General features: G+C 42.6%; 108 protein-coding genes and 1 tRNA gene (2 of these 109 only partly in view). 66 read left to right on the top strand and 43 right to left on the bottom strand.

Annotated features, from left to right (window positions below; all coding sequences use genetic code 11):
• The 10 genes from MNR06_RS12655 to MNR06_RS12610 form a co-directional block, all read left to right on the top strand.
• On the top strand, positions 1-820 hold the 3' portion of the coding sequence (locus MNR06_RS12655) for a hypothetical protein (protein ID WP_243536626.1). The gene continues 350 nt to the left of window position 1, outside the view; only the last 820 of its 1,170 coding nucleotides appear in the window; its start codon lies beyond the left edge, outside the window; the stop codon is at positions 818-820.
• Positions 801-2,099 carry a hypothetical protein gene (locus MNR06_RS12650; RefSeq protein ID WP_243536624.1) on the top strand — a complete coding sequence of 433 codons (1,299 nt, stop codon included), beginning with the start codon at positions 801-803 and terminating at the stop codon, positions 2,097-2,099. The genes MNR06_RS12655 and MNR06_RS12650 overlap by 20 nt, the downstream gene beginning before the upstream one ends.
• Positions 2,100-2,176: 77 nt before the next feature.
• Positions 2,177-3,595 carry a coiled-coil domain-containing protein gene (locus MNR06_RS12645; RefSeq protein ID WP_243536621.1) on the top strand — a complete coding sequence of 473 codons (1,419 nt, stop codon included), beginning with the start codon at positions 2,177-2,179 and terminating at the stop codon, positions 3,593-3,595.
• Positions 3,596-3,677: 82 nt separating this feature from the next.
• Positions 3,678-6,347, top strand: coding sequence for a penicillin-binding protein 1A (locus MNR06_RS12640; protein ID WP_243536619.1), 2,670 nt, complete (start codon positions 3,678-3,680; stop codon positions 6,345-6,347).
• The gene (gene uvrA, locus MNR06_RS12635; RefSeq protein ID WP_243536617.1) at positions 6,344-9,298 is read left to right on the top strand and encodes an excinuclease ABC subunit UvrA; all 2,955 of its coding nucleotides are present in this window, start codon (positions 6,344-6,346) and stop codon (positions 9,296-9,298) included. The genes MNR06_RS12640 and uvrA overlap by 4 nt, the downstream gene beginning before the upstream one ends.
• Before the next feature lie 12 nt (positions 9,299-9,310).
• Positions 9,311-11,029, top strand: coding sequence for an ABC transporter ATP-binding protein (locus MNR06_RS12630; RefSeq protein WP_243536615.1), 1,719 nt, complete (start codon positions 9,311-9,313; stop codon positions 11,027-11,029).
• Between the two features lie 215 nt (positions 11,030-11,244).
• Entirely contained in the window at positions 11,245-12,801 is a 1,557-nt protein-coding gene (locus MNR06_RS12625; protein ID WP_243536613.1) for a sigma 54-interacting transcriptional regulator, read from the top strand.
• Positions 12,802-12,989: 188 nt separating this feature from the next.
• Entirely contained in the window at positions 12,990-13,862 is an 873-nt protein-coding gene (locus MNR06_RS12620; protein ID WP_243536611.1) for a hypothetical protein, read from the top strand.
• A 31-nt stretch (positions 13,863-13,893) separates the two neighbouring features.
• Positions 13,894-14,928 (top strand): aminoglycoside phosphotransferase family protein, encoded by a 1,035-nt coding sequence (locus tag MNR06_RS12615; protein ID WP_243536609.1) that lies wholly within the window; start codon positions 13,894-13,896, stop codon positions 14,926-14,928.
• Positions 14,925-15,920, top strand: coding sequence for a sugar phosphate nucleotidyltransferase (locus MNR06_RS12610; protein WP_243536607.1), 996 nt, complete (start codon positions 14,925-14,927; stop codon positions 15,918-15,920). Before MNR06_RS12615 ends, MNR06_RS12610 begins: the two co-directional genes overlap by 4 nt.
• Before the next feature lies 1 nt (position 15,921).
• Here MNR06_RS12610 and MNR06_RS12605 read toward each other — a convergent pair whose 3' ends face one another.
• The 3 genes from MNR06_RS12605 to MNR06_RS12595 all read right to left on the bottom strand — a co-directional run bounded on the left by MNR06_RS12605 (position 15,922) and on the right by MNR06_RS12595 (position 20,665).
• Positions 15,922-16,896 carry a hypothetical protein gene (locus MNR06_RS12605; protein ID WP_243536605.1) on the bottom strand — a complete coding sequence of 325 codons (975 nt, stop codon included), beginning with the start codon at positions 16,894-16,896 and terminating at the stop codon, positions 15,922-15,924.
• Between the two features lie 12 nt (positions 16,897-16,908).
• Positions 16,909-18,348, bottom strand: a complete 1,440-nt coding sequence (locus tag MNR06_RS12600) for a hypothetical protein (protein ID WP_243540805.1) — start codon at positions 18,346-18,348, stop codon at positions 16,909-16,911.
• Positions 18,349-18,442: 94 nt separating this feature from the next.
• A complete protein-coding gene (locus MNR06_RS12595) occupies positions 18,443-20,665 on the bottom strand; it encodes a Tad domain-containing protein (RefSeq protein ID WP_243536603.1) in 2,223 nt (740 codons plus the stop codon).
• A 123-nt stretch (positions 20,666-20,788) separates the two neighbouring features.
• Between MNR06_RS12595 and MNR06_RS12590 the strand changes: the two genes are divergently transcribed.
• The 8 genes from MNR06_RS12590 (at position 20,789) to MNR06_RS12555 (ending at position 31,108) form a co-directional block, all read left to right on the top strand.
• On the top strand, positions 20,789-21,670 hold the full coding sequence (locus MNR06_RS12590) for a hypothetical protein (protein ID WP_243536601.1): 882 nt from the start codon (positions 20,789-20,791) through the stop codon (positions 21,668-21,670).
• A gap of 3 nt (positions 21,671-21,673) precedes the next feature.
• The gene (nagZ, locus tag MNR06_RS12585) at positions 21,674-22,786 is read left to right on the top strand and encodes a beta-N-acetylhexosaminidase (protein ID WP_243536598.1); all 1,113 of its coding nucleotides are present in this window, start codon (positions 21,674-21,676) and stop codon (positions 22,784-22,786) included.
• An 81-nt stretch (positions 22,787-22,867) separates the two neighbouring features.
• Positions 22,868-23,860 (top strand): ligase-associated DNA damage response exonuclease, encoded by a 993-nt coding sequence (locus MNR06_RS12580; protein WP_243536596.1) that lies wholly within the window; start codon positions 22,868-22,870, stop codon positions 23,858-23,860.
• Entirely contained in the window at positions 23,857-25,479 is a 1,623-nt protein-coding gene (locus tag MNR06_RS12575) for an ATP-dependent DNA ligase (RefSeq protein WP_243536593.1), read from the top strand. The genes MNR06_RS12580 and MNR06_RS12575 overlap by 4 nt, the downstream gene beginning before the upstream one ends.
• Positions 25,476-27,917 (top strand): ligase-associated DNA damage response DEXH box helicase, encoded by a 2,442-nt coding sequence (locus MNR06_RS12570; protein ID WP_243536592.1) that lies wholly within the window; start codon positions 25,476-25,478, stop codon positions 27,915-27,917. Before MNR06_RS12575 ends, MNR06_RS12570 begins: the two co-directional genes overlap by 4 nt.
• Entirely contained in the window at positions 27,886-28,539 is a 654-nt protein-coding gene (gene pdeM, locus MNR06_RS12565) for a ligase-associated DNA damage response endonuclease PdeM (protein WP_243536590.1), read from the top strand. Before MNR06_RS12570 ends, pdeM begins: the two co-directional genes overlap by 32 nt.
• A 92-nt stretch (positions 28,540-28,631) precedes the next feature.
• Entirely contained in the window at positions 28,632-29,594 is a 963-nt protein-coding gene (locus MNR06_RS12560; protein WP_243536588.1) for an SDR family oxidoreductase, read from the top strand.
• 140 nt (positions 29,595-29,734) lie between these two features.
• Positions 29,735-31,108, top strand: a complete 1,374-nt coding sequence (locus MNR06_RS12555) for a TonB family protein (RefSeq protein ID WP_243536586.1) — start codon at positions 29,735-29,737, stop codon at positions 31,106-31,108.
• 198 nt (positions 31,109-31,306) lie between these two features.
• Here the strand turns inward: MNR06_RS12555 and MNR06_RS16710 are convergent, their stop codons facing one another.
• Both MNR06_RS16710 and MNR06_RS12550 read right to left on the bottom strand, forming a co-directional pair.
• Complete coding sequence (locus tag MNR06_RS16710; RefSeq protein ID WP_256461057.1) at positions 31,307-31,435, bottom strand: hypothetical protein; 129 nt, start codon at positions 31,433-31,435, stop codon at positions 31,307-31,309.
• 36 nt (positions 31,436-31,471) lie between these two features.
• Positions 31,472-32,293, bottom strand: coding sequence for a PorV/PorQ family protein (locus tag MNR06_RS12550; RefSeq protein WP_243536584.1), 822 nt, complete (start codon positions 32,291-32,293; stop codon positions 31,472-31,474).
• Between MNR06_RS12550 and MNR06_RS12545 the strand changes: the two genes are divergently transcribed.
• On the top strand, positions 32,292-33,395 hold the full coding sequence (locus tag MNR06_RS12545) for a M23 family metallopeptidase (RefSeq protein WP_243536582.1): 1,104 nt from the start codon (positions 32,292-32,294) through the stop codon (positions 33,393-33,395). The two genes, MNR06_RS12550 and MNR06_RS12545, sit on opposite strands and share 2 nt — an antisense overlap.
• Here MNR06_RS12545 and MNR06_RS12540 read toward each other — a convergent pair.
• Positions 33,392-34,639, bottom strand: coding sequence for a hypothetical protein (locus MNR06_RS12540; RefSeq protein ID WP_243536580.1), 1,248 nt, complete (start codon positions 34,637-34,639; stop codon positions 33,392-33,394). The genes MNR06_RS12545 and MNR06_RS12540 overlap by 4 nt on opposite strands.
• A 172-nt stretch (positions 34,640-34,811) precedes the next feature.
• On the opposite strand from MNR06_RS12540, the gene galU reads away from it, so the two are divergent.
• From galU to MNR06_RS12515, 5 genes are read left to right on the top strand one after another with little or no spacing between them, the layout of a single operon-like run.
• The gene (gene galU / locus MNR06_RS12535; RefSeq protein ID WP_243536579.1) at positions 34,812-35,687 is read left to right on the top strand and encodes a UTP--glucose-1-phosphate uridylyltransferase GalU; all 876 of its coding nucleotides are present in this window, start codon (positions 34,812-34,814) and stop codon (positions 35,685-35,687) included.
• A gap of 8 nt (positions 35,688-35,695) precedes the next feature.
• The gene (locus tag MNR06_RS12530; protein WP_243536577.1) at positions 35,696-36,544 is read left to right on the top strand and encodes a hypothetical protein; all 849 of its coding nucleotides are present in this window, start codon (positions 35,696-35,698) and stop codon (positions 36,542-36,544) included.
• A complete protein-coding gene (gene priA, locus MNR06_RS12525; protein ID WP_243536575.1) occupies positions 36,541-38,580 on the top strand; it encodes a replication restart helicase PriA in 2,040 nt (679 codons plus the stop codon). The genes MNR06_RS12530 and priA overlap by 4 nt, the downstream gene beginning before the upstream one ends.
• 41 nt (positions 38,581-38,621) lie before the next feature.
• Entirely contained in the window at positions 38,622-39,458 is an 837-nt protein-coding gene (locus tag MNR06_RS12520) for a CFI-box-CTERM domain-containing protein (RefSeq protein ID WP_243536573.1), read from the top strand.
• Positions 39,459-39,514: 56 nt separating this feature from the next.
• Positions 39,515-40,660 carry an FAD-dependent oxidoreductase gene (locus MNR06_RS12515; protein ID WP_243536571.1) on the top strand — a complete coding sequence of 382 codons (1,146 nt, stop codon included), beginning with the start codon at positions 39,515-39,517 and terminating at the stop codon, positions 40,658-40,660.
• Between the two features lie 53 nt (positions 40,661-40,713).
• Here the strand turns inward: MNR06_RS12515 and MNR06_RS12510 are convergent, their stop codons facing one another.
• Positions 40,714-42,042, bottom strand: a complete 1,329-nt coding sequence (locus MNR06_RS12510) for a sensor histidine kinase (RefSeq protein ID WP_243536569.1) — start codon at positions 42,040-42,042, stop codon at positions 40,714-40,716.
• Positions 42,043-42,315: 273 nt separating this feature from the next.
• On the opposite strand from MNR06_RS12510, the gene rpsB reads away from it, so the two are divergent.
• The 16 genes from rpsB to MNR06_RS12430 all read left to right on the top strand — a co-directional run bounded on the left by rpsB (position 42,316) and on the right by MNR06_RS12430 (position 56,973).
• Complete coding sequence (gene rpsB, locus MNR06_RS12505) at positions 42,316-43,254, top strand: 30S ribosomal protein S2 (protein ID WP_243536567.1); 939 nt, start codon at positions 42,316-42,318, stop codon at positions 43,252-43,254.
• A 101-nt stretch (positions 43,255-43,355) separates the two neighbouring features.
• A complete protein-coding gene (gene tsf, locus MNR06_RS12500) occupies positions 43,356-44,282 on the top strand; it encodes a translation elongation factor Ts (protein ID WP_243536565.1) in 927 nt (308 codons plus the stop codon).
• 1 nt (position 44,283) lies between these two features.
• Positions 44,284-44,997 (top strand): UMP kinase, encoded by a 714-nt coding sequence (gene pyrH, locus MNR06_RS12495; protein WP_243536563.1) that lies wholly within the window; start codon positions 44,284-44,286, stop codon positions 44,995-44,997.
• Between the two features lie 39 nt (positions 44,998-45,036).
• Positions 45,037-45,597: a ribosome recycling factor gene (gene frr / locus MNR06_RS12490; protein WP_243536561.1), complete on the top strand. Its 561-nt coding sequence runs from the start codon at positions 45,037-45,039 to the stop codon at positions 45,595-45,597.
• Positions 45,598-45,621: 24 nt separating this feature from the next.
• Entirely contained in the window at positions 45,622-46,353 is a 732-nt protein-coding gene (locus MNR06_RS12485) for an isoprenyl transferase (protein WP_243536559.1), read from the top strand.
• Complete coding sequence (locus MNR06_RS12480; protein WP_243536557.1) at positions 46,325-47,158, top strand: phosphatidate cytidylyltransferase; 834 nt, start codon at positions 46,325-46,327, stop codon at positions 47,156-47,158. The genes MNR06_RS12485 and MNR06_RS12480 overlap by 29 nt, the downstream gene beginning before the upstream one ends.
• A 75-nt stretch (positions 47,159-47,233) precedes the next feature.
• Complete coding sequence (gene rseP / locus MNR06_RS12475) at positions 47,234-48,907, top strand: RIP metalloprotease RseP (RefSeq protein ID WP_243536556.1); 1,674 nt, start codon at positions 47,234-47,236, stop codon at positions 48,905-48,907.
• On the top strand, positions 48,904-49,608 hold the full coding sequence (gene tsaB, locus MNR06_RS12470) for a tRNA (adenosine(37)-N6)-threonylcarbamoyltransferase complex dimerization subunit type 1 TsaB (RefSeq protein ID WP_243536554.1): 705 nt from the start codon (positions 48,904-48,906) through the stop codon (positions 49,606-49,608). The genes rseP and tsaB overlap by 4 nt, the downstream gene beginning before the upstream one ends.
• Positions 49,609-49,618: 10 nt before the next feature.
• Positions 49,619-50,590 (top strand): P-loop NTPase, encoded by a 972-nt coding sequence (locus tag MNR06_RS12465; protein ID WP_243536552.1) that lies wholly within the window; start codon positions 49,619-49,621, stop codon positions 50,588-50,590.
• Between the two features lie 8 nt (positions 50,591-50,598).
• Positions 50,599-51,225: a helix-turn-helix domain-containing protein gene (locus MNR06_RS12460; protein ID WP_243536550.1), complete on the top strand. Its 627-nt coding sequence runs from the start codon at positions 50,599-50,601 to the stop codon at positions 51,223-51,225.
• Entirely contained in the window at positions 51,215-52,225 is a 1,011-nt protein-coding gene (locus MNR06_RS12455; RefSeq protein ID WP_243536548.1) for an RluA family pseudouridine synthase, read from the top strand. The genes MNR06_RS12460 and MNR06_RS12455 overlap by 11 nt, the downstream gene beginning before the upstream one ends.
• Positions 52,222-52,920 (top strand): peptidoglycan editing factor PgeF, encoded by a 699-nt coding sequence (pgeF, locus tag MNR06_RS12450; protein ID WP_243536546.1) that lies wholly within the window; start codon positions 52,222-52,224, stop codon positions 52,918-52,920. The genes MNR06_RS12455 and pgeF overlap by 4 nt, the downstream gene beginning before the upstream one ends.
• On the top strand, positions 52,917-53,495 hold the full coding sequence (locus MNR06_RS12445) for a DNA-3-methyladenine glycosylase (protein WP_243536544.1): 579 nt from the start codon (positions 52,917-52,919) through the stop codon (positions 53,493-53,495). The genes pgeF and MNR06_RS12445 overlap by 4 nt, the downstream gene beginning before the upstream one ends.
• 151 nt (positions 53,496-53,646) lie before the next feature.
• Positions 53,647-54,285, top strand: coding sequence for a PAQR family membrane homeostasis protein TrhA (gene trhA, locus MNR06_RS12440; RefSeq protein ID WP_243536542.1), 639 nt, complete (start codon positions 53,647-53,649; stop codon positions 54,283-54,285).
• A gap of 41 nt (positions 54,286-54,326) precedes the next feature.
• Positions 54,327-55,736 carry an ABC transporter substrate-binding protein gene (locus MNR06_RS12435; protein ID WP_243536540.1) on the top strand — a complete coding sequence of 470 codons (1,410 nt, stop codon included), beginning with the start codon at positions 54,327-54,329 and terminating at the stop codon, positions 55,734-55,736.
• A gap of 109 nt (positions 55,737-55,845) precedes the next feature.
• Entirely contained in the window at positions 55,846-56,973 is a 1,128-nt protein-coding gene (locus MNR06_RS12430; RefSeq protein WP_243536537.1) for a Rieske 2Fe-2S domain-containing protein, read from the top strand.
• A gap of 28 nt (positions 56,974-57,001) precedes the next feature.
• Here MNR06_RS12430 and MNR06_RS12425 read toward each other — a convergent pair whose 3' ends face one another.
• Both MNR06_RS12425 and MNR06_RS12420 read right to left on the bottom strand, forming a co-directional pair.
• Entirely contained in the window at positions 57,002-58,846 is a 1,845-nt protein-coding gene (locus MNR06_RS12425) for a TonB-dependent receptor plug domain-containing protein (protein ID WP_243536534.1), read from the bottom strand.
• A 160-nt stretch (positions 58,847-59,006) separates the two neighbouring features.
• Complete coding sequence (locus tag MNR06_RS12420; protein ID WP_243536532.1) at positions 59,007-60,410, bottom strand: RHS repeat domain-containing protein; 1,404 nt, start codon at positions 60,408-60,410, stop codon at positions 59,007-59,009.
• A gap of 342 nt (positions 60,411-60,752) precedes the next feature.
• On the opposite strand from MNR06_RS12420, the gene MNR06_RS12415 reads away from it, so the two are divergent.
• Complete coding sequence (locus tag MNR06_RS12415; RefSeq protein WP_243536530.1) at positions 60,753-61,628, top strand: protein-tyrosine phosphatase family protein; 876 nt, start codon at positions 60,753-60,755, stop codon at positions 61,626-61,628.
• 8 nt (positions 61,629-61,636) lie between these two features.
• On the opposite strand, the gene MNR06_RS12410 is transcribed toward MNR06_RS12415, so the two are convergent.
• The 14 genes from MNR06_RS12410 to MNR06_RS12345 form a co-directional block, all read right to left on the bottom strand.
• Entirely contained in the window at positions 61,637-62,356 is a 720-nt protein-coding gene (locus MNR06_RS12410; RefSeq protein WP_243536528.1) for a cyclase family protein, read from the bottom strand.
• 97 nt (positions 62,357-62,453) lie between these two features.
• A tRNA-Phe gene (locus tag MNR06_RS12405) sits at positions 62,454-62,529 on the bottom strand.
• A gap of 155 nt (positions 62,530-62,684) precedes the next feature.
• Entirely contained in the window at positions 62,685-63,848 is a 1,164-nt protein-coding gene (locus tag MNR06_RS12400) for a cystathionine gamma-synthase (protein WP_243536526.1), read from the bottom strand.
• Positions 63,849-63,858: 10 nt separating this feature from the next.
• The gene (locus MNR06_RS12395) at positions 63,859-64,905 is read right to left on the bottom strand and encodes a PLP-dependent cysteine synthase family protein (protein ID WP_243536524.1); all 1,047 of its coding nucleotides are present in this window, start codon (positions 64,903-64,905) and stop codon (positions 63,859-63,861) included.
• 6 nt (positions 64,906-64,911) lie between these two features.
• Positions 64,912-65,121 (bottom strand): hypothetical protein, encoded by a 210-nt coding sequence (locus MNR06_RS12390; protein WP_243536522.1) that lies wholly within the window; start codon positions 65,119-65,121, stop codon positions 64,912-64,914.
• A 27-nt stretch (positions 65,122-65,148) separates the two neighbouring features.
• Complete coding sequence (locus MNR06_RS12385; protein ID WP_243536521.1) at positions 65,149-65,586, bottom strand: type II secretion system F family protein; 438 nt, start codon at positions 65,584-65,586, stop codon at positions 65,149-65,151.
• Positions 65,574-66,185 carry a hypothetical protein gene (locus MNR06_RS12380; RefSeq protein ID WP_243536519.1) on the bottom strand — a complete coding sequence of 204 codons (612 nt, stop codon included), beginning with the start codon at positions 66,183-66,185 and terminating at the stop codon, positions 65,574-65,576. Before MNR06_RS12380 ends, MNR06_RS12385 begins: the two co-directional genes overlap by 13 nt.
• A gap of 650 nt (positions 66,186-66,835) precedes the next feature.
• Complete coding sequence (locus tag MNR06_RS12375; protein ID WP_243536517.1) at positions 66,836-67,477, bottom strand: hypothetical protein; 642 nt, start codon at positions 67,475-67,477, stop codon at positions 66,836-66,838.
• A 19-nt stretch (positions 67,478-67,496) separates the two neighbouring features.
• The gene (locus tag MNR06_RS12370; RefSeq protein WP_243536515.1) at positions 67,497-68,273 is read right to left on the bottom strand and encodes an MlaD family protein; all 777 of its coding nucleotides are present in this window, start codon (positions 68,271-68,273) and stop codon (positions 67,497-67,499) included.
• An 8-nt stretch (positions 68,274-68,281) separates the two neighbouring features.
• On the bottom strand, positions 68,282-69,001 hold the full coding sequence (locus MNR06_RS12365) for an MlaE family ABC transporter permease (RefSeq protein WP_243536513.1): 720 nt from the start codon (positions 68,999-69,001) through the stop codon (positions 68,282-68,284).
• Positions 68,998-69,777, bottom strand: a complete 780-nt coding sequence (locus tag MNR06_RS12360) for an MlaE family ABC transporter permease (RefSeq protein ID WP_243536511.1) — start codon at positions 69,775-69,777, stop codon at positions 68,998-69,000. The genes MNR06_RS12365 and MNR06_RS12360 overlap by 4 nt, the downstream gene beginning before the upstream one ends.
• Positions 69,774-70,460 carry an ABC transporter ATP-binding protein gene (locus MNR06_RS12355; RefSeq protein WP_243536484.1) on the bottom strand — a complete coding sequence of 229 codons (687 nt, stop codon included), beginning with the start codon at positions 70,458-70,460 and terminating at the stop codon, positions 69,774-69,776. The genes MNR06_RS12360 and MNR06_RS12355 overlap by 4 nt, the downstream gene beginning before the upstream one ends.
• A gap of 76 nt (positions 70,461-70,536) precedes the next feature.
• Positions 70,537-70,923: a DUF2784 domain-containing protein gene (locus MNR06_RS12350; RefSeq protein ID WP_243536482.1), complete on the bottom strand. Its 387-nt coding sequence runs from the start codon at positions 70,921-70,923 to the stop codon at positions 70,537-70,539.
• A 72-nt stretch (positions 70,924-70,995) separates the two neighbouring features.
• The gene (locus MNR06_RS12345) at positions 70,996-71,751 is read right to left on the bottom strand and encodes an ABC transporter ATP-binding protein (protein ID WP_243536480.1); all 756 of its coding nucleotides are present in this window, start codon (positions 71,749-71,751) and stop codon (positions 70,996-70,998) included.
• 143 nt (positions 71,752-71,894) lie between these two features.
• Between MNR06_RS12345 and mdh the strand changes: the two genes are divergently transcribed.
• The 4 genes from mdh (at position 71,895) to MNR06_RS12325 (ending at position 75,530) form a co-directional block, all read left to right on the top strand.
• Complete coding sequence (gene mdh, locus MNR06_RS12340; RefSeq protein ID WP_243536478.1) at positions 71,895-72,839, top strand: malate dehydrogenase; 945 nt, start codon at positions 71,895-71,897, stop codon at positions 72,837-72,839.
• 20 nt (positions 72,840-72,859) lie between these two features.
• Positions 72,860-74,023 (top strand): ADP-forming succinate--CoA ligase subunit beta, encoded by a 1,164-nt coding sequence (gene sucC, locus MNR06_RS12335; protein WP_243536476.1) that lies wholly within the window; start codon positions 72,860-72,862, stop codon positions 74,021-74,023.
• A gap of 5 nt (positions 74,024-74,028) precedes the next feature.
• Positions 74,029-74,898, top strand: coding sequence for a succinate--CoA ligase subunit alpha (gene sucD, locus MNR06_RS12330; protein WP_243536474.1), 870 nt, complete (start codon positions 74,029-74,031; stop codon positions 74,896-74,898).
• A gap of 170 nt (positions 74,899-75,068) precedes the next feature.
• Positions 75,069-75,530: a YbhB/YbcL family Raf kinase inhibitor-like protein gene (locus MNR06_RS12325; protein WP_243536472.1), complete on the top strand. Its 462-nt coding sequence runs from the start codon at positions 75,069-75,071 to the stop codon at positions 75,528-75,530.
• Here MNR06_RS12325 and MNR06_RS12320 read toward each other — a convergent pair.
• Complete coding sequence (locus MNR06_RS12320; RefSeq protein WP_243536470.1) at positions 75,527-76,771, bottom strand: cyclic nucleotide-gated ion channel; 1,245 nt, start codon at positions 76,769-76,771, stop codon at positions 75,527-75,529. The two genes, MNR06_RS12325 and MNR06_RS12320, sit on opposite strands and share 4 nt — an antisense overlap.
• A 154-nt stretch (positions 76,772-76,925) precedes the next feature.
• Between MNR06_RS12320 and MNR06_RS12315 the strand changes: the two genes are divergently transcribed.
• From MNR06_RS12315 to MNR06_RS12275, 9 genes are all read left to right on the top strand, one after another.
• Positions 76,926-78,599, top strand: coding sequence for a c-type cytochrome (locus MNR06_RS12315; protein ID WP_243536468.1), 1,674 nt, complete (start codon positions 76,926-76,928; stop codon positions 78,597-78,599).
• A gap of 132 nt (positions 78,600-78,731) precedes the next feature.
• Positions 78,732-79,475, top strand: a complete 744-nt coding sequence (locus MNR06_RS12310; RefSeq protein WP_243536465.1) for a hypothetical protein — start codon at positions 78,732-78,734, stop codon at positions 79,473-79,475.
• 101 nt (positions 79,476-79,576) lie between these two features.
• Positions 79,577-79,873 (top strand): hypothetical protein, encoded by a 297-nt coding sequence (locus MNR06_RS12305; protein ID WP_243536463.1) that lies wholly within the window; start codon positions 79,577-79,579, stop codon positions 79,871-79,873.
• 13 nt (positions 79,874-79,886) lie between these two features.
• Positions 79,887-80,312: a nucleoside-diphosphate kinase gene (gene ndk, locus MNR06_RS12300; protein ID WP_243536461.1), complete on the top strand. Its 426-nt coding sequence runs from the start codon at positions 79,887-79,889 to the stop codon at positions 80,310-80,312.
• 110 nt (positions 80,313-80,422) lie between these two features.
• Complete coding sequence (locus MNR06_RS12295) at positions 80,423-81,571, top strand: class I SAM-dependent RNA methyltransferase (protein ID WP_243536459.1); 1,149 nt, start codon at positions 80,423-80,425, stop codon at positions 81,569-81,571.
• A gap of 24 nt (positions 81,572-81,595) precedes the next feature.
• On the top strand, positions 81,596-82,351 hold the full coding sequence (locus MNR06_RS12290; RefSeq protein WP_243536457.1) for a tetratricopeptide repeat protein: 756 nt from the start codon (positions 81,596-81,598) through the stop codon (positions 82,349-82,351).
• Positions 82,351-83,511, top strand: a complete 1,161-nt coding sequence (locus tag MNR06_RS12285) for a helix-turn-helix domain-containing protein (RefSeq protein WP_243536455.1) — start codon at positions 82,351-82,353, stop codon at positions 83,509-83,511. Before MNR06_RS12290 ends, MNR06_RS12285 begins: the two co-directional genes overlap by 1 nt.
• A 2-nt stretch (positions 83,512-83,513) precedes the next feature.
• Positions 83,514-84,830 (top strand): ArnT family glycosyltransferase, encoded by a 1,317-nt coding sequence (locus tag MNR06_RS12280; RefSeq protein ID WP_243536453.1) that lies wholly within the window; start codon positions 83,514-83,516, stop codon positions 84,828-84,830.
• A complete protein-coding gene (locus MNR06_RS12275; protein ID WP_243536451.1) occupies positions 84,827-86,035 on the top strand; it encodes a CehA/McbA family metallohydrolase domain-containing protein in 1,209 nt (402 codons plus the stop codon). Before MNR06_RS12280 ends, MNR06_RS12275 begins: the two co-directional genes overlap by 4 nt.
• Here MNR06_RS12275 and MNR06_RS12270 read toward each other — a convergent pair.
• The gene (locus tag MNR06_RS12270; RefSeq protein ID WP_243536449.1) at positions 86,032-86,340 is read right to left on the bottom strand and encodes a 2Fe-2S iron-sulfur cluster-binding protein; all 309 of its coding nucleotides are present in this window, start codon (positions 86,338-86,340) and stop codon (positions 86,032-86,034) included. The two genes, MNR06_RS12275 and MNR06_RS12270, sit on opposite strands and share 4 nt — an antisense overlap.
• A gap of 69 nt (positions 86,341-86,409) precedes the next feature.
• On the opposite strand from MNR06_RS12270, the gene MNR06_RS12265 reads away from it, so the two are divergent.
• Positions 86,410-87,024: a 3'-5' exonuclease gene (locus MNR06_RS12265; protein ID WP_243536447.1), complete on the top strand. Its 615-nt coding sequence runs from the start codon at positions 86,410-86,412 to the stop codon at positions 87,022-87,024.
• Positions 87,025-87,172: 148 nt separating this feature from the next.
• Here MNR06_RS12265 and MNR06_RS12260 read toward each other — a convergent pair whose 3' ends face one another.
• The 3 genes from MNR06_RS12260 to MNR06_RS12250 all read right to left on the bottom strand — a co-directional run bounded on the left by MNR06_RS12260 (position 87,173) and on the right by MNR06_RS12250 (position 90,031).
• On the bottom strand, positions 87,173-88,792 hold the full coding sequence (locus MNR06_RS12260) for an NAD+ synthase (protein WP_243536445.1): 1,620 nt from the start codon (positions 88,790-88,792) through the stop codon (positions 87,173-87,175).
• Positions 88,789-89,166, bottom strand: coding sequence for a DUF2203 domain-containing protein (locus tag MNR06_RS12255; RefSeq protein WP_243536443.1), 378 nt, complete (start codon positions 89,164-89,166; stop codon positions 88,789-88,791). Before MNR06_RS12255 ends, MNR06_RS12260 begins: the two co-directional genes overlap by 4 nt.
• 109 nt (positions 89,167-89,275) lie before the next feature.
• The gene (locus MNR06_RS12250; RefSeq protein WP_243536441.1) at positions 89,276-90,031 is read right to left on the bottom strand and encodes a hypothetical protein; all 756 of its coding nucleotides are present in this window, start codon (positions 90,029-90,031) and stop codon (positions 89,276-89,278) included.
• Between the two features lie 136 nt (positions 90,032-90,167).
• Between MNR06_RS12250 and MNR06_RS12245 the strand changes: the two genes are divergently transcribed.
• The gene (locus MNR06_RS12245) at positions 90,168-91,451 is read left to right on the top strand and encodes a tetratricopeptide repeat protein (RefSeq protein WP_243536440.1); all 1,284 of its coding nucleotides are present in this window, start codon (positions 90,168-90,170) and stop codon (positions 91,449-91,451) included.
• Here MNR06_RS12245 and rimO read toward each other — a convergent pair.
• Both rimO and MNR06_RS12235 read right to left on the bottom strand, forming a co-directional pair.
• A complete protein-coding gene (rimO, locus tag MNR06_RS12240) occupies positions 91,448-92,821 on the bottom strand; it encodes a 30S ribosomal protein S12 methylthiotransferase RimO (protein ID WP_243536438.1) in 1,374 nt (457 codons plus the stop codon). The two genes, MNR06_RS12245 and rimO, sit on opposite strands and share 4 nt — an antisense overlap.
• On the bottom strand, positions 92,818-93,468 hold the full coding sequence (locus MNR06_RS12235) for a LolA family protein (RefSeq protein ID WP_243536436.1): 651 nt from the start codon (positions 93,466-93,468) through the stop codon (positions 92,818-92,820). Before MNR06_RS12235 ends, rimO begins: the two co-directional genes overlap by 4 nt.
• A gap of 666 nt (positions 93,469-94,134) precedes the next feature.
• Here MNR06_RS12235 and MNR06_RS12230 point away from each other — a divergent pair.
• Positions 94,135-95,010 carry a protein-glutamine glutaminase family protein gene (locus MNR06_RS12230; RefSeq protein ID WP_243536435.1) on the top strand — a complete coding sequence of 292 codons (876 nt, stop codon included), beginning with the start codon at positions 94,135-94,137 and terminating at the stop codon, positions 95,008-95,010.
• Here MNR06_RS12230 and MNR06_RS12225 read toward each other — a convergent pair.
• The 6 genes from MNR06_RS12225 to MNR06_RS12200 all read right to left on the bottom strand — a co-directional run bounded on the left by MNR06_RS12225 (position 95,007) and on the right by MNR06_RS12200 (position 100,144).
• Positions 95,007-95,477, bottom strand: coding sequence for a 23S rRNA (pseudouridine(1915)-N(3))-methyltransferase RlmH (locus MNR06_RS12225; RefSeq protein WP_243536433.1), 471 nt, complete (start codon positions 95,475-95,477; stop codon positions 95,007-95,009). The genes MNR06_RS12230 and MNR06_RS12225 overlap by 4 nt on opposite strands.
• A 2-nt stretch (positions 95,478-95,479) precedes the next feature.
• Positions 95,480-96,511, bottom strand: a complete 1,032-nt coding sequence (gene nadD / locus MNR06_RS12220; RefSeq protein ID WP_243536431.1) for a nicotinate (nicotinamide) nucleotide adenylyltransferase — start codon at positions 96,509-96,511, stop codon at positions 95,480-95,482.
• Complete coding sequence (gene obgE / locus MNR06_RS12215; RefSeq protein WP_243536429.1) at positions 96,508-97,539, bottom strand: GTPase ObgE; 1,032 nt, start codon at positions 97,537-97,539, stop codon at positions 96,508-96,510. The genes nadD and obgE overlap by 4 nt, the downstream gene beginning before the upstream one ends.
• A gap of 88 nt (positions 97,540-97,627) precedes the next feature.
• Complete coding sequence (rpmA, locus tag MNR06_RS12210; protein ID WP_243536427.1) at positions 97,628-97,888, bottom strand: 50S ribosomal protein L27; 261 nt, start codon at positions 97,886-97,888, stop codon at positions 97,628-97,630.
• Between the two features lie 30 nt (positions 97,889-97,918).
• On the bottom strand, positions 97,919-98,476 hold the full coding sequence (rplU, locus tag MNR06_RS12205) for a 50S ribosomal protein L21 (RefSeq protein ID WP_243536425.1): 558 nt from the start codon (positions 98,474-98,476) through the stop codon (positions 97,919-97,921).
• 207 nt (positions 98,477-98,683) lie between these two features.
• Positions 98,684-100,144 carry a hypothetical protein gene (locus tag MNR06_RS12200; RefSeq protein WP_243536424.1) on the bottom strand — a complete coding sequence of 487 codons (1,461 nt, stop codon included), beginning with the start codon at positions 100,142-100,144 and terminating at the stop codon, positions 98,684-98,686.
• A gap of 472 nt (positions 100,145-100,616) precedes the next feature.
• Here MNR06_RS12200 and MNR06_RS12195 point away from each other — a divergent pair, with 472 nt between their 5' ends.
• Positions 100,617-100,913: a helix-turn-helix domain-containing protein gene (locus MNR06_RS12195; protein ID WP_243536422.1), complete on the top strand. Its 297-nt coding sequence runs from the start codon at positions 100,617-100,619 to the stop codon at positions 100,911-100,913.
• Positions 100,914-100,948: 35 nt separating this feature from the next.
• On the opposite strand, the gene MNR06_RS12190 is transcribed toward MNR06_RS12195, so the two are convergent.
• Positions 100,949-102,466: an Rne/Rng family ribonuclease gene (locus tag MNR06_RS12190; protein WP_243536420.1), complete on the bottom strand. Its 1,518-nt coding sequence runs from the start codon at positions 102,464-102,466 to the stop codon at positions 100,949-100,951.
• Between the two features lie 128 nt (positions 102,467-102,594).
• Here MNR06_RS12190 and MNR06_RS12185 point away from each other — a divergent pair, with 128 nt between their 5' ends.
• Positions 102,595-103,689: a type IV pilus twitching motility protein PilT gene (locus MNR06_RS12185; RefSeq protein WP_243536418.1), complete on the top strand. Its 1,095-nt coding sequence runs from the start codon at positions 102,595-102,597 to the stop codon at positions 103,687-103,689.
• Here the strand turns inward: MNR06_RS12185 and MNR06_RS12180 are convergent, their stop codons facing one another.
• The gene (locus tag MNR06_RS12180; protein ID WP_243536416.1) at positions 103,690-104,061 is read right to left on the bottom strand and encodes a hypothetical protein; all 372 of its coding nucleotides are present in this window, start codon (positions 104,059-104,061) and stop codon (positions 103,690-103,692) included.
• A 59-nt stretch (positions 104,062-104,120) separates the two neighbouring features.
• Between MNR06_RS12180 and deoC the strand changes: the two genes are divergently transcribed.
• From deoC to MNR06_RS12145, 7 genes are all read left to right on the top strand, one after another.
• Positions 104,121-104,783 (top strand): deoxyribose-phosphate aldolase, encoded by a 663-nt coding sequence (gene deoC, locus MNR06_RS12175; RefSeq protein WP_243536414.1) that lies wholly within the window; start codon positions 104,121-104,123, stop codon positions 104,781-104,783.
• Positions 104,783-106,102: a thymidine phosphorylase gene (locus MNR06_RS12170; RefSeq protein WP_243536412.1), complete on the top strand. Its 1,320-nt coding sequence runs from the start codon at positions 104,783-104,785 to the stop codon at positions 106,100-106,102. The genes deoC and MNR06_RS12170 overlap by 1 nt, the downstream gene beginning before the upstream one ends.
• A 10-nt stretch (positions 106,103-106,112) precedes the next feature.
• On the top strand, positions 106,113-106,928 hold the full coding sequence (locus tag MNR06_RS12165; protein ID WP_243536410.1) for a purine-nucleoside phosphorylase: 816 nt from the start codon (positions 106,113-106,115) through the stop codon (positions 106,926-106,928).
• Between the two features lie 208 nt (positions 106,929-107,136).
• Complete coding sequence (locus MNR06_RS12160; RefSeq protein ID WP_243536408.1) at positions 107,137-108,369, top strand: S8 family peptidase; 1,233 nt, start codon at positions 107,137-107,139, stop codon at positions 108,367-108,369.
• Positions 108,370-108,508: 139 nt separating this feature from the next.
• On the top strand, positions 108,509-110,077 hold the full coding sequence (locus tag MNR06_RS12155; protein ID WP_243536406.1) for an acyl-CoA carboxylase subunit beta: 1,569 nt from the start codon (positions 108,509-108,511) through the stop codon (positions 110,075-110,077).
• Between the two features lie 44 nt (positions 110,078-110,121).
• Positions 110,122-111,624: an acetyl-CoA carboxylase biotin carboxylase subunit gene (gene accC / locus MNR06_RS12150; protein ID WP_243536404.1), complete on the top strand. Its 1,503-nt coding sequence runs from the start codon at positions 110,122-110,124 to the stop codon at positions 111,622-111,624.
• 3 nt (positions 111,625-111,627) lie between these two features.
• On the top strand, positions 111,628-112,155 hold the full coding sequence (locus tag MNR06_RS12145) for an acetyl-CoA carboxylase biotin carboxyl carrier protein subunit (RefSeq protein ID WP_243536402.1): 528 nt from the start codon (positions 111,628-111,630) through the stop codon (positions 112,153-112,155).
• Between the two features lie 90 nt (positions 112,156-112,245).
• On the opposite strand, the gene MNR06_RS12140 is transcribed toward MNR06_RS12145, so the two are convergent.
• The 5 genes from MNR06_RS12140 to MNR06_RS12120 all read right to left on the bottom strand — a co-directional run.
• Positions 112,246-112,938 (bottom strand): hypothetical protein, encoded by a 693-nt coding sequence (locus MNR06_RS12140; protein ID WP_243536401.1) that lies wholly within the window; start codon positions 112,936-112,938, stop codon positions 112,246-112,248.
• 52 nt (positions 112,939-112,990) lie between these two features.
• A complete protein-coding gene (tatC, locus tag MNR06_RS12135) occupies positions 112,991-113,746 on the bottom strand; it encodes a twin-arginine translocase subunit TatC (protein WP_243536399.1) in 756 nt (251 codons plus the stop codon).
• The gene (locus tag MNR06_RS12130; protein ID WP_243536397.1) at positions 113,743-114,057 is read right to left on the bottom strand and encodes a Sec-independent protein translocase subunit TatA/TatB; all 315 of its coding nucleotides are present in this window, start codon (positions 114,055-114,057) and stop codon (positions 113,743-113,745) included. The genes tatC and MNR06_RS12130 overlap by 4 nt, the downstream gene beginning before the upstream one ends.
• Positions 114,058-114,090: 33 nt before the next feature.
• A complete protein-coding gene (locus MNR06_RS12125) occupies positions 114,091-114,726 on the bottom strand; it encodes a hypothetical protein (protein WP_243536394.1) in 636 nt (211 codons plus the stop codon).
• Positions 114,727-114,821: 95 nt separating this feature from the next.
• Positions 114,822-115,343: the final stretch of a M16 family metallopeptidase gene (locus MNR06_RS12120; protein WP_243536392.1), read on the bottom strand. Its footprint extends 2,079 nt past the window's final position; the window shows 522 of its 2,601 coding nt (coding positions 2,080-2,601); its start codon lies off the right edge, out of view — the gene reads right to left on this strand; its stop codon occupies positions 114,822-114,824.

Raw genomic sequence — 115,343 nt, 5'->3', positions numbered from 1 at the left:
AATCTTAGATGCAAACTCCCAACTAAAACAACTTTTAGTGGGCGCCCACCAAGACGTCTTTATGTCAATTTTGCAGAATAGGCAGAATATTCAGTCTGAAATTATTAAGGCCGATCTTGCAGAGTTTGGTTGCAAGCAATTCACTAATTTTTTAATGCGTTACCGATACGATATACATCCAGATAATTTTGAGCCAGTAACCAAAAAAGATGTTGATGAAGTTATAATCTCTACTTTGAGCCAAACCGAATGCAAAAACTATTTGGAGAGCTTTCCGGAAAGTTTAATTTCTGAATGGATGACCCAGGAATTTGTAAATCAATTTAGAATGAATTTTCAATCCTCGAAATTTCTTCTATTCTTAAAAACATTAGTAGGAACTCGAAAAAGTGTAAGTATCAGTATAAAAGTTCCTAATTTGACAGTCTCAACTGATGAAGCATTGGATATGCTTTTAGATAGAAAGGACTTTTCAGACAGAAACTTTAGAATCATTCCCGCCCAAAGCTTAGTAAAACTAAAATCGCCATGCATTGATTCTTCTGAGCAGCTGCAAATTTGGACTGATTTGAGTAAAGAATTACAAAATGATTTCAGTGAGGGTTGCGGCCCGAGAGAATGCATTTCTTCAATCAAAAAAATATTTTACAACTTCGTCTCACCTTACTCTGAAATACAGAAAGATCGATTTGAAAGGGTTCACGATGCCCTTTTAAGAAGAAGAAAGTATACAGCCACCAAGATCCTAAGTCAGGAGCTATGTGGCAAAGAGTTGGAACTACAAGATCCGGAGCCTTTAAGTGAACAAAGCTCAAACTAAAATCATCATCTTTTTTATATTGGCTGTCTTGTCGGCTTGTACTTTTTCAAATCCGGAAGAAAAAGCCGTTAAAAAACCTAATATCATTATAAAGGCACCATTAACGTCGTTACAAAAATCTATACTCATTGCTATTGAGAAAAATAATATTGAAGCATTAAAAGGTGCTCTCGAGAGCGCCACTCCCGCCGACCTTTCCTTTGAGGGTCATGAAAATACCCCAATGGGTATTGCACTAAAAAATAATTTTTTGGAAATTACGCAAGAGCTTATAAAGAGAAATATCGATTTATTTTCATTGGGAGGATATGAGGAAACCTTCCGCAGAAATTCGTTCAACTATAATGTCCAAAGAGTGCATCTAAATTTTGACTGGGATCCTGATAAGCTAGAATTCAGAATAAATGTCTCAGAAAAATACTATTTAGCTAAAATCAGAGAAAAAGTTCGACTCTTTTATGAGTCGAATACTCACTCGCCAGAAGCTCTAATAAATCAATCAAAAATGCCCTGCTATCTTTTTGAATCTCAAACTATTTTGCAAAACTTAACCGGCAAAAATTTTGAAAAAATAATTAAAAATTTAGTATGCAAAGATTCTCTCAACGCGCATGAAGTAAATGTTTTGTATGAAGTTGCATTGTTTAAAGGCTTTAAAAATTTATATAATACGCCGGAGTTCATAAGTTACTTAAGCAGACATTCGCTGTTAAAATCACTTTACTATAAGATGAACTACCTCAACGTATATTTAGCTCCTGGACTCCTATATAAGGTAGCTAACTCGAAAGAAAATTACGCAATTAATCCATCCTTCTGTGAACATTCCAGCGAGCTGGAAGCTCTAAAAGAAGATCTTAGCTATTGTGCAGGGCACATTTCTGTGGCGCGCGAAAAAGGAGCTGATGAGTTTTTGAAGGAAAATAGGATTCTATCTCCTCCATTCGAAATGATAAGAGGAAGGGATAATGGTTCATACCAAACGGTTAAGACTGTAAAGTACACGTCTGGTTCGTTCTATCAGTTCAATATTCTTTTTGAAAATGAAGATACCCACTATTCATTAATCAGCATTTTAATGAATAGCTACTGGCTCAGTGACTGGGGGAGGTTCCACAGGCTCGCCATGGCTCCAAATGCGGAAAGTAAGTTGAATGATCCCTCCCCACTACCGTTTAAACCAGGGGAGTATCTAAATAAAAGAACTAAAGACGGCGCAGAGGAAATAGCCCCGTTGACATCAGATTTTGAACCGCCCGAAGATTTTGAATCATTTTGAGACGTAAACTTTTTAGCCAACCTGCCGATAATTGGTACTGGTATTGCACCATTAGTTTTCATCGGGAGGGAATTCAAATGAATAAGATTTCAGGCAAAAAGAACCAATCAGTTGTCAAAATCTTTATCAACTCAGCCATGGCAGTAATCTTCTGCTCCTATACTTTGCCTGCATTCGGTGAAGAAAGCTCTGACCGCAGAGACAGACCAGGCATGTCTGATGCTGATAGAAAGTATTGGGAAGACAAAGATAAAAAGGACAGAGAAGAGCGCGAAAAACGTGATCTTGCTGCCACTTGTAAGTCTCATGGTGAAAAATTAGCTGAAGCAACGAAGGAAATTGGTAACCTTTGCTCTAAATCAGGATATTCAAGTCAGGAATCTTGCACTACCAAAGCGATAGAATGCGGTGAAGAAGCATCATCGGGAACTGAATTTAATCCATTCGACACAGTCGGTACTATTTTAGGATTACCTCCGGGTAGTGTAGATTCAGGCAAACAATGCCCTCAATTAAATGGCCGAGACTACTATACTGAGAAAAAAGATATCGAAAGAGATATTGCCGAGACAGAAAAGGAATTGGCTGATCTAAACGATGAAAAGGCTAAAGCAGAAAAAGAATATAAAAAAGAAATGAATGAACTTCAGGAAGCACTTTCAAAAGCTCAAGAAGACTACAAAAAGCATTCTTTAGAAATTGATGAAAAAGAGCGTGAAAGAGTAGCAGAATTCCATGCTTCGCAAAATCAAGCTAAAGACGAAATGCGCAAGAAAGGTTCAGAAATTCTGCGCCTTCAAGGGGAAATGACAAAGACTCAACAAACGAAAGCTAAAGAGTTATTGTTAATTTCTGAGTCTAAAGCCCAACGTGATTGCGCGAAGGCTGTTGCCACCGAAAGAGCAAATCAGCAAGCAGCGCAGGCAACTTCACGGTCGAATTACATGCGCCAAGCTACTACTAACAAAAAGAACTTAGTAAGCGTATGGGAAAACTGCTTGAAAACGTTTGATGAGGCTCGTAAAGAGTTAATGTCTAGCACTCGCCAGGCTCAGATGGAACTTCAAAAACAAATGGCGGATTCTAGAGATGACGTTGATGAAATCCAGAACAGTTTAAACTTGGCTTCATCACAGCTTGATGAAATGAAACAAGCATCACTCAAAGAAAAAAGCGACGCAGTTCAGGCTGTGATCGATCTTGGAACGAGAACACAAACACAGATGCAGTCAGCATATCAGAATTTACTAGAGACTCAAAAAACGTTGGCAGCAAAGGGTCAAAGCTTACAGAACAAGCTCAACCGTCTAAATCAAAGTCTAGCAGCTATGGGTCCGGCTCCAAAAAGAGGAACTGAGCACGCGATTAGTGATATCGGTCCGAGATTAGACGCTCAAATTAACATAATTGATAATCTAAAAACGATTAGTGAATGTCCTCAAGTTCAAAAAGATGCTAAAGCTGCTTCAGATAAATTGGGAAGCGGAGTAAGATAAGCACCCAGTCTTCGGACCAGTGTCCCTAGACCCTCATCTTTGTCACTGCTACACTGGGGGCCTTCCTAAAGGAGCCCCCGAAGTGTTTAAAAAAATCGCCCTGTTTATTGTCGCCCTCGGCCTTATTGGCATCCTGTCCGTTTATCTAATTGTAAAGTCTGTTCAAGCTGGTCTTCCTCAATTAATTACTGTTAAAGACTATGAACCGCTTTTAGTAAGCTCAGTCTATGATCGTCATGGTAAAAAAATTGGTGAATTCTTTCGCGAACGTAGAACTCTTGTCCCTTACGATAAGATTCCAAAAAATCTAGTAAATGCTTTTTTGGCTGCCGAAGACGACCAGTTCTTTGAACATAAAGGCATTAATCTTCAGGCCATCATGCGTGCTACGTTAGCAAACTTGCGTGCCGGCCGTTCTGTTCAAGGGGGATCGACGATCACGCAGCAGGTTGCTAAGACCTTGCTTTTATCTTCTGAAAAAACGCTGACCCGTAAAGTCCGCGACATCTTGCTTGCGATTGAAATGGAAAAAAACTTAAGTAAAGAAGACATTTTGTTTCTTTACTTAAATCAAATTTACTTCGGGCAAGGGGCCTATGGTGTCGAGCAAGCGGCCCAAACTTACTATCACAAAACAGTGAATCAGCTAACCATTCCGGAAATGGCGATCCTTGCAGGTCTTCCGCAAGCGCCAAGCCGTTATAGCCCTGTTTCAAATCCGCTTCGCGCTAAAGAACGTCAGATCTACGTTCTTCGCCGCATGGCTGAAGTTGGTTCAATCACAAAAGACGAAGCGGAAAAAGCCATTCAAGAACCGGTTAAAGTTTATGTTCGTGAAAATTATGAAGAGTACGCGCCGTTCTTCTTAGAAACTGTTCGTCAGTTGCTGGTTGAACAGTTGGGCGAAGACATGGTCTTAGATAAAGGCTTAAAGATTCACACAAGCCTTGATCTTAAAAAACAGTTGGCAGCGCAAGAATCTGTGCTAGCAGGTTTAAAATCTTTGGATAAACGCCAGGGATACCGCGGTCCACTTAAAAACTTAACTGACTTTGATGATGTTGAAGAGTTCTTAAAAGAAAATCGCAAAAAATTGATTTCCGAATTCACGTCAGAGAGAACCATTTTGCCTGATGGTAAATTCGCTGAAATCGTTCCGCAAAAAGATGCGAAGACTTTAAAAGAGCATCCTTTACTTCCTCCGTACATCAAACTTAAAGACACAGTTCAAGGTGTGGTTGAAAAAGTAGATGATACTCTGGGATTAGTTCATGTTACTTTGCCTGAAACAAAAGGTCTTATTGATATTGAAACTATGACCTGGGCAAGAAAGCCTGACACTGAAACGCGGTATGATTTTGCAGTTATTAAAAAACCATCTGAAGCTTTAAAAAAAGGCGACGTGATTTTGGTAAAAGTTGTTGCTGACACTTTTGCTTCAACTCGTTTGCAGAACTCTAAAAAGAAATTTGAAGGATTGCCTGACTTCCAAAAACATCTTGCCCTGGAACTTGATCAGGAACCGTTGGTTGAAGGTGCTTTAATTTCTTTTGATCAACAAACCCAAGACGTTGTTGCCATGGTGGGCGGATCAAACTTTGCGAAAAGTGAGTTCAACCGCGCGATTCAAGCTCCCCGTCAAACAGGCTCTTCATTTAAAGCCATTGTGTATGCTTCAGCTTTAGAAAAAGGCTATTCACCAGCAACTCCTATTATGGACGCTCCAATCGTTTATGAAGAGGGTGGAAACGCTGACGATGCTGAAGGCCAAGGTGACCCAAAAGTTTGGAAGCCAGCAAATCACTCTAAGAGCTTTGGTGGAGATATCTTATTCCGCAATGCCTTGATTAAATCATTGAACATTCCAACGGTGAAAATCATCGAGGACGTGGGTGTTCCTTGGGCCATGGAATATGCAAAGCGCCTTGGAATTTATAGCCCCATGAACCCTGATTTTACGTTGGCATTAGGTTCTAGCAGCGTGACTTTATATGAGATGACAAAAGTTTTCTCTGAATTCGGCCGTTTAGGTAAAAGAATTTCTCCGATGCTAATTCATAAAGTGGAAGATGCTGCGGGAAAGGATTTACTTTCTACGATCAGCCTAGATCAACGCTTTGAAAAAGAAATTCGCCCTGTGAACGACGAATTTGAACAGCGCCGGAAAGCTTACCTTGAATCAATTAAAGATCCAGCGAAGGTTGAAGAGCAAAAGAGCGTAGACCAAAAACACATGAAGATTGATCAAAGTATTTTCTTTGAAAGTGCTGATCAGCTTATTCGTCCATCGACTGCTTATGTGATGACGACACTTTTAAAAGGCGTCATTGATGATCCGGGCGGTACCGCTGGCAGAGCGCGCGCTTTGGGCCGCGAAGTAGCAGGGAAAACCGGAACGACCAACAACTACTATGACGCATGGTTCATCGGCTATAGCCCACAAATTGCTACAGGTGTCTGGGTGGGTTTTGACAAAGAAAAAAGTATTGGAAAAGGCGAGGTCGGTGGTCGAGCTGCTTTACCAATTTGGGTAGATTACATGAAAGCTGCCCATGAAGGTCTTCCGCAGATGACTTTCCCTGTTCCTGAAGGTATTGTCTTTGCTAATATTGATAGTGAAACTGGAAAGCTTGCTTCTGCTTCGACGAAAAAAATTGTTCGTCAGGCCTTCGTTGAAGGAACTGAGCCGACAGCTGCTGCCAGTAAAGCTGAAGAAACAACAGACTTTTACAAACAGGATCTCTCTGAATGAAAGATATTCACCTCTGGGGGGTGAAACAAAACAATCTGAAGAACATTGAGGTCAAGATACCCGTTGGATCTATGACGGTTATTTGTGGTCCCAGTGGTTCAGGAAAGTCTTCGCTGGCTTTTGAAACTCTTTTTGCCGAAGGTCAGCGCCGCTTTATTGAAAGTATGTCGAACTATGCGCGACAATTTTTAAATAAAGCACCTAAGCCGGATATCGAAGGAATTAGTAATATCCCTCCGGCAATTTCGATCGAACAAAAAAATACTATTAAAAGTTCCCGTTCAACGGTTGGTACTACGACCGAAATTATCGATTATCTTCGTTTGCTTTTTGAAAAAATCGGTAAGTCCTACTGCCCGACTCATCACCTACCGACTGAAAAAGAAAGTGTCACAGAAGCCACTGATAAAGTGATAAAAAGCTTTAACGGTAAGCGTGGATACATTCTTGTAGAGATTTCTGAAGAAGGCCGCGTTGCTCAAGCTAAGAAACTTCACTCTTTGCTTTTGCAGGATGGGTACTTGCGCATCTACGTTCCGAAAGTGGATCCAACTAAAGCAGTCGTAAAGACAACGGCTAAAGCTGCCACCAAGAAGACAGCTAAAAAAGCTGCGAAAAAAGAAGAGCCTTTAGTTGAATCTGTACCAGAAGTTGTAGCCAAAGGTGGAATCACTCAAGAAGAAATGGGCACCGTTTTAGAAATCGGTGATGCGGCTGCGATTAAAAAAGGCTTACCGAAAGAAACTTTCTATTTAGTTATTGATCGTATGAGCTTTAATGAGGATGAAAGAGGTCGTATCGCCGACTCTATGACTCAAGCTTATGAAGCAAGTATCAAGTACAACACGAATATCATCACACGAAAAGCCACTGTTCTAACGACAGAAGGTCAACGTTTACAGTTAAGCGAAGAAAGTTCGTGCCCTGCTTGTGGGTACACTCCACCACCGCTCACCTCTCGCCTATTTAGCTTTAATTCACCAATCGGTGCTTGTGGCACTTGTAAAGGCTTTGGAAATATTTTGGATATCGATGAAGCCAAAGTAGTTCCAAATTCTAATCTCAGTATCGCCCAAGGTGCCTTGTCTCCGTTTTGGATGCCAAGTGCAGCTCATGAAAAAAAGCAGCTTCTGGCTTACTGTAAAAAAGCGAAGATTGATACGCACACACCATGGAAGGATTTATTAAAATCCCAACGCGATGTTATTTGGAATGGTGATAAAGAATTCTTCGGCGTTCGTGGTTTGTTTGAATATTTAGATCAAATCAAATACAAGATGCACGTGCGAGTCTTCATTTCTCGCTTTCGCAGTCCTTTCTTATGTCCTACATGTAAGGGAGCACGACTTCGCACTGAAGCGAATAATGTTTTAATTAATAGTTCCAACATCAATGATCTTTCAAATGTGACCGTAGAAGAACTTTGCCAGTTCTTCCAAAAGCTTGAAGTTACTCCCCATCAGCAAGAAGTAGCAGGCGAAGTGTTAAAGCAGATTCGTTCCCGCTTAGAGTTTTTAATGCGCGTTGGGGTTCATTATCTTTCACTTAATCGTGAAACAAGAACTTTATCTGGTGGTGAATACCAGCGTTTGATTTTAGCTAATCAGTTGGGCATGGGACTATCCCAAGCTCTTTACGTTCTTGATGAACCAACAGTGGGTTTACATCCTCGCGATAATGATCGCCTGATTTCAATTCTTAAAGACCTTAAAGAACTTGGGAACACGCTTGTCATTGTTGAACATGACCATGACGTTATCAAATCTAGTGAACACATCATCGAAATGGGCCCAGGCTCTGGTTATCTTGGTGGTGAAGTTGTTTATGCAGGATCTACAGAGAAATTCTATAACTACGAAAAATCCATCACCGTACCGTACTTAAAGCCTTCCAAAAACTTTGCACCCTTGCGAGTCAGCAGACCTGTAGATGTGGAAAGTTATAAGATCAAACTTGAGCTTAAAGGTGCAAAAGGCCACAACCTAAAAAACCTAGATGTTGTGATTCCATTAAATCGGTTAGTAACTGTGACCGGCGTCAGTGGATCAGGTAAGTCTACCTTGATTTCTAAAACTCTTTATCCAGCTTTGGCTCGAGCTTTAGATATTGAATATATGCCAGCGCAAGAATATGCCGCGTTGGAAGGTGTCGAGCATATTAAAAACGTGTTGCTTATCGATCAATCTCCGATTGGTAAATCAGCACGCAGCTCTCCGATCACTTACCTTAAAGCTTTTGATGCAATTCGTACGATCATGGCGACGACGCCTGAAGCACAGACCCGTGGTTATACTCCAGGCACTTTCAGCTTGAACGTCGATGGTGGTCGCTGTCCCGCTTGTAAAGGCACCGGTTACGAAGAAATCGATATGCAGTTCATGGATAACGTTGTTATCCCCTGTGACGTCTGTGACAGTAAAAAATACCGTCCAGAGATCTTAGAAATTCAGTATAAAGATAAAAATATTCACCAGATTCTTTCGATGACTGTGAATGAAGCCATGAATTTCTTTGTGGCTCACCCGAACATCCGTAAGCCTTTAAGCGTTCTTAAAGAGGTGGGATTAGATTACCTGCAACTGGGTCAACCAGCGAACTCTTTAAGCGGTGGAGAGTCTCAGCGCCTTAAAATCGCCAAAGAGCTATCCCAAGTTCAGCAAAAGTCGACTTTGTATATCCTAGATGAGCCTACAACCGGACTTCATTTCCGCGAGGTAGACTTGCTTATGAAGGTTTTAAGCAAGCTTATTGAAACTGGCGGCAGTGTGGTGGTTGTGGAACACAATTTAGACGTGATTCGCGGTTCTGATTATGTGATTGACCTCGGCCCTGAAGCAGGTAAAAAAGGCGGAAACATCGTGGCACAAGGCTCTCCAGAAGACGTAATGAAGGTCAAAAAGAGTCTGACCGGACAGTATTTAAAGCGCTACATCGACAGTCATGGCGCTTAACGTGGAATTAAAATGTTAGTTGAAATTAAAAAGCTCGCAGCGGAACTAAAACCATATAAAAAGACAATCACGATCATCGCCATTACGGGCGTGATCTATGCTTTAGCTTCAGCGCGAATTGCTCTAATGACCAAGTCATTGTTCGATGCCCTGTCAGCAGCAAAACATGACGACATCATGATGCTTGTTCCCCTGGCTATGCTTTTAGCTTTGATTACTGCGGTGACTCGTTATTACCACATTTATCTAATGAACTACGTGGCTGAATGTGTAGTGCAAGGTCTTCGTCAGAAACTGCAGCAAAAGTTCATGCGCTTAAATCTTTCTTTTCATAATAATTATGCCGCAGGCTCCGGTGGTCTTATTAGCCGCATCCTAAATGACATGCGAATAATTCAAGATGGATTGCGTGTCGTTGCGGATATTTTTCTTCATCCACTCTTGCTTATCTTTCTATTAGGAAATCTTTTTTACATCGACTGGAAGCTGACATTAGCAACGATGATCATGGTTCCAATAGTTGGTGCAATTTTAAAAAACATTTCCCGCAGCATGCGCAAATATATTCCTCAAGAGCGTGACTCTATGGAATACATGACCTCTACAATCAAAGAAAGTTTAGATGGGGTTCGCATTATCCAGTCTTTCAATCTTGAAAAAGATATGGCGGATCGTCTTACCCGCGATTCTGATAAGTATCTTGGCATTCGTAAGACCATTTATAAGCGCCAAGAAGCCGCAGGACCTGCGACTGAGTTCATTGCTACAGCCATTGTAATGACGGCCCTTTTATATACAAGCTATCAAGTAGCAGCCGGCAAAGCGACTCCTGGTACGTTTATTGGATTTATCACCTCACTACTTATGTTGAATCAGCCTATTAAGCGCTTCCAGGAAGCCTATGTGCGAATTCAAGAGGTAGTAATTTCTGCGCAAAGAATTTTTTCGATCATCGAAGATCCCTCTGAAGTGCCAGAAAGTCCTAAGAATCTTCCATTTCCTAAAGACTGGAAAAAAATCACTTACCGCGATGTGAGCTTCACATACGGTAAGGATATGATTCTTAAAAACATCAATCTGACCATCAATCGCGGTGAAGTCGTGGCCTTGGTGGGCGCTAGCGGGAGTGGAAAATCAACCATCGTCAATTTACTTGAGCGCTTCTTTGATGCGACTTCTGGGGAAATCCTAATTGATGACGTTAATATCCTAGACATCAACTTAAAGGATTTACGTCGCAACGTCGCTTTAGTGACCCAAGATGTCTTTCTATTTAGTGACAGCATTGAAAAGAACATCTGGGCAGGCGACTACACCAGAGATCGCGCGCAAATCATGGCCATGGCCAAATTAGCTAATGCCCACGACTTTATTATGAAGATGCCTCAGGGCTACGAAAGTAAAGTTGGCGATCGTGGAAGTCTTCTTTCTGGTGGTGAAAAGCAGCGTATCAGTATTGCTCGCGCCATGTTTAAAGATGCACCCCTACTTATTTTAGATGAAGCTACAAGTGCTTTAGACACCGCAAGCGAGATCGAAGTACAAAAAGGTCTAGATCATTTAATGGAAGGCCGTACAGCCTTAGTCATCGCTCACCGTTTATCGACAATTCAAAAGGCAGACAAAATTGTTGTTCTTAAAAACGGACAGATTGTTGAGGTTGGCAGCCATCAAAACTTGCTTTCCCAACAAGGTGAATACTTCCGTTTTCACAGTTTACAGCACACCTAAACCTGAATTCTAAAAGACTACTGGCTAGACATTCGGCTTTAGCCATCAGACTGAAATAACACGCAAATCACCAAACTTTTGAATCAGACTGAGACACAAATCTAGAAGTGAGGTCTAGGTTTGCATGTTTTTTAGACAGTCTTCTAAAGTTCGTCTACTTTCTTGACGATAAAACTATCGACACTTTTTTTACGTCAACTGAAAGGACAGGACTTATGATTAATTGGGATGAGTTTGAACATATACATGTCATCAACAAGCTCAAACAGATTCTCAGCGCGTGGTGGAACATTGACGTTGTCTTTACAGATGAGCGTGGTGCTTTAAAAGGCTACGACTCTGACAAAGTGACTTTTAGTAATCCAGCAATCAATGCTTTGGTTAGAAAAGAAGCTGGGCAAGCAAGCATCGCTGAACTTGTAACTAAATCTTTGGATGATCTTCGCACATCTCAAAATCGTTTCTCTTTACGCAAATGGGACATGGTTGGGTTTGATGTGGGTGTATTCCCTATCATGATTGAAAATGACTGCGTTGGTACTGTTGTAGCAATGGGTTTTTTCCGCGACTCTAACTTCACTTCTCGTTTAACCGAAATTCGCGAGCGTTTAGCTGCTTTCGGCATGTCTGGCGAAGTGATTGAAAAATGCCTAGGCAAATTGAAATTCCTTGATGACCAAGAGCGCGCTCACTTTGGTGAACTTTGTGAACTTGTTGCTCAAGAAATCGTGACTCTTCACTTAGAGATCAGTTCCCGTGAAGATCGAATCAAAGAACTGAATAAAGAGCTTGGTAACAGATTTAAATACGACAACATGATCGGTAAATCTAAACCAATGCAGTCATTGTATGCTTTGATGGATAAAATCAAGGGTGCAGATTCAACAGTTCTGGTACAAGGTGAAAACGGTACAGGTAAAGAGTTGATCGCGAAATCGATCCACTATAACTCACACCGCAAAGACAAACCTTTCGTGATTCAAAACTGTTCTGCCTTCAATGACAACTTATTGGAATCAGAATTATTCGGTCACGTTAAAGGATCTTTCACTGGCGCTCTTAAAGATAAAAAAGGTCTTTTCGAGATGGCAGATAAAGGTACATTCTTCCTAGATGAAATCGGTGATACTTCACCACAAATGCAAGTTAAGCTTCTTCGCGTATTGCAAGAAGGAACTTTCATGCCAGTAGGTGCGACTGAATCTAGAAAAGTAGATGTTCGTATCGTAGCGGCAACAAATAGAAACTTAAAAGAAATGGTTGAGCAAGGTACATTCCGTGAAGACTTGTACTATCGCTTAAACGTTATTAACATCCGCGTTCCACCTCTTCGTGAAAGAAAAGAAGATATCCCTTTCCTAGTGGATTTCTTCTTGGCAAAAATCCACGACCAACAAGGTGGACCAAAACGCCAAATCATGAAGCGTGCTTTAGAAAAGCTTTATGATTATCCATGGCCAGGTAACGTGCGTGAATTGCAAAATGAAATCGAAAGACTTTGTGTACTTTCTGGTGACGAAACTAAGTTGATGGCTGAATTGCTTTCTCCGAAAGTTTTGGAAGCTGGCGAGAAAAATAAAGTTCAAGGTTCTCGTTTGCACGGTAAGTTAAAAGATGCTCTTGAAGATCTAGAGCGCGAAATGATTCGCGAGGGTCTTCGCCGCACAGGTTGGAACAAATCCAAACTTGCTAAAGAGTTGGGTATCAGCCGCGCGGGTCTTATCATGAAGGTTGAAAAGTACGGCCTTGATAAAAGAAAACTAGCGCGCTAAAAGCGGCACCGACCCTAAATAAATTACCGTAATGATCTAAATTTAGAGGGCTTTGTGAGGAAATCACAAGGCCCTTTTCTTTGCCTGAAAATAGCCTATCCATCTGATTTTAAAAGACTATTGTAACTCCGTCCGGCTTTGGCATCACTCTTGTAATGAAGAGTCTTTCGTAAGGGGTACGTGGTTATATGCAGCACTCAACGTTAGACAGCTCATTTGTAAATAGACTTAAGCAGATTCTAGCTAGCCGCTATGGGAAGGGTTTGCAAATTCGTCAATTAATGGACTTAGCCGAATTAAGTTCTGAAGACGTGTATACGCGGGGGCGTGACTTACACATTCCAATTAAGGTGAATGGATCCATTCTAGGTACTGCAGTTGTTCCCGCAGCAGATGATCTCAATGCCGAGAAACGCCAAGGTGTAACTCAATTAGTTAGAATGGTGTTAGAGCCTGCAATGTACAAATGGTACCTTGATCAACGAGAATCCAATCTAGCTGAAATCACCAAAGCACAAGTCAACTTAGATAACGTTCGTTTGTTCGGTGAAGATCCCCTGCCTTCGATTGATGAAATTTTAAAAGAAGACGAAGCCGAAGAACCGAACGAAGGTCTAGTAAGCGACTTAGTATCGCACTTAATTCATCTTCAGGGTCGTTCGGAAAATACGAATAAAAAAGTAGCCTTGCAGCTGCACGAGCTTACAGGTCGTTGGGCGTTTGTGCCATTTAACGATATTAAGGGACAACTTCACTCTGCCCATGACATCGCTAAGCTTGGCGCAATGACAATATATATTGAAAATGCCGAGAACTTAAATGCGGCTGAACAAGAACTTCTGATGGACTATATCAACGATGAACCTTTTGCTGATGAACCCCTGATCATTACAAGTTCCTCAGTGCCTTTAGCAGATCTTGGCAGTACGACTTTAACTTCCAACATGATTGATGAAATCACAGTGAATTGTTTTGAAGTCGACCGTGCACCATTAAGTTCCGCAGGTCTGAAAGAGGTTCTTGAGCTTTTCTTTATTAAAGATTCCCCGATTGATGCCTAACAGTAAGTTCTTGTAAATCCCGCGAGTGTCTGTGAGAATTTTTCTTATGGTCACTCACGATGAATTTTTAAATCCGTTTCTATCTCGTTCCCTTAAATCTGATTCCTACAAAGTTTTTTCTTTGGCAGGAGATGCTTCAAACCGAAGATACTATCGCGTTGTTCTTGATGCACAGTCTTGGGTTTTGATGCGTTGGGAACCTTTTCAACCTGACAACTACCCTTTCTTAAGTGTTTTAAATCACTTCGCTAAAAATGGAGTTCACGTCCCCCAAGTAATTGCCATGTCTCCGCAAGAGGGACTTGTTCTGCTTGAAGACTTAGGCGATCTGACTTTAGAAAGAAAATACTGGGAAAGCCAAAGCCAGGAGCCAGCTCTTGAATTTTATCAAATGGCCATTGATGAGATAGTTAAGATTCATCATCCTGCAACCTTGGATAAGTCAGACTGCACTGCTTTTAAAATTAAGTTTGATACAGAAAAATTCCTATGGGAAATGAACTACGGTAAAGACAATTTACTTTCAGGTATTTTAAAATTTAATTTTAGTGAGTCCGCGAACAAAGAAATTGGCGACATCTTTTTAGATATTTGCTCTCGCCTTGATAAAGAACCAAAGCGCATTGCCCACCGCGATTACCATTCTCGCAATTTGATGATCAAGTTAGATCAAATGAGTGTTATTGATTTTCAAGATGCACGTTTAGGACCGATTCAATATGACTTAGTAAGCTTGATGAGAGACTCTTACGTTGATATGAACGACAAGATGGCTAACAGACTTATTGAGTACTATTTAGATAAATCTAAGGAATACTTGCCTAAAGATTTTTCCCGTGAACAATTCGATCGCACTTATGAACTGCAATCCATTCAACGTTGCTTTAAAGCTTGCGGCAGTTTTGCAAGCTTCTTCCACTTGCGTGAAGACCGCAGATATTTAAAGTATCTGCCAGGAACTTTACGTCGCGTGATGAAAGCTATTAATGAATTCCCAGAGTATAAGGCATTTGGTGATGTGCTTATTGATTCTGGGGCGTTAGAAAGAAAGTACGAATCATTATGAATGTGATGTTGCTGGCCGCGGGGGAAGGCACCCGCCTTCGTCCCTACACTTTAACTTTACCTAAGCCAGCAATTCCATTTCTGACTTTACCACTCGCGGCCCATGCATTGGCATTCCTTGGCAAGACACCCATAGACAAGTTGGTCGTTAATACTTTTCATCTACCAGGAAAAATCCACGAGCTTTTCCACAGTCTTTCCCATGGTGCTAAAGATTTGATTTTTTCAGATGAAGTTGGCGAGATCCTTGGCAGTGGTGGTGGTTTAAGTAAAGCTCGCGCGCACTTCATAGGTGGCGGACATTTTGTCATGATGAATGCTGATGAAGTTATTTTGCCCGCTGAACCTGATATTCTTGAAAAGGCGTTAGCTCATCACATTGAATCAGACGCACTCGCTACACTTTTAGTGATGAATCACGCCGGTGTTGGCACTCAGTTCGGTGGCGTTTGGGCTGATTCCAAAAACGGTGTTCGCGGTTTCGGGAAAGCTTCTATAAACGGAGGCAACAAGGGTTGGCACTTTGTAGGGGTGCAAATCCTTTCTGAACGAGTCTTTGATTATCTTCCTAAAGAAGGCGTTTCAAATATTCTTTATGATGCTTTAACTGCTGCCATACAAAATGGTGAACACGTGGAAGCTTTTCCTTTTGAATGTTCATGGTTTGAAACTGGTAATCCAAAGGATTTTCTTGAGGCTTCTGAAACCTGTTTTGAGTATTTGGTGGCTCACCAAAGTTGCTTTCAAAAGGATGCCTTAGAAACAAGAATTAAAAAATACGGTAAAGATCAAATTCAAGTTCGTGCACGCGGCACGGGGAAATATATCATCGCTGAAAGTGCTAAGGTTGATGAGTCTGCTGTGATTGAAGGTTTGCTTGTGGCAGGACCGCAAAGTTTTATAGGTCCTGGATCTAAATTAAAAAATGTCATAGTGAACACCAACGGATCTGTGCCTGCTGGTGCTGAGATTTCTGATTCAATCTTATTATAAGTTATTTTTGTAAAGCCAATTCAGCGTCATTATAAAATGACTCTTGGCTTTCTTTAACTTTATATCTGCGAGTCATCATCAGAAAGATACTATCTGCAGCCACACCAATGGGTTCACCGTTATAGTCTTTTTGCATACCCGCTAGACTTGAAGGATCACGCTCTAGGTTAATTCTTTCGGCACTAGAATCACCCCCGGTAGCTGCATATGCCGGAGCTTCATCAGAACCTTCAGATGATGGTCGATCCATTCCGCCGCCGCCGCCTTCTTCAAATCCCGCAGTGGCAGTCATTGAACCTAATTTAATTTTTTCAACTTTGCTGGCTGCTTTTTTTGAAGCTTCATCATAGGCAGCAGCAATACCCATCGCTGCACCTGGAGGCAATCCAGCTGCTGCCATCGCTGCAGCTGAAGAAAAATCTTTTGCTTTATACGATTTACCATCAGGAGTTGTGATCGTTCCTTTTTTAGCGTTGTATCCAGCACTTTGTAAGGACTTAATATTGTTACCAAGTGCTTTAACGCTTGGATCTTTGCTTAGTGGGTTATTTGGATTTGTTAAATCAACGTCTGAATAATCAAAAGGATTATCACCCAATCCGTCAGTTAAGGAACTTGTAAGACCTGCGCTTTTAGCCGCAGAACCATGCTCTTTTCCCTGCATCATTGAAAGCACGCCCATCATTGTGAACGCCGCCATCAAGGCACAAGATCCGCCATTTCCAGAGCTGCATGGTGGCTTTTGTGATGCTGCCATAGCAAACATCATCGCACCCGTTAAGTATTGAGTAAGCTGCGCACCTTTGTTCGCGCTATTAGATTTATCCGCACCATCTTTTACTGAAGCATTGTTCGCGGCGCCATTTTTTGCATTGGCCGTTGCTTCAATACCGCCTGTCGCTTTATCTGCTGCAAATGAAAATGCTGAAGACATCGTAAAACTTAATGCCACCATTATTTTTATAATCGTCTTCATAAATCGCTTCCTCTAATTGCTAAGTAAAGTGCCCTTGTTGTCGCGGTAGCGCTCTTTGATTTTATCCCAATTGGATTTTCCACCTTGGCCAGTGACTTCCTTCGTCCAAGCTTGGCTGCCTGCCATGCCCTTATTAGGATCGTTTTTGCCACCAGGAAGGTAAGATCTATATTTTGAGTTGGCAGAACTTCCGCCACCGGCTGCACCCCAGCCGCCTCCTCCGCCACCGCCTCCGGCGCCGCCAAGGATGTTTGTGTCTAAACCTTTTTTAGAGGCTTCGGATTTATCACCACCAGCTCCACCGCCGCCACTTAGGCCACCGCCACCAAGGCTAGCTCCACCACCTGATGGCGCACCCACACCCCCAGAATCTGAAGTTGGATTTCTTTCTGGAATTGGCATATCAGCTGGACCTTGAGGACCTAAATCAGGACCGCCTGTTGGCGCCGCGATATTTGTTCTATCCGTAGCGCCAGTACCAATGTTACCACCAGCAGAAAGGTCCCCTGGTTTTTCAAATGCATTAGAACAACCTGGAGTTCTTGGATTTTTTAAACAGATACATTCTGGCAAATTGGCGTTTGCAGGATCGCTACATTTTTCTTTTAAAGGATCAGAAGCAGGAGTAGTTGGGTCACCTTCTGTTTCCTCTTCGCACTCTTTACCTTGTTTGATTGCGTTCATAAGGCTGGCGATACCAGCTACTGCTGAAGTTAAAAGGTTTGCGTACTTCTCAGTGCATAGGCCGGCTTTTCCGGCCGTTGATCTTTGTACGTTTCCTTTTAACTCATCGTCCGCCATTTTACTCATGCTACGAAGTGACGTATTGAAATCCGTCACGGCAGAGCCACATCCCGCAGCTGGGTTTTTACAGCTTACAGCTTCAGCACGAGCTGCACTTTTCTTAAAATCCTTAAGTGCGTCACGAGCACTAACACAGTAAAAACCACAACCTGCTTTAGCAGATCCGCATGCAGCGGTATATGCTGTCATTGCGGCTTTGGCGATATCCATACCTCTTGCGAACTTACTACATTGATCTTTAACCGCCACACTTCCAACTGTTGACATCAGTGTATTCAAAGTAGTTACACCTGTCAGAATATTAGGACTCCAGTTTTCAAGACAAGCATAGGCAGCTCCCGAATGGGTTTTCACACATGTCGGTTGACGATCGATGTATCGCTGAAGATTCTTCAGCACATCCGCATATGCCTTTTCATCTACGACCAACTGGCTATGATTTGCTTCTAAAGTTCCCTTTTCTTTGATGAAAGAATCTCTTAATTGAAGATCGAGCCCAGCTTCATTATTATCTCCACTCCCTTGAGGAGCAGTAGTTCCACTAGTAGCTGCAGCAACAGGTTCCGCAGCATAAACATGCAACGGCGATAGAGAAATAGCCGACACGGCCAACATGATTGTCAGATGTTTGAGTGCAAGCCTCATCATAAAGAGTTCCCCTATGTCTCACTTTTCGGACAAAAGTCTGAAATTCTGTAGTTTTAATTGGAACGTTTCAAAGTGAGACACTCTGAATGACCGATTAGAATTCTTCTTCATTTGGAGGCGGATTTAAGAGGGGGCCATTGACGCCTTCACCACCTAAGTTCAAGTCATTACTGCGTAGGTAGTCTGAAGAAACCATTTTTACCGAATACCCCGTAGTTCCACCGACAACGCAGTTGCCAGGGTTGGCAGGCCTAGGATCGTTATTATCTGCGCCCAGTGGACGAGCCGCACATTTACCAAATTTATTGGTATCTAAAGCATAGTTTAACAAATTAATTGGCGCCCATCCCGTCAGAGCATGTTCCCAATTCTGCGAAATATAAGTGAGCTTCGATGCAAAATCGACTGTAGAGCTTAAATGCGCACTCTTTTTAACTACTTCAAATTGGTTTTTTACGCTGAACCTGTCGTAGTTCACCCCACCTTGGTTGAAACCACGATGCATTCCGATATCCCCTAAAAGTTCTTTTTCAGAAGCGAAGGCGGCACCAGGCCCCTTTAAGAAACCATCACGCAGGCGCACATAATAGTTATGATAAAAATCAGGCTCGATGGAATAGTAAGCCATATCAAAAGCATCTGGTAAAACAGCCGCAAGTTCTAGTTCACGCATGCGTGAAGGCTGATCTTGTTTGTCGTTCCAAGCAAGAATGTCTAAGCTTGCGCCCCGATCAGCAAACTTAAATGGCAAATGATTCCAATGATCAAAGTTAGGGGCTCCATCGCTAAAATCAGTTTGACCATTCAGCGTATCAGTAAATGTTGAGTCTTCGTTTGTTACTTTCCAATTTGGGTCTAAACCAAAGATAGATTTTCCGTACTGATACATCACACGACGACTTTTTAAACCAAACTTATCACCAACAAATCGACTGTAGTTAGCAGCACGAGTGGGATCTTTTGGGTCACCGACGTTGGCTACGTCATGAATTCGTGGTGGCAAATTCGGATCTAAACGCTCATCTGGTGAACCAGTTGAACCTTTTGCGCCAGCTGCGCCCGACGGCCAACGGTTGTAGTACCACGGACCGACGCGACCACCGAAAGGTTTATAAAATGCGCGCGCTTTTAAAGTGATTGAACCAAACGGAGAAAAAGGAATTTTTGGTTGCGATGTGGCTGAAACACCCACATACGCCATGCACCATGGGTTCTTTTCAACCCCAATTGAATAATTATAAATATCGCTTAAAGGATTTCTAATTCCGATAAAAGGCGCAAGTTCTTTGATTTGTTCAAAGAAAGGGGAACCCGCTGTTCTACTGTATCTAGGCCAATTACCCTGACTGCTATCAAGCATTCTGCCTTGGGGGCCGATCGAATTAGAGTCACAGTTATTGTCGATATAATTAAATGCCGGAATAGTCTTAATCGGCACAAGCCACTTCGCAGGACTTCCTTTATCCACGCCAGAACTATTGCAGTTGGAATGACCTAAAGAATTATAAACCTGAAACTTTAAATCCGACGTGTTGTTAGCCGAGGTCAGATTGTTCCTAAGTGTCTTTTCAATACCGTCATGCACACTTTGCCCATCAATATCAAAGAAATCATCTTGCGGAGAGCTCGGGCTCATAGCGCGAGAAAGATAAGACATCAAGAGCATACGGTTCCCTTGATCGATATTAAAGGCGACGACGAATCCACCAAGCAATGTGTAGTTAAACCCACCGATAAGTTGGCATCGATCAATGGCATTGTTTAATAGAAGTTGCGAAAGTCCACGGACTTTTCCAGAGATGTTTGGTAAGTCGATGAAAACTTGTGGGACATCGAAAAGTTTAATACCACTTTTCGTCGCAATATCTCTGCAAGTACTTTCCGCAGGCGGCATTGGTTTAAAAGGAATATAGGTAATACAAAATGACGGAGCATCATAGAAATCCTGCTTCGCCGGATTGATACCGTCTTCGTCCCCACCTTGCAGGTTTTTATAAAACTTATTAAACGGATGTTCCTTAAAGTCACCTGCAGACCCAAGCATACGATAGCGCCATGCCAACAGCTTCCAACTTTGACGAATTTGATAATTTACGTGGGCAATCGTGTTCATGCCTTCAGCTTGTTTCATAGCGCCGTAATAAGCCGCTAAATCAACCGAGTTTTGCAAATTAATTTTATGATGAACTAAAAGACCCACGTTGATAACCATCGCGAAAAAAAGAAATAGCACTTGAAAGATCAAAGCGACGAACAAAGCCACCTGACCTTTTTGATTTTCTATATTCTGTGTGAAAGTGCTTTTTCTATTTAACATCTGCCTTTAGACATTCTGTATTAGTCTGTCGATTGAAGCAACAACTCGACCTCGAAAACTTTGACTTGTTCAATAGTGAGATGACAGACTTTAGGGCATACTTCATTGGAAGGAAGCTCGACGATGGTCCGTCAAAAGTTCGCAGTTATTTTTATAACCCTGTTACTGCCGCTCAGTTCGCAGGCAGAAATATTATTTGAGGGATATTTCAAGATCCTTTCAGGTGATCAGCACATCGGATACATCATCAGCCGCTATGAATTTGAAACTAAAAAGAAACAATTCATTTCCACTTATTTTTTGAAAACTGGCAAAGGTCCTAGTGAAGTCACTGAAAGCTTAAAGGCCGTCGCAGACGCGGAACTTGCACCGGTTTCCTACGAATATACAACCCTTGCCGGAAAAGAAAGTAAGACCATCGACGCAAAATTTAAAAATAACACCATGAGTGGAGTTATTCGCAGCGGTGGAAAACTTCAGCGCCTTGAGAAGAAAATCCCGAAGGGCACCTTCCTTTCTACTTTCCTCGTTTATCTAATGCTGAAAAGTAAAGAAGGACTGCAAGCAGAAACCAACTATGAATATCAAGCTATCGCCGAAGAAGATGGCGTCATCTATCGCGGACAAGCTTTGGTTGGTAAGGAAATGACTTACAACGGTTTTAGATCTTTTAAAATTTTAAATACTTTTAAAGACAGTAAATTCTTAAGTTACGTAAATGAACGAGGCGAAGTTCTTGGCACCAACGCCATGGCACAAGGAATAACGACTGAACTTGTTTCCAATCCCTCAGAAGCGACTAACAATATGCCTTATTCAACCACAATTCTTAAGACAGTCTTCGGGTCAATCCCCGAGGGGACTGCCAATGTTGCTGTAAGAAATGTGAAATTAAAACAGGCCGAAGCCAACGCTCCAGCACCCGGAAAACAAATGGGAGTTCCCCCAGGTAAAGGTATCATCATCAAAGCTCAACCGGAAAAAGCAGATCAAAAAGGAAATTAAGTAATGAGCATCAGTCATATCATTGGCCAACACATGTTTATTGGTTTATCAGGCCACAGTCTTACTGCTGACGAAAAAAAGTTTATCGTTGATAACAATATTGGTGGCGTTTGCCTATTTGGAAGAAACGTAGCTGAACCAAAACAAGTTCGTGAATTATGTGCTGAACTTCAATCTTTGCGCCACAAACAATATGAAAAAGCGCCGCTGTTTATCGGTATTGACATGGAAGGAGGCAGAGTTCACCGCCTTAAGCCGCCGTTTACTACTTGGCCACCATTAAGAAAACTAGGTGATCTTGATGCCCCGACAGTTTCATTTCACTTTGCGAATCGCATGGGGTTAGAAATGAAAGCCGTAGGAATTAATTTAGACTTTGCACCTTGCGTGGATATCTTTACGAATCCGGCTAACACCGTAATTGGAGACAGATCGATCAGTTCAGATCCAGAAATGGTTGCCAAGCACGCTTCTGCCTTAGTTCGTGGTTATATTAAATCAGAAATCATCACTTGCGCTAAACACTTCCCTGGTCATGGAAATACCATAGTAGATAGCCATGAAGACTTGCCAGTTGAAAATGTGGATGCTGAAAGACTTGAGGCTTGTGAGCTGATTCCATTTAAGAAAAGTTTTAAGGCCCGTGTTGATATGGTCATGACTTCTCATATTAAGTTCCCGAAGATTGATCCGGACTGGCCAGTCACATTATCTGAAACTTTCATTAAAGGAATCATCCGTAATGAACTTCGTTATCGCGGCCTTATCATCACAGACGATCTAGGCATGAAGGCTATGACTAGTCATTATGGTGCGGATGAAGTTCCGGTGCGCGCCTTGAAAGCCGGAGTTGATTTACTTTTATACTGCAATGAACCCGATGCTCCACCAAAAGCCTTTGAAGCAATCTTAGAGGCAACAGCACAAGGTTCGTTAAAGAAAGAAGATCTAGAAGAAAGCTATCGCCGCATTTTAGAACTTAAAAAAACACGCATCACTCAACCTGATCCTTTATCTATGGAAGAAGTTTCTGCCATCGTCGGCCACCCAGACCATCTTAAGATTGCCTCTGCCATTGCAAATGGTCAGGTGCCTGACGGACTTTTGCCTGAATAGATTCAACACACTCGCGAGCTGCTGCTAAAACACAGCTCGCTGATGATTATGCTTCCGTGCGAATAGAGTTAACATTTATGGATGAACCTCATTCGCGCAACTCAACAGGGACTTTACTGTGAAGCCGGGGATTTTTTCATCGATCCTTGGAAGCCCGTGGAAAAAGCGGTCATCACCCACGGTCATTCCGATCATGCCCAGTGGGGTTCCAAGTTATACTATTCCTCTGAAAAATGTCTGCCGATCTTGCATCAACGACTTGGTGAAAGTCTGCCAGTTCATACCAAAAAATGGGGCGAGAAATTTAAGATTGGTCCCACATGGGTAAGTTTTCATCCAGCCGGGCATATTCTTGGTTCGGCGCAAGTTCGCATCGAATATAAAAATCAGATCTGGGTTGCTTCTGGCGACTATAAGCGTACCCCCGATCCTTCTTGTGACGCCTTTGAGATTGTACCCTGTAACACCTTTATTTCTGAAGCCACCTTTGCCCTGCCCGTTTATAAATGGGACCGCGGCGAGGTGACGGCAAAAAAGATTTTAGATTGGTGGATGGGAGATCAGGATCGTCCTTCACTTCTTTTTTGTTACGCTTTGGGAAAAGCACAAAGGATTCTCGCTGAACTAAAACTGCTTACTGACCGCGAGGTATTTACCCATGGCGCAGTGGAACCTCTTAATGAAATTTATCGTAAGGCAGGAGTAGAACTTCTAAATACCAAGTCCGTCATGGATCAGCCAAAAGGTTATAATTTCAAAGGTGATTTAATCATTGCACCACCTTCGGCCCATCGCTCACCTTGGATGAAAAGATTTAAGGAACCACAAACCGCATTTGCCTCTGGTTGGATGCAAGTGCGAGGAACACGAAGACGTAAAGGCTATGAAAAAGGATTCGTACTTTCTGATCATGCCGATTGGAATGAATTGAACCAAACAATTCAAGAAACCGGTGCCGAAGATATTTATCTTACCCACGGCAGAACCGATGTGCTAAGTCGATTCTTAGAAGAACAGGGAAAAACGGTCCGCTTATTTGAGACTCAATACTCTGCTGAAGAGGAGGCTTCATGAAAGCCTTTGCCAAGCTTTATGAAGACCTTGATTCAACCACTTCCACTAATGAAAAAGTCGATGCGCTTAAAAAATACTTTTCCGTCGCTAAGGATGCCGATGCGATGTGGGCAGTATTACTTTTAACCGGAAAGATTTCCAAAAGAGTTTTAACTTCGCGAAATCTGCGCGATTTATTCTTAAGTGCCACCCATTATCCAGAATGGCTTTATGATGAAAGCTATCATCATGTGGGTGACACAGCCGAAACTTTAAGTCTGCTTGCGAACTCTTTAAATCTTTGCAGCGAAGAAAGCACAGCAAAAGATAAAAGTCTTGCGAAGTGGCTTGAAAAAGAAATTCCAGATTTATCAAAAATCAAAGATGAATTAACTCAAAGTGAAAAATTGATGAGTTGGTGGAAAGAGCTCACCTACCAGGAAATTTACATCCTGAATAAGCTTATGACCGGAGCTTTCCGAGTCGGCGTCAGCGAAAAGCTGGTGATCCGCGCACTATCTGAAGTATTTGAACTGCCTACAGACCAAATAGCTCACAGACTTACTGGCGATATCGCTACGGGTGCTGAAACTTTCAGGCAACTTGTTTCCCACGAACCGAACCAACTTAACTTCAGTCAGCCTTATCCATTTTGTCTTGCTCACCCTTGGAACGAAAGAAGTGAAAGGAATTTTGAGCCGGAAGATTGGTGTATCGAATGGAAGTTCGACGGCATTCGTGCCCAAGTTATTCGCAGGGAAAATCAATTATGGATATGGTCGCGCGGTGAAGAACAAATCACGAATACATTTCCTGATGTAGCGCAATCGTTAGAAAGTCTTCACCCTGGTACAGTTTTAGATGGTGAAATCCTGGTTTTTAAAGGCGATAAGATTCTTCCGTTTCAGGAGCTACAAAAACGCTTGGGACGTAAGAAAGTAAGTCCCGCCATGATGAACGATTTGCCAGCGGGGTTCATCGCTTACGATTGCCTGGAATATGAAGGCAATGATCTTCGCGATAAACCACTTAAAGAAAGAAAAGAATATCTCGATAAAGCCTTAGAACAGATTTCTGCTAAACTGATTAGGGCATCACCCACTTTAACTGTTGATAGTCTTGATGAGCTCGATCGCCTGCGCGCAGATTCCCGTAACAAGGATGCTGAAGGCTTAATGATTAAGTTATGGAGTGGCTCATACACAGTGGGCAGAAAAACCGGAAACTGGTGGAAGTATAAAGTCGATCCACTCACGCTAGATGCAGTTCTAATTTACGCGCAAGCCGGTACGGGACGCAGATCAAATCTTTACACCGATTACACGTTCGCACTGTGGAACGAAAATAATGAGCTGACTCCTTTTGCAAAAGCTTACTCAGGCCTCGATCAAAAAGAAATTGATGAACTTGATCAGTGGATTCGACGACATACGGTCGAAAAATTTGGGCCAGTAAGATCAGTTCAAGCCTTTCACGTTTTTGAAATCGGTTTTGAAGGTATCGGCCTATCTAAAAGGCATAAGTCAGGACTTGCTGTTCGCTTTCCGCGCATTCTGCGTTGGCGCAAAGATAAAAAACCCCAGGATGCTGACTCCATAAAAAGTGCTAAGGAACTTTTAAGTGCGGCAGGTCAGTCATGAAGGAGCTTAAACCGGTTGAAGATTTCTTTAAAAACAGAGGATGGACACCGTTCACTTTTCAAATGGAAGCGTGGAAAGCTTTTTTACGAGGAGAATCAGGACTGTTACATGTGCCAACGGGCTCAGGAAAAACATATGCTGCGGTGATGGGACCGTTTGCAAAATTTTTGAATAATCCAAAGAAAGGTCTAAAGGCACTTTATATAACTCCCCTTCGCGCATTAGCCCGAGACTTGGAGCTAGCACTTTTAGAACCGATTGAACAAGAAAAGTGGCCGCTAAAAATCATTTCGCGAACCGGGGATACTTCTTATTCTGCAAAAAAAAGACAGCTCACTAATCCAGCGGACTTAATGTTAACCACACCAGAGTCGTTAGCAGTACTTATCTCGCAACCCGATGCCGAAGATATTTTGAAAAATATTGAAGTCGTAATTCTAGATGAGTGGCATGAATTGATGTCCAGTAAACGCGGTAGCCTTATTGAACTTTCACTGTCGTATTTACGCAGTTTAAATCCAGAACTGCAAAGCTGGGCGATGTCAGCATCCATTTCAAATCTAACTGAAGCTGCTCAAGTAGCTGTCGGTCGCGGGCAAGAGCCAAAAATTATTTCTGGAGGCAGTGATCGCGATTTACATATGGATATCTTGTTACCTAAAAAGATTGACCGCTTTCCGTGGGCAGGACACCTCGGCCTAACTTTGAAAGAGCCTTTACTTGAAGAGTTAAACCCAGATATATCCACATTAATTTTCACAAACACGCGATCCCAAGCTGAAAAATGGTACGAAACAATTCTATCAACTAAACCCGAGATGGAGCCTTATTTAGCACTTCATCATAGCTCTTTAGATCGTGAAGAACGTGAAGCCGTGGAAGAAGGAATTAAAAACGGCGCCTTAAAGTGGGTGGTATGTACTTCCTCGTTAGACCTTGGTGTCGACTTTCAACCCGTGGAAAGAGTTGTGCAGATCGGCAGTCCCAAAATGGTTGCCAGAATGATTCAAAGAGCCGGAAGAAGTGCCCATCGTCCCGGAGGAAAAAGCCGACTGCTATTTGTTCCCACAAATTCTTGGGAAATTCTTGAACTAGAAGCCGTCAGAAAGGCCCTTAAAGGTAAACACATCGAACCACGCCGGCCGCTGAAAAAACCCATCGACGTTTTGTTGCAACATATGATGACACTGGCATGTGGCCCGGGCTTACGCATGGATGAGCTGACCCTAGCTCTTAAAGAAAGCTATTCATTCTCAGAAATCACAGACGAAGAATTAAAATGGTGCCGCCAGTTTTTAACCCGAGGTGGGGAAACGCTGCAATCCTATCCGCAGTTCCACAAACTGATCTACGACGAAGAAAGTGGTAAATACCGCCCTGCCAGCCCTGCCATAGCAAAAATGCATCGCATGAGTATCGGCACCATCGTTTCCCAGGAGTCCGTGCAAGTATCCTACACCAACCGTTCGCGCATTGGTTCAGTTGAAGAAGGATTTATTTCCAAACTTAAGAAAGGCGATGTGTTTCAGTTTGCAGGAAAAAGATTAGAGCTAGTCATGCTGAAAGATATGACTGCTTATGTAAAATCAAGTAAGGCCACCACAAACGTTATTCCCTCTTGGGACGGCGGACGCTTTCCTATTTCAGAAACCTTGGGTCAGGCCTTGCGTGAAGTTATCAGCGAAAAACATCCAGGAATGGAAAGACTGCTACAGCCACTACTGGGAACCCAAAGGGAAGTCTCGCGATTACCGACAGCTGAAATGCTGCTGATTGAAGAGTGGCATTCTAAAGAAGGCGAACACCTTTTCGTCTTTCCTTTTGAAGGAAAATCGGTGCATGAAGGATTAGCTCAGCTTTGGGGATATAGATTTGCCCAACGAAAACCATCCACCTTTTCATTTGCCGTCAACGACTATGGTTTTGAAATAATCGGCCCTAGCGATTATGGTTTTAAAGATTTATTTGATGATGAGTTCTTTTCTGAACACGAGATCGTCGAAGAAATTGGTCAATCCCTAGAGATAGGTCAGTTAGCTCAAAGACAATTCCGAGACGTAGCACAAATCGCAGGACTGGTTTTCACTGGATACCCTGGTGCTCCTAAAACCGGAAGACAAATGCAGATCAGTTCTTCCTTGCTCTTTGAAGTCTTTAAAAAGCATGAACCCAATAATTTACTCATGAAACAAAGCCTTGATGAGGTGCTAACAAACTCACTTGAAAGCGGAAGGATAAAAAAAACACTGCAACGACTGCAAAAGATGAGCGTGGAGTGGATTACTTTAGATACACCCTCCCCTTTGGCGTTCCCACTAGTCGTTGAAAACCTAGCGATCAGCAATCTTTCAAATGAAAGCCTTGAATCTAAAATCGCCCGACTTAAAAAATCCTGGGAAAAGAAAAATGAAGATACAAGTCGCGAACGAAGACATTGATCTGTTACCGCAAAAAGCTTTTTTGTGGCAGCGACAAAAGCTTTTGGGCTTGTCAGATGTCCATTTAGGAAAAGCAGAAAGTTATCAACACGCTGGTGTACCCATGCCTTCCGGCGCGCATCGCGATGACTTAAACCTGATCGCAGACCTTATTGATCGCCACGGGATTGAACACGTGGTTATCCTTGGCGATTGGATTCACGATAAACACAGTCTTAGTGAACTCGTCGTCAGGGACCTGAACTCATTCTTTGCCGCTTACCGAAACGTCCAATGGTCACTGATATTGGGAAACCACGAAAGAGCTTCCCACGAACTCTTAAAAAGATTTCCGTTTCAAATGGTGATTGAGGATATGGAAATTGGTCCTTTCCTTTTTACCCACGGGCACAAATACAAAAAAGTTCCCCAGTTTCAAATTCAAGGGCACACACATCCGTTAGTAAGAATTCATGAAGGACCACTAAAACTAAAACTTCCCTGCTTCCACTTAGAAAAAAACTGTCTAACGATTCCAGCCTTCGGCAGTTTAACCGGAGGTTACGTCATTCGCCCCGGAAAAAACGATCGAGTTTTTGCCATAGGCAGTGACAGTATTTTTGAAGTCGACACAAGACCTTGATGCAGTCTATCCCTTGGTTATTCACAGTTTACCTTCGATCAAATTTAATTTCGCCAACAACACTGTAAATTGAATTTAATGAGGAGGCATCCATGACTGCCAAAGACTTCAAACCAAAAGCAATCAATCAACAAACTATCGTTATAACTGGAGCCTCAAGCGGAATCGGATTAGCAACGGCAGAAATGGCAGCAAAAAGAGGCGCCAATGTCGTCCTTTCCTCACGCAACGAAAATGAACTGATCGAAATTTGCAAAAAGCTAACAGCTGCTGGTTACAAAGCGATTGGCGTGAAGGCCGATGTGAAAAACAAAGAAGACTTAGAAAATCTGCGCAGCCAAGCAGAAAGAGCCTTCGGGAAAATAGACACTTGGGTGAATAACGCTGGCGGATCCATTTACGGTCCATTACTAGAAATTCCAGAGTTTGAAGAACGCGAATTATTCGAAACAAATTTCTGGGGAACCCGTCACGGATGCCATGTGGCTGTTGATGCATTCAAAGGCCACGGAGGCGTCATCATCAATGTGGGAAGCGAAGTTTCAGCTAGAGCAATTCCATTGCAAGGAATGTATTCAGCAACCAAACACGCAGTGAAGGCTTACACTGATGCCTTACGTATGGAACTTGATAAAGACGAAGTGCCCATCAAAGTCTGCTTAGTAAGACCGACAGCCATTGATACACTTTTCCCTGAACATGCTGTGAACCATTTAAAGTCTGGTGAACCTTCTTTACCAGATCCATGTTATCACCCGGATTATGCTGCAGAAAAAATTCTTAAATGCGCAGAAAATCCAGAGCGCGATGTTTACGTCGGTGCTCAATCCAAACTTTCAGCGATCATGGAATTCCTAGCACCGGGTCTTACTGACAAGTACATGCTTAAAAAACTTTTCGATGATCAGATTAAAGGGACTCGCACACCTCATCGCATTGAAAATGAAGCTTTGTTCACGCCCTCAGCCCTAGAGGGAGAACTGCGCGGCCATCATAAAGGGAAAATCAAAGCCGATAAGGAAATGTTAAAGCCCCATATTACGGATCTAAACTAGTCACCCCTTGGCTGCCCATGGTCCGTACAGAGGTGAAATAAGTACAAGCCCCCTTGGGTGTACTGCATTTTATGCCTATTAGGGCCGCTTTTTAGTGGCCTAGGAATTGATAATGCTCCTCTATGACCAGAGGAGTATTTATGGGTTTTAAACTCGATAATGAAAAATCACAGAACGACGGCCAGTTGAATTTTTTCGACTATAAACTGCCTAATGCCGATTTCGTACCCTCTGAGAAGTCAAAAAATCTAAGCGAGTCAGGCAACAATGCCATTGATTTCAATACCTGGCTAATGGCCCATCAAGAGCCAGAACAAAATAAATCTTCTCGCTTCATGACAATCTCTGCAACTTTCCACGCCGTTGCGTTTTTGCTAATCGCTTTAATAAGCGTGCCGCTAGTTGAACAAGTTAAAACTGAAACAATCGAAATTGAAATCGAAGACGTTCCACAAATCCGTCAGGCGCGTGGCGCTTATGTTCCGCCAACACAAGGTGGAACTCCGGCGAAATTAGAAACTCCCGTTGTTGAAAAATTAGATGACGTTGGCGGACCGGGTGACGTTGTTGTAGCAAAAGCTGCGGCGAACCCGGCTAAATCAGTAAAAGCTAAATCGGCTCCTGCAAAAGCTACTAAAACCGCAGCAAAAGCAGTTGCAGTGACAAAAGCAGGTGGCGCTCGCAGTATGGCTCCTAAAACTAATTTTAAAGCTGTACCGATGACGATTGATGACATCGATGCACCAGAATTAGATCAAGCGGAACTCGCAAACGCAAAACTTGAATCCAATCTTGATGAAGATCTAAATCCAGATTTCGATCATATTGATTCATCCCACAGAGCCACTGTTGAAAACGAAAGACAGTCCATGGCAGCAATGGCTGCGGCGTTAGAAGAAGACCAAGAAGATACCTTGGGCGCGCTTGATGAAGAAAATAAGGCCGAAGCAAATCGTTTAGCAAACTTGCAAAACTCAGTTCGCCAAAAAAATGCAAAAGCCATCGCTGCTGCTGAAGCCAGTGATCGTGCGAATGCTTTGGCTGCTCAACGTGCTGCTGCCTTAGCTGCAGCAAATAGAAAAGCGGCTGCCCAAAGAGCGGGCATGGGTGGACAAGGTGAAGGCTATGGAACTAAAGCGGGTTCTGGCGCTGGCAACAACGGATCTACTGGCTCAGGAACACAAGTTTCAGGAGTTCCATCAGGAGTCAGAAGTTTAGAACAGCTTCGCCAAATGCCGGGTAACCCCCGTCCTCAATACGATACGCAAGAACGTCTGCGCGGAGATAAAGGTGCAGTAGCCTTCGTTGCTTACATCAATAAAGAAGGTTACGTTTCAAAATTCAAAATGATGAAATCAACGGGCTTTAGAAATCTTGATGCGAAAACTTTAACGGCATTAAAAAAATGGCGCTTCTATCCAGGCCAAGAAGGTTGGGTTGAACTTCCATTCGTTTGGGACCTTAAAGGCGGAGCCCAAGAAGCCGGCGGTCTACTTCGCGTCAGCAAAAACTAAGATCGGAATCAATTCCACAAATACAAAAAGGGAAACCACTGGTTTCCCTTTTTTATCGCAAAGCATCAAGGCTTGGCGAGAAGTAGGCATATGCAAGGCGGAGGTCCTTAGCCGCAGCGCAGGCGTACCTGCAAGGTACGTCGGAGCGAAGGCTAAGTGCCGACAACGCAGTCAGATGCCTGCTTATCGACGAGCCGACTAGTCTTTGAAAAGAACTTTTGCTGATTTAGTTGTACCTTTAGTACGAACTGCAGCTTTACGCTTTTTACCGCTAGTAGATTTTTTCTTTTCACGGATGTATTCAGTTTTTTTAGTTTTAGAAGCCATGTTCTCTCCTGAGTTTTTAACAGAAACGGTTAGTTATCAAAACGGAATCTCCAAGTCAACCGAATGGCGGTAATCTCCTGAGATTTGCGAATTTCCCTGATAAGCATAGTTTAAAGCGAATCTAGGGCCTTTAAAGCCCACGCCCGCGGTAATAAGTTCCCGTTTTTCCTCAGTATTATTCTGATAGCCTAAACGAGTAATCACGAAATCGTTGATATAGGTTTCTAAGCCCACCATGTAAAGGGACGTGGAAGTGGCGTCTAAACGGAATCGGACTCGCGATTGATAGATATAATTAAAGCCCCCGCCCACCGAAGTTTCAGGTCTATATGCCTCTGGGATATCTTTATCTTCACCGAAGGCATTATAGACCACCAAAGCCCAACCAATATGGGCTTCAGGAGTATACAAAAATCCTAGGTCCGCATTTGGTTGACTGTAACTTGCTAGCGGAATTTCTAATTGAAAATAGTGACCTGTAATTCCGAAGGCCCATTTATCAGCAATAAATTCTGCTAAAGAAAATGTGATATCACTTTGCACGATTTCAGCATTTGCGACTTCAAAAGTTTTTCTTACGTACCCTAAAGAAGCTGGAAAAGAGCTTTCTTGTGAATTGTCACTTAAGGCAACCGCGAATTCATTTTCCGCAAAAGAGGAAAATAAATAATGCCCGCGCAAATGAACAAGCGATGCAGGATTTAAAAAAGATGCGTCACCTGCTTCTACAGCCGCACGTCCAGTTCCACCTGTCGCAGCTGAGATTGAGGAATTATACACTTGGGCCGAAGCTAGGTTCACTGTAAGATAAATCATTAGGAAAACAGGAAGTTTAACTAAGCTCAAAGGATGGGGCATGGCTATTTACCTCGCAGGTATCGTGAGTGCGTTTTTTATTGCGTTCATATCCTATCAACCAGCACAAGCATCAGCCAACACATTTACTGCAAAACCGATTCGTCTTGGCGACAACTTACTTTCAATTCTTAGGCAAAATGGTTTTAGCGAAAAGGAACGTGAAAAGGTTTTGGCTTCCGACCGTGGACTTCGAAATCTTTTTTTAACTCTTGATACCCGTTATTTGGTTCGTCGCTCTGGAAATACTATCGAACTTCGTATGTTTGATTCACAAACTTCTGATGCTTTTAAAATCGTGAAGCAGGGAAAATCAGTAAAAGCACTTCGTTATAATCCTAACTACTATGTTGTACTAAAAAAGGTAGAAGGTCGAGTGCATGGCTCTTTACTTGGCAGTGTGCTTGCGCAAGTAAATAGCAATTGGGTCGCTACCCGCTTTACTGACGCCTACGTTTTTGACTTAGTCAGCAGAAACGTGTCTCGTGGTTCGCGTTTTTCATTCACAGTTGAAAAGAATTACGAAGCCGGTCAGTTTGTAAAATACGGTGAGGTTTTGCAGACTTCCCTAGAAATCGGGGGCGAGCTAGTTCAGAAAAAGTTTGTTCGCCATAAAGACGCTGGTGTCTTTTTTAACTCCCAAGATCTTTTCGAACAACGCCCCTTCTATGCCCCGGTTGAATACCTAAAGGTGGCTAGTAAATTTCAACCCAACCGCAAGCACCCGATTACGGGCCGCCACCAACCCCACTTAGGAATCGACTTTGAACTTCCAGTGGGTGACCCAGTCTATGCTCCCCGCTATGGAACTGTGGTTCGATATGGTAATAACCGTGCGGCAGGAAACTATATCGTTTTGCTTCACCCAAATGGCATGGAAACTTCCTATAATCATCTTCATCGCATCGATCGTCGTGTCCGTCAGGGTTTAAAAGTTCGTGCGGGGGAAAAAATTGGTGAGGTCGGTTGCACCGGATACTGCACGCGCGCGCATTTACATTTCGCAGTAAAAAGAAAGGGTCGAATGGTCGACCCTATAAAGTTCATTAAACCTTATCCTTCCCATATGGAAAGGCTGCTTGAAGCCCGCGTTGCTAGTAACTAATCGCGGGTACACACTGTCACAAAGTGCATGCACTTACTATTAGGAATTGCACCACCGTAGCTTCCATTTGGACGGAAGCATTCTTTTGTTAAATCGTATTCAACCACGGGTGCACCAGCGACAGATTCTTCTTTGTAACAAGAAACTCCGCCCTTTGGAACTACACAGCGTTGACTTACGTTGACATCCCACTGATCCGCACGAAGATGACGGCGGGCAATCGCAAGCTCTGAACGAATGGCCGAGTTCTTTAAATCATTATAGGTGTGAGCAGGACATAAAGTCGCTGCATCTTGCGCGCGAACAACTTTAAATACGCGTCCACAGCTCCAAGAGCGACCAGCGCCGGAAACAGAAAGATCGTTTTCACCGACACTTGATAACACACGGCTGGGATTATTAATCGCGGCACCAGCCATTGCATACGGAGCAAAAGTTAAAGTGTAACCTTTGCCATAAGCTGATTTCACCGGGTAAGTGTCAGCCGCCGCACGCACTTTATAAATTTCAGTTGCATCAGACATATATGTCAAAGAAAGGACCCCTGAGCTCATGAAGATGTTTCTGAATTCTTCAGCTAGCTCTTCGCTAGAATTAAAATTTAAATTCGCTTCCATCACACGCTGTTCAGGTGAAAATGGGAAATAATTTGCAGACACACCTTTAGTAGCGATTGAATCCATCACTAAAGAGTCAGTTAAGTTTCCAACAAGAGGAACCACATCTGTCCACAATTCCACTTTGCTAGTTGCCGTGTACACGTCAGTTAAGCTGTTTTTCACCCGCACAGCCATTGTCGGTGTAGCGCCGTTATTTTTCGGAGAATCAGCTAAGAAACTTTTGTATTGATTGTCAGAAAGTTGTGTTGCTGGATAAAGCGGCTTGAAGTTTTGATCAGCATAATCAAAAAATTCATTCTTAACAGAAATTCCACCCGTCGAATAAGAACCTGCTTTAATTGAAAAGAACGCAGGATTATTTCTGATTTGAGTTTCAGCACATGAGTTATAAGTGATTGTGTCGAAAGTTGCTTCGAAGGCAAAAGGAATTTCTGCGACTTTAGCACCTACAGCTTCGCCGTATTTAGCACTTAACGCAGCATCTGTTACGCCGGGATCAAGAGAACTATCTAGATTCGCATCAAAGCCGGCTTTACCGCAGTTTTGAAACGAAACGACCAGCAGAAAAGAGGCAAAAATGCCACTGGCTGCCCGCCATGTCGTTTTATTAAAACGTACTTTCATGGAATACTCCCCCAAAACAGAATACCAGATACTATTCGGCTAATTCACAAAAAACCCACAGACTTCTCAGCGTGAGACGACAGAAAATGCCTCTTTTTCCTAACGCAGGCCGACTGTTCAGGCCCTCTGATTAATAGTTGTCTTAAAATGAAACGTTTGAGATTTATAGAGTATGGGAAAAGTTAAAAAAGCCATCATTCCAGCAGCCGGTTTAGGAACTCGTTTTCTGCCCGCAACAAAGACAGTTCCAAAGGAAATGTTAACTATTGTTGATGCACCTATCATCTTGTACGTGGTTGAAGAAGCAGTGCAAGCAGGTATCGAAGACATCGTGCTTATTGCAGGTCGCGGAAAGAATGCTATTGAAGACTTTTTCGATACGTCTTTTGAACTTGAAGATAAGTTAGCGAAAGATGGAAAAGAACATCTGCTAGAGCGTGTGACAAAAATTCGCGATAAAGCCAACATCATTAGCATTCGCCAAAAACATGCTTACGGCTTGGGCCACGCTGTTCTTTGCGGACTACCGATTATTGGTAAAGAACCGTTTGCAGTTTTACTCGGTGACGAAATTACTATGGGTGAACCCAACGTCACGTCACAATTGGTAAAATCATTTAATGAAACTCAAGTTTCGACAATTTCAGTTATGAAGGTTGAAGATAAAGATGTTTCAAAATATGGAATTGCTGATGTTGAAGAAACCAACAAAGGTTATTTCAAAGTAAATTCATTAATGGAAAAACCAAAACCAGCAGAAACAAAAAGCCGCTGGGCTTTACCTGGCCGCTACGTGTTTGATAATCACATCATGGAAATTCTGCATTCAGCAAAACCCTCGTTACATGGTGAAATTCAGTTAACCGATAGCATGAAGGTCCTTTGCCAAACCCATGGACTTAATGCCATGACTTTCACAGCTGACCGCTATGATGCGGGTGATAAGCTTGGATACTTGCAAGCAAACATTGAGCTTGCACTTCGCAACCCCGAGCTTGGTAATGAGCTTAAACTTTACATCAAAGAACTTGCCCAGCGCCTGAACTAAGGATGAACATGAAATTTCTTTTTGCGACTTTTTTCTTTTTCTTAGCTTTTCAGGCCCAGGCTTTCATTCTTCCCACTCGCACGATTGTGCAAAAAACCGTGGAAAACTCTGGAAGTGGTATTTACGCCATTGAACAAGAAGTTCAGTTTTCAAATGGTGATGAAACTTTAACTGTTAAAGAAACATGGTTGATTGATAGTGATAAAACCATGCGCTTAACTGTGACCGGCGGTAAGGATTTGCAGAACACATTTAAGCTGCAATTTATTTATAACGGCGGTCAAAAGTGGAGCCAGGTTAATAACACTCGTAAAAGCGAAAAAGTTTCCGATGACTTTATCGAACGTTATTTAAACTTCCGCAGCCCTGAGCTTATGGCTAGTGCCCTAGCTCACTTAAAAATCATTCCTGCGGGCGCGTATGCAAAAAAAGCGGTGCCGCGCACTGGTGCAGATTTTAAATACGATGGTGAACCGTGGGTAAGATTTTCTAGAACCGGAGGCGTAGTAAATTACGCTTTTGGAACTGCCACACAGCCAGAGCAAGAAAATGAATTGCCTGGAATTTGGATTGAACAAGATCACTTTGTGATTCGTAAACTGCGCCTACCTTCCCAAGCAGAAATGAGTGCAAATAATTACAGTCAATTTGCTAAGGGTTTACATTACCCTCGCAGCCGCACCATTCGTTGGGGCGCGAACACTGTGACAATCCGTTTGATCAGTGCCCAGGCCCGCCCGCAATCAGCCGTCAGTCTTTTTCAGCCTAATTCCCTAGATAGCAACCTCAAGTGGGATGGTATTAATAACATTCCTGCCAAAGACGTTATTACGGAGTTCTACACGAGGTTTAGATGAGTTCAGACCAGCTGTGGAGAGTGGCAGTAGATGCTCCTCTTCCAGAGGCTTTGACCTATAGTTACTCTGGCCCCCTTGAACGTGGACAGTTAGTGAACGTTCCCCTTGGTAAGCGCAAGGTGAAGGGTCTTGTATTGGGCCCTGCAGACAAGCCGCCAGAGTTTGAAGTTAAGAGCATTGAATCCCTGGATGATGAGTATGCGGCCCTTCCGGATGCTTTTGTTAAGTGGCTAGAGTGGCTGTCGCAATACTATCTGCATCCCATCGGGCAAGTGGTGCAATCGGCCTTTCCGCCACTGAAAAAAACCGACAAGCAGCGTGCTTCCAAAAGACCTCCGGTTATTCCCCTACTTGAAAGTGATACGTTTTTAGATTTAACCACAGAACAACGCACTTGTTTTGAGAGCATTTCAAAACACTCTAATTTTTCTACGCATCTTTTATTTGGGGTTACGGGTTCAGGTAAAACCGAAGTCTATCTACGACTTTTAGAAAAAGTTTTGGCCGAAGGAAAGCGCGGGCTTGTTCTAGTTCCAGAGATCTCGCTAACCCCGCAACTGATTCAGCGATTCGCCCGACGCTTCGGCGATAAAATTGCAGCTTTGCATTCGCAGCTTACAGATCGTGAACGCACCAATCAGTGGTGGGATATCGTGGAAGGCAGAAAATCCATTCTTATTGGCGCAAGATCAGCACTTTTCTGCCCAATTAAAGATTTAGGCTTAATTATCGTTGATGAAGAGCATGAGCCCAGCTTTAAACAAGATGAAAAGCTAAAATACAACGGCCGCGATGCTGCAGTTGTGATGGGTAAATTAATGAATTGCCCTGTGGTCCTTGGCTCTGCAACACCAAGTTTAGAAACTTGGAAAAACGCGGTTGAAGGAAAATACCATCTTCACACTTTAAAAAAGCGCGTTGCCAATCGATCGCTTCCTGAAATTGAAGTTATTGATTTAAGAAAATTAAAAGCCGACGACGATGAACAAAAAAAAATTGTGCAGAAATATTCCCATCTGCCGTTTTGGTTAAGTGCAGATCTTTATGAGCGCATGCATGAAGTTTTAGATCAAGGCGACCAAGCTGCACTGTTTTTAAATCGCCGTGGGGTCGCACAAATGGTGGTGTGTCCTTCATGTGGTCACACGCGTGAATGCCCGAACTGTGATATCTCTTTAACTTTGCACGCGCACTCTCACCTTGTTTGTCACTACTGTGACTATCATGAAAACTTTAAAACCAAGTGCCCTGATTGCAGCGAAGGACAGCTTGAAGCCATCGGGCTTGGCACAGAGTTATTAGAAACAGATTTGACCCGTTTGTTCCCGGGAAAGAAAATCGCGCGCGCCGATCGCGATGAAATTCAAAGTCGCGCGGATCTGGAAGAACTTATTCATCAAATGGAAACTGGGGAAATTGATATTCTTGTCGGCACCCAGATGATTGCTAAGGGTTTGGATTTTCCGAAATTGAAACTTGTGGGATTAGTTCTTGCTGATGTTGGTTTTAATCTTCCTGATTTTAGAGCCACAGAAAGAAGTTTTCAGTTAATCACCCAAATGAGTGGTCGCAGTGGACGTCACGTCAAAGAAGGCGAAAATCCAGGCCGCGTAATCATTCAAACATTCAATGCTGAACACGACAGTATTACTTTTGCGCGCAATCACGATTATGAAGGTTTTGCGAAACACGAATTAGAAATGCGCGCGCAACTTCACTATCCTCCGATAGGCAGACTTGTCAGCTTCCGAATCCAAGGACCCCATCTAGGGAAAGTTGAAGAAACTGCAGGACTTTTAGCCAGAAGAGCGTACGCTTTAAAAGCTCAATACCCTCAGTATAACTCTATAGAGGTGCTGGGTCCTGCTGAAGCGCCGTTATCGAAATTACGGGGGCAATTTCGCTATCATTTGCTTGTAAAATCGACTCAAGCGAATGCAGCCAATCCCTTTTCTAGACAGTTACTGGGTGATCAAGACTGGATCCCTTCAGGAATAAAAATATTGATCGATATCGATCCAATGAGTTTGCTTTAGACCTTAAGTATCCCTTAAAATAAATGCCTAAGGGATAAATCATGATTCAATGCCCGCGCTGCGGAATTCAAGTCACGGAATTACACCCTGTTGACCCGGATTTAATCACAAGACTCCAGGCTTCAGGAGAAACGAATTTGCCACCGCAAGTTTGTGCGGGTTGTATTTCCGATATGCGCAGAACCGTTGCGACAAGCAGCGGGGGCGTATTGATGCAGCAAGAGCGCGCCAAAGAACAACATCGCTTGCAGCTTTGGAAAAGTCGCGTGATGTTGATTAAAAAAGCTCGCGCTTCGATGACCCAAAAAGGTTATTCCGACGCCGCTTTAAATTACGAAAAATATCTCAAAATTTTGGACATCGTATTTGAAGTTAAAAAAGGGGATCGCTTAAAACCCGAGGCCTTTAAAGAAAGCGCACGAACGACTGAGCTTACTGTAGTAGCTTCAGTGTATTGGGATTTGTTGCGGATTTATGATACCAATGAAAAATACGCTGATCGCATGATGAATGCGGCTAAGCAATTGGCTGTATTTATACAATTCACGCCGATCTATCCGGATATTATTAAAAAAGCAGAATCATTTTCTAAGACCGCTAAGAATCCCCACGTCGTAAAACAGTTCTTAAAAATGTCGGATAAGGAACGCCCTCGTTGTTTCATCGCGACAGCAGCCTTCGAAGACGGTCAAGCCCATGAAGTTATGCAGCTTCGTGAATTCCGCGATTTCACTCTTCGCAATTCCAGTTTAGGCAGAAAATTCATTGCGAATTACTATAGGATTTCCCCGCGCATTGCATGCTTACTGGATAAGCATCCCCGTCTAAAACCCGCAGTCAGAGCAGCTCTCCGTCTTTTGATTAAATGCGTTAGCTAAGTTGTGGGCTGTTTTGAGGCTTGCAAAGATCCCGCATCTTGAGGGAAGGTATTTGCATGGCTCATATCTATGATTACGCAATTATTGGAAGTGGATTAACTGGTCTTAGCATCGCGGCAGCACTTAGTCGCGAAACTAAAAACATCGCGCTGATCGAAGCGATGGATGTTCCAAATGGAGTTAATAAAAAAGTTAATTTCCCAACCGGCCCGATGAACAATGGACTTCGCTTTGTTCCTGATTCCGTTCTTTCTGAAAAGGCAATGCGCTTTTTAGAAAATCTTTTGGGCCAGCCAGTGATCGCCGATGTTTCTGAAGAAGCACCTATCACTTACGAAGCTGGTGGCTTTAAAACTTTCTTGGGCTTTGGAGAAAATCCACCGGCATTTTACGAAGAGCTTGCTTACTTCACAGGTAGCAAGCGCATTGATCTAGCTTCAGAGCCACACCAGTGGACTCAAAGCTTATTTGAAAAATTTAAAGGCGACTTCTTGCCTCGCTCTTACGTGACTAAGTTCCACAAAGAAGATCAAAAGGTTACTCACATCACGATCAATGGATCTAAAACTTTGCACGCACAAAACTTTATTTTTGCGGGCACTGTGAAAGACCTTGGTGTTTTGCTTCCAGAAGATTCAATTTCGATTCGCGCCAGAACTAAGTTATCAAAAAATACTTACTGGACAGCTTTGTGCTTGGATCTTTGCCATAGCAAAGCTGTGACTGAATCAAAGGCGATGCACGTATTAAATGGCACTACTCAAGATGAAATCGGACCTTGCGTAGGACGCTTCTTGCAAGCCAATGAAGTTGAAGGCCAAACACTTCAATCTTCTCAATGGATGACTTTCATTGAAAATGAAGTCACTGAAGACAGTGAAGTGATTGGTTTAGCACTTAAGAAAATCAAACGCCAAATCAAACGCGCTTACCCTGAAGCTCTTGACGGTTTAAAACTTGAAAGAATTTTCGTTGCGCCAATTATCGCTGGTAACGGTGACATTAAACTTAAGGCGAACATGACGATCCCAGAGCTTGAAAACCTTTGGATTGCTTCACCAACAGTTCACGAACAAAGAAATCTTGTGGGTGCGCTATTGCAAGCTGAAACGATCGTAGCTTCTTTGGGTTTCCAAGTTGAAGCGCCTGTACCAGAAACAGTTGTCGAAGTAAACGAAGCTCCTGCAGAAGCAGTTCTGTAAAAATCAAAAAAAATGTTTTTAAAGATAAAGGCGGCTCGGAAAAGTCGCCTTTTTTATTTTACGGTTTCCAGAGGCAGATGAAACGAAAACGTAGTGCCCGTGCCTTCTGTGCTTTGAACGCTAATATTACCGCCCATAAGCTCAATCAGGTTTTTTGAAATCGTAAGCCCCAATCCAGAGCCACCATATTTTCTAGCAACAGATGGGTGTCCTTGCTGAAAGGGTTGAAAAAGTTTTTCCATATTTTCTGCGCTAATTCCTCGGCCCGTATCACAAATATCCCACTGATAGCTGCCATCTGAATTTTTAGTCACATCAATTTTTACTTTGCCTTTTTCAGTGAACTTCACAGCGTTACCAACAAGATTGATCAGCACCTGACGAAGACGATGGGAATCGCCCCGCGCCAGAATATGCATGCTCGAATCTAAATTCAGTTCCAGATCTAATTTCTTTTGCATGCAAGTCACCATGAACATGCGATGCACATCTTCATGCAGCTCTTTGAAACTGAAGTTGTGCCTATCAATTTGCAAAAGCCCGTTTTCGATTTTGGAAATATCAAGAATATCATTAATCAGATGAAGTAAGGATTCAGAACATCGATTGATTGTGTGAACGTATTCTCTTTGCTCTTGATCTAACGAGGTATCGCGCAAGATGTCTGAAAAACCGATAATACTGCTCAGTGGCGTGCGAATTTCGTGACTCATGTTATTCAGAAATTTTGATTTAAGAAGTGAGGCTTGATCAGCAGCTTCTCGCGCGCTCATCAGCAAAAACTTCGAATGGGCCATTTCTAAAAGTTCAGAACGTATGCGCTGAATTCCCAATGACATGATAGCGCATTCAAAAACCACCCAAAGAGTATTTTCTAACCAGCGCCAATCCGTTCCCGAAGAAGCACCATAAACAGTCATCGGCAGGAACACGCCGCGAAGAATGCTATCGGCAACGATGATGGAGCAAGCGACCCATAAAATCTGCAGATCCTTATAAAAAGAAAGAGCAGCCAGTGAAACAAAGACATGGAAATGGGTTTCAGCTCGACCACCCGTAAGAAAAATAAGCAGGATTGAAAAGCACATCTGAGCCACAGTAATGACGTTGCGAGTGACTTTTTCTCCCGGTGCAAACCATGAAAAATAAAAAGCTGGTAAAGCCAGAGCCGCACCTAAAGCGGCACCGATCAGGCCCCCCTCAGTAGCTGAAACAGACGCCGAAAGCCACGTCTGAGGAGCCACCAGGCCGCCCAGCAAAATGCAGGCAAGCCATTGAATTAACATCAGAAATGAAAAAGCCCTATCTACCCGATAAGCGATCTCTCGATTTTGATCTGAAAATATTTGTAGGACCCCAGGGTGGTTTTTCTGGATGCTCATGTGCCTCTTATCCAGAGAATTTATCGGCATCGACATGGTGCAGCTTAAACTTTTGTAAGGAGATTATTTCGTTCTGTAATCCCCGTGCACCAGAATGAAACAACCCAAAGACTGCTTGCGTCCTATGTGTCGCTATGATATCCCCAAACTCCAACAATAAAGCACTCCCAGGCATTAACTGGTCCCCCAAAGTACTGAAACAGGGGGTCTTCCGGCGAAAAAAAGAAGCTGGCTCTACCTGAGAGGACGTTTAACCAGAAAGGAAGTACTACCATGGCTCAAGTAACCATGAAAGAAATGCTAGACGCTGGCGTCCACTTCGGACATCAAACACAGCGTTGGAACCCAAAAATGAAACCTTATGTTTACACAGCTCGCGGAGGCATTCATATCATTGACCTTCAAAAGACTGTTGTACGCGCAAACAAAGCTGCTGACTTCGTAAAAGAAATCGCTGCTAACGGTGGTCGTTTGATCTTCGTTGGAACTAAGAAGCAAGCTATCGAGCCAATCATTGAAGCGGCTCAAAAATGCGGTCAGTACCATGTAACTAAGCGTTGGTTGGGTGGCATGATGACGAATTTCGAAACGATCAAATCATCTATCGATCGTCTTCGCAAAATCGACACCATGAAAGAAAAAGGTGAATTCAATTACCTTACTAAAAAAGAGCGCGCAAAACTTGAAAAAGAATACCTTCGTTTGACTGATTTCCTTTCAGGTATCCGTGAAATGAAAGAAATGCCATCTGCTATGTTCGTTGTGGATCTTCCAAAAGAACACATCGCAGTTGCTGAAGCTAAACGCTTGGGTATCCCAGTTGTTGCTATTGCTGACACGAACTCTGATCCAGAGTCTGTTGAATACGCAATCCCAGGTAACGACGATGCGATCCGTTCTATCAAATTGTTCGCTAACCTAGTTGCTGATGCTTATCTTGAAGGCGCGAAAGAGTGGGAAGGCAAACTTCGCACTATGACTGATAAACAGTCTGACGTTGCTAAAGAAGCTAAAGCTGAAGGTAAAGAAGAAGCTCCAAAACGTCGCGGTGCAAGACCTGCTGGCGGTAAAGAAGCTCCTAAGAAATCAGCTGGTCCTGCAGTTGTTAAAGCAACTAAAGGTCGTAAACTTGTTGCTGCTGGTACAGCAGAAGAAGTTGAAATCCAAGCTGAGCTTGAGCAAGGCGAAAAATCTGACGACTCTGCTGAGTAGTCAGAATATTCAACAGAGGGTGGCCCTAGCCACCCTTTGCTTTGTTGTCCCTCTTTGATTTTGATCTTTATATTTCCAATGTATTTAAAGGAGCCTTCCTTATGTCTATTTCCGCTAATCTAGTAAAAGAACTTAGAGAAAAAACCAGCGCTGGTATGATGGATTGCAAAAAAGCTCTAGAAGCTACTTCTGGTGACTTTGATGCTGCTGTTGAATGGTTGCGCGTAAAAGGTCTTTCTTCTGCTGCTAAAAAAGCTGACCGTATCGCTGCTGAAGGTACTGTGGCTGCTCAAGTTACTGGTAACACAGGTGTTGTTGCAGAGATCAACTCTGAAACAGATTTCGTGGCTCGTAACGATGGTTTCAAAAACCTTGTTGCTGACGTTGTTAACCACATCGCGAATTCAAACGCGACTGGCGAAATCTTGGAACAACCTTTCCACAAAGATTCTTCTAAAAAAATCGGCGATGTTTTGAAAGAAGCTATCGCGACTATCGGTGAAAACATCGTTATCCGTCGTTTTGAAAAATACACTGCGACTGCGACTAGCCTTGTTCACACTTACATCCACGGTGAAGGTAAAATCGGCGTTATGATCGAAGTGACTGCTTCTAAACCAGAAGCAGTAAGCAATCCTGAGCTTAAAACTTTCGCTCAAGACGTTGCTCTTCACATCGCTGCGATGAACCCAATGGCTATTTCATCTGCTGAAATCCCAGCTGATGTTGTTGCTAAAGAAAAAGAAATCCTAGCTGCTAAGAACCTTGAGTCTGGCAAAAAACCTGAAATGATCGAAAAAATCGTTGAAGGTCAAATCCGCAAGTTCTTGGCTGAAAACTGCCTAGTTGACCAAGCTTTCGTAAAAAATCCTGACTTGAAAGTTAGCGATCTTGCGAAACAAGTTGGTGGCAAAATCGGTGCTGACGTTGGCGTTAAACGCTTCGTTCGTTTCGAACTTGGCGCTGGTATCGAAAAGAAATCTAACGATTTCGCAGCTGAAGTTGCTGCTCAGATGAAAGGACACTAGTTTGAAAGAGCCTGTTTACAAACGTATTTTGCTAAAGTTAAGTGGTGAAGCTCTTGCTGGTAAGCAAGGGACTGGAATCAACACTGCGGTTATTAAACAAATCGCTGTGGATGTAGCAGAGGCGTACAAAGCAGGCGTTCAAATGGGTATCGTTATCGGTGGCGGTAACATCTATCGTGGTGTTGCCGCTTCTGCTGAGGGCATGGATCGCGCAAGTGCTGACTATATGGGTATGCTTGCGACTTGTATCAATGCTTTGGCTCTTCAGGACGCCCTTGAAAAAGAAGGCGTTCCAACACGAGTGCAAACTGCCATTGAAATGGCAGAAATTGCAGAACCTTATATCCGTCGTAAAGCCATCCGCCATTTGGAAAAGGAACGTATCGTTATTTTCGGTGCTGGCACTGGAAATCCATTCTTCACTACTGATACGGCCGCTTCACTTCGTGCGATGGAAATCGGCGCACAAGTGATTATGAAAGCCACAAAGGTTGATGGCATTTACGACAAAGATCCAAACAAACACAGCGACGCTGTTAAGTTTGAAAAGATCAGCTACATCGACGTGCTTAACCGCGGTCTGCAGGTGATGGATTCAACAGCGATCAGCATGTGTATGGATAATAAACTTCCAATTATTACTTTTGACCTTACTCAGCCAGGCAACATCCTGAAGGCTGTTCAAGGTGAAAACATCGGGACTCTAGTTCACTAGCAATCGCTTTGCGTAACTGGACACTCAAAGGAGACAACTATGGCAATCGCTGATGTAAAAAAGAATGCTCAAGCTAAGATGGATAAAAGTGTTGCGGCTTTAGGTGAAGAACTTAAAAAAATCCGCACAGGTCGCGCTCAGGTTTCTATGCTAGATAATATCCGCGTGAACTACTACGGCACTCCATCTCCACTATCTCAAGTTGCTTCAATCTCTACCCCTGACGCAAAATCATTTTTGATCGCGCCTTGGGAAGTTTCTATTCTTAAAGATATCGAACAAGCGATCATCAAGTCTGAACTTGGCATGGCGCCAATGAACGACGGTAAAGTGATCCGTTTGAAAGTTCCAGATTTGACTGAAGAACGTCGTAAAGACTTGGCAAAACAAGTTAAGAAAATCGCTGAAGAGGCTCGCGTTGCCGTTCGTATGGCTCGTCGTGATGCCAACGAAGAAGTTAAAAAACTTCAAAAAGATAAAGCTATCAGCGAAGACGAAGGCAAAAAAGGCGAAGCTGACGTTCAAAAACTGACTGACGATTATATTAAAAAAGTCGATCAAGTTGCTGACGAAAAAGAAAAGTCGATTTTGACTATCTAGTTTGCTTATTCAGTTCGGGACACGATGACGCTACCTAAACACATTGCTATTATTATGGACGGAAATGGCCGCTGGGCTCAGCTCAAGGGCCGTCCGCGCACGTTTGGACATGTCAAAGGGACTCGTGTCGCTAAAAAGATCATCACTGCGTGTTCTAAAAAGGGTATTAAAAATCTGACCCTTTACGCTTTCAGTACCGAAAACTGGTTTCGTCCTCAGGCCGAAGTCAGTTTGTTAATGACGATTCTTCGCCGTTACTTAAAGCGTGAAACTGAAAATCTGATCAAAGAAAATATCCGCTTCTCTGTTATCGGAGATCTGTCGCGTGTTCCAAAAGACGTGGCAGAAACAATCGGTAAATCCATTGAAGCGACTTCCAAATGCACAGGCTTAAACCTTGTTTTTGCTCTTAGTTACGGGTCTCGCCAAGAGATCACGGAAGCTGTGCGCTCGATCGCTGCCCGAGTTGAGGCTGGTGAATTATCCGCTGATGAAATTGATGAATCCGTTATCAATTCTAGCCTAAGTACTTACCCTACTCCGGATCCTGATTTGATCATTCGCACGAGTGGCGAGCAAAGATTGTCTAATTTCTTAATGTGGCAAGCTGCATACTCAGAATTTTATTTTACTGATATACTGTGGCCTAACTTCACTGAATCTCACCTTGATGAAGCCCTACACGCTTTTTCAGGGAGACAACGCCGATTTGGCAAGGTCTCTGCGAATGACAACTTGGAAAAGTTTCCTAACTAGAGCTACTTCCGCAATTATTGCCCTTGCACTTATCATCGGACTTTATGTCACGCTTGCCGTTGACGGGATTAAAATCGCAGTTTGTCTTATTGTTGCCATTGGCGCCTATGAACTTTTAGGAATTCTTTTTAAAAATGAAAATTCAAAGTTCTTAAAATATTTTTTCTACGTTCTGTCTTTAGCAGTTTTTGCCGCTTCTATTTCTTCGCTCAGTGTTGGCTCATTGGCATTTTCGTTAAGTCTTATTACTTACATCATCGCGGTGCTTTTAGTTTCACACAAACAAGGTGAGCTGAATTCAATGGCCACTTACTGCGCTAAAGGGGCCTTGGGACTATTCTATATTGGCCTATTGCCTTCTTTTGCTTACAGAATTTTAGAACATAACAACGGCATTGCTTGGTTTACTTTCTTGTTGGCTGTTGTGTTTGCTGGCGACACCATGGCCTATATTTTTGGCGTCCTTATTGGCCGACATAAAGTTATGCCGTCAGTATCTCCGAAAAAAACTTGGGAAGGTTCGATCGGCGGAACCGTAGGTTCTTTGCTTGCAGCGGTTATCTGTTGGTTAGCAATGTTCCCAGAAGTTTCCCTTACGCCACTATTAATATTGGCAGCTCTTGCGGGCTTTGCTGGGCAGTTTGGTGATTTCTTTGAATCATTATTAAAACGAGTCTCTGATGTGAAGGATTCTGGGAAAATCATGCCAGGTCATGGTGGCGTCTTAGACAGAGTCGACGCGGTCCTGTTCGCAAGTCCTGTGATTCTTTCAGGAATATTAATTTTGTCTCATCTTTTGTCGTAAGCAAAAAGTCGAGCCCGTTTGCATAAACACTTTTATTTTGTAGCTCGTCTGACTTCTGCCATCTAGAATATTTGAATGAATATTTTTTCTTACTTTCAACAAGGTTTGTCTGCAATCGTTCCATTTGTCATTTTGCTCGGGATCCTAATTTTCGTTCATGAGCTTGGACACTTTCTTGTCGCCCGTTGGTGCGGAGTAAGAGTTGAAGTATTCAGTCTTGGGTTCGGCAAAAAACTTTTGAAATTTAAAAAAGGCGACACGACCTATGCACTTTCACTAATCCCACTGGGTGGCTATGTGAAAATGTTTGGCGAACAAGGCGCCGACAATATTCCGGAAGAAGAAAAGAAATATTCATTCACCCACAAGAACGTCTGGCAACGTATTGCAGTCGTTTTAGCGGGTCCTTTGATGAACTTCTTTTTTGCGATTTTGATTTTCTTCACGGTCGCGATGGTTGGTGAAGATGCTAAAACGCCGGTTGCCGGTGATGTGACTGCAAGTTCTCCTGCCTATGCAGCGGGTTTCAGATCTGGAGACAAAATTGTTTCTGTAAATCAAAAACCAATTTCAACTTGGGAAGATTTGCAAAAAACCATCAGCTTAAAAGAAGCTCAAGATTTGCGTCTTGATGTTGTGGTTGAGCGTGAAGGTACTAAAGAGGTTGCGCAATTTGCGATGGATACAAAACCAGAGCGCAATCCAAACGTGCTTAGCAATTTTGATTATATCGCGAACATCGATGGCTTAAGTCCTTATTCTGCTGGGACAACAGTGGGAGTTTTACCTAATTCCCCTCTTCATGCTTTGGGTTTGAAAACCGGCGATACACTGACTTCGATCAATGGACAAAAAGTAAGTTACTGGCGTCAAATTGAGCCTCTATTAGCTAAACTAAATGCTAAAGAGACTTTGACGATTGAAGCCATGGGCGTTCGTGAAGGTGATAATACTGAAAAGCCGCTGACAGTGACGTTGGCTCCGCTTGAGTCGATGAATTCATTCACGATGCAAGGTTTGGGTTTTGAAAGTTCTGAACTTTACCTAAGCAAAGTTCTTGAAAACTCTCCAGCGGAAGCTGCTGGCTTACGTTCAATGGATCGTTTGGTTTCTATCAACAACGTGACTTTGCAAAAGTGGGAAGATGTTATTAGCAACATCAAATCTTTTGACGGAAAAAATCCGGTGGATCTGGTTGTTCTTCGTAACGGCGAAAAATTGAATCTTAAAATCACGCCAAAAATGACGACACAAATGACGGCTGCGGGAACTGAAGAAAAACGTTATACAATTGGCATTTCGCCAATTGCTAACATCGCTGTTCCTGAATTAATGACTGTCAAAGCTGCTGGCGTGGGCGAAGCCTTGGTTCGCGGTACGCAAAAAACTTGGGAAGTATCAGTCATGACTGTGATGAGTTTTGTGAAACTCTTCCAGGGAATGATTTCTCCGAAAAATATCGGTGGTGTTATTTCCATCGGTCAGGCTGCGAGCGAAACATTTAAAATCGGTTTAACTCAGTTCTTACAGATGATGGCTATCATTTCTGTGAACCTTTTCATCCTGAACTTGATGCCGATCCCAGTACTTGATGGTGGTCACCTTGTGTTCTACATCATCGAAGTGGTAAAGGGTGCCCCGCTTAGCATCAAGAAAATGGAAATTGCACAGCAGGTAGGTCTAGCTCTGTTGATGAGCTTAATGATCTTTGCCTTGTTTAACGACTTTACTCGTCTATTAGGATTATGAAAATACTAGCTATGGAAACCAGCACTCTGCTTGGTGGAGTCGCTGTGGTTATTGATGGAAAAGTTGCCGCAGAAGAAACATCACTGCGGCAAAAATCCCATAGCGAAATCATCAGCCCCTTTGTTGCTAATTGTTTAGAAAAAACTCAGTTAAAACTAGAAGATATCGATGTGTTCGCAGTCGGCCAGGGTCCAGGTAGTTTTACCGGTATTCGCGTGGCAGCCAATGCGGGTAAGTCATTTGCTTATGCTTATTCTAAACCCATGGTCACCATCGATTCCTTGATGCTTCTAGCTCAGCAAGCTAAAGACTGTGGCAAACCGGTGCTGGCAATTATTAATGCTTACAAAAACATGGTTTACACAGGTCTTTTTGATGTCAGTGGTGAGGAACCAAAATATCTAAAAGGTCCTGAAGCGATCCCCGTCCGTGACTTGAAAAATCATATTAACACTGACTGCCTAGTCGTGGGTGATGGTTGGGAAGCTTACCATGAGTACTTTCCTGAAGAATTAAAACAGAAGTTTACCCGAGACGAAAACTTTCCAGATCAAGCGTTGCCTTCCACTCTTGGCATCATGGCGGAAGCCAGAGCAAAAAAGGGTCTAACCTTGGACTGGAATTCATTTGTGCCTCTTTATATCCGCGCGTCTGAAGCCGAAGAGACAAAAAAAGGAATACTCATCTCTCCGCTGAAATAAGGATGCATCGATGGAACGAGATCTTCACAAACTCTATCTTGAAACTGTTGACCAAACTTCGCACACAGAAAAAAACTGTGATACGAAGCTTTGGGTTGTTGCTTCCGGCAAAGGTGGCGTTGGTAAAACGTTCGTTTCTTCAAGCCTGGGTATTACTCTTTCTAAACTAGGTCATTCAGTTGTCATCGTCGATCTGGATTTAAGCGGCGCCAATGTTCATACTTCTTTAGGTCTTTCACCTTCCCACATGAACATCAGACATTTCTTTGAAGGTTCTAAAACTTTGCAAGAGCTGGTAATTCCGACTCCGTTCCCACATCTTTCTTATGTTCAAGGATTCTGGGATTCATGGACTCCGACTGATTTCTCATATTCTCAAGTTCACGGACTATTGCCTGAATTAAAAAAGCTTCGCGCTGATTATGTGATCGTGGATATGGGTGCTGGCGCTTTGGAACCGCACTTAGAGTTATTCAAAGCTGCTGATGAGAAATTCCTTATCACTTCACCAGAACCAACAAGCATCGAAAAGACTTACCGATTCCTGGAAGCTTTCGTGTGCCATACTTTAAAAGAAAATTCGACGCCAGACGCCTTTGGCACAATGATTTCAACTTTAAGAAATCATCGTCAACGTACACTTGAGAAGCCTTTTTCTTTCCGTTCTTATTTAAAAGAGCAAAGTGGAATTCAGTATAATTTCTTTGAAGCGCTTTCAGAAAAGCCAGTTCGCTTGGTTGTGAACTCCGCTCGTTGTCCAAAAAACTCTGATTTAGGACATGCGATGAAGAGTGTTTGTGTTAAATACTACGACCTTGGTATTGATTTCTTGGGGGCGATCGACTTCGACAACGCTGTGTGGCAGTCAGTTCGTACGAGAGAGCACGTTCTTGTAGCGCAGCCATTTACTCCACTTGCGGGACAATTTTTAACTACCTGCAAACAACTTATTGATCCGGAAGAGCTTCGCGCCGTAGTATAATATCTAGGATGCAAGCAACGACTAGATATAACTATTACGAGATTCTTGAGCTACCAGCAAACGCGCCTCAACACGAGGTGACGGTAGCCTATGATCGCGCTCGCAGCACCTATTCTGGCGACAATCCAGCTATCTATACAATCTTCTCTGAACACGAAGCTCGAGAGCTTTTGGTTTTGATTGAAGAAGCTTACCAAGTACTAGGTAATAAGATTCTTAGAAATATCTATGATCAACGTTTGCGTAATGGTCTTTCTTCTTTGAATGACCTTACTTATGCTTCGATTTTAGAAGCCAGCAAACAGATGTATCCAGAACCTAAAGCGGATAAGTCAGTACCAGCTTATAAAAAAGACGAAGCTTTTGAAAAAGAAATCGCAGCTCAGGCTAACTGGGATGGCGCTTTACTTAAAAAAGTTCGTGAATACAAAAATCTTACAGTTCAAAAAGTCAGCGAAATCACGAAAATCAATTCCTACTATGTCACGGCGATTGAAGCTATGGATGCAGGAAATCTTCCGGCTGTGGTTTTCGTTAGAGGTTACGTAGTGCAAATGGCAAAAGCACTGGGCCTTGATGACAAAAAAGTCGCTGATTCTTATATGAAGAACTTCAAGAACGGTCTTGGAAAATAAAGATTCAACTCAAAAAATAACCGTCACTGCTTCTGCAGATATGGATGGCTTGCGCCTTGATAAGGCTTTGGCATTAGTTGCAGAAGTAGGAACTCGTTCGCGTGCCAGTCACTTGATCGAAAATTCTTTAGTCACACTTAATGGCAAGATCGCTAAACCTTCAGTGGCCGTGAAAGAAAACGATCTTATTCAAGTCACCCTTCCGCCCCCTGTTTCTTCTGAATTGCAGAAATTTGATCTTAAGCTTGATGTGATTTTTGAAGATGATGATTTATTAGTGATCAATAAACCTGCGGGCCTTGTGGTTCACCCGGCGGCTGGACATGCGCAAGATACTTTAGTGAATGCATTGCTTGCCCATACAGATGATTTATCCATGAAGTTTGGCGAAGAACGCCCCGGCATTGTTCATCGACTTGATAAAGAAACTAGTGGTTTGATTGTTATTGCGAAAAACGACCAAACCCATGAAGCACTCACCGCGCAATTTAAAGAGCGCAGCACTCACCGTATTTATTACGCAGTTTGTATTGGAACTGCTAAAAATCTAAGTGGCTCAATTAGAAGCTTCCTTGCACGCCATCCTCTTGATCGCAAAAGATATGCCTCTGTATTGGGAAATGACAAAAAACCACTTCAAGATAAAGACGATCCACCTTCTATTGGTAAATGGGCTGTCACTCATTACGAAGTACTGCACAGAAAAAGTGGGCTTAGTTATTTAAAATTGAAATTAGAAACAGGTCGCACCCATCAGATCCGTGTTCATCTTTCTGAAAATGGACTTCCGATTGCTGGCGATGCCTTGTACGGTGCTGATAAAAAGGTTAAGAACGTGGAAGCAAAAAACACCCAGGAAGATTTAAAAAGTTTAACTCGCTTTCTGCTTCACGCCGCCGAATTAGGGTTTACTCATCCCCGCACAAAAGAGAGAATGTCATTTAAGCAAGATTGGCCTGAAGACATTCAAGGCTATTTGAAAAAATGGGGACTGCAATGAACATAGAACAAACCCAATACGGATACGAAGTGCGCACAGAGCACATCACCGTATTTTTAGGGGGAGTTCATGCGCAATTACCAAAACTTGCAGAAGCCTATCCTGATTTTAAACTAACGCGCCTAAAACAGATTCACAGTGATGCGGTTGTTGAAACCAAAGACCACGCACTTGATTATCAAGTCATTGCTGATTCGCATTTTACAAAAGAAAAAGGCTTGGCTTTATGTGTGATTACCGCCGATTGCGTGCCTATTTTCTTTTATGATCCTGCGACAAATTTAATTGCTGGCGCCCACGCCGGATGGCGTGGAGTTGCTTCAAGAATCATCCCAAAGACAATTCAGAAAATGATTCAACTGGGAAGTTTTCCGCAGAATTTGCAGGTCATCGTCGGTCCTCATATTCAAAAACAAAGTTTTGAAGTTGAAAACGACGTGCGCGATCAGATTCTTTCCAGCCTGGGACCTTTGAGTCCTTCGGAACGCGCTTCCTATTTTGAAGAAACTTCTGCAGGCAAGTGCCGGGTGGATCTTAGTGAGGTTGTGAAGACTCAGCTTCAGCAAGAGGGTCTTGATCTTGATAAGGTCTTTAATCTGCACATCGATACTGTGACCAATCCCGATTTTCATTCTTACCGTCGCGACAAAGATAAATCCGGCAGGCAAATCAGCTTTATCTGCCGCACCCAATGATCCTTCCCCAGGAATTCTATTTTGAAGACACCACAAAAGTTGCAAAACAGCTTTTGGGTAAGGTTTTAAATATTAAAACTAAGGACGTAAAGTTTCGTGCAAGAATCACTGAAGTAGAAGCCTACTTAGGAGTAGAAGATCCCGCCTGTCACACGTTTGGCGACAGAAGAACACCACGCGTTCAATCAATGTACTTAGATGGTGGACACTCTTATGTGTACTTAATTTACGGTATGTACTATTGCCTTAACTTCGTGACCAGAACTCCTGACCATCCTGAAGCTGTGCTGATACGCGCAGTTCAGCCCTTTGAAGCGGATGCAAAACCGAAAAGAAAAGATCTTACCACCAACGGCCCCGGGAAATTGTGCCGTCGGTATGGAATTACCAAGGACCATGATGGTTTGCGCCTGTGGAAAAAGAACTCACTTTTGTATGTAAGTGATGACGATTTTAAAGTGAAGAATCAAGACATCGTCGCCACAACCAGAGTGGGGGTTGATTATGCGGGCGAAGCCGCGCAGTGGCCCTTAAGATTTTACATAAAAGACAATCCTTATATCTCTCGTAAATAGACAAATCACAGTTTCATCTCAAGACTTACGTTTTAGGTTTTTAAATGTGAAAAGCGGATAATTTTTAGCTTATGAAAAAAGTGAAATAGAATCCCGACTTGAGATTTTTGACTGCTGCAATTTGTTTGTAGAATTGCTAACATTTAAAAACATGAAACAAATGATAACTCAGGTCCAGCACGGGGAAAAATTTAATACAGCTTCACATGCAGTCGGTGCTTTCCTTGCGTTAATGGGTTGCGTGCTTTTACTTTTTCTAGCCGCACAAAAACAAGATACCTGGAAACTTTTTTCGTTCACAGTTTATGCGTTAACGACAGTGGGGCTTTACTGCATTTCTACGATCTATCATGGTTCCCGCGCCGAAAAAAAAGAGTTTTATCGCAAGCTTGATTACATCGGCATTTATTTGAAAATTGCTGGTAGCTATACTCCGTATGCGATCCTTGCTTTGCGAGGTACCACCGGGTGGATTATTCTTGGTGTGGTGTGGACGCTCGCAGTTCTAGGTATCATGTGGGAGGTCGTTGTATCTCCAAAAAATAGAACCCCATCACTATTGCTTTACGCGGTGATGGCTGCAACAGTTGCGCCTGCTTTAAAACATTTAATGGATGCAATTCCACCGATCGGATTTGCGTTGGTATTAGCCGGTTTTATTTCCTATGGAATCGGTATGATCTTTTTCCTTAACGACGAAAAAATCAAACACGGCCATGGCATGTGGCACTTGTGCGTGATGGCTGGAACTGGTTTTCAGTACCTTTGCTTATTAATGTATATCGCTTAAGTTTATACCAGATACACCTTTAGAAATTTTAAGGATTTGTTGTGCCATTAAATAATCCTATTACCGCTAGCGAAATCCATGCAATTTTAACAACAGAAGGTGTTTTACAAGACCCCATCTGTGCTAGAGGATATCAGCAGTTTCAGGTTTTAAATCTTTTCTTGGACACCTTAGTAAAAAAAGATTCTAAAAAAGGTATTGTCAGCGGAATAGCACAAAGCTGGAAAATTTCTGCGGATCAAAGGACCTATACTTTTTCTTTATCCGAACAGGCGCATTTTCATAATGCTGAACCCATTTTCGCACAAGATGTTGCTTTCTCATTGAGACGACATCTTGATGAAAATTCAAAATCCGTAGTGGCAAGCTATCTACGAAATGTTTTAGATAAAATCTTAGTGATCGATAATCGAACTGTCGAATTTTGTCTTAAAGGTGCTTACCCCGCGTTTTTAGAACTACTATCACTTCCTGGATTCGGGATCATAAGCCATCAATCTACTTCAAATTATGTCATTGGATCAGGGCCCTATGAATTCGAACCTAGCGAAACAAAAACTTGGTGCTTAAGAAAAAGTCGTACCTATCCCTTTCCTACTTCAAATATAGACCGCTACTATTTTAAGATCGAAAGAGATGTGGATCTTACTGTAGATGCTTTAAATTCCGGCAGAGCAAACCTAGCAATGGGATCCCCTCTTGAGGTGGCTTTGGCAAGAAATCTAAAACCAGAGTATAAAAGTCATCCAACATTCAGTTTGGTCACCACTCACATTATCCTTAATCATAACAATACATTTCTGAAAGACTTTGCGAATAGAAAATTAGTGGCCGACGTTGCCCGTTTTGTCCGAGATACCCAGAATGTATTAACTAAGTTCGACGGAATTCTAGATACATATCTACCTAACGGTATAATGCCTGAATCTTATTATGCTAAATCGGCAGCGACTACCCATCTCCCAAAGCTTCAACACAAACAGAAAATTAAAATTGTTTTTCCGTACGGAATATTTCTTTCTTCCGCCGTCGAAAAGATAGTTAAAGGCTATGAAGACGCGGGGTTTGAAGTTAATCATATAAATGTTAAGGGCAAAGAACTATCGACGCCTATGCAAGAGGGTGACTTTGATCTTATTTTTATCCCCTATCAGGGGGTTATACCCGACCCCGACGGGTATTTAGATATTCTTGGTTCATTACTGGCTAAGGCAAATCTTCCGACTTTTGATCTTTTAAAAAATCTTTCTGAAGTTCGATTTACCGAAGATAAAAAGGACAGATTAGAAAAATATAGTACCTACCTGCAAGATTTTGAAAAAAATCTTCATGTAATACCTTTTAGTCAAAACAGCATCCCGATTGTTTGCAAAAATAATATTAAAATCCCTGATTTAGAGTATTCGTATCATCTAAATTTACGCGATTTGAATATGAGCGATGAAGAATAGTTTACTCATGATATGCCTGCAAAAAGCATAGCTTTATCTTTTCGGCTCATCGTTAGCTAGTGCATATATACACAAAGACAGCCTGACTTTGCATTGTTAGCCTGCTGCTATGGTTTCATCAGAAGAATGGCATGACCTTGGCGAAGTTGCTGAATTAAGCAAGCGTCCGCTGCAGCAAATTGAAGTAGCTGGTAAAAAGATTGCTCTGGTTTTTAAAGACGGGCAATTCAGTGCAATTTCTGGTGTTTGCAATCATGTCGGCGGACCATTGGGTGATGGTTGCCTTGAAGGTGATTACGTCGTCTGTCCTTGGCATTATTATAAGTTTCACTGGAAAACAGGTGAAGGTGAACCTGGTTTTGAAGAAGATCGCGTACCAACCTTTCCTGTAAAAACCGAAAACGGCCGCGTGTTATTAAGTTTAAATCGCCTTACGACACGTAATCATAAATTTCATGAACCTATGCACTTGGCGCGAAAACCAGAGAGGGCCCCAGGTCCGCTTCGGGTTGCTGGAATTTCTACCACAGCTATGGATTTAAAATATCCCCGTCCTTCGACTTCAGAGATGCTGTTGGAATCTTCTTTGAAACATGCAAAATTTCTGGGATTTGATACTCATTTGGTTAAACTGCGTGAACTTAATTTCAGGCACTGCGAGGGATTTTATTCAAAAAGTTCACATGCCTGTATTTGGCCCTGTTCGATCACGCAGCTTGATCCTAACGATCAGTTGGATCAAGTCTATGAAGATCTGGTGCATTGGGCAGATATCATACTTATTGCCACACCGATTCGTTGGGGTTCCGCCAGTGCGCTTTATTTTAAAATGGTCGAACGGCTTAACTGTATTCAAAATCAAATCACCATTCATAATAATCAGCTTATCTGCAATAAAGTTGCGGGATTTATTATCACTGGAGGCCAAGACAATGTTCAGGCGGTTGCTGGCAGTATGATGGGATTCTTCTCTGAATTAGGTTTTCACCTGCCTCCGTTTCCATTTATCGCCCACTCTTTAGGGTGGAGTATGGAAAACATGGAACACAACGTCCGTTATGTTCAGCAAAGCAAAGTTCTCGTAGATGCTACAAAGGATTTGGTAAATCGTTGTGCTACTTTATCTCATTCATTGATAGCTGCGAATGCACCGGGCACACTGCAAAACCGCGCAGGAAGGAAAGCCTTCAACACCCGGGACCATGAAGACGATCCCAATTTAAATTCGCAAATTTGAAAGGGAGCCTTTCAGCTCCCCTAATCATTTAATTACTAATTCCGACGAAGAAGGACCTTTCTGGCGTACCGTAACCCAATACTTCCTGATATTGACGATCCAAAAGATTTTCGATTCTACCAGTTATTTTTAGATCTTGGGAAAGTTTGTAACTAGCTTTTACACTGACAACGTCATAGGAACTATTTTCTGTTCTAGCAAACGTGTTCGGATCAAGATCATCTCGTTCGCCACTGAAGCGGTACTGCACACTTCCTTCAATCTTTTCATGTGAATAAATTGCTGAAACAGAATAAGCATTCATTGGTCGGCGTAAAAGCCGCAAGTTTGTCGTGTTATCTTTGGTTTCTAAGTATGTATAAGAAGCTTTCAGCGCTAGGCTGTTCAGTACTTTGTACATACCTTGAACTTCAATACCCTCGCTTTGTGCTGAAGCTATATTTTTGTATTTACCAGATACGAAGTCGATTAGATCATCATAGAAGGTTCTAAATAGATCTGCTGAAAATTCAAGGCGTTCGCCAAGCTGCTGTTCAACTGAGATATCAAGCGCTTTTCCATCCTGGGATTTTAAACTCAAATCACCGTAGCTTGAATAAAGTTGGTACAGACTAGGATTTTTAAATCCAGTTCCATATGTTAATCTTACCAATGTATCTGATGCAGCTATTCTGCGTCCCACGGAAGAGCGAACTGAAACCGCCTGTCCTTTTTCACTTTGTTGGTCATAACGAAGGCCCGCATCAAATAACCATTTGTTATCATCATAGGAATAGAAGAACCCTTCCCCCGTATTTTTCAGGCGCTCTCGTGCAAATGGAGCTGCAAATCCACTGTAGTTCGAGTAACCCTTACCACTTTCATCTTGATAGGAAAGAATAAACTTTAACGACTGGGTGCTTGTCGGCAGCCATTCATGGGCTGTTTCGATCTGTTGCAATTCACTGATAAAATAGTTTTCTGATGTATCAACGTGAACTGGATCCGCCTTGTTTTCATCAAAGCGAGTCACTTCTGAAAATGTGAAACTTAATGAAGAGCGAAGAGTGTTCGAAAAGAAATGATTTACACCTGTTACGCCTGTAATTAGTTGTTTAAAGACCGCAGACGAATTCGGGTCATCACCTTGAGTTCCGCCGGCGTAATCGAGATCCACCTCTGCTTGTGAGTAGCGCAAACTGCCCACTACCTTACCAGTTTCACTTGCATGGTAAGTGAGTTTAGAAGAAACCGTTGCAACTGTCGCACCATCAGCTTCAGTATTTCCTTGGGATTTATCCGCTGCTGAAAATCCTGCCGTTTTAAGACCCTCTACTCCCGCGGAATAACCAAGATTATTTTGTCTGCCATAAACAGAGACGCCAGCTCGTAAAGTATCATAACTTCCCGCTTCAGCTACATAAGAAACTGCCAACGGACCTTTACCCTCTTTAGTGATGATATTTATCACACCACCAATAGCTCCGCTTCCAAAGCGCACGCTTTGTGGACCACGGTGGACTTCTATTCTTGCGATATTAACTGAAGCCAAAGATGAAAAATCAAAACCACCCGCAGGTGACATAAGTTCATTGGCTCTGATTCCATCAATTAATACTAGGGTGTCTTCTGATCGGGCTCCGCGAATGAATATCGAAGTGGTTTGTCCAACCCCACCTTGCCTTACGACTTCCACACCCGGAACATCGCGCAGTAAATCGGCTACTGTGGATTTGTTTTGGTTTTTGATTTCAGTTTCATCTAAGACCGTGACCCAAGATGAGGTGTCTGCAGATTCTTCAGTGACACTTGAAGATTCCACCACAACGGGATTTATTTGCGCGTAAGTTGATAAAGAGCCTAATAGAAGGCCCATGACGAAGATATTTTTCATCCTTGCTCCGAGGTTTGTTTCAAGAAGGCGATCGGACTTAAAGAGGACACCTCTTATCACCGTTGCGGCACAGTGCCGGACTGTAGACACTCCGACTTGGCGGAGCAGATATTCACCGGACTTCAGCTAATCCTTGAAAGTTGTTTAACTAAATTTAAATCTAATAGTTAGGTTGCGCAAGATTCATTACTAAATCATATTCTCGAGAAAGCTCGATTTGTGTTCTGTACTTAAGCCCCAACTGCGATTCATCCAAAATATTTGGAATTTTCTTGCCCTCTACAATAAGTTCCTTTGCATCCTTTGAATCACCTTCATAAAAATGTTCGACTTCAATATTTCCTTGCCGAGTTTTACTTAGTCTTCCTTGCGCATCATAACTGAATAATATGGAAGTTTTATCTAGAGGGGTCGCCGAGGCTAACCGGCCTTCTTTATCATAAGTAAATTTATACCCCCCTTTTTCCGAAGAAACCCCGTTTAAGAAAGATTCGTAATCAACCTGTGAAACCAAGTGACCAGCTTTTCCTCTACTGTAAGAAAAAGAAGTTTTTTTATAAGGAGATGATACCTCAACGGTCTGACCGTACTCATTGCGCTTAATTGAGGTTTTAAAGACATCTTTGCCTAATGTTTTTATAATTTCGATCGGCTCTTCGGAATTATTAAGAAGATATTCAGAAGTGCCTTCACCATTTTTAACAGTCATCGAATTAAGTTGGCTATAATCAGCTGAATATTTGTAAGTGTAAGTTGTTTTGATCGGGGCTTTACCAATACATGTCTTCGTAACGTCAACGTTATAAGCTATCGGATTGCCTTCCGTGCGAAGTTTATAATCAAAATTTTCTGAACAGATATCTGTTCCCTTTAAATCACTTACCCACCCTGTAGTTGGGTGATAAGTTAGACTAATCCATCCCTTATCAGGCCAGATGACTTTGTTTAGTTTATTCTTTCCATCATAAAAGTAGTGATAGCGCTCACCTTCAAAATTCATAGAACTAACTAACTTCGCATTTGAATATTCAAAAATCGCTATTACCTTTTGTTCAAGGTTCCGATTGCTTTTAAAAGAAATTTTTGTGATTAAATGGTCTTTGTTTCGTTCAAACAAAAGACTTCTTCCTGATCCGTCTTGAATCTTTTCTAACTGATTCATTTTAGAATAAATAAAACGAAGATTCCTTATTGTATCGGGCCCTGTGATAGATTTTAATTTTCCCCCTTGATATCTTTCAGTAGTCCCGTCAATAAGGGTGCGTACATAGGATTGATTTTCCTTATGTATTCTTCCATCGCGAAAGTCCTTTGCTAGAAAGACCGAGCCTTCTTTTTTAAAAACTACTTCTTTCCCATCGCCGCAATAACGAAGTAACAGATGACCATTATTTTCACTTATTGAAAGATCTAGGTCAGTACACCAGCCTTCGCCGAATCCACCTGAAAAAGTCGAACGACTGTTATATGTCCGAACATGGTTAACGTCTAAATCCAGACGTGATTCTGTAAAATCATTGAAACTCTGAATGAAAGATCCGCTGATTGTATCAATATGAGCCAACGAGTTCGAACCCCATATTACAAATAATAATAAGACTAAGATTTGCATTTTACTCCGCCGTGTTCTTTGACATCATTTTATAAAGAAGATGCAAGGAACACAATAGATGAGACTTTCACTTATAGGCCTAACTGCATTTGTAATTGTATGCTTCGTTGTTCCGTCTTTCGCAAAATCAAAAGACTATAGTAAAGAAAGATTCAATGCGACTGAATGTTCCGACATCACCACAAACAATCGCTGTGGCGTGTGTCCCTTAAGAATTAAGAAAACGCGTTTACCATCAGAAATAAATCCAGCCCCGCACACAGACGAAGAAACACAGCCAGGAGTTCAATAACTATGTCTCGACAGATAGTCCTTTTATTCTATGTGCTTTCCTTAGTACTTCTTTCTGGCTTTGCTAAATCTAAACGAGTCATTGAAAGAGCTGGCGATAGATTTCGCAGCTCCAGATCCAATGAAAGCTCTTCAGAAAATTCAAGACGAAGTGCAAGCCCACCTTGTTCAAATTGCAACGCCGACCGAGAAAATGAAGAGATAAAAATCCCCGATAGAGAAGCCGACACTGGTGAAACTCCTATTCCTTCCGAACCGCGCGGTGATTTTTTTGAGTCATTGCAAAGACGCTCGCAAAGCTATGGCAATCCCGGCGTAAATAAATCATTTAAGACTTCAAGACTTTCTGGAGTGAACAATGTTCGCGAAGTACTTCCAGGATTTATTTACCGGGGTGGTTCTGGAGGAAAAGAAGACTATCAGTCTTTCAGTTATGAAGCCCTTCAAAACCTTTGCAAAGAGGGTTTTTCCCAGGCAATTGACGTGCGCGGAACAAAATCAAAAGTAAAACCCGGGCCCATCCATTGCAAAAAGGCCGATGGCAGCAGTCACACTCTTTATTATGATGTCGCTATATTTTCGCGTCCTGACGCTTATTTAGATCTGATTCACAAGCGCCTTAGTTCACAAAAAGACCCAGGACCAATAATGCTTCATTGCACTGGTGGTGAACACCGATCAGGGTATGCTTCTGCAGCTGTCTTGATGCAGTTCTGCGGATATTCAACAGGTCAGGCGCAGCAGTATTGGTTAAAAAATAGAATTCATGACAACTGGGATTCTAGCTTTATGGAAAAGATTAGAGACTTTCCAAGAAATCATTATAAAGACAGTCGTCAGCTTAGCCCTGAGGTCAGACAAAAAGTCTGCCCTCAATAAATTCTCAACTAGAACTTAGTTTCTTCTTTTGTAAATAAAGCGGGGCATGCCGGTGATTCGCTGGCGCCCTGAATTCGCAGCGGAAAACCCACGAAGAAGTATTCTCCTTCAGGTACATTCTTTAAATCTAACAGTTCAAATATCGCCGCTTTTTCTAAAAGGATTTTATGAATCGGTCTATCCGGTGAGCCTGGTTTGAAGTCAGATGACTTCCATGAAGTGCCGTACAAATTAAAGCCTTCTAAACCAATAAGATACTGAGCTGCTTCAACCGAGAGAGTTAAAACATAATTGGGATCGTGAAAACCTTCTTCATTCAAGGGATAGAACTGCGAAGTTAAAATAAGCTTCGTGCATTCTCCACCGACAATCGCTAGCACTCGATTTAGATTTTCTTCTAATTCTTGCTTAGAAACTTCCCAGTGATAAATACCGTTACCGGTAGCAACTTCTTTATAGTTATTGCCAGGCAGACGAACTACGATAGTTCGCCCGAAATAGTACCCGGGATTTTTAAAGTAGTGATCAATCCCATGGCCATTTTCCACAACATGAAGTTGGGCTTCCGCATGAGTTAAGCTGTGGGATTTTAAAATATGTTTATCGTAATTTACCGGAGGCAGTTTTCCCGGTTGGATTGAATAAAGTTCCTCTTTTTCATAAGGAGTTCCTTCCATCCACATACCAGGCATCTTCGAAGTGATCGGCGGCGATAAAATATAAGGCATAAATTGATTATCAATAGCGCAGAAACAGGAAGCAAAAGATAAAGCAAGTTTGCGGTAGGAACTGTATTTAATTGTAGGGATTTTTTTAGGGAAAAAATGGTGGCTTGAGACGGAATTGAACCGCCGACACAAGGATTTTCAGTCCTCTGCTCTACCAACTGAGCTACCAAGCCACTGGATCGTTCAAAGAGACCAATGTGTATCTTTTGGCCTCTTTGATGTCAACAAGAACTGCGGTGGCAGCCCAGTTTATTCAAGGCGCGAGGAGAAAGCTGTACATCGTACCGCGCCGACGAGCAACGCGGAAGAAACTGGGCTGACGCCGCAGTTAGGCTTTATCAAATGCGTATTTTAGGTCAGCCAAAAGATCATTTAGATCTTCCACCCCTACAGAAAGGCGAATAAGGGAGTCATCAATCCCCAAAGCCTTACGATTTTCCGGGGGGACGGAGGCATGCGTCATGATCGCTGGATGTTCAATCAAGCTTTCAACCCCGCCTAAGCTTTCTGCCAGGGCGAAAACATTTACGTTTTCCAGGAATTTACGGGCCGAATCCATTCCACCTTTGATGTAGAACGTGATCATACCGCCAAAACCATGCATTTGTTCTTTCGCCAAAGCATGTTGCGGGTGGCTTGTAAGACCCGGATAGATAACTTTTTCAACTTTGGGGTGAGATTCCAAGAAACGCGCGATAGCCATCGCATTTTCCTGATGGGCCTTCATACGTAAAGGAAGAGTTTTCAAGCTTCTTAAGCACATGAAAGAATCAAACGCCCCTTGAATGCCACCCATCGAGTTACTTAAAAACGCCATTCTTTCGGCAATATCATCACGAGAAGTAACGGCTACACCACCAACTACGTCACTATGACCACCGATGTATTTAGTCGCAGAATGAACCACGATATCAGCACCTAATTCCAAAGGTCTTTGGAAATAAGGACTCATGAACGTGTTATCAACCGCAACGATAATGCCTTTAGCCTTAGCAATTTCAGAGATTTTCTTAATATCAACAAGCTTCAAAGTAGGATTCGTCGGAGTTTCAAGCCATACCATTTTGGTATTTGGCTTAAGTGCTTTTTCAAAGTTTTCTACTTTAGTTAAATCAACAAAAGAAAACTCCATCCCGTCATGCTTAAGAACTTTATCGAACAAACGGAAAGTACCGCCGTACATGTCATCCATCGCAACAACGTGATCGCCGCCTTTTAATAGGTGCAAAATAGTTGTCGTCGCCGCGCATCCAGAAGCAAAAGCAAATCCATACTTACCGCTTTCAAGACTTGCCATGCAGTTTTCATAAGCTCTTCTAGTTGGATTGTGTGTGCGAGAATATTCCCAACCCTTATGAACGCCCGGAGATTCCTGTACATAAGTCGAAGTTAAATAAAGCGGCGTCATGATCGCGCCCGTTGAAGGATCCGGAGCTTGGCCCGCATGAATCGCGCGAGTTTGGAAACCTAAGTTGTCAGTCATCTTTTTCATCTAAAAACACCTATTTTTTTAAATTTTTAAGAGCTTCGTCAGCTGTTACTACGCGGTTAAACGCATTTTTTGTGTCTTCTTCTTTAAGTAAACCGTTTTCAACCATCCATTTATCGTTGAAAGCTTTGCTTAGATACTGACGACCGCTATCTGCGAAAATAACTACGATGTTAGACGGTTTTTCTAGCTTTTCAGATGCTTTGATCGCGCCCACTAACGCTGTAGCACTTGAAGGACCCACCAAAATTCCCTCTTCAGAAACAAGTCTGCGAGTCATTTCGAATGCTTCAGGGTCACCAACGCGAACAAAACCATCATAAATATCTAAATGAACGTTTCCAGGAAGCATATCTTCCCCGATACCTTCCACCTTATAAGAGCCTGGAGGATCCACGATTTTCTTATGATAGAAAAGATCGTAAAGAATACTTCCGATCGGGTCTGCACAGATCACTTTTACGTCTTTATTCTGCTCTTTAAGATATTTCGCACAGCCTGAAAGAGTTCCACCAGTACCCGCACCACCAACAAGCATATCAATTTTGCCATCCATCTGTTTCCAGATTTCAGGTCCAGTTGTTTTATAGTGACGAGTTGGGTTATCAGGATTGAAGAACTGATTGGCTAAGAAAGCGCCCGGAGTTTGTTCAGTGATTTTTTTTGAGACGTTATAGTGACTCATGGGGTGTTCAGGTTCAACCATCGGAGTGATGACCACTTGAGCGCCGTAAGCTCTTAAAAGTGCGCGTTTTTCTTCGCTCATCTTTTCTGGCATTACAAAGATACATTTATAACCTTTTACAGCCGCTGCTAAAGCTAAACCTACACCGGTATTTCCAGATGTCGCTTCAACGATTGTGCCGCCGGGTTTTAAATCGCCTCTTTTTTCTGCTTCTTCAATCATTGCCACAGCAACGCGGTCTTTAATGCTGCCACCGGGATTAAAATACTCCACTTTCGCAAAGAATTTATGTTTTGAACCTTTAGTAACGTTATGAAGCGCCACCATCGGAGTATTTCCGACAGTTTCCAAAATGGAATCGTAGATTTGTGACATGATAAACTATCTTTCTAGATCTCTTCTTCTGTTGGATCGAAGAACGACTGAGTTCATGGACTGTAAAACTGTATTCATTTGAGTCAAGGGGTCCACGGAATAGGTGATACCAAGCTCCGAAGTCAGTTGTTTAACGAGCTGGCGGCTTGGTTGATCTTTCATCAACTCATCCACTAGTTTTGTTAAAGCTTCCTGCTTTTTATCGGGCTGTGCCATAGCTATCCTCCAACAGCCGCCACTCTATCACCCCCCTCCCAAAGAGTGAAAAAAATTTTGCAGAAGAGGCCCAAAAAGGAGCATTAAAAATGCGGGAAATTGAAATAATAAAAGGGGAATCATTAAAATAAATGGCAAGCGGGCAATTTTATTGGTTAGCTCCTCATGGCATGCCTCAATGATCTCTTCTTCAAGCCGCAAAAGTATATTGTGAATCGATTCACCTTTTAATCCGCGCTCTAAAACCTGCAAAAGGGTTCGGCGATGGATCGAAGACAGGCTTTGAATGCAGATTTTAGGGTCTTGCCCCTGTTGTAATAACGCCAGCCAGCGCGTTACAACTTCCGGAAACTCACCTTCTGATTTTTTTAAGTACGTGTGAATGCCTTGTTTCACCGAGTGACCCTTTTCAATCGCTCTTTTTACGCTTAGTAACAGCTGTAATGGTGGTGCTATACCTTCCATTTCATCCTCCGACCCACAGAAAATATGAAAATAAGCCCACCTGAAAAGATTAAAGCGGAAAAAAGAATCAAAACACGATGTTGATGGAACCCAAATTGCGTAATTACAAAAGTTAATAGCGCCAGAAAAAGAGCGGTGACAATTATCGCCTGCATCTTCAATTGCTGCGTTACTTGTCCGGACCTACGTCGAAAATCTTCAAGCATCTTAAGCTCTCTGCGAAGTGCGCGAACTTGTTCCACACAGCGAGTTCCTGATCGATCGATTTCTAAAAACTCTTGGCGCAAATCCTTGAGCAGTGCGGATTTCACGGCGATGACATTTTCCGACATCGCTAAAGATTCGTACATCTCCATCATCTGATGACGGATCCAACCATCTTGAATTTCAATTGCTGTTAACAAAGAAATGCGGAAAGATTTTCCTGTCTGCAAGCTTAGTATCACGCTATCAAGAAGTGGAATAAGTGCTGTTCGCAATCTTCTTAATAAGAAAAAACGCAAAATATCCGGAAAAAACTTTAAAGTTATCAAAAGAATGCCGATGAAAAGCCAGAGTGAGGGTGCGGATACTCCACTTAAGGTGATTAAAGCGATCACAACAAGGTTCAAGATCGAAAGAAATCGAACCAATTGTTGAGAGAACGCAAAATCTCGCGCGATCGAAGTGATAGATCGATCAATTAATGAGTATCCGAGCAGCGAAATCGAGAAAAAGATAAGCATGGAACCACCTTCACGGAAACTAGCGCTCGCAAAAAATATGCAAGGTAAATTTTTTGTTGACCGCGCTGGTCAAATTGTGAAGACTTAAGGAAGTAAAGTTTTTAAGTTAGAGAAACAACAACAACGTTTGCATCCTAGGAGGAGCACATGGCAAAGAAAGCAGCAAAAAAAGCTACTAAGAAAGCAGCTAAGAAAACTACTAAAAAAGCCGCTAAGAAAACTACAAAGAAAGCTACTAAAAAAGCTTCTAAGAAGTAATTCTTACGGAACTAATTTAGTTCTAAAGAAAACCCCAGAGGCAACTCTGGGGTTTTTTTATTCCTAAAACCCGCTCCCTGAGCGACTTTCACAGGTGGGAAACTAGGGTTGGCGGGAATGGTATAGGCGCAAGGCGGAGGATCTTTCGCGAAACGCAGGCGTACCTGTCAGGTACGTCGGAGAGAAGTGAAAGACCGGACAACGGCGTCGAATGTGCCCTTATCGGCGACCCGCATTGATAAATGCCACTGGGCTTTTAGATAAGTTTAGAAATAATAAAGAGCACCCACAGAACCGTTCGGGATAAGCATTGATCTGCTTACTTCATACATGCCGGTTAACTCACCATAAAAAGACATTCCGGCTAAGTCGCCAGAAAGCTGGTTATATTGAATACCGAACGTCGTATTGATGAAGTTCGTACCAAACTGACCGGATTTCTTTTCTTTAGTTGTTAGAACGCGGTCCAAGATATCGGAACTATCAAGACGTGCGCCGTCAGAATTGTACCAGCGGGAATATCCTAAGGTTGTATAAGGAGATAAATAATCCCCTTCAAATGTGTGCTTCCATGATAATTGGAAAGCATCATACCCTGGACCCTGCCCAAAACTTGCCAAAACACCATCAGCATCTTCAAAGTTAAGTTCCAAGTTTAATCCGGCCATTCCAGCGGAACCGCCGAAAAAGAATCCCGCGCCCACTTTTCTATGGTCACGCATTTTTAAATTAGATGCATAAGAGGTCGAAAGACGCTCATCGCGCATGTTTTGGCTGTATTCTGATTCGATGGAATGAGCTTTTTCAGACACTGTGTTGGCATCAGCACTGAGATTTACCGACGCCTGCGCTTGGACCGCGCCGCTAACCAAAAGAACTATTAAAGATCGAATAAAAAGTTTTTGCATAGAAACCTCCAAAGGAGATCTATAGAAGGCGAGCTTTTACACCCTCTTCTTGGAAGAACTTTTTAAGAGCTTTTCCATCCAGCGGTTCCAACCTCCAAAGAAGTTTATGAACAAGGTCGTAGGTTTCTTCCGCTTTTTTAGATCTCAAATTATCTGTCAAATAAACCATGTTATCGCTGATTTTGACCGCATTATCCAGCAATCTAGCTACATCACGATTCTTAGTTCCCTTATCTAATAAGACAAGCGTCTTATTAAAATTCGTCGTCAATTTATCAAGCTGTTGAATCATATTTGTTATGGAGCCTTCATTTTTTTCAACCAATGCAACGATTTTACCGGCTAAACCATAACTTTGCGAAATCAATTGATCGATTCTTGGAGGATCTTCCCCGCGAACGAAATCGCCACTATTAAATTCTGCGGCATCTGCACTGCCTGGCGAGATTTCCAGAAACTTTTCCCCAATTACACCAGCTAAGTTAATGAAAAACTTGGAATCTTTACGGACACTGGTCCAGGCTTTTTTATCAATAGTCACGGTTAAGCGAAGTTTAACTTCTTCGCCGCTATCCATTTTGAAAGACGGATCAAAAGAAATCTTTTTAACTTTTCCAACCTTGATACCCATCACTCGCACGGGGGAACCTTCTTCGATACCACCAGCAAAGTTGTACATAACGTTTAATTCTTTGGTGTTGGAAAAAGGAGAGATGAAACCCATGAGGTAAGCGAAGACCACGATAAGTATCACAGATACAAGAGCTAGCAAACCAACCTTGGTTTCAACCTTCATACGTTCTCCTAGTAAAGATGACTAAAAGTATAGGATAAAATAAAATCAATCACAATAATTGCTATCGAAGCCACGACCACGGTGTTTGTTGTCGCTCGGCCGACACCTTCCGCACCTTGCTGACATCGAAATCCGAAATGGCATGCAACGAGAGGAATCACTCCCCCGAAACAAGCGCCTTTTATCGTCGCAAAAATAATATCTTTGAATTGAACAAAGCGATGCATAGAGGTTAGGAACATCGAAGGTGTATACCCAAGGTAACTTTCACTCACTGCCATTGCTGCAAAGATACAAGTCATGTTGGCAATCACAGTCAGCATCATCCCGCCAAGAACGCAGGCTAAAAACCGTGGAACGACCAAGAAATTAACCGGATCAATTCCTAGCATCTTAAGCGCATCGATCTGTTCAGTTATTTGCATCGAACCCACTTCAGAAGCGTATCCAGCGCCCACCCGTGAACACAGTAAAAGAGCTGTTACCACCGCCCCTAATTCACGAAGAATAAGTAATGCAGCAAATCCCGGTACCATAGAGTCATTCTGAATCACAAGCTTCATGTGAAATGAAGATTCTAAGATCGTCACGACAGCAGCAAAACTGACGCAGAAAACGATAATAACTAGACTTTTATTGCCAACAAAATGCAGTTGTTCGATGAATTCTTTACGGCGAAACGGAGGAAGAAAGATACCAGCAAAGGTTTCAGCAATAAGACCGATCATGAGCGGTAACCTCGTACCATTGTTAAGACGATTTCAGCTAAGAAGCTAGTCATCCAATCCATCACCACGATACAAATCATTGTTGTGACCGCTGTTGCTACCACAGCTCGACCCACACCTTTTGCGCCGCCCGTTGCAGAAAATCCTTTATAGGTACAAACAGTGGCTAATACCACCGCGAATGCAAAGCATTTAATAAGTCCATTTAGAATAGAAATGGGATTTACAATTGTAGGCACATGACGAAGGTATTCTTCAAAGTTTACACCCGCAAAGGCTTGTCCCATCAGCATTCCACCGAATACGGACATCACCAAGCCTGCACCTAAAAGGAAAAAGCTTGATACGATGATGCCGATAAATCTTGGGACAATGATTTCTTGCATGGGATCAGCACCCAGGCATCTGACGGCATCAATTTGTTCAGTGACTCGCATAGTACCAAGTTCAGCCGAAGTAAAAGCGCCGACTTTTCCACTTAACATGAAAGCAATCAATAAGGGTCCTACTTCGCGAAAAGTACCACTTGTAGCTAGACCACCAAGATATCCCAAGGCACCAAATTCCGTCATTTGCATCGCAAACTGTACAGTCATGATCGCGCCCACGAAAAATCCTGCCATTGCTGTAGTAAAAAAGCTTTCAGCTGTGACTTTCCAAATCTGCTCAAAGACGTCGTGGGTTTTTAGTTTTTTCTTAAAAAGAGTGCCTAAAATTTTCTGCAGAAACAGGAGTGTCCCCCCGATTTCATCTAAAATAGAGATAAACTTGGTCATGCGCTAAGCACCTCAGAAAGGAAATCCTTCACTAACGGATGCTCGGACTTTTTTAATTCGTCTGGAGTTCCCAAGGCGACGATTTGTCCCTTATCTAGAACGACGATTCTATCGGCAATCGAAAGCGCGCAGTTCATATCATGGCTAACCACTAATGATGTTGTCTTCAGCTCTCTAGATAAATCTAAAATCAGCTGATTCACCGCTGTAGTTGTCACAGGATCTAAACCCGTTGTCGGTTCATCGAACAAAAGTATCCTAGGTTCAAGTGCTACCGTGCGCGCAAGGCTGACGCGTTTTTGCATGCCATAGGAAATTTGCGCCGGTCTTTTTTGTTCAATCCCGGTTAGATGTACTAGCTTTAAAGCTTTATTCACTTTGTCTTTGATAGTTTGTTCATCCAGCTGATAGTGGCGACGCAAACCAAAAGCCACGTTTTCAAAGATAGTGAGGGAATCAAAAAGAGCAGGATGCTGAAACACCATTCCGCATTTTTTTCTGATGGGAAGATATTGTTCCTCTGTGAACTTAGAAACCTCTTGGTTATCAATCCAAATTTCACCTTCATCAGGAGTTAGAAGACCTACGAGATTTTTAAGTAAAACGGACTTGCCTGTCCCAGATGTCCCCAGAATGAAAATGATTTCACCTTCACGGATTTTCAAACTTAATCCGTTAAGCACAGTTCTGGTTCCAAATCTCTTTACGAGGTTCCTGAATTCAATCACCAAATAATGGTGAGGGGTAAAAGATCACGGGTCAAGGACGTGGAGGCACTTTTCTATAAAGAAGAACGATGAGTGACGCCCCCGTGATGTAAATCGCACCATAAACCCAAGGTTCAAAGTCAGAAAATAAAATTTTTGAAATCAAAGCGGGGAAAAATCCCAGTGGGTAGATATTTTTCTGTCCAGGTTCTTGGCGTAAGTATTCTTCTAAAACAGTCAGTGGGCACATCATGCCGATTAAGTATTCGACCACAACAAACAATATCATCGCAACATGAAGGCGTCTTAACCAAGGAATGCGGATCCACCTCCAATGAAGTTTTGCGCCGATTAAAATCAAAGGCACTGGCGTGATCACACATACCACGTACAAAAAATGAAAATAAAGAATAAGATCGGCCAACTGAGTTTTAGACACTGATTGATATTCACAACGCCGTATTTATGCCGTCAGCAAATAGTTTCGCAGTTTGAAATTAAGCAAAACAAATCAAGCTAAGGTTGTCAGGGGACCGTGCAAAAGCCCGCGTACGAACTGATGCACACGGGGATCTGGATGATCTTGCGTTTGTTCTGGAGTTCCGGTGATTAATAATTGCTGGTCAACCACGACACCAATTCTATCCGCCATTTGATAAGCACGATTCATATCATTCGTGATTGCTACGACTGTCGAACCTTTTTCTTTTTTAAGTTTTAAAATCAATTCGATGATTTTTTTTGAAGTGATCGGGTCTAAACCTGCTGTTGGATCATCATAGAAAATGATCTCTGGATCTAGTGCTAAGGCCCTGGCAATGCCTAATCTCTTTTGCATGCCTCCGCTAATTTCATCGGGATATAAATCCCGCGCGTGGGGAATTCCTACAGCATCCAGGAAAAACTCTGCTTTTTTAGCAATTTCCCAATCCGTTGCTTTTGTGGTTTCGCGCAGTGGAAAGCAGATATTTTCAATGCACGTCAAAGAATCAAAAAGAGCATTCTTCTGAAAAAGAATTCCCATTTTTTTAAGCAGCGGCAGACGCTCTTTACTGCTTAGCGTCAACCATTCCCTCTGTTCAATAAAAACTTTGCCATTCTGCGGAGTTATCAATCCTGACATCGTTTTTAGCAGAGTCGTTTTCCCCTGCCCGCTCGGACCCACTATCACAAAGCTTTCACCTGGAGCGATATCAAGGCTCACGTTTTTTAGTACAACGTGGCTGTCAAAGGCGACAGTTATGTCTTTGAGGCTGATCATGCTCATGGTTTTTACGTCCAGTTCTTGCTCTTATCTCTCTAGGCACCGAGCAGTATTGGTTGTCTCTATATTCAATTTGATATTGAATGTGGCCTTCAACGCAAGTTTTAAATTTTTCCATTCAAATTGCAGCCTTAAGGAGATTTATCATGGCTCACAAAAGAAATAAAATTGCTGTCATTGGCGCGGGCTTCGTAGGCTCTACAACTGCTCACTGGGCAGCTCAAAAAGAAATCGGCGACGTTGTTATTCTTGATATCAACGAAGGTGCAGCGATCGGTAAATCTTTGGATTTATTCCAAGCAGCTCCAATTGAAATGTTCGATTCAAAAGTAAAAGGCACTAACAAGTACGAAGACATCGCGGATTCTGATGTTGTTATCATCACTGCAGGTATGCCACGTAAACCAGGCATGAGCCGCGATGAACTAGTTGGCGTTAACGCGAAAATCGTAAAAGACGTTTGCGAAGGCATCAAAAAGTACGCTCCAAATTCATTCGTAATCGTTGTTTGTAACCCAATGGACGTAATGGCTGTTTACGCAAAACAACTTCTTGGCTTCCCTCGTGAGCGCGTTCTAGGTATGGGCGGTTGCTTGGATTCAGCTCGTTACCGTGCATTCATCGCTGAAGAGTTGAACGTTTCTGTTAAAGACGTAACTGGTATCGTTGTTGGTAACCACGGTGATGCGATGGTTCCACTTGTACGTATGACTTCAGTTTCTGGTATTCCTTTAACAGATCTTCTTTCTGCTGAAAAAATCGCGGCGATCGTACAAAGAACTAAAACTGCGGGCGCTGAAATTGGTGGCCACTTAAAAACAGGTTCTGCTTACTATGCTCCAGCACGTGGCGCAGTTGAAATGGCAGAAGCAATTCTTAAAGACCAAAAACGCGTTCTTCCGGTTGCGGTTGAACTTCACGGCGAATTCGGCGTTAACGATAAATTGATGGTTGGCGTTCTGGCTAAAATCGGCGGCAAAGGTATGGAAGGCATCATCGACATGAAATTGAACGCTGACGAAAAAGCAGAGTTTGAAAAGTCGGTTGAAGCGGTTCGTACATTGGTGTCTGCTCTTAAAACTGTAAACTAGTCTGTAAGGAATTTAAAAAAATGAATATTCATGAGTATCAGGCCAAAGATGTCCTCAGAAAATTCGGAGTTGCCACTTTAAAAGGTAAAGTGGCTCATTCCCCTGAGGAAGCAGTGGCTGCTGCAAAAGAAATCGGTGGAAGCCTTTGGGTTGTTAAAGCTCAGATCCATGCTGGTGGTCGCGGTAAAGGTGGCGGCGTAAAAATCGCGAAATCTTTAGACGAAGTAAGTGACTTAGCTAAAAAAATGATCGGCATGACTTTAGTGACTCACCAAACGGGTCCTGAAGGTAAAGTTGTTCAAAAAGTTTATATCGAACAAGGTTGCAACATCGCTAAAGAATACTATGTTGCGTGCCTAGTTGACCGCGCTACAGGACGAGTCGCAATGATGGCTTCTTCTGAAGGTGGTATGGATATCGAGGAAGTTGCTGAACACAACCCAGATGCGATTAAAAAAATCGACATCGATCCAGTGATCGGTCTTTCTGGTTTCCAAGCTCGCGATCTAGCTTTCCAAATCGGGATGGCTCCTGAAATCGTAAATAAAGCCGTTAAATTCATGACAGGTCTTTATAACGCTTTCATCGCGACGGACTGTTCAATTGCTGAAATCAATCCACTAGTTGTTACTAAAGAGGGCGATGTTCTTTGCCTAGACGCTAAGATGAATTTCGATTCAAACGCTCTATACAGACATCAAGATATCGTAGAGATGCGCGACCTGGCTGAAGAAGATCCTTCTGAAATCGAAGCTTCGAAATTCGATCTTGCTTTCATCAAACTTGATGGAAACATTGGTTGCTTGGTGAACGGTGCTGGTCTTGCGATGTCTACTTTGGACATCATCAAGCTTCACGGTGCTGAACCTGCAAACTTCTTGGATGTTGGCGGTGGCGCTAACAAAGAAAAAGTAACAGCAGCTTTCAAAATCATCCTTAAAGATCCAAACGTAAAAGGCATCCTGGTTAACATCTTCGGTGGTATCATGAAATGTGACATCATCGCTGACGGTGTAATCTCTGCTTCTAAAGAGTTGGGTTTAAAAGTTCCTCTAGTTTGCCGCCTTGAAGGTACAAACGTAGAGCTTGGTAAAAAAATGTTGAGAGAAAGCGGATTGAACATCACTCCTGCTGATAATCTCGAAGATGCAGCTAAAAAGATCGTTGCTGCGATTAAAGGATAAGTCAGATGGCAATTCTTATTAACAAAAACACGAAAGTAATTTGCCAAGGTTTTACTGGTGCTCAAGGTACATTCCATTCTGAGCAAGCATTGGCTTATGGAACTAAAATGGTTGGTGGCGTGACTCCAGGTAAAGGTGGCACGACTCACATCGGTCTTCCAGTGTTTAACACTGTAAAAGAAGCTAAAGCACAAACGGGTTGCAACGCTTCTGTCATCTTCGTTCCACCTCCATTTGCAGCTGATTCAATCATGGAAGCTGTAGATGCTGATTTGGATCTTGTGATTTGTATCACTGAAGGTATTCCAGTATTAGACATGGTAAAAGTAAAACGCTTCATGGAAGGCAAACGCACTCGTTTGATCGGTCCAAACTGCCCAGGCGTTATCACTCCAGGTGAATGCAAAATTGGTATCATGCCAGCACACATTCATAAACCAGGTCGTATCGGCGTTCTTTCACGTTCAGGTACATTGACGTATGAAGCTGTTGGACAATTGACTGCATTAGGTCTTGGCCAATCAACATGCGTTGGTATCGGTGGTGACCCTGTGAATGGAACTAACTTCATCGACGTTTTAAAAATGTTCAATGAAGATCCAGACACTGACGGAGTAATCATGATCGGTGAAATCGGTGGATCTGCTGAAGAAGAAGCAGCAGAATACATTAAAAATCACTTTAAAAAACCAGTAGCTGCGTTCATCGCCGGTGCAGCAGCACCTGCTGGTAAACGTATGGGTCATGCTGGCGCGATCATCAGTGGCGGTAAAGGAACAGCAGAAGCTAAATTTGCCGCTCTTGAAGCTGCCGGTTGCAAAATTTCACGCAGCCCTGCTGATATGGGTAAAACACTTAAGTCTATGCTTAAGTAATTTTACAAAGTATCTAAGCTTGCGTTACTTCGATGAAGTCGAAATAACGACAAACCCGCAGCCTAAAAACTGCGGGTTTTTTTATGCCTGAAATCCAGTGCAGGAACACAGCTTAAATCTTTCCAGCATTGAACTTATTCTTAAGCCATCTTTTCTAAAGAGGCTAAAAAATGGAATTAGTTTCAGATGCATTTAAAAATAACGGCGAAATTCCTGCAAAGTACACTTGCCAAGGCGATGATATCTCTCCTCCCCTGCGCTGGAGTGAGATTCCTACTAACACAAAAAGTTTAGCTTTGATTGTAGATGACCCCGATGCGCCAGATCCAGCAGCGCCAAGACTTACCTGGGTGCACTGGGTGGTTTACAATATTCCGCCAAACATTGATTCACTTCCTGAAAACTTTAGAAACTCCCCGCAAGGCGCCCAAGAAGGAATGAACGATTTTAAGAGCGTTGGTTACGGAGGCCCTTGTCCTCCCATTGGTCGACATCACTATCATCACAAGTTATATGCATTAGATATTGTACTTCCGCAGATGGTGAACGTGACAAAAAAAGATTTAGAAAAAGCCATGGAAGGCCACATCCTAGCAGAAACGGATCTGGTGGGTACTTATTTAAAGCACTAACCCGCTCGCTGCTGAACAACTTTATGAATGTGATCCAGGAATTCAGGATATTTGTCACACACGTGCGCGAAGGATTCTTTCTTTAAAACATAAAGATCACAGAATTGCTTCGCCACGACACCCGCCGTCCGCGGACCTTCAAAGATCAAGGCCATTTCGCCAAAGAAGAAGCCTTCACCAAGAGTCGCAATCAGTTTGTCGTCTTTAGTAAGAATATCGACTTGTCCTTTGTGGATGAAGTACATCGCATCACCCACGTCCCCAGCTTTAAAAACTCTTTCGCCTGGAACATAGACTCTTGTTTCTAATTCATTCATCAATTCTTCAACCAGCTCGCGGCTGGCGCCTTTTAAGAAAGGAACTTTTTCCAAAATAGGTTTATTGATATGAAAGATAAGTTCTGACTGAATCTTTTTAGGAAGATCTTCAATGATCGAATGATCTTGATAACCCTTTTTATTCTGCCACATGTAGTGGTAATAGGATCTTACTTTTGTGCGCATTTCATTCGGAATGTGATGAGACACCATGTAAGTTTCAATTTTATCTAAGTTATCCATGTGATGTTCGCGAGCGGCATCTTGACGAGCAAGCAAGCCTGCCACGTTACTTAGAATGAAACCAAATAGTCCAACACCGATGACTTGGACTCCGCATGTAAAGATCATCTGTGACATAGTCTTAGCAGAAATATCTCCGTAACCGACTGTCGTTAAAGTCGTAAATGCCCAGTACATAGCCTTCACGTATTCAAATAGTTTATCTGGATCAGGACCCGCCGAACCACTGCCTAAGCCAATCCATGCACAGGCTGCTAAGTGAATCAAAATTGGTAACATCACGAAAATTGGCACTAAGCGATAAACGATGGGTTGCAGGTTATCAAACTGATCAAGAAAACTTTTGATATGTTTTACGTGGCGAGCGGCTAACAGATTAAAAAGTAATAAACCTGAATACGTCGTATTGAATAGTAACAATCCAAAAAGCGACAAAGGCATCAAACAAATCACATCGCAAAGAAGGCCAAGATTAAGCCAACTGCGATAGTCTTTGATGCTTCTTTTTGTCGTTGAAAAATAGAGATAAATATTTGCCCCGGCTACCAGCGAAATAAGCAAATCAAACATGATTTCTACAGAGGAATCAGTCAAATAACCGATCAATCGCAAAGGCACCCAGAAGCCCACTAAAAACGCACCGATAACTGAAAAGACCTTCAACGTTTGTATTTTTCTCATGGTCTATTTTTCGGCACCAAATTCAGTCTGCAAAAGGCTTGAAATTTGGGTTCCTAAATCAAATATAACTGGCCTGAGGTCATGGCATTTTTTCGCATATACATTGCCTAAAATGTAGTTGTCAGACTTGGGGTCCAGGAAATATTCAAGGGTCATGAAACAAATCATTCTGGTATTACTTTTCGTAAGTCTTTCCTTCAATACCCAAGCTTCTCCTGATTGGTCTGAAGGAGTCTTGGTACCTGAAGGTGGTCGCCAAAATATTTATGAATGGTCTGAGACTGATTTCTTAAACTATCAACGCAATGGAAAGATTCATGCGCAAATCTATCCAGTAACTATCACGGGAATGCTTCCCCCGTATTTACCATTTAAAAAGCTTATTGAGTCAGATAATGGCAATCCCTTTAAAAGTTGGATTCAAGGACTTATTCAAAACGTCAGCGGATATAAGTCCTTTAACGATGTATTAAAAAACCTAGGACTTCATCCTTACCCACTTGAATCAGACACGGGTGTTTACGCAGTCCCTTATCCTCAGAACTTTCGGCCTGAAGAGTTAATGGGTTTAGGGATTATCGAAAGAAACGGTGCCAAGGGTTTCACCTTCAGCTGCGCTGCCTGCCACTCCAGCAACCTGTTTGGAAAAACTGTTTTAGGAATGACCAATCGTTTTCCGAAGGCCAATGAGTTTTTCATAAAAGCTAAAAGTGTCATGGCAGTTACTGATCCACATATTTTCCAGTACTACACCGGCGCCACTAGTGCCGAGCGAGATCTGTTAGCAGAGTCTAAAAATAATCTGCGCTTTGTTTCTTTAAAACAGCCTATTGCTTTGGGATTAGATACTTCTTTAGCGCAGGTCAGTCTTTCGTTGAATCGTCGTTCTCAAGATGGTTACGCAAGCTTTAACGAATGGTTTGCGAAGTTCCCACGCCGTGATGCCTTTTTAGATAATAAACCGGCCGATTCAAAACCTGCCGTGTGGTGGAATTTAAAATATAAAAATCGCTGGTTATCTGATGGCAGTGTGGTCAGTGGTAATCCGATCTTCACAAATATTATTTGGAATGAAATTGGCCGTGGTTCTGATTTAGTTGAACTTGAAAAGTGGCTTGATGCGAATTCAGAAATCATCAAAGACTTAACGACGGCAGTTTTTTCAAGTGAAGCGCCACTGATCACAGACTTCTTCCCTGCAGAAATGATTGATCTTGATCGCGCTAAAATCGGTGAAGGCATTTTCAAAGCCAATTGCGCAAAATGCCACGGTAATTATGACAAAGCTTGGAATGCACCGGGCTCTGAAAATTTGCCTTTAGTTGCGCAGTTAAAAACGACGAAAGTTCGTTACAAACAAACGACTCCAGTTGTCGATGTTGGCACAGATCCTTATCGCCGTTTAGGAATGAAGTCCCTTGAGCAACTGAACAACCTTGAGATTTCTAAAAGAAACAACATCCTAATCAAAGCGCAAGAAGGCTACGTGCCCCCACCACTAGTTGGTATCTGGGCACGCTGGCCATACTTCCATAACAACTCAGTTCCAAATCTTTGTGCGCTTCTAACCCCAGCGGCAAAAAGACCTGTCGCCTATTATTCAGGTGATGCGATAAATCCAGCCACCGATTTCGATTTCGAGTGTAACGGGTACCCGCTTGGCAATAAGACGCCAAAGGCATGGAAAACCGCAGAACATCACTTCGATACTCGCAAGAAAGGCATGGGAAACATGGGTCATGATGAGCGCATTTTTGTCAAAGATGGCGTGGAAATCCTTTCACCCGAAGACAAAAAGAACCTGATTATGTTCCTGCAAACCCTATAGTTTTCAGCCATTTAACTTACCTGGCTTAAACATCTGTTTGGGCCATTGTTTAAACTTTTGTCGGTTTAGAAATTATTCCTTCGGGGACAAGAACTATCTAAGAACATCTTAGGCCCGTGCTAAAACTAAGGCATGAAAAAACGTGCTTTCTTCACTGCCATTTTATCGCTGTTTGTTTCGCTAGCCGCTTCAGCTGAAGAGTACGCATTCACGCGCGGAATCCTTTTAGCATTTGATACCCGCGATCACCAAGCCTGCGAAATGGCGACCTTAAGAGTGAAAAGCATGGCACCCAAAGCCGACCTTAAGGCTCTTTGCGCCCAGGACGGAAGAAAACCAATTTCGGTCATCCTTGTTTCTACTCCCGTATCAGAGTTCGATTTTACAACGGAAGATTTAAAGGCAAAAAAAGGAAACAGTCTTGCGATCAAGCTTAGCGATTCTTCAATCATTGACCAAGAAACTTTCATTTTGATTTCAGACACTGAAGAGCTGGATCATACATTGAAGATCATGAACCATAAAAAAACTCAGGCAGTATCGCAAATAAGAATGGCTGAATTGAGCGCTTTGAGTGTTCTAAATTATAAACTGTTCTCGGTGCCTTTCGTGCTTCGTTCTAAGGGCTCTAAAGTTGAAACGTTAAATAAGTTCGCAGCAATGCTTGAACGTAAGGCAGTAAGCATCGGTCAAAATATTGAAGTAAGCTCTGAAGAAGAAGAGCCCTTTACTGTGGATGGAAATATGCTACCAAGCATTGTAAAGCTTCTTACCACCATTAAATCCATTTCGGTCGATCTGCCTAAGGATTGCGACAAAGGCTGCAAAAGCGATAAAAGCTTTGGCTTGTCTATCGCGCTTAAATTTCGGTTCTAATTCCGTTTTTATTTGCCTTTTTAATGACCTTCTGTGGCAAAATTTATTGACTCTGTCCCGCTAAGAGCTTATCCAAGAGCCCTCATAAAAGGGACGCTAACATGAAGAGATTATTCATCTTTATTCTTCTCATTGGTTCAACAGCAATGGCTGGAAGAGTTGATGAAATCGGTATTATGGCTATGGAAGACGCGGAGTTCACTTTGGGCTTAAACGCTTTCATGAATTACGAAGTCACTTACCAAGATTTCACCACTCCAGAAAAAGAACATGACCTAGCGGTGAAAACCGAAATCACTTTAAACAAAGTGGATGGAACGAAGCATGTGTGGACATGTGTCACTCAATTCGTTAAAACTCCCAAGTTCTTCGAAATCACAAAAACAGACTGTTTATAAATAAGGAGATACCATGGCTATCGAACAAACATTCTCAATCATTAAGCCAAACGCGATGAAGAAAAACGCTATCGGCGACATCATCAGCATGTTTGAAGCAAACGGCTTGAAAATCGCTGCTGCTAAAATCACTATTCTTTCTAAAGCTAAAGCTGAAGAATTCTACGCTGAACACAAAGAGCGTCCTTTCTTCGGTGAACTAGTATCTTTCATGACTTCTGGTCCAGTTGCTTTGATGTGCCTTCAAGGTGAAAACGCAGTTCTTAAAAACCGCGAAATCATGGGTGCTACTGATCCTAAAAAAGCAAACGCCGGAACAGTTCGCGCTAAATTCGGTGACAACGTTGGTGAAAACGCAGTTCACGGTTCTGACAGCGCAGCTTCTGCAGCTCGCGAACTTGCTTTGTTCTTCGAAAAACACGAGATCTGCAACGTATAGTTTTTAAAACTAAGATACAGATTTTTGTTTCTTAATAAAAAAGGGAGCCACAAGCTCCCTTTTTGCTTCTATGCTGAATGCATATTTCACAGTCGGGTAAAGGATTTTAAGTGTTAAGCCGCGGTTCACAAATTAACGTCACCATTGAAAAGATGGCCATCGGTGGCGCTGGTATCGCTCGTCATGAGGGAATGGTTTTGTTCATTCCGCTTGCGGCGCCAGCAGATGAACTTACGGTTGAGATCACTTTAAAAAAGAAAAATTTTGCTGAAGCGAAGATAGTTAAAATTCTTAAACCCGGACCTTCACGCAGAACTCCGCCGTGTCCCGTCGCGCTTGTTTGTGGCGGGTGCAATTGGCAACAAATTACTGAAGAAGAACAACGGTCGCAAAAACAACAACTGGTATTAGAAACTATTCAGAAATTCAACCGTGGTGTTGAGTTTGAATATCTTCCGATTAAAGCAAGTCCTCGCAGTTTACGTTACCGCAATCGAATTCAACCCAAATTTAAGAATGGAAATTTCGGTTTCTTTGCACGAAACTCCCACGCCATAGTTGATATTAAAGATTGCCCTATTACTGAAGAAGACCTAACCGCGAAGTTTCCTGAAGTGCGTGCTTTTGCTGAACAGAAACGATCTCAGGATTTGCTAAAACTAGAAATGTATATCGCTGAAGAAGGTGATATTCGCTACGGCTTGATCACTGATGACGACGACGGTGTTGGTTTTTCCCAAGTAAACCGTTTTCAAAATGAAGACCTTGTTGCCACTGCCTTAGAATGGGCTGGTGATTATTCATATAAAAACGTGTTCGATCTTTATGCAGGTTCGGGAAACTTCACTTTCCCTTTAGCTGCAAAATACTCTATCGCAACCATTCATGGGGTTGAGCTTAATCCAAAACTAGTCGAAAGGGCTAAGTCCAGGATTGGAAATAAGCCCATTAAGTATTTTCTTTCAGATGTAGAAAATTATATGAAAAAGGCGGTCATCGGCCGCGAAGACCTGGTGGTATTAGATCCTCCTCGCGCGGGAGCAAGTGAAGAAATTATGAAAAAGCTTGCTCAAACCCCACCAAGAAAAATTATCTACATCAGTTGTCACCCCGTTTCCTTAGCCCGTGACTTGAACTGGCTTTTTGCCTGGGCACAGAAACTTGGAAAATCATTTAAACTATCGCGGGTTCAAACGTTCGAGATGTTTCCGCAGACAGACCATGTTGAGACTATTGCTGAGCTGGTGGTTGACTCTTAATCCTCTAATGATACCTTTTTATTCATGCGTAAATGGATTATCGCTATCAGCTTGCTTTCACTCTTAGGCTGCGCCAGTCAAAGTAAGCAAAAAAAAGAAAAAGCAGAACTGTTTTTAAGAATGGGAATTTCCCAACTTGAAAGTGGCAATTACCCTTATGCCCTTAGGGACCTTTTAAAGGCTGAAGAACTTGATTCTGACAATGCCGTCATTCAAAACAATTTAGGTTTGGTTTATTTTTTCAGAGATCGCCAAGATTTAGCGTCGAAGCATTTGAATAAAGCTCTTGAAATTGATCCTAAGTACACCGAAGCCCGAAATAATCTTTCGCGTGTGTTAATTGAAAAGGGGCAATTTGCCGAAGCCGAAAAAGAGCTGAAAATAGTTTTAGATGATCTCACTTATCCCAGTCCGGAAAAAGCCTATATAAATTTGGGCTTGGCTAAGTTTAATCAAAAGGATTACTCAGGCGCTCGCAAAAGCTTTATCAAGGTGCTTGAAAATACACCTGATGATTGCATTTCAAACACATATGTTGGTCGAAGCTATTTTGAGGCTGAAGATTATCATAGAGCTAGTGAGGCGCTGGACCGCGCCATCAGTTTTTGTCAAAAAAGTTTATACGACGAACCCCATTACTACAGTGCTTTAGCTTACTACCGCCTTGGCGAAAAATCTAAATCTCAGACGCGGTTTGAAGAAGTGGTGAAGTATTATCCTAATGGCAAATACCGTGATAAAGCTAAAGGTATGCTAAGTTTGCTGCGAAAGGGACACTAATGAAAAAGACCGGTGAAATCTTAAGGAAAGCGCGTGAAGAAAAAGGCTTATCCCTACACGAAATCGGCCTTTCTCTTAAAATCAACAGCAAGGTTTTAAAAGCAATTGAAGAAGCCGATGAAGTGCATCTTCCGGCAAAAACTTTTTTGCGCGGCTTTGTACAAAGCTACGCAAACTTTTTACATTTAGATTCAGATAAAGTTTTAGAAATTTTCTATGAAGAAATGGGTTCGACAAAACCTAAGCCTTACCTGCGTCCTACTGAAACTGTGACCCCACCTGCAGAGACAGCGGGGGTTCCGCAACCGACTGTTCCTGCTGCCGATTCAATTGCAAAAGAAGCTCCCGCGAAGGAAGTACCAGCCAAGGAAGTTGCTGCTAAAGAGGCGACAGTAACGCCTATCCGTGTGACCCCACCGCCTTCTTCAAAAAAATCTGATTTAAAATCTTTAAACGAAAGCAAAACAACCCGTAACGTAGCCATTATTATCGTTGGAGTTGTTTTAATCGGTCTTATTCTTTTCACCAAAAAGATGATCGATAAATATTCAAAAGAAGCCGAAGTACCAAGCAATGAAGTTGCTGAAACCATGGAAGGCGCAACTCCGGTTGTACCTGAAGCTCAGAATACAACCTCCGATGTCGATGCTGACACAGAAGCTTCACCCAGCAGCAATGGTGCGGCAATCAGTGCTCTAACAACTCCAGCTACTTCCCCTACGATTTCTACTCAAGCTCCGACGACCTCGGCTACTGCGACCACAACAGCGACGCCGGCAGCTACTTCCACGGCGGCAGCTAAGCCGACTATGACGGCCACGGCTTCGCCGTCGCCAACCCCAACTACAACGGCAGCTGCGACTCCTACAGCGACACCGACACCGACTCCGACACCAACTCCAACGCCGACCCCCACACCAAAAGAGGCAAAACCTGTAGAACTCATCGTTGAAGCCTTAGATTCTGTTGAAATTGAGTACTCTGCTCCAAACGGAAAACCGCAAAAGATAAAACTCTCAGCAGAACAAGTTCATACTTTTAAAAGTAAAAGTGGTTTAAAAATCGGTTTCTCTAACGGAGGCGCCGTCAATCTTATCTTGAATGGTAAAGAAGTCGGAATTCCTGGCGACCTTGGGAAACCAATTAGATTGAGCTACTAGTCTTGAAAGACCTTCGCCGCCTTTGGCTTATAAGTTTATTAGTTAAGTTGGTGCTTTCTGCGCTTATCCCACTAAGCGCAGATGAAGCTTATTACTGGGTGTGGGCCCAGCGTTTGCAGTTAAGTTATTTTGATCACCCACCCATGGTAAGTTGGCTTTTTTCTATCGGGCAATTCCTAGAGCCCCTGATGCATGCCGTTCGTTGGCCCGCGGTGATCTTGGGGCATCTTACGATCACAGTATGGTACTTCATTCTTAAAGATAAGATCGATTTAGAAAAACTGAAGTTGTGGGTTTATCTTGTTCTGTTTTCCCCGTTATTAGGTTTTGGTTCTTTGATCGTGACCCCTGATTTACCGGTCGTATTTTTTTGGTCTCTTTCAATTTTATTTGCGATACAAGCACTTGAACAAAAGTCATTGGGTAAGTATCTAGCTTTAGGCGCCGCCTTGGGACTTGGGTTTTGCGCAAAATATCACATCGTCCTTTTTGTGCCGTGCCTGTTAGCCTATTTATTCGCTGAAAAAAAATGGAAAGAAGTAAGACCTTTAGGCGTGCTTCTTACGATCATAACGGGGCTTATCTTTTGTGCTCCGGTTATATTATGGAATATTCAAAATGATTTTGCTTCATTTGAATTTCAACTTAAACACGGGTTAGAGCGAGAAGGATATTCGCCAAGTTGGACAATCACCTATGTGTTGGGTCAAATAGTTATATTATTCCCACTTGTTGCTTGGGCTGCTGTTAAGGCTAAAGTTCCAAATCCTTTAAGATGTTTAATATATTTTGGTTGGGGGCCTTTGCTCTTCTTCCTTTTGACATCCTTTAGAGCTTTAGTTGAAGCCAATTGGCCTATCATCGCTTACCCGGCAATGTTGGCTTTGGCGGTTTTTCACCCAAAGATTCGCAGCTGGCTTCGATATTACGTATTTTTCTGGGGCACAATAACGTTGCTGGTGATCGCAACGCTTTTCATTCCAAAGCTTCGAAATTTAAGTGATAAAGTTGCTGAACCGTTTGTGTTTCAAGAATTAAGTACACTTACACGGGATTATTCTCCACTGTACGCAAGCTCCTATCAAATGGCTGCGTCCCTATGGTACTTTAGCAAAGTTCCTGTATTTAAATTAAAAGGTATTAGCCGCTTTGATTTTTTTGACACTCTTCCAGAAGCGGTTCCTTCCGATAGAAAGTTTTATTTAGTTAAACGTCAGGGAAATGGTTTACCTTCGTGGCTTTCCGAACAACAATGGCAGTATCGAGAAGTTAAGATTATTTCTCCTGACTTTGTAGTGTTGGAATTTTATAAGCCATGAAATCCATAGTTATATTTTCATTTCTTTTGGTATTTTATTTCTTGTACGGATTTTACATAAATCAGTACGAAGTGGGCGTCATTCCTTCGCAAATCACCCGTGAACATGCACGCAGTTACAACGACTATAAAGGTGTCATCAATGTTCATACGGATTTAAGTAGCGGATCAGCATCACCTCCGTTTGTTATCACTTCGGCAAAATTAGCTAATTTGGATTTTCTATTTTTCACAGATCTAAATTTGTTTGATATGTCGACGTCAGTTGAATCCTACCATGGCAATATTCTGGTTTTTTCTTCCGGTAAGTATAGTTACTTGGATTCACGCCTGATTTACTATTCGCTTCATCAAGAAAGCATTGGCGCGAACATGGGGGATGCACAAGTCAAACTTGCCGATTTGCTTTCGCAAAGGACGGGCGCCAACAAAGAAACCCTTACGATTTTAGCCCACCCTTATAAGGCCGGATATTCATGGAGCGGAGAAATTCCTTCAGGATTAGATGGCTTTGAACTTTTAAATTTAAAAAGCTTATTAAACCGCGCCTGGGACGAATCCAAACTATCCACCATCTGGAGTTTATTAATCTATCCCTTCAATCCTCGTCTGGCATTTATTCGGCTTTATACTGAGCCGACAGACGAGATCGCTTTGCTAGATAAGCTCAGCACGAAACGAAAAATTTCCGTCTATGCAGGAACTGAAGCCTCTGCCAGGGCAATTCCATTAGCCAATTATTTCATTCGTTTTCCAAGTTATAAGCGGTCCTTCGAATTTATGAGCAATCACATATTGCTTAAGTCAGAACTTACCGGAAGCTTTAATAACGACAGAACGAAAATTTTTAACTCTTTAAAAAATGGAAACTTATACGTCGCTTTAGATATGCTTGGTGACCCGAAAGGCTTTGTTGCCACACTTGAAGATGATGGTAGAAGTTACCTGATGGGAAGTGAAGCCAAGTTTTCAAAGAACATGAAACTGAAAGTCAGCTTGCCGGCGAAACCTCGCGACTTTTTTGAAATCATTATTTTTAAAAATGGTGAAGCTGTATCAAAACAGAATAATCCAGATGTTGAATTTAACGTCACAGAGCCTGGCACTTATCGTGTGCAAGTTCGAGTCAGTCCGATGCTACCACTTCCGGATGCAAAAAAATGGATCACGTGGATTTACACGAATCCCTTTTACGTTCTTCCTTAATTCGATTTTTTGATTTCAACCACTAAGTGGTCGTGCGGTTTTAATTGGCAGGCTAAACGTTCATGGTCGGGAAATTTTCGGTCCTCGGCCATCTCTGATTCTATTTCGGTGCGTGGCTCAAGGGATTCAATCCCATTTACGATATGCACCAGGCATGTTCCACAGGTTCCGTTTCCGCCACAGGTGTGATTTAAGGGAATTTTTAGGCGAAGAGCGACGTCTAAAACGCTTTGGTCTTTTTGACTCACCAAGACATCGTGGTGATCAGGCAAAATGCTTATGGAAATTCCAGACTTAGGCTTCACGCTGAAGAACTCCTTTAATGACCCACTCTTTTGTTGAAACAGCCCTTTCCATTTTGTATCAATAAATCCATGAGATTCATAGCTTTTGACTTAGAGACCACCGGTACAGTTCCTGGAGTAGATCAAATCGTTGAAATCGGAGCCGTGCGCTTTGTTGACGGCAACCCTGAGGCGATATTCGCAACACTGGTTGACCCACAACGTCCTATTCCTCCTGGTGCCTCTAACGTGAATGGTATTTTTGATAATATGGTTAAGGGGAAACCACTTATTGAAAGCATTCTGCCGTCATTTGCAGAGTTCTGTGGCGATGATATCTTGGTCGCTCACAATGCTCCGTTTGATGCGCAGTTTTTAACTTCTGATATCAAAAAATATGAATCAGCTGCACCGAAGGGCCTTATCCTAGATACTTTGCCAATCGCGCGTAAAGTATTCCCAGGCTTACCAAACTACAAATTAGGAACTTTGGTTCAACACTTAAAAATTCCAACAACAGATTTCCATAGAGCTGAAGAAGATGCTTCTTACTGCGGTCACTTGTTTCACCAAATGATCAAAAGAATTTCTATCGGCGGTCAACCACCACAAATCGTGAACCTTGTGGCGTTGACTGGAAAACCTGAATTGCGTTTCCCACAGATCGTACGCCAACCAAAACAAATGGATTTTTTCGGGGTTTAATTTTCACAAAATAGAAACGATCAAAAGCAGTCAGCCGCGAGGGGGAAAGATATTCCCGCAGCGCAGGCGTAGCAGCACTACCTCGGAGCGAGGACAATGTCTTTGCAACGAAGTGGATGGCTTCTTTTCATCGTTTCCGTCTGCGGAGCTATTCCTTTGCTTTATGAGCGATAGGATATCTGCGACCTCGTCCAAACGAATGCTGCGACACTTTTAAAATTGGAGGCGCCTGCCAACGTTTAAACTCTGAACGCATCAACATCGGTAGTAACCACTTATCGGTTGCATTCTTAGTAGGCGCGCATTTTTCGACAAGATCACTTACTGATTTATCTAAAACATCATACGGAGGCAGCGAATCTTGATCCGTTTGATTCGGGCGAAGCTCTGCCGATGGAGCGCGATCGATGATTTCTAGAGGAATAAGTTCTGATTGCTGATTATAGAATCGCGCCAGTTCGTAAACTTGGTTTTTTAATAAATCACCCAGGGGAGCTAAACCCCCGCACATATCCCCATAAAGAGTTGAATACCCAGCTGCATACTCACTTTTATTACTTGTTGTAAGCAACAGACTATTTTCTTTATTTGAATAGGCCATCAACGTTATACCGCGCAGACGGGCTTGCAGATTTTCATGAACTAAGCCGAAATCTTTTAGGCCTAAGTTTTTTTCTAATGACTTCACCACGTCTTCGTAAAGTCCGCCTAATTCAACGATCTTAAAATCAATTCCTAGATTACCAGCAAGATCCCTTGCTAAGGTTAGACTTTTTTCAGCATTAAAAGGCCCAGGCAGGGCGATGGCAGTAACATTCGCAGGTCCTAAGGCATCGACCGCTAAAGCAGCAACCACTGCTGAATCAATGCCACCGCTTAATCCAAAGTGCACTTTTTTTAAACCGGTTTTAATGCAGAAGTCGCGAATTCCCAAAACAAGGGCACGACGTAGCTCTTCCGTTTTTGGAATTTTAGGTGTTGTGTTCCAGGTTTCAGAAGTTTTTAAATCAATAACATTGATGTCTTCATCAAACTGCTGACAAGAAAGAATTTTCTTTCCGTTCTTATCAATAACAAAGCTGCCGCCATCAAAAATAATTTCATCTTGGGCACCAACCAAATTCACATACATCATTGGTGCTTTAAAGTGCTGCGCCGTTTTTGCTGTAACAAATTCACGCTGCTTCATTTTACCAACAAAATATGGGGAAGCGCTGATGTTGATAACTAAATCAACCTTCTGCTTTTTTACTTTGGTTAATGGATTATAACGGTAAGGGGATTGTCCCTTTGCGTTTGGCCAGGCCCAAATGTCTTCACAGATCGTAAGAAAGAATTTTTTACCTTTCCACGTGAAGTAGTTTTTTGAAACGTCACCAACTTCAATGAAACGAGCTTCGTCAAAAACGTCACCAGTTGGTAAGAGTTGTTTATGAAAGAAACGAGGTTTCTGTCCCTTGGCCACAAACACGGCACTGTTATAGTAAGGTCGGCCCATTTTTTCAGGGTTTTTTGTAATCAGACCGAAAATCACACCGATATTAGCGGGAATTTTTTTTACTAAATCTTTTAATTCGGCTTCTTGTTTTGCGACGATTTTTTCGCGTTCTAACAGATCAAAGGGATGATAACCAAACAGAGCACATTCTGGGAATACAACAAGTTCGCATTTTCTTTGCTGAGCTTGCTGGATGAAACTTAAAATTTTTTCTTTATTTGAAGAAAAATCACCAAGAACAGGATTTATTTGGGCTAGAGCTATTCTCATTCCACCAATATACGCCCAGAAAAGCCGTCTTGGTAGCCGTGCCAGTGATTAATTTCAACTTCTGGATACTTCCAGCAGAAATAACCATCACCATTATCAAAATCCGCCATCCAAAGGCCCTTGGGTGAAGCGCCTAGCTTCTGTAATTTTCTCTGCCAACGATCAATGATGGCGTTGATTTCTAGTTCAATAAGCCCCACTGAGGGGTGGGATTTGTCAGAAAATGCTTCGATTTTATTTATTTGGGATTTCACTTCGCGCGATGAATCGTCAGTCATGCGGTAGATCAACGGCAGGAGCGCGCGAGCTTCCTGTAACGTGAATATATTTTTGCGATTGATTTCAACCACATTTTCCAACTGAAGATCCCCCATCCGCAAGTTCGATGAAGGCTGTATCTATTAAAGCAGAGCGTGTTTCAACTAATTAACGCAATGACAGACAACTTAAGAATTTATATGAAAAAAAGCTAAACGCAGTCAGTTATTTTTCTAAGCTCTTCGACATTTGCAAAGCTTGACCACCTATGAAAATGACAAGCGCAATTACGATACAGGCGATAAATAAATAACGTATAAAATTTCCAATCGTAAGTGGTTTCTCCTCTTGAATTTCCACTTTTGCCTCTGGTTTTTTCACGATTGTTTTTTTCGGCGGTTGAGAAATTCCGTCGTTAGTAACAATTGTTTTTCCTGTTCCGTCAGCTTTCTTGGCAAGCTTCTTTTTTTCTTCATCAGTTAAACCAGTAATCGCGATAGAAGAAATTTTTCTTCCTGGGCCGATGGAACGTGTGTTGTTGTTTGAAGCTCTGAAAAATCCGCCGTTGGCTCCTCCGTCTAAAGCAATTTCTACAACTTTTCCGTTGGCCGCTTTAGATCCCCCTTCGACACCAGAAGAAGGACGTCGACGATTTATATACGAACCGCCCCGTCGAGAATTTGAACCCGCGTAAGTGCTATTGCTGCTGCTAGAAGATGAAGAATCGGAAGAATCAGAACTTCCCGAGCCCTTGTTTGATTTACTTGAATCGCTGCCACTGCCTTTTCCGCTATTCACCGGAGGCCGACCCGCAGTCAAAGTGGCATCAGCAAATTTTTTATTACATTCACTATCTTCTTCAACCGGTGAAGGATTTTGCGCACTAAAAGACGGAAGCTCGCCGTATTCAAGCAAACAGGCCGTGTACTTTCCCATATAATTATTGATGAAATCTCCGAAGGGTTTAAATATTGAGTTCATTAGCAATAACACTAAGGAAACGGAAATAATCAACATCAGGACATATTCAACCAATGCCTGACCTTGGGAATTCCCTAGTCTAGATGTAAATGGAGATTTCTTCACTCGTAAGAGCATTTAGGTCATAATACAACATATGATGACTGGACTGTATTTCAATCGCTCTCTCATTATCCTCTTCTTGTCTTTTGTCTCATTTTTAGCCATTGGGCTAGGTGGCAGTAATGCCGTCGCAAATGATACCCAAGATGAATTTGCCCTCTTTGAAACTGCGCCGAAGAAAAAGCCCGTAAAGAAGACCGAATCTAAGAAAGCGCCAGACGCAAAACCAGCTCCAACAGCGACGCCTACGCCTCCAGTCGCGACACCGACAGCGACTCCTTCTGCTCCAGAAGCTGCACCACCAGTTCCAGCTAAAGCAGAAGCTGAACCCGCTAAAGCTCCGGTGGTTAGCACAGATAAATTTGAACAACTAAAAGCTGAAATTCGTAAGAACCCTAAAGACGGAAAACTAATCACCGATTTAGCCGAAGAACTTTTCAAACGAAAAGAGTACGAAAAAGTAACGCTGCTATTATGGAAACACATCGACAAGATCGATCGTCGAGGGATAATTCTTTTGACCAAAGCCCACGAACAACGCAACGAGCCCGCTGAAATGATGAGGGCTTTAAACGTGGAATTAGGAAAAGACGATAAAGACTTTGAAGCCTACACATTGATGGCCAAGGCTTACGCGATTCAAAGAAAAAGCAAAGAAGCCATGGAAAACTATAAAAAAGCGGTAGAGCTAAATCCTAAATACGAGCCTGCTTATGATGGCCTTATTGAGCTTTATCAAAAACGCGAACCGCCCAACTTGTATGAATTAAGAATCCTATTTCAGGATATGATCGCAAATATCGGTCCGCGTCCGCAGTATTTACGTAAGCTTTGCGAGATTAACACTATGGATGGCACCTATGACGCTGCAATCACGACCTGCAAAGAGGCCATTGCCAAAGACACTAAGGTCGCTGACCCCTTCGTCTATCTTGGCGTATCGCAAAGAGCCAATGGTGACGATGCTATTGCTTTACAGACGCTAAAAAAAGCGGCCCTTGATTTCCCAAAAGCTGAAATTGCGCAGTACTATTATGGCCGCTTACTTGAAGAACAAAAAAACTATGTGGATGCCATGCGCTTTTATAAAGCTGGAACTGAAGCCGATAGCCAAGCGGCCCGTTCGTGGTTGGGACTGGCGACATCTTCATTTGAAATTAGAAAGTATGAGCTCTCTTTAATTGCTTACAAAAACGCCTGTAAGTACGACAAGAAAAACGCAGTGGCCTTTCGCAAGGCCACTTCAATCTTAAGAAATGCTAAAAACGGTCAGTGGATCGATAAGTTCGAAAGTGCTTCGGATACTTGCACTTTCTAGTTTTGTACAACGATCTCACCAACAAGGTCATAATCTAAACTGTCGGTGATGTGGACTTTAACCATGTCACCTACTTCAGCCTGACCATCATTGATTAGAACTACACCGTCGATGTCTGGAGCTTGTCCCCAGAAACGACCTTGCAATAACAAATCAGTCTCTTCACTGAAACCTTCAACGATAACTTCGATGGTTTTACCAATGAAGTCGCGATGTTTTTCTCGAGAAATGTTTTGTTGAACTTCCATCAATGCATCATGACGGTACTGTTTTGTTTCTTCGTCAATCTGCGCTTCCATTTTTCCACCTGGAGTATTTTCTTCCGGTGAATACTTAAAGCAGCCTACGCGGTCAAATTGTTGATCAGCCACGAAATTTAGTAGCTCTTCAAATTGCTCTTCAGTTTCACCTGGGAAGCCCACGATGAATTGGGTACGGATCACCGCTTCTGGCAAGTGTTCACGGATGTTCATTAACGCCGTTTCGATTTCATCACGAGTCATTTTGCGGTTCATCGATTTAAGAACTGCATCGTTCACGTGTTGCAAAGGCATATCAAAATAACGAACGATCTTAGTGCTATTTTTAATAACTTGCACCATCTCTTGAGTGATTCCATCTGGATACAAATACATCAAGCGGATCCATTGTAAGCCTTCAACTTGGTCTAAAGCTTTTAAAAGCTCGACAGGGCTTTCTTTGCGAGTTGGATCTTTACGACGGATGTCCCACCCATAATCAGTGAAGTCGTGGCTGATGATGATTAATTCTTTAACTCCGCCGGCCACTAAAAGCTTTGCTTCAGCAACGATAGCGTCAATAGAACGAGATTGCAGGTTTCCGCGGATCAAAGGAATCGCACAGAAAGCACAACGCTTCATGCAACCTTCAGAGATTTTCAAATAAGCACGGTGACCCGGTTGAGAGTTCACACGCGGAGTTGCTTCTTCTTGAAGGTAAGTAGGAAGATTGAAGAAAGTTTTTTGCTTTTCGCCTTCTTCATTTTTCTTCAAAATTTTAGCGATATTCTGGAATTCACCAGAACCTACGAACAAGTCCGCTTCTGGCAAACCTTCAACTAGGTCTTCTTTATAACGTTGAGTTAAGCAACCAGCGACAACAACTTTTTTGATTTTACCTTCTTGCTTAAGGTCACTCATATCAAGAATGCGTTGAATGGATTCCTTTTTAGAATCCTCAATGAAACCGCAAGTGTTTACGATCACTGTGTCAGCTTCTTCCGCTTCACCCACAACTGAATAGCCGTCTTTCATCAGGGTGCCGGCCATGATTTCGCTATCCACTAGGTTCTTTGGGCAACCAAGGGAAATAAAATGGACCTTTTTATTTTCAGCAGTCTCTTGTTTCATAGATCTGTCACCTGCGCATCTTTTGGCGGTTGGTATTTAAATAAACTTTTTTTAGCTTTGCTTAAGAACTTCACTTTAGAAAAACTCATCGTCGTCAAATTTCCGATGTCGTCTTTATAGTTGATTTGATCTAAAGTGTTTGATTTTGAGTTGATCACGACTTGAAGATCTTTAACTGTCAAGTCTTCGCCGTTAAGGGCTTTCACGTCCAACTTAACTTTGTCACCTTCTGCAGTTTCTTTAAGAATTTTAAAGTTCTTTTCTAGATCAGCACCTAGTAACGAAGCTATCAAAACATGGGAACGAGTTTTCTTATCGACTTTCCCTTTTGCAACTTGCACAGGTCCGCCGAATTCTTTCGGTGGAGTTTGTTCGCTCCAAATAGTTGTTCCATCAAAAACTAAAAGAGTTTTTTCTGGCGTCGTGTTTTCCCAACGAAACTTACCGTTAGAGACAAACATTTTTCCCTGATACTTTGTTTCTTTGCCGAGAAGTTCAGACTTCACCGACTTTTCCACGCTCATTTCCACAAGCTTGGTAGAGCGATATTTTTTAGAAACTTTTTGAAGAGCTCCATTTCCTGTAGCCGCAAAGACTTGCGCAGAAAACGTAAGAACTAATAACAAGATGCCGAATTGTTTAAACATTCGGCCGTTATAACAGAGTCCTGGACGCTCCGCAAGAGAGGCCCCTTTGGGCCAGTACCCAAACTTCAAAATTTGCAGGGTGGCCCAAAGCTTTGTGAGCCGCCCTCGCTGTAGAGCCCGTAGTTAGGATATCGTCAGCAAAAATCCATAGCGCCCTGTCTGATAAGTCGACAGTCTGTGTATAAATTTCATCAAGCTTCATCTCTATCAAAGCGCGCTCACCCCTGTCCCCGAAGCGCTGATGGGAATAAGATGCCTTCACCAAGCAAGGCACCAAAACCCCGCCACTTGCCTCGGCCAAGGCTTCCGCCCATAAGTAAGCGTGGTCCTTTTTTCCCCTTACCCGGGATGGAGCTGGCACGATGTAAAGGGGCCTTCCTGCGGGAAGGCTTGGCAGGACCTGACTGATAAATCGAGCCGCATAAAACCGCCAAAGGTCTTTAGCCTTTCCGCCTTTTAAATTTATAAATAAGCGAGATAAGGAATCACTTTGCCCCGGGTTCCAGAAGTAATATGCCTGGATTTTTAATGGCGCTTCATAAAGGGCACCCTTCGTTCGCAAAGGAATTAAAGCAAAATCACAGGCCTCGCAGTAAGCTCCGCGCGCCACAAGAAGTGATCCGCAATTCAGACAGCATGAAAGGTGTTTAAGTAAAAATTGCTTAAATGATTTCATGTCCGATAGACCATGCAAAATCTTTGACACTGCCCATCGCCAGTCCTAAAACTTTCGTTATGAAAAAATTAAGTCTGATTCTTTTGGTTTCATTATTTTCTTCAACAGTTTTTGCTGTCGGCATCTCAGCAAAACGAAACCGTGGAGAGACTTACAAGGTAGCCCACCTTCGCAACATGTCGTTAAAATTCAATCAACCGATGGGCCCTTTTCAATCCCCAGAAGAACCCTACATTGGCTCTTCTAACAATGTGTGGGACGTGAAGGTTCCGCTAAAAAAATTGAAAATTAAGGAAATTCCTGACCTAGGATCCTACGCAGATCTAGAAAATCAGTTCAAGATCCTTCGTGATGAACGGTTCATTAATAAGAACTCTGACTTCCCACGCCGCTCTACTTGGCTGTATCCAGATGACGGATGTTTTGCCCGAGCTGAACTAATGAAAACTCGTCTGGTAGACGCTCACCTTCCGGCCCCCAAGAAAATCTTTATCTTCGGTGATCTATGGGTTTCCTCTAAAAATGCCCGCTATGGTGATATTAGCTGGTGGTATCATGTTGCTGTCACTTATCGTGTTGGGGATGAAGCTTACGTTTTAGATCCTGCCATTGAACCTGCACGTCCATTAAAGTTAGCTGAATGGAATCACTTGATGGGTGGAGATAAAAAACGTTTTGATTTCTCACTTTGCCATCCTGACACAGTTGATCCGAGAGATGACTGTAAAGATATACAGGCTATTTCTTTAGAAAAAGCCTTGGAAATGCAGGAGCCTTATTTGGATTATGAATGGGAACGCCTTATTGAATTAAAACGAGATCCCCAAGCGGAACTTGGCGCATTCCCACCATGGTTAATGAACTAGATATTGTGATAGGGAATTTTTTTGATAATCGTAAAGGCCCGGTAAATTTGCTCTAAGCACATTGCCTGGGCCATCAGATGATTCATCACCATGGGTGATAGTGAAACCTTCAGATCTGCTCTTTTACGAACTTCTTCGTTCACCCCAAAAGCGCCACCAATAATAAAAATACAGCGCTTCTTAGAGCTTCCCAGAATATTTTCGATCTTTTTAGAAAACTGAATAGAATCAAATGCAGAACCACGCTCGTCAAAAAGCACGACGTAATCATCACTGTTTAGATTTTTAAGAATTAATTCAGACTCTTCATTGCGTTTAAAGTCAGCGTCTTCGCGAGCTGACTTTTTTGCTTTCAGAACTTGGATATCAAACGGAATAAAAAACGAGATCTTCTTTTTGTACAACTCGCTCACTTCATCGGCCCAGTCTTCCTTGGCTGTGGCGAGATTGTACAAAATGAATTTCATGACTATTGAGCCCCTGGCTTACCAACGTATGGATCTTTTAGACCCAAATCTTTTCCGTCTCTCCAAAGACCTTCAAGATTGTATTCTTGTCTTACGAAGTCATAGAAAAGGTGAATGATAAGTGGACCGTAATCCACTAGAACCCAACGGCCTTCGTCGATACCTTCCACACTTTGTGGATGTACGTTGTATTCTTCTTTCACTGCTTGCACGATGTTTTCAGCCATCGCGGCAGCGTGACGAGTTGAAGTACCAGATGCGATCAAAGTGTATTCGCTAGGTGCTGAAACTTTAGTTAAGTCAAAGCCACGTACGTTGATACCTTTTTTAGAGAACAAAACATCAGCACAGAACGCAGTGAACTTTTGGAAATCACCAATTCGATGACCGATGTTACGGTATAATTTATGTTCTTTAATGTAAGTTTCTACAGCTAGTGGAAGATATTTTTCCACTGGCTTGCCGTTGCGCAAAGATTTACGAACTTCGCTAGAAGAAATTTCGATATCACGCAAAGTGATGAATTGAATATTTCTGCCAGTGTTTAACTCGATAAAGTTAAAATCAAAGTCGGCGACCATTGGCTTTAGGTATCCCGGCATTTCTTCCAAAGATTCTGGAGTGTCATAACCAGGACGAGTCGTAACAACCAAATTCGTTTCAGCCAAAAGTTTTTGATAGTCTTTCCACTGAGAAAGCTCTTCAAACTTATCAGCGCCTACTACTAAGTATAAATCAGCAGCATCGTATGTTTTGCGAAGATTCAAAACCGTGTCGATGGTGTAACTCATCCCGCCACGTTTCATCTCTTGATCATCAACAAAGTAAAGATCGCCGTATTGTTCAAAAGCCATGCGAGTCAGCTCTAAACGCTGCTCTGGCGACGGTCCCTCTACAGGAGTTTTCAATGGATTTTGTGCCGCTGGAACTACGTGAACTTTTCCAAGTCCCGCTTTTTTTGCAACCGTTTGGATTGCATTAAGGTGGCCCATGTGAGGAGGATTGAAGCTTCCACCAAAGATACCTATTTTCATTGTTCTTCCTCTTTCAAGATTTGACGAGCTAACTCTTGGACGAACTCTTTAATGTTCTTACCAGTTACTGCAGAAATCGCATAAGGTTCGCTGCCAGTAACGTCTTTGAATTTATTTTTGAGTTTAGAGAGCTGATTGTCACTTAAAGTGTCAATTTTATTAAGAACGACAAATTGTGGACGTGTTGCTAGAGGGAAAAACCCTTCTTTGTCCTGATTATTTTCGTCGTACATTTTTAGTTCATTGTTAATGTCCATGAAATCATCTAGTGGCTCACGGCCTGATAATCCTGAAGCATCAACTAAGTGAATGAATAAGCGAGTGCGCTCGATGTGTTTTAAGAACTGAATTCCTAAACCAACACCTTCGTGAGCACCTTTAACAAGACCCGGAATATCTGCAACGACGAATGAAGTATAATCACCCGCTTTAACCACACCAAGATTTGGAGTTAAAGTTGTGAATGGATAATCCGCGATTTTTGGACGAGCCGCTGAAATACGGGAAACCAAAGTTGATTTGCCAGCGTTCGGAAAACCAATGATGCCGACGTCAGCGATAAGTTTAAGCTCTAGCTTAACTTCGATTTCTTCGTTGTCTTCACCTGGCTGCGCGTGTTCCGGAGCTTGATTGATACTGTTTTTGAAAAATTCATTTCCTTTTCCGCCACGGCCACCTTTTAAAAGTGTGTATTCGGAAATGCCCGTCATATCGACGATGATTTCACCATCCATATTACGAATAACAGTGCCTTCAGGAACGATAAGTACGAAGTCTTCGCCATCCATACCGGATTTCTGACGACCTTCACCCATACGACCACTTTGAGCAGCGTATCTTTTGTTTTGTCTTAGATCGACTAGGGAGTTGATGTGACGAGATGTGCGGATGATAACATCCCCACCTTTACCACCGTTACCGCCATCAGGACCGCCACGGGCTTGCATAGATTCGCGGCGAAAACTTACACAGCCTGGGCCACCGCGACCAGAAGCTAAAGTGATTTTGACTTCATCAATGAATTTCATAACAGCACTTTATAACAAAAAAAAGGAGCCAAGACTGGCTCCTTTTTATGTATTGAAAAAATGTCTTAGTGCTTATCTAAAAAACTGATTAAACAGCTTTAGGATAAACGCTAACTTTGAAACGCTCTTTAGAGAAACGTTCAAACTTAACTAGACCATCAATTACAGAGTAGATCGTGAAGTCACGACCCATTTTAACGTTGTTACCAAGGTGGAATTTTGTTCCACGTTGACGAACGATGATTGTTCCCGCAAGAACTTTTTCACCACCGAAGCGTTTCACGCCTAAGCGTTTACTCTGTGAATCACGACCATTCTTTGTACTACCACCGGCCTTCTTACTTGCCATGACTAACCTCTCTTAGAAGAAATTTAAAAATTATGCTTTCTTAGAAGTTTTTTTAGCTGCTTTTTTCTTAGCGCCAGTTGCTTTTTTCGCAGTCTTTTTAACTGCTTTTTTTGCAACTTTCTTTTTCGCTACTTTTTTAGCCGCTTTTTTAACAACTTCTGCAGTTCCTTTGTTCGCTGCGCGCTCTTTACGAGCTGCTACGCGAGCTTGTGCTTTTTCAGCACGAACTGCTGCTACGTCTACTACTTTAGCAGAATCATCAGATTTAGCAGTTTTTCCATCGAAGGAAATTGCTTTAACGAAAAGCTCTGTGAACTCTTGTTTGTGAGTTGCGAACTTTCTGTAACCTTGACGACGCTTCTTTTTGAAGACGATTTCTTTTCTTGTTTTAGCTTGTTTTGTAACTACAACAGTTACTTTCGCACCTTTAACAAGAGGTTGACCAACAGAAGTGGACTCGCCACCAACCATCAATACGTCGTTGATTTCAAACTCTGCGCCAAGTGCTTGCTCAAGCTTATCGACTTGAAGAACATCACCAGCTTGAACTTTATATTGCTTACCGCCTGTACGAATAATCGCGTACATTTAATACCTCCAGCTACCCGAATTAAGCCAATGGTAAATGCCACCTTGCGATAGGCTTTGTCAACCTATTACGTGCTATTTTTTTCAGCTTTTTCAGGGAAAAGAGAGGTTAGCCTTAAGACCCCCCAAATGCAAATAATTTTGCAGAATTTCAAGGAGGTCCAGGGTTGGCAATAAGCCTCATAATAACAACTACTTAAGTACTATTTAGGGCTTTAAAAGTTCGGCGCGCCAAGAATCCCCAAGTTTAAACTGTGGATGATTAACAACGGCCTCAATCATTTTTCGGTGATCGTCGTAAGCCTTTTTAGCGCCTCGGTTTTCTGGATTTTTAGCGGCTATGACACGAAGCTCGTCTTTTTCTCGTCTTAGTGCTTCAAAAACTGCTTCAGCCTTTTGATCGGACCGAGAAATCGAGTTTTTGCTGGCTAAATAATAGTCCGCTGCCTTGTCATAACGACCGGCGTGGGCGTTCAAGCCAGCACCTACTAAATAATCGCGCTCTGATTTTTGGACTTTTGCATCTTTTATATAAACTTCATATGAATCAGCAGCGTTTCTATAACTGGCAGTAGATTCATCAATCTTACCCGCCACGCGCAATTTATCGGCCTGAAGGCGTGCGGTGTTTGCATAGACGTGGGCTTGTTGGGCATTGCTATACATTCCGGCGATCCCTTGCCGTAAAAGCTGATCTCTTTCCTGGTCACTGAAGCCAGCGGCGCGAAGAATTTCCGATTTCTCTTTAAGGTCTGCAGCAGAATAACTTCCATATCCTCGGCCGGTGTCTTTTGCGACTTCGTGGGCTTTGATTAAAGCAGCTTCTTGATCAGGAGTCAGTTTGCGACCTGTGATCTTTTCCGCTTCGACAACTCGCTCTGCATTGGTCAGTTTTGCTGCCCTTGCCAAATCCACTGTGGCTTCTGAAGCCTTTCCAGTTGAACTGCCAGCTGCTTTGATGATCTTTGCTAGCTTTGGGGTCTTGGCTAAGATCCCTGCTGCTCCTGCAGGATTTACGACGGAAAAAACACCATAACAAACCATCTCTGCCTGGGTCTTAGCATCGTAGCAAGCAAGCTTCATTCCTTGCTTCTCTATATACTCTTTACCTTTTTTAATAAGACTTTCAGAAACGTCAGCTAACTTTTTAAGGTCATCATCGCTAACCTGATTTGTTTTGCGCATATAAATTAAAATTAGCGGAGCCAAAATCGGATTCACTAACATAGTTGTGTAAGCCGCATTTTTTACGGAATGATCGTAGACTCGTGATCTACACTCTTCACTTTGCCAACAGGCTTTGATGGCATCCGCACCTTTGCCGGCAAGCTCAGGGATAGAACCTATGGCATCCCAAAATTCTTTGGCAATTTCAACCGTGCCTGAAAAGCATCCTTTGAGTTGATCTATGGATTTATTGGCAGCCTGATCACAAACGGACTTAGCGTCGCACTTACGAATGTAGGGAGCAGTTTCAGGATCGTTTTTCGCCAGCTCTTCACATCCAGAAATTTTTTGTTCGATGGCGCAGGTATCTGCTGCGAGCTTTAAGGGTTCTGGAACTTTTTCGCACTTATCTAAATAAGCAGAACAAGCCACGCTCAGCTCTTGGCTTAAAGCGGGTAACGAAAAACTAACAAGCATGAAGATATAAAAAAGAATACGCATAATATGATATCGGAATTAAAAAGCAGCTTCGCGCTGGTGTTTTGTCTAGAAGTGATGGCCATCACGCAGATTTTTATCTCTGCTTTTGTTTACTAATCATTTTGAAACAGGACTTTTCCCACCCATGCGTCCTCAAGAACAGTGATGAACTAACCGGAACTACGCTAGTAAAAAATTTTTTACTTTGAATTTTAAACTGATATTTTCTGCAAGATTTTTCATCGAAATTTACTTTACTTTATTCACTCAAAAAAATCTGAGACCCACAGTTTCCTTTGCTAGAGCGGGTTTTAGGATTTGAAGACGAAAAAGTGTCTCCGGTTGTTTTGCGTGAAAAATGCAATTTTCAAAAACAAAATTTAAATTATTAATCTAAATTTTATTTAAATTTACTTAGACTAAACAAAATCCTTGTAGTGGACACCCGCTTTGTTCTTTGCAAAAATCAATTTCTGGCACGGAGATTTTTGGAATGAATAAATGTGGTACCTTCTTACGAGCCTCCAGAGAAAAGCAAAATCTTTCTCAGAAGGAAGTTTCGGTTCATCTTGGTTATAATACTTCTCAATTTATTTCTAATTGGGAACGAGGACTTTCTGAACCACCTGTTCCGGTGATTAAAACCCTCGCTAAGCTTTATAAAATCGATCCAGAAGCTTTATTTGAAGTCATTCTGCAAGCGCACCTTGAAGGTGTCGAAAAAACTTTGCGACAAAAATTCGGCGCAGAAAATGTAAAGCTTAAAGAAAACGGCTCAAAGAAAAAGTAATAAAAAAAGCCTTCATGATTATGAAGGCTTTTTCTTTAGACAAAGAAGATTTCGTATTGTTCTAAGTGATAGTTGGGTTCAATCTTAAACGCCACAGATCGGCCTAGTTTCTTCTCTAAAACTTCAAGGCTTTCACCTTCAACTTCATAAATCCAGTCAACAACACCGCTGTGACAATGAATTACGACATTGGTTTTTTTATTAATTAACATATCAGCATCACGTTCAAGTTCGCGGAAGATCTCATTCGCTACCGTAGATTTTCTTTTGATGTAACCTTTGCCATCACAATAACTGCATGGCTCACATAATGTTTTAATAAGACTTGGGCGAATACGTTTACGAGTCATTTCAACCAAACCCAGTTGGGACATTGAAACGATATTTGTGCGGGCACGGTCGCGCTGCAATTCTTCGGCTAAAGCTTCTAGAACTTTTTCACGGTGGGATTCTTTTTCCATATCGATAAAATCGATAATAATAATGCCGCCACAGTTACGAATGCGCAGTTGGTGCGCGATCTCTCTAACTGCTTCTAAATTTGTTTTTAAAATTGTGTCTTCAAGATCTTTTTTGCCGACAAATTTACCAGTATTTACGTCAATAACGACCAAAGCTTCGGCTTCATCGATAACGATGTAACCGCCAGACTTTAACCAGATCTTTCTTTCCATCGATCTAGAAATTTCAATATCGATATCGTACAAGTCAAACAACGGCTTTTGTTCTTCATAAAGCACGATGTTCTGCTTATATTTCGGCATGAACTGCGATACGAACTTCACGACTTTTTTGTGAATTTCAACGCTATCCACCCATACACTGGTAACATCTTCACTCATTAAATCACGAAGTGCGCGCAGCTCAACATCAAGCTCGGTATGAACCATGCCTGGAGATTTCTTTTTTTCGTAATTTTTAAAGATCTCTTTGCTTAAACGGTCCAAATATTCGATGTCGGCTTTCAGCATTTCCTCTGAAGCACCCTCCCCGGCAGTTCTTACGATCACGCCGCCGGATGGATTGATTTTTTGTACAAGTTTTCTTAGGCGTTCGCGTTCACTTTCATCTTCAATACGACGAGAGATACCTAAGTGACGTACTGTGGGCAAAAAAACCACGAAGCGGCCAGGAAGCGATAAATGCGTCGTTAAACGTGCGCCCTTTGTTCCTAATGGATCTTTTGCGACTTGAACTAAAATCGATTGACCTTCTTTTAAAAGATCTTGGATAGGAGTTTTATTGTGATGGGTCGGTAGTTTTTCATCATCACCATCTGGAAATGGTTCGTCGCGGTCTACATCAGAAAGAAACGCATCATCCACGTCTTCGCGGATATCACCGACATAAAGGAATGCTGCTTTGTCTAGACCAATGTCTACGAAAGCAGCTTGCATCCCCGGCAGAACTCTTAACACTGTTCCGCGGTGGATAGCCCCCACCAACGTCGGAGAAGTTTTCCGCTCGATTTTTAAATCTGAAAGAACACCAGAATCGACATAAGCAACGCGGGTTTCTTGAGGCCTGACATTGATTAAAATTTCTGCTGACATACTAAGCTCCTAACAAGTGCGCGATGCTGTCCTACTTCATTAGTCCAGAAACAAGACCCTTAGCAAATAATATTTAATATTGAGCCATTTGTCGCCGAAAAGATCATAGAAATATAGAGGTTAAGCGAATGGCAACAATTGATGAACTGTTTAAATTGATGGTGGAACAAGGAGCTTCCGACTTGCATATCACAAGCGGCGCGCCTCCTTACCTTCGACTGCATGGAAACATGGTGCCTTTGAATTACCGTGAATTGACGAACCAAGACGTACAAGGCTTGCTCTTCGAAATTCTTTCTGAAAAACAAAAGAAAGCCTTCGTTGAAAAATGGGAACTTGATTTCGCTTACACTCTTTCTGGAATTGGTCGCTTCCGTTGCAATATCTTTATGCAGCGTAAAGGACTTGGCGCAGTAATGCGTATTATCCCTGAGAAAATTAAAACAGCGCAAGAGTTAGGTTTACCTCCTGCGGTGATGGATATGATTGATTGTGATCGTGGTTTGATTCTTGTTACGGGTCCCACAGGTTCTGGTAAATCTACGACCTTGGCTGCCATGATTCATCAAATCAATATGACTCGCGAAGCCCACATCATCACGGTTGAAGACCCGATCGAGTTTGTTCATCCGAATTTGAAAGCGCTTGTGAATCAACGCGAAGTGGGAAGTCATACAAAAAGTTTCGCTAACGCTTTAAAAGCAGCCTTACGTGAAGATCCAGATATTTTGCTTGTGGGTGAGTTGCGTGACCTTGAAACTATTTCTTTAGCATTAACGGCTGCAGAAACGGGTCACATTGTGTTTGGTACTCTTCATACGAACAGTGCTGCAAAAACAGTCGATCGTATCATTGACGTTTTCCCCGCGGGACAACAACAACAAATCCGTACGATGCTGGCAGAAAGCTTGCGTGGCGTAGTGGCGCAAACTCTTTTCTCGCGCGCCGATGGACAAGGTCGTGTCGCGGCTTACGAAATCATGCGTAATACAAAAGCCATCTCGAATCTTATTCGCGAAGGAAAAGTGCATCAATTGGCTTCGGCAATGCAAACAGGTTCAAGCCAAGGCATGGTGCTATTTGAAAAATACATTGAGGATCTGGTTCGCAAAGGGAAGGTTTCTGCTGCTGATGCAAAAACCTTCTTGGGCCAGGCTGGTGGTGGCGACACAGCGATTCAACCGAATGCTGCGACCCAAGCGACCCGCACCAAAGTGGGCTAATTAAAATTCATAGGAAAATTGAACTATCTGAGGGGCTTTAGCAAACGCTACAGCCCTTCTGCTTTTTTGATCCAAATCAAATACTTGGGAATATTCATACTTTGGCGGCGCAGGTCGGGATGCAAGATACGATACGTACCCCACGCCACTAGCAAAACCAAGCAAAGCACCGATTGTGATGTTATCTGTATGTTCTTGAGGCTCCCCGTAAAATGAAAGAGTACTTAGACCCAGGATCGCCCCGCCTAAGCTAGAGAAGAGGACTATCGCCACATTGCGCTTTAAAGTTCGGTCCGTCTGCGAATAAGAGGCTTGAGAAGTGAAAATTACTAATGTTGCCAGTAAAACTGAGGTCCACTTCTGTGGGGTCATGATTGCCTCCTGCAATGAACTAAGATAACTTTTCTTATTACATCATTCCGAGGTGCCCTGTGCAACTAAGTCGTTATATTGATCACACTCTACTTAAGCCGGAAGCGCAAATGGCGCAGATCGAAAAACTATGCGCTGAGGCTAAAGAGCATCAATTCTTTAGTGTTTGTGTGAACACGTCTTATGTTTCAACCTGCGCAAAACTTCTTTCTGGTTCTTCGGTCAAAGTTTGCTGCGTTGTGGGCTTTCCTTTAGGAGCCATGGACACCGAATCCAAAGCCTTTGAAACTGCGACGGCAATTAAAAATGGTGCTGAAGAAATTGATATGGTTATCAATGTGGGCGCATTAAAAGATCGCCGCACTGATTATGTTCGCGAAGATATCAAAGCGGTGGTGAAGGCAGCGCAAGGGCGCAAAGTGAAAGTGATTATCGAAACTTCGCTTTTAAGCCACGATGACAAAGTGCTTGCTTGCAATTTGTCTTTAGAAGCGGGCGCGCATTTCGTGAAAACTTCAACAGGGTTTGGCGGCGGTGGTGCCACGGTTGAAGATGTAAAATTAATGAAATCAATTGTTAAAGATCAAATGGAAGTGAAAGCCTCTGGTGGAGTTAAAGACCTCCAACAAGCAAAAGCGATGATTGATGCTGGAGCAAGCCGCTTAGGCACAAGCTCTGGTGTTGCTTTAGTTCAAGGTGCCACTGTTTCTGGGGGTTATTAATGCACTTTCTGCCGGCTGAAATTATTAAAGCCAAACGCAATGGCGAAAGTCTTTCTTATGAAGACATCAATGAATTTATCTTAGGGTACGCTCGCGGGCACATTCCTGATTATCAGATGTCTGCTTTATTAATGGCGATCTTCTTTAAAGGTATGACAACGGAAGAAACTTTGGCATTAACCAAGGCGATGCTTCATTCGGGTGAAGTTGTGGATTTTTCTACGGTGCCAGGATTTAAAGTTGATAAACATTCAACCGGTGGCGTGGGTGATAAGACAAGTTTGATTCTTGGTCCTATCGTTGCTGCAGCTGGTGTCCCAGTTCCCATGATTTCAGGCCGTGGCCTAGGTCATACGGGTGGAACATTAGATAAGTTAGAATCCATCCCTGGTTTTAATACGCAGAAATCATTGCCAGAATTTATTGAGCTTGTGCGCAAGCATTTGATTTGTTTTATCGGTCAGACAAAAGAAATCTGTCCTGCTGATAAAAAAATCTATGCACTTCGTGATGTGACGGCAACCGTTGAAAGTTTGCCGCTGATATGCGCTTCGATCATGTCAAAAAAATTAGCTGAAGGGATTGATGGCCTTGTTTTAGACGTGAAGTATGGTTCTGGCGCATTTATGAAAACTTCTGCGCAGGCCGAAGAACTTGCATTGAATTTAATGTCGATTGCTCGCGGCTACGGGAAAAAGGTCACTTCACTTTTAACTAATATGGATCAACCCTTGGGCCGCTATGCAGGAAACTCTTTAGAAGTGGAAGAGTGTGTTGCCATCATGAAAAATGAAAAATTCATTGGCCCTGGTGGATATGATCTTTACGAAGATACACGAGAATTAAGTCTGCAACTTTCTGCTCACATGTTGTTGTTAGCAGGTGTTGGTCGCGATGAAAAAGAATCATATAAAATGGCCTCTGATATTTTAACGTCAGGTAAAGCGATGGCAAAATTTGAAGAGCTTTGCCAAATTCACGGTGGCAATCTTGCCGCTTTGCCAAAACCTAAGCACAAGGTGGATGTAACTACGGAACACGAAGGTCATGTGCATGGTTTTCATACAGAAAGCATAGGTGTCGCGGGAATTATTATTCACGCAGGCCGCGCGCAAACTACTGGTATTATTGCGCCCACTGCGGGCATAGAGTTCCACGTCAAGGTTGGTGACGCAGTAAAACCAGGAGATCGCATCTTTACTTTACATGGTGATGATAAAGATCTTTTGCAATCTGCAGTTCCGCTGCTTAAATCAGCAATCAATATTTCCTTGCCAAAAATTACAAAGCCTAGTTTGATACTTAAGATTTTAAAGTAGGAAGGTTCCATTGATCCTCGAAGACTTACAAGAAACCGTTAGCTTTATCCGCACAAAAACTTCGGCAAAACCGAAGATCGGTGTGGTATTGGGCTCGGGCCTTGGCGCCTTCGTAAAAGATGTGGAAGTGGAAGCGACGATTCCGTATAAAGAAATCCCGCACTTCTCCCCTCCTACGGTCGAAGGTCATTCTGGGAATTTGATTTTTGGTAAAGTGGGTGGACAATCCATCGCGATTTTACAAGGCAGAAATCATTTCTATGAAGGCCATCCGATGTCGAGCGTGGTTTTCCCAGTTCGTACACTAGCAATGTTGGGTGTTGAAACTTTGATTTTAACAAACTCTGCGGGTGGCTTTGGTGAAAGCATGCAAGCCGGTGATTTCATGATCATCGAAGATCACATCAATCTTATGGGCACAAACCCATTGATGGGACCCAACATCAAAGAATTAGGTCCACGTTTCCCTGATATGACTGAAGCTTACGACAAACGTTTAATCAGCATCATGGAACAACTTCTGCAAAAGCAAGGAACTCGCTATCACAAAGGTATTTACTGTGGTGTGAGCGGTCCTACTTATGAAACTCCGGCAGAGGTTCGTTATTTAAAACTTATTGGTGGTAAGGCTGTCGGCATGAGCACAGTGCCTGAAACAATCGCTGCTAATCATTTAGGTCTTCGTGTGGCGGCATTAAGTTGCATCACGAACTTAGCTGCTGGTATTTCAAACCATAAACTTTCCCACACCGAAGTTACCGAAACTGCGAAACGCGTAGAGCTTGAATTCAGCTCTTTCTTGCGCGAGTTCATAGGCCAGCTCTAATTTTTTTATAGGAATCTTAATAACTTAGCTTCCGCTAGCCATAAGGCTGTTGTGGATATCCCTACGATTGCACTGACTTACATTAAATCAGGTCCAGTTTCCCATAATAGACTCAAATTAAGACATATAATTACCGAAGAGCTAACCGGAAGGGTTCACTGACATTGTCCTAATGATGGGACCTGTGAGCCTGCAATAGGGAGTGAACATGGATGTTCAGAAGATTCTCTCGGCGGTTGCTTGCATCTTTGTATTAGCAGCATGTAGCAACGAAAAGTCCGCGAGTACCGTATTTCCAGAGAATGGCGCATTAGATTCAAATGCATGTTTGGGTCAGGCTGTTCAAAATAAATTTATCGTGCAATGGGAAGACGGAAAATTCACAGTTGAATCCGCAGCCAACGCTGAAGAATTCACTAAAAATTTTATTGAGCCTCAATTAGAAAAAATCCGCTTTGTCGAATTTGATCGCCAACTGCAAATCAAAAAAGCCGATGATGTTCGCGTCGCTGGAATTTCTGATAGCTGGGGTCAAGATATGATCGGCGCAAGAAACGTTTGGTCACAAGGTATCTATGGCCAAAACATCAAGGTCGCCGTGGTTGATTCATTTGTTGACACAACTCATCCACAACTTGCACCTAGAATTGCAGTGAACACTGCAGAGGTTGCTAATAATGGGGTTGATGATGATCGAAACGGTGTCGTCGATGATTATTATGGGGCTGTGTTTGTTTCTGTACCTAGTGGTTCAGATACTCCAAGTTCCCATGGATCCCACGTTGCTGGCATCATTGCTGCTGATCACACGAAAGGATCAGTTGAAGGTGTTGCTCCGCAAGCGCAAATTATTCCTGCCCAATTTATTGCTAACGATGGCGGTGGTTCTTTAGGTGATGCGGTTTTAGCTTTGCAGTATTCTGCAAATCGTGGCGCTAAAATCATCAATGCTAGCTGGGGTGGCGCGCCTTGTGTGACCTCTTTAAGAAATACTTTTATTGAGTTAGAGAAAAAAGGAATTCTTGTGATTGTGGCCGCAGGTAACGATGGTCGCGATGTCGATTTATATCCTGAGTTCCCTGCTTCATTTAATTTAGCGAATCAAATCACGGTGGCGGCTTCTTCGGTGACTGACTTTATGACTGCTTGGTCTAACAGTGGTTTTCAGTATGTCCACGTGGCTGCTCCGGGTGAAAGAATCTTAAGTACAATTCCTGGTAACTCTACGGCTTACATGGATGGAACAAGTATGGCGGCTCCGTTTGTCAGTGGTGCTGCAGCCCTTCTTTGGAGCGCTCGTCCCAATGCAACTGCTGCACAAATTAAGACAGCTATTTTGCAGTCAGTGGATGTCGATCCAGGGCATGAGTTTAAAGTAAATACTCGAGGCCGCATAAACGTGCAAAAGGCCTTACAACTTCTGAAGCAGTTAGTTCCGTAAATTCAAATACATAGATCATATTCCGCAGGGCATAAAAAGTATGCTCTGCGTCTGTGTTTTTAAGGTGATTCTTAAGTAGTGCGTGGTAGATTGTGCCCTTGGTTTTTAGGGGGTCAACCCCTACTTAAAAAGGAATCATATGAGCACGGAAATTTCATCTGGCATTCAGGCTCGCCTTAACGATCTTGAAAAAAGAAATGAAGCTGCAATGGCTGGTGGCGGAGCTGCCAAAGTTGCAAAACATAAACAAGGTGGTCGCCTTACTGCCCGCGAACGTATCGATGTTCTTGTCGATCCAGGTAGCTTTGTTGAAATGGATCGTTTTGTATCCCATCGCTGCACAAACTTTGGAATGGATAAAAACGTAGTACCTGGTGATGGTGTCATCACTGGTTACGGTCGTATCAACGGAAAATTAGTCTATATCTCTTCTCAAGATTTCACCGTCATTGGTGGATCTATGTCTCGCACTCAAGCTAATAAAATCTGTAAGGTCATGGATCTTGCGATGAAAAATGGTGCGCCATTCATTTCTATCAATGACTCTGGTGGTGCGCGTATTCAAGAAGGTATCGAATCACTAGGTGGTTACGCAGATATCTTTACTCGCAACACAATGGCTTCGGGTCTTATCCCGCAAATCACGGCCATCATGGGCCCGTGCGCAGGTGGGGCGGTTTACTCTCCATCAATCACTGACTTTGTTTTCATGGTTAAAAACACAAGCTACATGTTTGTGACAGGCCCTGATGTTATTAAGACTGTGACTCATGAAGAAGTGACTAAAGAAGAACTTGGTGGGGCGACCACACACTCTGCAAAATCAGGTGTGGCGCATTTTGCTGCGGAAGACGATAAGCACTGCTTATTGTTGATTCGTGAGCTTATGAACTTCCTTCCTTCAAACAACTTGGATGATGCTCCGGTATTACCAACAAACGATCGCCCGGATCGCGTGACGGAAGCGTTGAACACTTTGATTCCTGAAAATCCTAAGAAACCTTATGACATGCTAAGTGTGATCACTGAGTGCGTGGATGAAGGCTACTTCCTAGAAATTCACAAGCACTACGCGCAAAACATCATCGTAGGTTATGCTCGTTTCAACGGTCGTCCTGTTGGTATCGTAGCAAATCAGCCGAATGTTCTAGCGGGTTGCTTAAACATCGAAGCTTCCCGTAAAGCCGCGCGCTTTATCCGCTTCTGTGATGCTTTCAACATTCCAGTGGTATCCTTCGTTGACGTTCCTGGTTTCTTGCCTGGTAAGGATCAAGAATGGAATGGTATCATCACTCACGGTGCGAAACTTCTTTACGCTTACGCTGAAGCGACAGTTCCGAAAATCACTGTGATCACTCGTAAAGCTTACGGTGGCGCTTACATCGTTATGGGTTCTAAACTTCTTAGATCTGACGTGAACCTTGCCTACCCTTCTGCAGAAATCGCTGTAATGGGTGCTGACGGCGCGGTAAGCATTATCTTCAGAGAAGAAATCAACAAAGCAAAAGATCCAGTGGCAGAGCGCGCGCGCTTAACTGCTGAATACGAAGCTAAGTTCAGCAATCCATATGTTTCGGCAGAGCTTGGATACACTGATGAAGTTATTGAGCCAGCAATGACTCGTAAACGCATCATTGATTCACTAGAAATGCTTAAACATAAACGCGATATCATGCCGGCGAAAAAACACGGCAATATTCCTTTGTAGCGGTAACGCTAGAATGTGGAACTGGACTAGATTAAGGAAAAATTATGGCATTGTTTAAAAAAATCCTGATCGCCAACCGTGGAGAAATCGCAATCCGTGTCACTCGCGCTTGCCGTGAGCTTGGCATCGGTTCTGTTGCGGTATTTTCAGATGCGGACCGCGATTCTTTGCATGTCTTTTTGGCGGACGAGGCTTATCACATTGGGCCTTCTCCATCTAAAGAAAGCTATTTGAACTATCAAAAAATCATCGAAGTGGCGAAGCAAGCAGGTGTGGATGCAATTCACCCGGGTTACGGTTTTCTTTCTGAAAACACGAACTTTGCTAAAGCTCTTGAAGCAGCTGGTATCACTTTCATCGGTCCTACAGTGCAAAACATTGAATCGATGGGTGATAAACTTTCTGCAAAAGCGTTGATGAAAAAAGCAGGCGTACCGACAGTTCCCGGCAGCGATGGCGGTGTAGACACGGTTGAGCAAGCTTTAGAAATCGCGCAAAAAATCGGTCTTCCAGTTATCATCAAAGCCTCTGCTGGTGGCGGTGGTAAAGGGATGCGTGTTGTGCGCAAGATGGAAGAGCTTGAAAGCGCTTTCCGTGCGTGCCGTTCTGAAGGTCAGAACTATTTTGCGGATCCAACTGTTTACATCGAAAAATTCGTCAACGATCCAAAACACATCGAAATTCAAGTGTTCGGCGATAAACATGGGAACCATGTTCATCTTTTTGAACGTGAGTGCTCTGTTCAGCGTCGCCACCAAAAAATTATTGAAGAATGTCCGTCGCCTTCTGTACCTCACGAAGTTCGTTTGCGTATGGGTGAAGCGGCTGTTCGCGCAGCTAAACAAATCAATTACGTTGGCGCGGGAACAATTGAGTTTATCTTTGATAATGCGACTAAAGATTTTTACTTCATGGAGATGAACACTCGTCTGCAAGTAGAACATCCAATCACAGAGATCGTGACTGGTTTTGACTTGGTTAAAGAGCAAATCTACGTAGCTGCTGGCAAACCTTTGTCTTTCAAACAAGAAGACATCAAACAAAAAGGTCATGCTATTGAAGCGCGTATCTGCGCTGAAGATCCAATCACTTATAAACCACATCCTGGTGTGATTCGCGCCTGCCGCCATCCACAGGGTCCGTTTATGCGTGTGGATTCTTACGCTTACCCTGGTTATGAAGTTCCTATATACTACGATCCAATGATCGCTAAATTGATCACTTGGGGTGAAAACCGCGAAGAAGCAATCGACAGAATGCAAAGAGCGTTGTCGGAGTTTGTTTTGACGGGAATTAAAACCAATATCGTTCTTCATAAAACGATTTTGGATCACGCTAAATTCAGAGATGGTTCTTACACGACTCAGTTCATTGAAAAGAACTTTGAAGTTATCGAACCACAACTTTTCAAAGAAGTTGAAGATCCTGTATTCCTGATCGCTGCAGCCATTACCGCTTATAACGATCGTAAATCCAAAGATGTTCGCCAGCTGAATCTGACTTCCAACTGGAAGCGCGTAGGCCGCAAACTTCAATTGAGGACGTAACAGATGTATTTTGAAGCAGAACTTAAAGGGAAAAAGTATAAAGTCGACGTGAGCGAACACAAAAGCTCATGGAAGGTGTCTTTGCAAGAAGAAGGCAAAGACTGGCTTCACTACGACATTTCAAAAAATGACTATAAAGAGGCCGAGCAGTACATCAGCTTCCTTTTTGAGGGAAAATCTTACTTGATCGACGTAATCGGTCAAGACACTGAATATACTGTGTTTACTCGTAACTCGTTCCGCGCAATCAAGGTCTTCAATGATGAAATGCTTCTACATGAATCATTGAAAAAAGGCGGCGGTTTCGGTGGTGATAACGAGCTTAAATCCGGGATGCCAGGTAAGATTATTGAGATCTTTGCGAAGGAAGGCGACATCGTGAAGGCCAATAAGCCGCTTTTAATTATGGAAGCGATGAAAATGGAAAACGAAATGCGCGCTTCTCGTGATGTAAAAATCAAAGAGATCAAAGTGAAGCAAGGTGACTCGGTTGAATCCGGAGCCGTGCTGATCAAGTTCGAAGAACCGTAGCACACACTCCGACTTCGTCAGATCAAGAAAGTTCATTCCGACCTTGTCGAAGTAAAAAGGGGCTCTTAGGCCCCTTTTTTTATTCCCTGATTAAAGTTTTAAACCTGGGCAGCGTTGTTTTATGAACGCCATGACCGCCTTGTCAGATTCAAATTTTAAATGAATATCACCGTCTGAAGTGTATTTGAATACTTCAGAGTTTTTTACTGCGCATGACTTATTATTTACGTCTTTAAAATAAGAAGTCGCATTGCCGTTCCCAGTCGGCGCACTTCCGCGTTTAAATCCACCATCAAAAAGAATTCCCTGGAAGTTAGAGATCTCAACTCCGCCACGGTTTTTTGGTTCTACGTAGTCAGCCACTGTGACATTTCCGCGAGTCATGCTTTTTAGACGTGCTTTACGGATATCAAAGATAAATTTATCGCCAGTCACGTGTTGAACCGTGAGTTCTTGTTTATCAAAGTCCCAGCTGTGAGTGATTTCTTCAACCGGGCGCGGGAACATATAGAATTCACGTGCACCTGTCGTCAAAGACTCGTCGCCACTTCCGAATGAATTAAACACCATGAGTTCACCGTCTGAAGTGAACATATAGTCGCGATAGATAAGATCTTTATAAGCATCTAGCGGAATGATTGAAAAAAAACATGATTGAATGTCTGCGGCCCAGATTCTTTGAATTTGCGTGTTTTCGTAGCGCTCAACTAAGTCTGTGCATTTTGCTGGATCCGCTGCTTGAGCCAATCCCATCATGGCAATTAAACCGATTAAAAATGACATACGTTCCCCCCGTGTATTAAAGCACACCTTAATCACCAGGGGTTGTCAGCAATTATTCGCGTTCGTTTATAGAAGCTGTTCTTTTCTTTTCAAAAATTCCCACGATAATGACGGAAATCTCATATAGCAGAACCATTGGAACAAGCATTAGGGACATGCTTAAAAGATCTGGTGGAGTAATGATGGCTGATACGATCGCCAAAATCATCACAGCGTAGCGACGGTTTTGACGTAGAAATTTTTGGCTTACTAAGCCAATCATTCCCAAGATAACAATGATCAGTGGTAGTTCGAATGCAACCCCGAACATTAAACACATTTGGGTGAAAAATCCCATATAGGCTTCAATCGAGATCATCGGCTTATCTGTGGTGCCACCGAAACTCATTAAGAATTCAAAAGCCATAGGTAAAGCGATGTAATAGGAAAACATAGTTCCCAGGAAAAACAGAATTGTTCCCGAAAGGATGAATCCAAAAGTGTAGCTTTTTTCTTTTTGATAAAGACCTGGGGCTACGAACTTCCAAACCTGGTACAACCAAAACGGACAAGAAACCAAGATCGCGCAGACCACAGAAAGTTTTAAGTGCGCTACAAACTTATCCATGGGGCCAGTATAAATTAGCCCGCCGCCGGGGAGATAAGGAGCGATGGGTGCTCTGACAAAATTAAAAATCTGTTCGCTGAAGTAATAACACACGCAAGTTGCTACCAATAAAATCAGTACGCAATTGATAAGACGCTTACGCAGTTCTGCCAGATGTTCGTAAAGAGATTGCGCTCGTGAATCTAATTCTTCGCTTCTCATGATGGCTTATGCTCTTCTTTTTTTTCTTCAGCGGAAGATTGATCTGTTAGTTCCATTTGTTGTGGATCAGCAGGTGGCGCAGCAATATGATGCCCCGTTGTTGCTGGATCAATCGAAGGTGGGGTCACAGCTTCATCGCCGCGCAGATCTAGACGATCTAAACGAACTTGTTCTTTTAATTCGTCTTGAAGCACATTGGTTGTTCGTTTTAATTCATTAAGAAAGCGGCCGATGGAGCGCGCTAATTCAGGAAGCTCCTTCGGACCGATGACGATCAGAGCAAGAACTCCCAATACAATGATTTCAGACATGCCTAAGCCGAACATGGCGTCAGCATAGAGGAATCAGCCTTGCTTGCCAAGCTTTACTTGGTCTGGCGACAGAGCCAGAACACCCATCTCTACAAGCTTTTCACGAGCTAATTCAGATCCCGTGCGCATATAACGGTCATAGAGACGCAGAATACTTTCATCGCTCTTAATAAACGAGTTATGACTGATGTAAGTTAAAACATCCACGTAGTCTTGAAAACGACGGGCAAACGTATCGTAAACTTTGACCATGGTGTCTTCTTTTGTATGGTGAGCCAAGGTCGCGTAGGCTGCGCCACCAATCCCCGCATAATAATCAATGTCCACGACTTTTCTTGAAAGCGAATCACCGAAGAAGCCACTGATATAGAGGGCACGGTCGCCTAGCTTTCTCAGCATTTCATTTTTGACAGGAGGTTCTGCACTCTGAGCTGTTAAATACATCTCTGCCAGAGTTTGAGGAGCTTTTTGACCTGATTCACTTACGTAATCAGATTCAAATAGGTTTCGTGCATCTAAGTAATGCTGCAATAGACGCACAAGATATGTTTCCACCACCGGGTAAGTTTGAACTTTACGCTGGTTTAGGCCTTCTTGAACGAGCTCTTGGAAAAAACCCTCGGGGCTAACAAAGAGCTCAACTTTTGGAGTCGTCTTTTGATCCCTCATACTCTTATTTTAACAAACTGGAGGCCCATTCCGGTTAGTTGTTTTTTTGTTATCTGGGCCTTTGTCTCAAAAAAATACGTCTCAAGCCGTGTGTTTTATTTCACGTCGCTTGGGCCAACCACACTAAGCACATGAGGTTGTGCAAAGATCTTTTGTGCCAAGTCTTGGACGTCTTCCGCCGTCACTGCAAAATACTTGTCTGCCACATCAAGGCTTTCACGATAATCAAGGCCATAAATATCGTCGAACAAGATGGCGTTGGTAACCGTGCTCTTTCTTTGTAATTCGATATCATGGCGACCAATCAGGTATCTTTGTGCGCGCATCAATTCTTCTTCGCTAATTTTTGTATCAGCTAATTTTTTAAATTCATCATGAAGCATTTGAATAGCTTTTTGCGTTTTTTCAGGTGAACACGCGATATATCCACCGAAATATCCACATTCAATACCTTCCATGTGCATAGGGGAAACGGAGTACGCTAGGGAGTTTTTATCTCGAAGTTCGATAAATAATCTTCCGCCCTGCCCGCTTAGAATCGACTGAATGATTTCAAGCGTATAGCGTTTTGGATCGCGCAACGTCAGTCCACGATAACCAACAATGATGTTGGTTTG

Origin of the sequence: Bdellovibrio reynosensis (assembly GCF_022814725.1) — a bacterium.
Classification (GTDB): domain Bacteria; phylum Bdellovibrionota; class Bdellovibrionia; order Bdellovibrionales; family Bdellovibrionaceae; genus Bdellovibrio; species Bdellovibrio reynosensis.
The sequence above is the reverse complement of the archived record's forward strand: the minus strand, read 5'-3'. Positions and strand labels throughout refer to the sequence as shown.

Coding starts and splice junctions, on each gene's coding strand:
- MNR06_RS12360 (WP_243536511.1), bottom strand. CDS start 69,777: ATGACCAAGTTTATCTCTATTTTAGATGAAATCGGGGGGACACTCCTG.
- nagZ (WP_243536598.1), top strand. CDS start 21,674: ATGAGCATCAGTCATATCATTGGCCAACACATGTTTATTGGTTTATCA.
- MNR06_RS12385 (WP_243536521.1), bottom strand. CDS start 65,586: ATGGAAGGTATAGCACCACCATTACAGCTGTTACTAAGCGTAAAAAGA.
- MNR06_RS12530 (WP_243536577.1), top strand. CDS start 35,696: ATGAAATTTCTTTTTGCGACTTTTTTCTTTTTCTTAGCTTTTCAGGCC.
- MNR06_RS12550 (WP_243536584.1), bottom strand. CDS start 32,293: ATGCCCCATCCTTTGAGCTTAGTTAAACTTCCTGTTTTCCTAATGATT.
- MNR06_RS12250 (WP_243536441.1), bottom strand. CDS start 90,031: ATGAACTCAATATTTAAACCCTTCGGAGATTTCATCAATAATTATATG.
- MNR06_RS12170 (WP_243536412.1), top strand. CDS start 104,783: ATGCACTTTCTGCCGGCTGAAATTATTAAAGCCAAACGCAATGGCGAA.
- MNR06_RS12145 (WP_243536402.1), top strand. CDS start 111,628: ATGTATTTTGAAGCAGAACTTAAAGGGAAAAAGTATAAAGTCGACGTG.
- MNR06_RS12520 (WP_243536573.1), top strand. CDS start 38,622: ATGATTCAATGCCCGCGCTGCGGAATTCAAGTCACGGAATTACACCCT.
- rpsB (WP_243536567.1), top strand. CDS start 42,316: ATGGCTCAAGTAACCATGAAAGAAATGCTAGACGCTGGCGTCCACTTC.
- MNR06_RS12365 (WP_243536513.1), bottom strand. CDS start 69,001: ATGATCGGTCTTATTGCTGAAACCTTTGCTGGTATCTTTCTTCCTCCG.
- MNR06_RS12540 (WP_243536580.1), bottom strand. CDS start 34,639: ATGAAAGTACGTTTTAATAAAACGACATGGCGGGCAGCCAGTGGCATT.
- trhA (WP_243536542.1), top strand. CDS start 53,647: ATGAAACAAATGATAACTCAGGTCCAGCACGGGGAAAAATTTAATACA.
- MNR06_RS12485 (WP_243536559.1), top strand. CDS start 45,622: ATGACGCTACCTAAACACATTGCTATTATTATGGACGGAAATGGCCGC.
- MNR06_RS12375 (WP_243536517.1), bottom strand. CDS start 67,477: ATGCAAAAACTTTTTATTCGATCTTTAATAGTTCTTTTGGTTAGCGGC.
- mdh (WP_243536478.1), top strand. CDS start 71,895: ATGGCTCACAAAAGAAATAAAATTGCTGTCATTGGCGCGGGCTTCGTA.
- MNR06_RS12140 (WP_243536401.1), bottom strand. CDS start 112,938: ATGTCATTTTTAATCGGTTTAATTGCCATGATGGGATTGGCTCAAGCA.
- MNR06_RS12225 (WP_243536433.1), bottom strand. CDS start 95,477: ATGAAATTCATTTTGTACAATCTCGCCACAGCCAAGGAAGACTGGGCC.
- MNR06_RS12625 (WP_243536613.1), top strand. CDS start 11,245: ATGATTAATTGGGATGAGTTTGAACATATACATGTCATCAACAAGCTC.
- MNR06_RS12545 (WP_243536582.1), top strand. CDS start 32,292: ATGGCTATTTACCTCGCAGGTATCGTGAGTGCGTTTTTTATTGCGTTC.
- MNR06_RS12510 (WP_243536569.1), bottom strand. CDS start 42,042: ATGAGCATCCAGAAAAACCACCCTGGGGTCCTACAAATATTTTCAGAT.
- MNR06_RS12265 (WP_243536447.1), top strand. CDS start 86,410: ATGAGATTCATAGCTTTTGACTTAGAGACCACCGGTACAGTTCCTGGA.
- MNR06_RS12235 (WP_243536436.1), bottom strand. CDS start 93,468: ATGTTTAAACAATTCGGCATCTTGTTATTAGTTCTTACGTTTTCTGCG.
- MNR06_RS12245 (WP_243536440.1), top strand. CDS start 90,168: ATGATGACTGGACTGTATTTCAATCGCTCTCTCATTATCCTCTTCTTG.
- MNR06_RS12595 (WP_243536603.1), bottom strand. CDS start 20,665: ATGTTAAATAGAAAAAGCACTTTCACACAGAATATAGAAAATCAAAAA.
- MNR06_RS12620 (WP_243536611.1), top strand. CDS start 12,990: ATGCAGCACTCAACGTTAGACAGCTCATTTGTAAATAGACTTAAGCAG.
- tsaB (WP_243536554.1), top strand. CDS start 48,904: ATGAAAATACTAGCTATGGAAACCAGCACTCTGCTTGGTGGAGTCGCT.
- MNR06_RS12275 (WP_243536451.1), top strand. CDS start 84,827: ATGAAATCCATAGTTATATTTTCATTTCTTTTGGTATTTTATTTCTTG.
- MNR06_RS12305 (WP_243536463.1), top strand. CDS start 79,577: ATGAAGAGATTATTCATCTTTATTCTTCTCATTGGTTCAACAGCAATG.
- MNR06_RS12315 (WP_243536468.1), top strand. CDS start 76,926: ATGAAACAAATCATTCTGGTATTACTTTTCGTAAGTCTTTCCTTCAAT.
- MNR06_RS12605 (WP_243536605.1), bottom strand. CDS start 16,896: ATGAAGACGATTATAAAAATAATGGTGGCATTAAGTTTTACGATGTCT.
- MNR06_RS12180 (WP_243536416.1), bottom strand. CDS start 104,061: ATGACCCCACAGAAGTGGACCTCAGTTTTACTGGCAACATTAGTAATT.
- MNR06_RS12190 (WP_243536420.1), bottom strand. CDS start 102,466: ATGTCAGCAGAAATTTTAATCAATGTCAGGCCTCAAGAAACCCGCGTT.
- tsf (WP_243536565.1), top strand. CDS start 43,356: ATGTCTATTTCCGCTAATCTAGTAAAAGAACTTAGAGAAAAAACCAGC.
- frr (WP_243536561.1), top strand. CDS start 45,037: ATGGCAATCGCTGATGTAAAAAAGAATGCTCAAGCTAAGATGGATAAA.
- MNR06_RS12400 (WP_243536526.1), bottom strand. CDS start 63,848: ATGAAAAAGATGACTGACAACTTAGGTTTCCAAACTCGCGCGATTCAT.
- MNR06_RS12415 (WP_243536530.1), top strand. CDS start 60,753: ATGTCTCGACAGATAGTCCTTTTATTCTATGTGCTTTCCTTAGTACTT.
- accC (WP_243536404.1), top strand. CDS start 110,122: ATGGCATTGTTTAAAAAAATCCTGATCGCCAACCGTGGAGAAATCGCA.
- MNR06_RS12290 (WP_243536457.1), top strand. CDS start 81,596: ATGCGTAAATGGATTATCGCTATCAGCTTGCTTTCACTCTTAGGCTGC.
- MNR06_RS12195 (WP_243536422.1), top strand. CDS start 100,617: ATGAATAAATGTGGTACCTTCTTACGAGCCTCCAGAGAAAAGCAAAAT.
- MNR06_RS12325 (WP_243536472.1), top strand. CDS start 75,069: ATGGAATTAGTTTCAGATGCATTTAAAAATAACGGCGAAATTCCTGCA.
- MNR06_RS12610 (WP_243536607.1), top strand. CDS start 14,925: ATGAATGTGATGTTGCTGGCCGCGGGGGAAGGCACCCGCCTTCGTCCC.
- MNR06_RS12445 (WP_243536544.1), top strand. CDS start 52,917: ATGATCCTTCCCCAGGAATTCTATTTTGAAGACACCACAAAAGTTGCA.
- MNR06_RS12260 (WP_243536445.1), bottom strand. CDS start 88,792: ATGAGAATAGCTCTAGCCCAAATAAATCCTGTTCTTGGTGATTTTTCT.
- ndk (WP_243536461.1), top strand. CDS start 79,887: ATGGCTATCGAACAAACATTCTCAATCATTAAGCCAAACGCGATGAAG.
- MNR06_RS12600 (WP_243540805.1), bottom strand. CDS start 18,348: ATGATGAGGCTTGCACTCAAACATCTGACAATCATGTTGGCCGTGTCG.
- MNR06_RS12125 (WP_243536394.1), bottom strand. CDS start 114,726: ATGAGGGATCAAAAGACGACTCCAAAAGTTGAGCTCTTTGTTAGCCCC.
- MNR06_RS12410 (WP_243536528.1), bottom strand. CDS start 62,356: ATGCCTTATATTTTATCGCCGCCGATCACTTCGAAGATGCCTGGTATG.
- MNR06_RS12310 (WP_243536465.1), top strand. CDS start 78,732: ATGAAAAAACGTGCTTTCTTCACTGCCATTTTATCGCTGTTTGTTTCG.
- priA (WP_243536575.1), top strand. CDS start 36,541: ATGAGTTCAGACCAGCTGTGGAGAGTGGCAGTAGATGCTCCTCTTCCA.
- obgE (WP_243536429.1), bottom strand. CDS start 97,539: ATGAAATTCATTGATGAAGTCAAAATCACTTTAGCTTCTGGTCGCGGT.
- MNR06_RS12555 (WP_243536586.1), top strand. CDS start 29,735: ATGGGTTTTAAACTCGATAATGAAAAATCACAGAACGACGGCCAGTTG.
- rplU (WP_243536425.1), bottom strand. CDS start 98,476: ATGTACGCGATTATTCGTACAGGCGGTAAGCAATATAAAGTTCAAGCT.
- MNR06_RS12590 (WP_243536601.1), top strand. CDS start 20,789: ATGGTCCGTCAAAAGTTCGCAGTTATTTTTATAACCCTGTTACTGCCG.
- MNR06_RS12425 (WP_243536534.1), bottom strand. CDS start 58,846: ATGAAAAATATCTTCGTCATGGGCCTTCTATTAGGCTCTTTATCAACT.
- rpmA (WP_243536427.1), bottom strand. CDS start 97,888: ATGGCAAGTAAGAAGGCCGGTGGTAGTACAAAGAATGGTCGTGATTCA.
- MNR06_RS12465 (WP_243536552.1), top strand. CDS start 49,619: ATGGAACGAGATCTTCACAAACTCTATCTTGAAACTGTTGACCAAACT.
- MNR06_RS12285 (WP_243536455.1), top strand. CDS start 82,351: ATGAAAAAGACCGGTGAAATCTTAAGGAAAGCGCGTGAAGAAAAAGGC.
- MNR06_RS12430 (WP_243536537.1), top strand. CDS start 55,846: ATGGTTTCATCAGAAGAATGGCATGACCTTGGCGAAGTTGCTGAATTA.
- MNR06_RS12130 (WP_243536397.1), bottom strand. CDS start 114,057: ATGTCTGAAATCATTGTATTGGGAGTTCTTGCTCTGATCGTCATCGGT.
- MNR06_RS12200 (WP_243536424.1), bottom strand. CDS start 100,144: ATGCGTATTCTTTTTTATATCTTCATGCTTGTTAGTTTTTCGTTACCC.
- MNR06_RS12570 (WP_243536592.1), top strand. CDS start 25,476: ATGAAGGAGCTTAAACCGGTTGAAGATTTCTTTAAAAACAGAGGATGG.
- tatC (WP_243536399.1), bottom strand. CDS start 113,746: ATGAGAAGCGAAGAATTAGATTCACGAGCGCAATCTCTTTACGAACAT.
- MNR06_RS12480 (WP_243536557.1), top strand. CDS start 46,325: ATGACAACTTGGAAAAGTTTCCTAACTAGAGCTACTTCCGCAATTATT.
- MNR06_RS12460 (WP_243536550.1), top strand. CDS start 50,599: ATGCAAGCAACGACTAGATATAACTATTACGAGATTCTTGAGCTACCA.
- MNR06_RS12630 (WP_243536615.1), top strand. CDS start 9,311: ATGTTAGTTGAAATTAAAAAGCTCGCAGCGGAACTAAAACCATATAAA.
- pgeF (WP_243536546.1), top strand. CDS start 52,222: ATGAACATAGAACAAACCCAATACGGATACGAAGTGCGCACAGAGCAC.
- rseP (WP_243536556.1), top strand. CDS start 47,234: ATGAATATTTTTTCTTACTTTCAACAAGGTTTGTCTGCAATCGTTCCA.
- MNR06_RS12255 (WP_243536443.1), bottom strand. CDS start 89,166: ATGGGGGATCTTCAGTTGGAAAATGTGGTTGAAATCAATCGCAAAAAT.
- MNR06_RS12575 (WP_243536593.1), top strand. CDS start 23,857: ATGAAAGCCTTTGCCAAGCTTTATGAAGACCTTGATTCAACCACTTCC.
- uvrA (WP_243536617.1), top strand. CDS start 6,344: ATGAAAGATATTCACCTCTGGGGGGTGAAACAAAACAATCTGAAGAAC.
- MNR06_RS16710 (WP_256461057.1), bottom strand. CDS start 31,435: ATGGCTTCTAAAACTAAAAAAACTGAATACATCCGTGAAAAGAAAAAA.
- MNR06_RS12345 (WP_243536480.1), bottom strand. CDS start 71,751: ATGAGCATGATCAGCCTCAAAGACATAACTGTCGCCTTTGACAGCCAC.
- MNR06_RS12515 (WP_243536571.1), top strand. CDS start 39,515: ATGGCTCATATCTATGATTACGCAATTATTGGAAGTGGATTAACTGGT.
- nadD (WP_243536431.1), bottom strand. CDS start 96,511: ATGAAAATAGGTATCTTTGGTGGAAGCTTCAATCCTCCTCACATGGGC.
- MNR06_RS12160 (WP_243536408.1), top strand. CDS start 107,137: ATGGATGTTCAGAAGATTCTCTCGGCGGTTGCTTGCATCTTTGTATTA.
- galU (WP_243536579.1), top strand. CDS start 34,812: ATGGGAAAAGTTAAAAAAGCCATCATTCCAGCAGCCGGTTTAGGAACT.
- rimO (WP_243536438.1), bottom strand. CDS start 92,821: ATGAAACAAGAGACTGCTGAAAATAAAAAGGTCCATTTTATTTCCCTT.
- MNR06_RS12645 (WP_243536621.1), top strand. CDS start 2,177: ATGAATAAGATTTCAGGCAAAAAGAACCAATCAGTTGTCAAAATCTTT.
- MNR06_RS12185 (WP_243536418.1), top strand. CDS start 102,595: ATGGCAACAATTGATGAACTGTTTAAATTGATGGTGGAACAAGGAGCT.
- MNR06_RS12580 (WP_243536596.1), top strand. CDS start 22,868: ATGAACCTCATTCGCGCAACTCAACAGGGACTTTACTGTGAAGCCGGG.
- sucC (WP_243536476.1), top strand. CDS start 72,860: ATGAATATTCATGAGTATCAGGCCAAAGATGTCCTCAGAAAATTCGGA.
- pdeM (WP_243536590.1), top strand. CDS start 27,886: ATGAAGATACAAGTCGCGAACGAAGACATTGATCTGTTACCGCAAAAA.
- MNR06_RS12320 (WP_243536470.1), bottom strand. CDS start 76,771: ATGAGAAAAATACAAACGTTGAAGGTCTTTTCAGTTATCGGTGCGTTT.
- MNR06_RS12560 (WP_243536588.1), top strand. CDS start 28,632: ATGACTGCCAAAGACTTCAAACCAAAAGCAATCAATCAACAAACTATC.
- MNR06_RS12390 (WP_243536522.1), bottom strand. CDS start 65,121: ATGGCACAGCCCGATAAAAAGCAGGAAGCTTTAACAAAACTAGTGGAT.
- MNR06_RS12370 (WP_243536515.1), bottom strand. CDS start 68,273: ATGAAGGTTGAAACCAAGGTTGGTTTGCTAGCTCTTGTATCTGTGATA.
- MNR06_RS12230 (WP_243536435.1), top strand. CDS start 94,135: ATGATTTCATGTCCGATAGACCATGCAAAATCTTTGACACTGCCCATC.
- MNR06_RS12155 (WP_243536406.1), top strand. CDS start 108,509: ATGAGCACGGAAATTTCATCTGGCATTCAGGCTCGCCTTAACGATCTT.
- sucD (WP_243536474.1), top strand. CDS start 74,029: ATGGCAATTCTTATTAACAAAAACACGAAAGTAATTTGCCAAGGTTTT.
- MNR06_RS12395 (WP_243536524.1), bottom strand. CDS start 64,905: ATGTCACAAATCTACGATTCCATTTTGGAAACTGTCGGAAATACTCCG.